We start from the raw sequence: 115343 nt of genomic DNA on the forward strand, positions 1-115343 counted from the left end.
TTATCGCGAATAGCCTCCGGCTGATTCGCTCCCACAATACGGATCGGGGATAAAATCCCCTCCTAAATTAGACTCTGAGTTATCGCTCATACCTGTGGGAGCTATTCAGCCAGCTTGCCTGGCTAATAGCGACAGTGATACATGCAGATAGATCATCGCGAATAGCCTCCGGCTGATTCGCTCCCACAATACGGATCGGGGATAAAATCCCCTCCTAAATTAGACTCTGAGTTATCGCTCATACCTGTGGGAGCTATTCAGCCAGCTTGCCTGGCTAATAGCGACAGTGATACATGCAGATGGATCATCGCGAATAGCCTCCGGCTGATTCGCTCCCACAATGTATGGTCGGGGATAAGATCCCCTTCTACATCGGCAATGCAATTCACCTCGTAGGAGCGCTTCAGCCAGCTTGCCTGGCTATGCGCGATTTCCCTCAGCTAGCCTCAGAGCGGCTTCATATGCGGGAAGAGAATAACATCCTTAATGGTGTGCGAATCGGTAAACAGCATCACCAGACGATCAATACCGATACCCTCACCTGCAGTCGGTGGCATACCGTACTCCAGCGCACGAACGTAATCTGCATCGTAGTGCATTGCTTCGTCGTCACCGGCGTCTTTTTCTTCAACCTGCTTACGGAAGCGAGCGGCCTGATCTTCGGCGTCGTTAAGCTCCGAGAAGCCGTTTGCCAGCTCACGTCCACCGACAAAGAATTCGAAGCGGTCAGTCACAAATGGATTGTCGTCGTTTCGGCGTGCTAGCGGCGACACTTCCCATGGATATTCGGTAATAAAGGTCGGCTGATCGAGTTTTTCTTCAGCGGTTTCTTCAAAGATTTCGCAGATGTACTTACCCGGGCCCCACGCAGATTGTTTTTCTGACTGAGGAATACCGACTTTTTTCGCGTACTCTTTCAGCGTGTCGATATTTTCTTCCGGATTATTCAGTACATTGGCATCCATATCCGGGTTGTACTTCAGGATTGCATCGACCATGGTCATGCGCTGGAATGGCTGTGCAAAATCGTATTCAGACTCACCGTATTTAATGGTGGTGCTACCAACGACGTTTTCAGCGACAAAGCGCAGCATGCCTTCGGTCAGGTCCATCATGTCACGGTAATCGGCGTACGCCTGATAGAATTCGATCATAGTGAATTCTGGGTTATGGCGAGTACTCAGACCTTCATTACGGAAGTTACGGTTAATTTCGAACACACGCTCAAAACCACCGACGACGAGGCGCTTAAGGTACAGCTCAGGCGCAATACGCAGGAACATGTCGATATCCAGCGCGTTATGGTGAGTTTCAAATGGCTTCGCCGTTGCACCGCCCGGAATGGTTTGCAGCATTGGCGTTTCGACTTCCATAAAGCCGCGCTGCGACAGATAAAAGCGAATACCTTCGATGATTTTTGAACGCATCAGGAAGTTGTTACGCGTTTCTTCGTTGATGATCAGATCAACATAACGCTGGCGATATTTCAGTTCCTGATCCGCAAGGCCGTGGAATTTATCCGGAAGTGGGCGCAGTGACTTAGTCAGAATCTGGAAGTTGCTCAGATCACCCACATCAACGTACAACTCGCCTTTACCAGACAGGCTCAGTGTGCCGGTTGCCGCCACGATGTCACCGATATCCAGTGACTGCCACGCGGTGCTTTCTTTCTGCAGCGGCTTAGCCATATATACCTGCAAAGAACCGGTGACATCCTGAATACCGATAAACGGACCGCCGCGGCGCATAACACGACCAGCTACCGCAACTCGGTGACCTTCTTCAGCCAGCTGCTCTTTGCTTTTTTCACCGTGTTCAGCTTTCAGATCAGCTGCCAGATGCTCCCGACGGAAGTCGTTCGGGTGGCCATTAGATTTGCTGTTTTCACGCAGCGTTTCGAGTTTGGCACGACGCTCGGCGATGAGCTTGTTTTCGTCCTGAGCGGTTTGGTTCTGATCTGTCATTTGGCACCCGGTATTCTAGGGATCAATGTTAAATTCTGTTTGGTCTGCAAATAAACATCGCGCAACCTTCGCGTTGCGCTCCTACAGGATTCTTTTATCGTAGGAGCGCTTCAGCCAGCTCGCCTGGCTATGCGCGAGAAAATCTTACTGAGGGCGAATTCTGCGAAGGCAGAGCTAGGCGGTGGTCGGCTGAGGGAGCGGAGTGTACTGAAGTACATGAGCATCCCGAAACCGGCCATCAACACAGCTATGTCGAGCAGAAACGGCCTCAAAGCCCGGATTTCAGGCTCGCTTCAATAAACTGGTCCAGATCGCCATCCAGAACAGCCTGCGTATTACGCGTTTCAACGCCGGTGCGCAGATCTTTAATACGCGCGTCATCCAGCACGTACGAACGGATCTGGCTGCCCCAGCCGATATCAGCTTTGCTGTCTTCCAAGGCCTGAGATTCAGCACTGCGCTTCTGCAGCTCCAGCTCATAGAGCTTGGCTTTCATCTGCTTCATCGCCTGATCTTTGTTCTTGTGCTGGGAGCGGTCATTCTGACACTGGGTCACGGTGTTGGTCGGCAAGTGCGTAATACGTACCGCGGATTCCGTCCGGTTAACGTGCTGACCACCCGCGCCGGAAGCACGGTATACGTCGATGCGGAGATCGGCCGGGTTAATATCGATTTCGATATTGTCGTCGACTTCCGGAGAAACGAATACCGATGAGAATGAGGTATGACGGCGGTTACCCGAATCAAACGGGCTCTTACGTACCAGGCGGTGTACACCGGTTTCTGTACGCAGCCAACCATAAGCGTATTCGCCCTGAACGTGAATCGTCGCGCCTTTGATACCTGCAACTTCACCTTCGGAGACTTCCATCAGCTCGCCTTTGAAGCCATGCGCTTCGATCCAACGCAGATACATACGCAACAGCATATTGGCCCAGTCCTGAGCTTCTGTACCACCTGAACCAGCCTGAATTTCGACGTAGCAGTTGTTCTCGTCCATCTCGCCCGAGAACATACGACGGAACTCGAGGACTTCCAACTCTGACTGAAGACCATCCAGTTCGCTTTTAACTTCGTCGACGGCATCTTCATCGTCTTCTTCGACCGCCATATCAAGCAGATCTTTGGCATCGCCGAGACCGCTATCCAGGGTATCAATGGTCTTAACAACGGCTTCCAGAGAAGACCGCTCGCGACCCAGCTCCTGTGCGCGGTCCGGGTCATCCCAGACATCGCCCTGAGCCAGTTCGTGTTCTACTTCTTCGAGACGCTCAACCTTGTTGGCGTAGTCAAAGATACCCCCTAAGCACGTCGGTGCGTGCCTGAAGGTCTTTAATCTGTTCGACGATTGGATTGATTTCCAAGGTGGGTACCCCTGTCGCTGTCTAACGTATGAAAATGACGCGGCATTTTACAGGAAAGACAGCGGGGTTTCATCCTGTGTGGCATAGAACCACACAGTGATTCCTTGTGGGAGTGAATCAGCCGGAGACTATATGCGATATTCCGCTTCGCTATTGGTCAGGCAAGCTGACTGAATAGCTCCCACAAACACTTTGACTCTGGGTGGGAGCGAATCAGCCGGAGACTATCTGCGATATTCCTCTTCGCTATTAGCCAGGCAAGCTGACTGAATAGCTCCCACAAACACTTTGACTCTGGGTGGGAGTGAATCAGCCGGAGGCTATTCGCGATAACCCTCTTCGCTATTAGTCAGGCAAGCTGACTGAATAGCTCCCACAAACACTTTGGCTCTGGGGGAAGTGACTCAGCCGGAGACTATCTGCGATATTCCGCTTCGCTATTAGTCAGGCAAGCTGACTGAATAGCTCCCACAAACACTTTGACTCTGGGTGAAGTGACTCAGCCGGGGACTATCTGCGATATTCCTCTTCGCTATTAGTCAGGCAAGCTGACTGAATAGCTCCCACAAGTGCTTTGGCTCTGGGTAAAGTGACTCAGCCGGAGACTATCTGCGATATTCCTCTTCACTATTAGTCAGGCAAGCTGCCTGAATAGCTCCCACAAACACTTTGACTCTGGGTGGGAGCGACTCAGCCGGAGACTATCTGCGATAACCCTCTTCGCTATTAGTCAGGCAAGCTGACTGAATAGCTCCCACAAACACTTTGACTCTGGGTGGGAGCGACTCAGCCGGAGACTACCTGCGATATTCCTCTTCGCTATTAGTCAGGCAAGCTGACTGAATACCTCCCACAAACACTTTGACTCTGGGTGGGAGCGACTCAGCCGGAGACTATCTGCGATATTCCTCTTCGCTATTAGTCAGGCAAGCTGACTGAATAGCTCCCACAAACACTTTGGCTCTGGGTGGGAGCGAATCAGCCGAAGGCTATTCGCGAAATATTAATCCTTGTTATTGCCATTGAGCGCATCAAACTGCTGCTTCACATAGTCCAGCGTTGTGTTCAGCGTCTGAATCAAAGAGTCGTTATACAGGAACTTAGCCTTCAGGCGCGCTTCCTGCGCATCCATGCGGGCCTCAAGATCCGCACGATCTTCTTCAACCGTGGTAATGTCCTGATCCAGTGCCGACAGCTTGTTAGTAATGGTACCGCTACTGTTATCGAGGAAGTTCAGAAGAATATCTTTCAACTGATCGCCGAAGCCGGTGATGTAGGTGATATCTCCGCGGTCACCGATATCCCCACCAGTGACTTTCAGGCGAATACCCGACGCATCATCGATTTCGCCATCGGCGTCTTTTCCGCGTTCACCATCACCAACACCCCTGACAAAACCAAATAAATCGGCTGCGTCGTTTGGCAGGTCTTTGATCTCGACCGACGAATCGGCACCAGTACGATTAGAAATAATACCGAACTTGTTAAAGGCGAACGACGAGGTGTCATCTGTGTATTCAACCTTCACAGAAACGCCCTCTGCTTTTAGCGTGGCGTTGTCATTGATCGCCGTTTGCATGGCCGATGCCAGTGCAGATCCGCTGATGTAGGTCGCCGGGAAGTTCAGTTGAATTTCGGCCTCTACTCCATCCACTTCGATGGTGAAACTACTGTTGTCAGCATCAAGCACAACCGGCGTATCAAAGCCTGCCGACTCGTTGCCAATGTAGAAACCAGGCGAAGCCTTAACGTTGCCATCAACGGCGCGCAGGAACTGTCCATTACCGGAGGCTTCGACGCCGTTAATCTTACCGGCGACATTCTGACCTTTCGCAATCTCCTGACTGTAAAGACTGACGTCCTGCAGGCCAAGGAAAGCGATAGCGTCCGCATCAAGCTCAGTGAACCCAACACGAGTACCTTCACCACCAATCTGAATATTGAATGAGCCAAGGTCGCTGTCAGGGTCGTAGTTGTAGCTGACAACCGGATCAAGGTCATAACCGAACTCACGACCGCTGCTCATACCGAAACCGTCGAAACCATTGGTGCTGGTCTCGGCAGATAATCCCAGTGACGTCGCTGCCGTACCGCCGAGGTTGCTCACCTCAATGCTGGCCGCAGAACCGAATGTAGCTGACGTTTTTACACCCTCTTTCGAGTTCGTCTCAAAGTACAACTGACCAGAACCATCCACCGCGGCCGTAACATCACCTGCCTGGTATTCACCTGTGGCGATCAAAGCTTCATCCAAGGCACTCTGGATCGCAACCAGATTCGACTGGCTATCGTTACTGCCGGATGTGCCATCACCTGTCACGTCCACATTGATAGCAGTTCCTCCGACGGTCAGTGTAAAACTGGCGTTCTGACCTGGCGCCGAGAAATCGAAGCCAGTAGAAATATCACCAAAAGCCGATGTCTGAGCACCACGGCCGTCACTGACGACTTCGATAAACTCCTCATGCCCGGTCGCTACTGTGCTGAGTTTCAGGCCCGTACCGTCCAGTGAGGCGGTCACTACGCCTGCACCATAAGCAGCATCAAGCGCTGCTTGCACGTCAGCAACATTGTCACCGGAATCGGTATTAACAAGAATGTCCTGCTCTACGCCCGACACATTCAGGCGGAACCCGGCATTTGTTGTGCTGAAGTCGATATTGGCACTGATGTCACGCGAACCGGTCGCTGTCTCGCCGCCGCGTACAACGCCAGCAAAGTTAGGATCTGTGCTTAAAGTGGCGCCCAGCTGGTTCTGTATTTCCGTCGCCAGGTCAGCACCGGTCAGATACGTCCCTGCGGGAATTGAAACAAAGCCATCAGAATCGATGCCATCCACCTGCACTTTAAAATTAACCGCAGCCGGGAAATCAAGGCCGGGATCTTTACCATTGGTCTGAGCGCCCTGCGTCGCATCAAGGCCGAGCTGAGTATCAGTAACCGATGCGCCAACAGACGCAATTTCAATTGAGCTTGCCGCACCAACCGATGTCGTTTCGAACTTCAGATAACCATTGTTATCGAACGTGGCCAGCACCTGACCATTGAGAGCAGTCGAATCAATCGCCGTCTGAATCGCCTGCAAGGTATCATTGCGATCGCCGAACACGCCATCGCCATTCAGGTCCTGTCCCTGAGCGTTCAGATCGACAGTGACTGCGATGGGTCCCGAGCCATCCACATCAAGGCTGAAAGTCGCATTATTTGCCTGAAAGTTAATCCCGGTTTCGGGATTGAGAAAGCGACTTCCCGCGTCGGTTGTAGCACCACGTCCAGCAAACGCCGCCGCATTTAAGGTCGTCAGTTCTCCACCTTCGTAAGTACCGCTACCCAGCGCACTGAAGCCAAGGGTGTTAGCAGTATTGCCACTCACCGACTTAATATAAACCTGAGAATCAGCCCCATACTTATTCGACGTGATAGAAAAGTTATTACTGCTGGTATTGAAATCCACCGATACCGAGTGACCAAACTGAACCAGGGTGTCGGTACTGTTGATCTGCAACGCCAGCTCTGCCGCCAGATCATCGCCCGAGGTGTAATCTCCATGCGTCAGATTTACGGTCGCATCTTTGCCATTCACATTAATCGTAAATGTATCGTTACTGCTGTCGACAGTGACAGGAGACGCAAAATCCAGCAGGCCAAGAGATGCCGATGTATATTTTGCCTGCGTCGCCAGTTGAGTAATTTCAACGCCGTAAGTACCTGACTTAGTATTAATTGAGTCGTTTACGTAGGTAATCTGGCTGTCGCTGGTTATACCGGACTTCGCCAGAATACCAACGATAGATGAACGCTCTTCATTGATGGCTTTACGGAATACCGATGGGTCGTACTCAAGCAGATAATCGTTATTGCGATTAGTATTTACACCCAGCTCTGTCAGCGAGCGATACTCACCATTGAGGCCTGCAATCGGCTGAGATATCAATGAGCGAATCTGGCTTTGCATAGTACGGATGGTTGAATCACCCAAAAGCAGACCCGCCTGCTGACTGTCCGTATCGTATGAGGAAAGATCGTCCACAAACTGCTTCAGATTGTTGTAGGCATCAACAAAGCCCTGAATGTTTTCGCTCAGCGTATCGGTATCTGGTGTCACACCAATGCTTACCTGAGTACCGACATCGGCACTTTTCAGGTTGATGGTCACGCCTTTAATCACCTCATCAACACTGTTGCTTTCTCGGGTGATCGTAAGGCCGTTCACTCTGAGCTGCGCATTTTCGCCGCGGCTTGTCTGTTCAAGATTATCAGGGCCAGCCTGAAGCTCATTAAACGCCATCGACGCCAGGCCATTGGTCAGTAGGTTACCGCCCTCGTCGCGCGCTTCAATGCGCATGGCGTTGCTGGAACCCGTATCGTCGCTCGTCATCAGCAGACGGTAACCACTGCCATCGTTAATGATTGAGGCTGAGACGCCCATATTAGCGTTATTGATCGCATCACGAATACCGCTCAGGGTGCGATTAGATTCGTCAATCGTGATGGTACGGGTCGGCCGATCGGTATTCACGTCCTGGCCAGTAATGTTGCCCGTGACGGCATCATAATTATTGGTACCAAAGCTGAACGTCAGCTCACCTGTGCCAACGATTTCGTCAAAACTGTTGAACGTACCCGTTGCCAACGAGTGAGACTTTGCCGTGTTAAGAACCTCAACACTGTAATTACCTGGATCGGCAGTCGTTGAGGTAGTAACGGTCAGAATATCTTCGTTGCTGGAAGTAGCGAGGGTCGCACCTGCCGCACTCGGTGATGCGAGGTTGTTAACAGACGACTGCATGGTCGACATCAAAGATTTGATTTCGCCATAGGCGGTGATTCTGGCCTCGATCAGTTCCTGACGACGATCTAGACGAAGTTCACTGACCTCTCTCTCAGCGCCAATGATCTTATCGACGAGGTCGGTAGTCAGTACACCTGAGCCCAGACCTAACGATTCTATCGATGCCATACAATCCTCTTGCCGCATATTGCGGCCATAAAAAAACCCACACTCACCTTATCGGCCAGTGCGGGTCTCTTTTTAGAGCGGTTTACTTAACCGTTACACTTGCGCACTGAACAATAAAGATGGCTCTTCATCATTCAATTTCTGCGCCAGCTCCAGGGCCAGCTCACTGGGGATCTGACGAATCAGTTCCGCAGAAGCTTTATCATAGACGCTGATAACCGTCTTACCGCTGTTTTCATCCAGTTTGAAGTCCAGAGTCCGCTCTGTCTGTTGCACGTATTCATTGATACGGGAAACAGCGTCACGCACTTTGTCTGAACTCACTTCTGCCCGGGCTTCGGCACCCTGCGGCAATTCCTTGCCGCTGGTAGCGCTGATATTAGCGCTGACGTTGACCTTAGCAGACTGACCCTGGGTGACGCTGACAGTGGACGCCGCAGCGGACTTATCCATCATGTTATTTCTCAGCTCGTTCATAATTCACCTCGTTGGTATCTGAGTCAGCAAAGATGGGCTGAAAAGCCAGCCCACCTTACCGGTTACCTTATCCCAGCAGAGACAGAACCTGCTGACCTGCGGCGTTGGCCTGAGCCAGTACCGAGATACCAGCCTGCTGCAGTACCTGAGTACGTGACAGCTCGGCGGTTTCGGCCGCAAAGTCCGCATCCTGAATCCGTGAGTTCGCAGCATTCAGGTTCTCAGAGGTCACCTGCAGGTTGCTCACTGTGGATTCGAGACGGTTCTGAATCGCACCAAGGTCGGCTCGCTGGCTCGCCACCTGACCGATCGCATTGTCGATCGCAGTGATGGCTTCCTGAGCGCCTTCGAAGGTAGAGATGTCGATATCAGCCAGGAACTGACCATCTTCACCGCCGCCGTAGGTACCTGTCGCCAGACCGATAGCCTCAAGTTCAGAGTTACCGTTCGCACCGCCTTCCAGAGTGAACTCTTTCGCAGAAGACAGTGAGATTGAACCGTAAGTGGTCTCGTAAGCCGCGGCTTCCGCAGAAGTACCACCGCCTGCTACAGAGCCCTCACCGAAGGTTGCTTCACCGATACCGTCGACTTCAGCATCCAGACCAAGGACAGCACCAATCGATGCGCTTGAGCCAGACTTATCGTCGATAGCGATAGAGACGTTACGACCATCTGCTGCAGTCAGCGTCAGAGACACACCGTTATCAACCGCTGTTACACCTGTTTTACCAGAGTTCTGGTTGATCAGGTTCAGTGCATCAGCACGTGCGCGGTCAGAGTCCAGGTTACCACCGCCGTCAGTCTGCAGAGTTACCGTACCAACTTCTACACCGTTGATGTAGATACCAGCCTGGTCACCCTCTTCGAACTGGGTCAGGTCAACGTTAGTGCCGTCGCCACCAACCACCTCGGTCGCATTAACTTCAGCAGATACGCCAGTCTCATCAGATACTTTGTTGATTGCTGCTGCAATCGCGATCGCCGACTGAGATTTCTCAGAAGACAGGATCTTAGAACCATCTGACGATACGGTTGCAGAAGCAGTATCCGCATTCACATCCGCACCACCGATGGTAACGCCGTTGATCAGCAGGTCACCGTCTTCCAGGCCGTTAACACCTGTGTAGTCTTCCGAAGCACTTGTACCACTGAACAGCTCGCCACCCGTAGTTGGATCAGACAGAGTGACATTCACATCCTGACCATCATCAGAGTAGAACTTCAGTTCGCCTGACAGGTTCAGAGCGTTTTCGCCGATCTCTGTAGTACCGCCCTCAGCGACTGTAATAGTCTGGCCACTGGCGTTCTCAGTTTCCAGGCTAACCGTGTCAGCGCTGTAGTTACGGATGGTCAGTGATACTTCGCCGCTGTCTGCGTCGTAAGTTGCTGATACATCCATATTGGCTGTAGAGAAGTCTGTACCGTTAATGTCATCAGCCAGACCTTGCAGCGTGAAGTTACCAGCGCTGTCTGGGGTAGCCGTCACATCGATATTGACACCGCCCGCCGAGAAACGCAGTTGCTCACCAGACTCAAGAGCCGAGTCTGTAATGGTCAGGTTGATTTCTTCGTAGGCGCTCACACCACTCACACCGTCGATGGCGCTTGCCAGCTCAGCAACCGTAGAACCTGCCTGCAGAGGTGCAGAAGGTGATACATCAACACCGCCAACACTCACTGAAAGGTTAGTTTCAGACGTCGTTGTCAGAACATCGCCCGCCGAAGAGCTGTCTGTCACTGTACCCGGAGCAGCCAGCAGTTCAGAACCTGCGTCAGTCAAAGTCACGTCAACCGCTTCACCGGTTGCAGACGTTGATGCAAAGGCCAGCTCACCATTCAGAACGGTTCCATTTGCCGTGGTAGAAATGGCAGTACCATTGATGCTGACTGAACCAGCAGTTGTTCTGTCAGCACTCAACTGAGTCGCTGTCTCATTACGGAAGGTGAAGGTCACGTCACCGCCAGTACCGTCCAGCTCAGCATTCAGGAAGCCTGAAGTACCCAGAGCAGCATTGAAGTTACCGGCATTCAGCTGATCTACCACGCTTTCAGCGCGAAGGATCGCAGACGTTCCAGAAACATTCACGGTCACGCCGCCAATGTCGAACGAGTCACCCGCATCCAGACCGGAAAGCGTCATGGTGCCCTGCTCGTAGAAGTTAACATCGATACCCGCGGTGGTTGCCACAGTTTCAGCAGCATCTGCGTATGCAGCGATGGCTTGGTCACCGGCATTCGAGTAGGTCACTGCGGTTGTTCCCTGAACGATGGTTACAGAGGCGCCGCTATCTGTGATCTGTCCGCTTGTACCACCCGTGGTAACAGACGTGGTAACACTACCACCAGCCTGAGAAATAAAGGTACCGCCCGAGTCAGCACGCTGCAGAGTGTTCGCCAGCGAACCCCCGCCAACGGTAGAAGCTTTAGTATCGTCAGCCACTTTAGAAGACACAGATACTGCTTCAGCGCGGTCGTAGGTACCCGCAGTCAGACCCGCATTTGAAAGGTCGCCACGACCAGTGCCGTTACCACCCGATACTTCAATGGTTTTCTGATCGCCGTCAGCAATCAGAGTGTAACCGCCTTCATAGGTGTTGCTGTACGTAGTACCAGACTGCACTGTCGCACCGCCAGCAAGACCGGTTGCCGCAGCAAAGGTATCCTGGTCGAGGCCATTCAGTTCAGTGGTATCGAAGGTCAGAGTGATGTTACGGCCGTCTTCAGCGACAAGGTTTACACCCGTCGAACCGTTCTCAGTGTCCACCGCACGTACACCAGTCTGTTCAGAAACTGCATTGATCGCCTGAGTGATCGCTGCACGGGACTGAGCCGTATCGGTCGTAGTAGAGAAAGAAATGTCTACACCGTTCAGAGTGAAAGTACCGGAACCCGCGGTGCCGCTCATCTCACTACCACCCGCCACGTTTTCATTTACCTGAGCGGTAACGCCAGTTTCGTCGCTGTAACGGTTAATCGCTGCTGCTTTAGAAATCGCAGAAGCGGCATTGTTAGAAACAGAAGAAGTATCGTCCTCTGCACGAGAAGCGGCGATTGCAACACCGTTGAGCACCAGGTCACCGTTTTCCAGAGCGAAGTCAGTACCACGCGCTGAAAGACCTGACTGAGAAGAAGAACCCAGTTTGTCAGCGGTCAGCTCACCGATAGAGATATCAACCGTCTGACCGGCATTCGCACCGACCTGGAAAGTTGCAGAGAAAGAACCATCAAGCAGCTTACGGCCGTTGAAGTCAGTTTCTTCTGCAGTACGTGAAATCTCAGAAACCAGCTGATCAACCTCAGCCTGAAGAGCTTCACGGTCAACGTCAGAGTTCGTGGCGTTAGCAGACTGAACCGCCAGCTCACGAATACGCTGCAGAGATTCATTAATAGAACCCAGTGCACCTTCAGCAGTCTGTGCCAGAGCAATACCGTCACCGGCGTTACGTACGGCTACATCCAGACCTTTGATCTGAGAGGTAAAACGGGTAGAAATCGCCAGACCAGCAGCGTCATCTTTAGCGCTGTTGATACGGAGACCAGAAGACAGGCGCTGCAAGGCCTGCTGGTTCGCCGACTGGGATTTGTCCAGGTTACGCTGAGCGTTCAGCGAGGCAATGTTGGTATTAATAATTTGAGGCATGGTGTTTCTCCTGTACCTACTTCTATTGGAACCGGCATCACCTTCGACGCTTTTCGGCTCCGCCTGACTTTGTCATAGGGTTTAACGGCGCCCCTGTAGAGTTCTTTAGAAGTTTTTTTCAACAAAGTGACTGGCATCTGCGACGCACTTTTGACACCCTCACAACAGCCTCAGTAACCCACTGATATACAAAGAAAATTATTTTTGACACTCACTAAACCTGGCATTAAAAAAGATTGTTACGAAATGTTTTCCAATGCTTTTCTTACATGCCTGCCCCCCCTTCAAGTGGCATGATCTCTGCTACTTTCTCTATTCAATAAGGAGAAATGGCATGACACATCCACGAGCCGCCGGTGCTATGGCGCTGAAAGACAAAAATCTGGCGTATTTTAAAAAGAAGCACCCTGCTCTATATCAGACTGCGTTGCAGGAAAGCTTCAGTCGACTGACGCTGAATATCGATGGCGATACAGGTAAGGTCGATCTTTGGCACAACAAGCAAAGTCTGTATCAAGGTGATGCACATGCGTTTGCCGATAACGAGGTGGCTGCGTACAAGGAAAACTTCGGACCAGGAAGCTCGATCGCCACCATATTGCCGCCAAGGCCCGGAGCAATAGGGTTCCACCGGTTTTTCTCCAAACGTATGCACGCCCTTACGGATCAGATTCCGGACGACGCAGACCTGACTCAGAACTATACCATTCCTGATTTCTACCCCATGATCGTATTCTTTGGCTGCGGGCTGGGAATTCATATCGAAAAGATGATCCGGGAGAACAGAATTCTCAACGTCGTCATTTTCGAGCCAGATCCTGAGTACTTCTTCGCCAGCCTCTATGTCACAGACTGGGAAAGCCTCTTCAGAGAGTTTGAAAGAAAAGGCAACAAAATCGATATACTTGTCTCTAGTGGCGGAGTTGCTCCACCAGAAGTGTCCTCCCCCGCCCTCTGGAACCTCCTGATTAACTACGGCCCGAGCTTCCCGCTGTGTGCTCTGTTTTATAATCACATCAGCAGTGAGCCCTATAATCCTATCGTCAAGCGTATACAGGGGGATATGCACTTCTTCCTGAATCAGTGGGGTTACTACGACGACGAAATAAATCAGTTTAATAATGCCCTGCATAATATCGGTGCAGGCGTACCACCCATGTCTTACGACCAGATCGATACCGACATGCCCGCGGTGATTGTCGGCGGCGGACCTTCGTTTGATATGCGGGTAGAAGAAATCAAACGCCATCGCGATAAAGTGTTACTGATCTCGTGCGGAACATCGGTGCACAGCATTATTGCTGCTGGACTCATGCCCGATATTCACGTCGAAATTGAGTCGCACATGCTAACGTACGATCATCTTTCGAAAATCGATCAGCCGGAGTTCTTTGAGAATACCTTGCTGGTCGGCGCCCTACAGCTGCCTCCTCAGGTGTTCAACCTGTTCAAACATGGTTACTACTTCCTTAAAGACTCAACGGCGCTAGCCAGTATGTTTGGAACCGAAGATGAAATCGTACACAGAGCGACACCGACCTGTACCAACACCGGTGTGGCCGTAGCAACCCACCTTAAACTTAAGAGCGTCTTCCTGTACGGCATGGACTTCGGCTTCCCGGAGAAGAATCAGCATCACTCGAAAAACAGCATCTACTTCAGCGATAAAATGAGTGACTCCATCAAAGAAGGGGTGAAGCGCAACCTGGAGAAGCTGGTCGAAACCGAATCCGTTCATGGCGATCCTATGTACACCTTTCCGATGTACAACACCTCGAGAATGAGTATTGAGCAGTTAACAAAACACCGTGCTATTTATCAGAAAACAGAAAGCTACGCATGCTCCGAAGGCGCCAGGATCGCCAACACAGAATACCTGACACCGGATGCTGTCGATGACTTCTTCACTACACGTAAAGACATCGCTTCAACGAAATTTCTGAAGGCACTCAAAGGTACGCCATTCACACAGAAACAAATGCGCGAAAAAATCAATAAACTGGGTGCTTTCCTGACAGAAATCAGCCGATCATTCAGTGTGTGTTTAAATTCTCTGAAATCGACCGAACCTGAAGACGTGTTCCGTGTATGCCACACAATCAATCTTAATCTACTGCAACAGGTCTTCCCTAAGTATGGCCTGACCGCATACTTCATACGCGGCTCAATCTGGCACTACCTGAACATCGGCTGTGCCCACTCACTTTCGATCGAAAATAAAGCCAGTCGCGACAAATTCATCACTGAATGGAAAAGTAACTTTGGGAAATTTCTCGAAGATCTACCAGCCCATTACGACAGTATTACGTCAAAGCAATACCCAGACTCTGAAGACCCTTGGGTTCGCAACGATATCGTTTCTAACGAGCATCTATACGCCGAATGATTCGTTTCGGAGATCAATAATACCTGCATGTGGTAACACACATGCAGGCGCATTCGGTGGCAAGGCACAGTAGACCTTGCGTCCTGCGGCTAACGCCACCACCATCGCGTAACTGTTTAATCCGACAACATACGTCGCCTCTGAGATCGCATGCGATAATGACTCTTCCATTTTTACAGAAACTCTGAAATCTACACACTCAGTAAGAGTGTCGTACTTACCGGGTGGGTCAGAAGGATGAGGGCGAATCACAATATCGCCGACGTTAGCATCGGTCTTTTTAAGAGCGGTAAGAAAAAACTCGAAGGCTGAAAATTCACCCGGCTTAAGAAAAGCAGACTGATCCGTATGTATATCGCCCCATTGCTCTCGCACGGGCTCCATCAAAAACAGAACCTGTTCTGGCGTTGAGGGCAAACCAATATCGGCGATCTGACACTCAAGATACCTTCCGGGCATAGCGCGTATACAGGTACCCGGAAACTCCACAGCCGCTAAGGAACGTGCTTCCTCATCTACAACCCATAGTTCATCAACATCAGCTGTATCGTCAGCCTGATAATTCAATCTCGGACGATAATTCACCCAGTGATCCAGCACTGCGAATACAGGAATTGCATATTGGCGGGCAAGGCACATCGCGCTCTTCTCAATCTGCGTTGCCCAGCCTGTGCCACAAATAACCCAATCCACTTTATGAATCAGGGTTTCGACATCATCGATACTATCGAAACGACTCAGTAGGCCAAGTCGTTCTGCAATAATTTGAGCAGGACCATGTAATGACAGCGTGATATCGATATCAGAAAATTCGCCTGCCGTAATCCAATGCAGGATCTGATTGGCCGCACCCGCATCGTGAGCGACAATGCCACAACGCCCCGCAGGAAAATCAGTCATAGGAGAATCTGGCGAAATGCAACATATCGAAAGCAACGCCTTCAACTAATTCATGCTGTACACGAATACCATCCGGGACCATATCACTCTTACGAATAACCCCCAGCATCGCCTTGTTACAGCCCAGAGTGCCTGCAGTCACCTTACGCAAACCAGGCAACGAGAGCACCTTATCCATCACCATTAACCAGGCTGTAGAACCAGCGCCGGGAGCCGAGGTTTCACCAATCAGGATTCCCATATCAGCCGTGCCATGGCGTTGATTGAAATGAACCGTCATCGTGCCGATATGGCCGTGAACATTATGCTTCACAGCAAGAAATACCGAGTTACTCCGGCTTACGGAATCAAAGAACTCACGACAACTGGCTTCGTCATGATTCATAAATCTCTGATTACTGAACCTGACCAGTTCCTTATTGTTCAACCAGCCAATATACCGCTCTGAAATATCATCCAGAGTAAAAAGACAGACTTTTAAGTCATCCTTTTCAATCGGCAGTATGGATTTGAAGTCATTACTGAACATCGTTACGCCTTACCGACTCATCTCGACCTTGTGTGCCCACACTTTATGGAAAGCACGGATAATCAGATCAACATCCGATTCGGTCAGATCATAAGTGCACATACCGAACCCCAGATACGTACGGTCATTCATATCCTCTGCGACCGGGCATATCCCCTTCTCGTAGGATATATCCTGCCGTGTGAAATCAGCACTCCATGGGAAGCCGCTGCTGCCGTAAGCAGTTTTTTGCTGATACATAGGCAAAAGATGCAGGTTCTGATACTGCGTCGCCAGAATCACCCCTTCTGCCTTCAATGCCTCAGCAATCTCAAATTTACTGACACCTGTGATATCCGGGTCGACCAGAAGTGGAAATACGTAGTACACGTGGGTATTCCCATCGGCAACATACGGCACTGACAGCCCCGGCAGCTCACAAATACCCGCCGCCAATCGTTCGGCCAGAGCGCGACGGGACTCGACCAGCCCATTTAGCTTCTTCAACTGCTCAATACCAATCGCGCACTCAATTTCTCCCAAGCGGAAGTTATAACCAAGCATGTTATTGATCGGCATAGCCTCCCGGTCGGGCAAGACAGCCTCAGCATGATTGCGTATCAAGCGGACACGTTCGGCAAGTGCATCATCGTTGGTAACAACGACACCACCCTCACCGGTATGAATATGCTTGTGGTAATTCAGGCTATAACCACCAATATCCCCCAGGGTGCCCGCCCATTTTCCTTTGTACTGCGCGGCGGGTGCCTGCGCGGTATCGGAGATAATTTTGAGATTAAACTCATCAGCAATGGCTCGAAGCGCATCCATATCGGCCGACTGGCCAAAAATATCGACTGCCATGATAGCCCGGGTTTTTTCCGAAATATTTCTCCGCACCGATTCTGGATCAAGATTAAATGTTTTCGGATCGATATCTGCAAACACCGGGATGGCATTCCAATGTAGGATGGCCGTCGCACTGGCACACATAGTCCATGGCGTTACGATAATTTCATCACCCGGTTCGATATCAAGAGCACCGACCGCAGCGATCAGACCTGAGGTCCAGGAGTTGACCGTAATAGCGTGCTTAACACCAAAGTACTCAGCGCACTGCGCCTCGAACGCCTGTACCTTGCTGCCGCCATAAAAATCGTCGTGCCAGCAACCCAGAAACTGAGACAGAACACCACTTTCCATAACTTTCTGCACAGCATCCTGCTCTTCTTTGCCAAGGCTGTTATAGCGCGGAAACTCGTGCGTAATAACAGGCGCTCCACCTTCAAGAGCGAGGGTTTCTGAACGCATGGCATCCAGTAATTCGTTTGTATTAGTCATGTACTCGTTCCAGAATCTGTTCTATCAAACGTTCCGTTTCTACCGCCTGCTCCGCAGCACGATAATCAAAAGGGCCAGACTGACTGAGCAGTGCGAGGTCTATCACTTCAGATATGGCTTTTTCCATCACTGGAAGATATCCACCGGAGCGTCCAATTTCGTTACCCAAACGCTTATAGCCGGAAAACTCCGGGCTTTCTTCAACCCTGCGTTCGCTCCAGCGAAGTCCCCCATCAAGCATACGGAATTCGCCTTTATCAGTCAGAAACGTCAGCTCAAACTGAGCGAAATCATCCGAGTCCGTACTATTCAGAGAACAGCGTATTCCACGATCAGACATCAGGACCATATCGATATCAGGATCATCCTTACGTACGTTGCCAGGGCGAACCGCAGCCCACTCTGGGCTCAGCACGCCGACCATACCCGCCAACAAGTCCAGAAGGTGAGAGCCGTTATTGCGTATGCCCTTGTTGTACACCGCGGTGACCGCTTTAAGCGAACCCGGCCATTCTGCACTCTTGGTTTTCAGACCATTTTTAAGCTCAGCCAGCACTGAATCCCAACGGCGGCTGTAATTAACAATCAAGGCGATATTCTGCTGCCTGCATTTATCCAGCAATCTCTGACTGGTTTCAGCAGAGGTCGACACAGGCTTTTCAAGGAATATGACTTTCGGTCTGAAGCGAAAAACATCCTCAATCGAGCTACTGTGCACGGCGGTTGGAGTACAGATACTGACAATGTCGAAGTCACATTCAGCAGGTATTTCTTCGCATTCCGAGTACGCTTCACTGACAGACCAACGTTCTGCAAACCTCTCAGCAATCTCAATATCAGGATCGACGCAAGCCGCGAGTACAACATCAGTTCGCTTACTGTAAGCACCGGCATGCGACAGTGCGAACTCTTCCGGCGCGCGCTTCTCATCGAACCCACCTGCGATTCGTCCACATCCAACAATAAGGACAGACAATGGCGTCGTCATACGGACTTCTCTACCGCCCGCAACAACACAAAGGCTTCCGCATACTCCACACCAACCGATGCTCCCCGAAGTCCAGCTAACTGACGCACATTCTGGTATGAACGGGTATGTGGGTACTCACGCATCTCTGAATCGTACGGTGCGAGTGCCAACATTTTTTTCTCAAGGGTGTCGCTTATATCTATCCAATAATTCGGTGCAAAGACTTCATTCATCGACCATTCGGTACTGGAAAGCACCTCGAAAGAAAGAATGCGTTTTAACGCAGGCAAAGAGCCCGGCTGGGGACGACATGCGGTCATGACCGCCTGAGCCGTCACTCGATGATCGATATTCAAATCGCCCGAAAAGTGGGTATAAATAATCGAAGGGTTTAAGCGACGGATATGTGGCTCAAGACTCTGCACAACATCCAGTAGTGGCACAGAATCCAATTTATTATCAGGCCAGTCTAAAAAAATTCGTTCTGAAATTCCCAGCGCATCGGCGCAATTGTTTGCGGCCAAACGGCGTTGCCTGATATCAGCCTCTTCACGCGAGGCTTCGCCATCCGCCATAAACAAAACATGAACCTGATCACCCGCAGCAACATGCCTCGCAATAGTGCCGCCACAACCAAGCACCTCATCATCCGGATGAGCAGCCACAACCAACACAATCTCACTCATCAAACGCCTCCCATTGCACGGGTGTACCCCGGCTCACTGAGTCACTGAGCGTACGGCCGATAACGTCATCATAATATTTAGGCGCCAGACCAAAGCCCGGACGAATACGACGGATATCATTCTCGCTGACAATATGGCCCGCGGGCAGGTCTTTCACAAAGTATAAAGATCGACGGAATCGGCGGTTCGGCTCTTCGGCTTTCTGTCGGGTAAAAGCGTCATTTCCGAGTGCTGCCCAGGCATTATTTGCGTCCTCGACCAACTGCTTAAGCTCATGTGGCTCAATAGAGAACTCACTGTCCGGCCCCTTGTCTTCCCGGCTTAGGGTAAAGTGTTTCTCGATAACGCACGCACCCAAGGAGACAGCAGCCACCGACGCGACGGTTCCTAACGTATGATCAGACAACCCAACAGTAACGCCAAACTCTTTCTCAAGGGTGGCCATCTGGCGGATATTCGCCTGCTCCATCGGCGCTGGATAGCTACTGATGCAGTGCAGCAACACCAGATCAGTACAACCAGAAGCGCGCGCAGCTTCAACGGCCTCCGTCACCTCTTCCAGACTCGCCATTCCCGTCGACATGATCATAGGTTTACCGGTGGCTGCAATACAGCGAATCAATGGGATATCAGTCAACTCAAACGACGCGACTTTGTACGCGGGGGCACCTAATGACTCCAGAAGCTCAACAGCCGACTCATCAAAAGGCGTAGAAAATAAAGTAATACCGCGCGCGTTTGCATGATCAAACATGGCCTTATGCCATTCATAAGGCGTTTCGGCCCACTTGTAGAGGTCGTAAAGCTTGTAGCCATCCCACAAACCACCATGAATCTGAAAGTCGGGTAAATCGCAGTCGATGGTCATGGTGTCTGCAGTGTAAGTCTGAATTTTGACTGCGCTGGCCCCTGCATCAGCGGCCGCATCAATGGTCTGCAACGCTTTTGCGAGATCGCCGTTATGATTAGCAGACACCTCAGCAATAATATACGGCTTGAAAGAGGCGCCTATCTTTCGGCCTGAAATAGAAAACGTCATGGCTTCTCTCTCTGTTTTACTTCGGATGTTGATCTTTCTGAACCTGTTAAAGAAATAACAACGCTCGCTTTCAGTTCACCCTCATGTAATTCGGCATCCGTATAGCGCAGAATGTACTGACCAGAACGGCTGAATGCATGAGGGTAACCATCGGCATCCAGCATCCGTATAAAATCATAAAGTATCTCAGGAGAAGCACCGTCCGGAATTTCACTCTCCTCCGCTGTGCGACGTTTAAACACAACAACTTCACCCGTCTGATCTACAGGTTCAGGTTGCTCAGCAATCATTGAGCGAATGATATCCGTCGATAACTCCCCGGCTCTTCGATAGATCTGTTCTGCCGTGCCACTTAGGGATAAGCCCCGTTTCGCATAAACAGGCCCGGCATCCATAGCCTCGACCATTCGGAACGCAGTCAGCACCGTTTCCTGATGACCGCGAAGAATCAAATTCTGTAGTGGGCTGCCACCTCGCCCGTAGGGCAGGTCCGTCATATGGAAGCACACGCACTCATGCTGCGCCCATACGCTTTCGGGCACATGATGGCTCCAGTGCAAGAAAAATATATAACGCGGAGACTCTATCTCCGTGACAGCTTCGAGCAATTCATCAGGCGTCGATACCCAGTACCAGTCGCCCTCGTACTCTTCCTTCAAAGCTTCAAACGAGGTTCGATGCCACTCTTTATTGCTCGCAATAATATATGCAGACGCAACATCAGTACTCATAGCGACGTCCTCCTGTTTTCTGAAAGCCCGCTCGCTTGAATACTTTCCGCGAGGCAAAATTACCGGGAGCAACATCGGCGCAAAAACGTGTTTCGGGATAACGACTTACAAGCGCTTTCAATGCGTTAACAGCAAGCTTCCGCCCGCGAAAGTTCCGGCTGATAAGGATAGATACTTCTGAGCTACCTAAAGAGCTACCTAAAGAGCTACCTACAGAACTACTTTTAGAACTAGTTACAGCGCCATCCACTCGCACGTAGCCCGCCTTCTCTCCTTTGAAAAGAACGATATACAGGCTAACCGAAGGGTCAGACATAACACCTTGATACCATCGCCTGTGTTGCGACCAGCGTGGAAGTTGTGGCGTACGGAAAAAACGACGGGCTCCGGGTTGCTTCTGCCAACGATAGAAATCCCGTATGTCACTCATTATCGCGGAACGCAGAGTCAGGCCTTCCGGCTTCGTGTTTTCCACGGCCTTGATAACATGCTTACTTCCATCGCTTCTCAGCAGATCAGACGAGTGATCCTGCATACTCTGACGCACCTCATCAGACTCAACAAGACTTCTGAACGCAGAGACATCAAAACTGCCAGCTGTGCCAGAGTAGTCTGCTACAACTTTTACTAAGCCATTATCTTCTGCATAACTGGCCTGGGGTTTCTGATTATCAGCAACAATCACCAGTGCCGTAGGCAATCTCATAGCGATACGTTCCCACAGCGAACCTCCTGAGGCGCCGATACAAACATGATGAGTGCGATACAGGCCTGCCATATCGTCGCAGTGTTCAATTAAGTTCACAGAAAATGGATATTGAGCGCTCTGCATATGAGACTGAATACGAGAAAATGCAGGAGATGACTGACTCAAAAGCACGGTAAAACTTAACTTACCAGCGAAGTCTTCGTTAGCCAATGCATCGAGAATATCAGCACTTAAACCACGATAGTCGTATCCACCCAGGTTAAGTAAAACACGCTGCACATTTCCAGCAGGCTGACAGGGCTCATGGAAAAACTCTTCACGAATCAGATTAAAATCAGAACCGGAGAGCACATTCTCTGGTTTGATATAGTCTCTATAATCCCCAGCAATCGATCCGGGGCGTGGGTCGAGAAGTAAGTCAGCACTGACTTTCCGGTGCGGCCAGTCTTCGATTAAAAGCAAACAATAGCCCGCGCGTTTAATTGCAGAGATCCATGGCTCACCGTAGCCGTAATGATCGACGACGATCCAGTCAAGCTGATAGCCCGCCACTGTACGTAAAAAGCACTGGGCCTCAGTCTCCTGCTGACTTGTTTCGTATTCAGCTTCGATTGCTACCGATGATTGCTGACAGCCATATTCCAGCGAAGGAAGCCTGATAATCCGGATACCAGTCGCATTGATTCGCTTCTCAAGAGCAGCATCGATATCAGAAACGAAAAAGCAAATCTCATGCCCCTGCGTCATGGCTGCACGCGCCAGAGTCAGGCAGCGCATTACATGCCCTGTACCTACTCTCTCTGATGCATCGCAACGAAACGCAATTTTCATGCATTACCCCAGAATTGCCGGAGCCATCAGTTCTGCTCTCGCCCAATCATCCGGAGTATCAATATCCTGAACCCGCCATCGAGGAATGACGAACGCCTGAGAATGCGGCGCAAAAATAAGATCGCCATCCATCCAGGCTTTGGCGTGGCCCCAGTAGAATTGTCCGGCATCGTGATACGCCACCGGTAAATCCTGGCTGCGCTTTTCAAAGTTTTCTGGCCAGAACATCTCGACAGAATGATCATCTTCTACCTGAAAGGAGCGGAAGATCGGCGCCGCAAACTCCGTTGCGGTAAAACAATACATGCTGTCTGTACGCTTAAACTGCTTGTAAGAAGCCTCTAAATCATCCGCTGAAATAAAGGGGGCAGTTGCGTAGATACAACAAACATCAACAGGGGCTTCGCCTTCATCGATCAAGGCATCAATCGCATGCGCAATGACCGGAATCGTAGCGGTATGATCATCCGACAGATACGCCGGGCGGATAAACGGCACTTCAGCTCCGAGTGTGCGCGCTATTTCGGCAATTTCATCGTCGTCGGTAGAAACAATAATACGGTCGAACAATCCACATTGAATCGCTGCATCAATCGACCAGGCGATCATCGGTTTACCCGCAAAATGTTTAATATTCTTTCGTGGAATCCGCTTACTGCCACCGCGAGCGGGTATCACAGCGATCCGACTCATATCAGAACGTCCTCCAAAACGTTAGCCACCGTGTTCTGCTGTTCTTCTGTCATTCCGTGAAATAACGGGATACTGATCGCTTCTGTGTAATATTTCTCTGCCACTGGGAAGTCCCCCATCGCGAATCCACGCGCCGCGTAATAGGGCTGTAAATGTACGGGAATATAATGCAGATTAACGCCAATGCCCGCCTCGCGGAGTTCCTTAAATACCTGCTTCTGCGATTTCTCAATCAGATCAGGTTTAATCCTCAGTATGTACAAATGCCAGGCCGATGCTGACCACTCGGCCTGGTACGGCAACGTCACCGGCAGGCTACTCAATAGCGAAAAATATCGTTCAGCCAGTGCGCGTCGTTGCTCAATAAACTGACTCAGGCGCTGCATCTGACTAACGCCCAAGGCCGCCTGAAGGTCCGTCATGCGATAGTTAAAACCAAGCTCCTGCTGCTGGTAATACCAATCACCATCGGGCTCGCGCGTCATCAAAGCTGGATCACGGGTAATGCCGTGCGAGCGCAACCGCGCCATAGTATTCGCCAGCTCCTCATCCTGAGTCACTGCCATACCGCCCTCACCCGTCGTAATAATCTTTACTGGATGAAAGCTGAAGACAGTAATATCAGAGTAACGGCAATTCCCTACCGGCAAACCGGCATAATCTGCCCCTATCGCATGAGAAGCGTCTTCTATGACTTTGAAATTAAAACGTTTCGCGAGATCAGCGATGGCCTTCATATCGCACGACTGGCCAGCTAAATGAACGGGGATAAGCACATCAGGTAAAGTACCCGCCTGCTCAGCCTCAACGAGCTTTTCGGTCAGAGCCTCGATACTGAGGTTGTAGGTCTGGCTATCGATGTCGACAAAATCAACATCAGCACCGCAATAGAGAGCACAATTAGCAGAAGCAACAAAGGTTACCGGGCTGGTCCACACTCGACTTCCCCTGCCGATTCCTAAGGCCAGACAAGCGATATGAAGTGCAGAGGTAGCACTGTTAACAGCTACACCAAACGCCGCACCAACGGCATCACAAACCGCGGATTCAAAGGCGGGTACGGCCGGGCCCTGAGTCAGGAAGTCAGACTGAAGTGCTTCAGTGACCGCTTTGATATCCTCACTCGTAATGTTCTGGCGCCCGTATGGGATCATAGTTAAATCTTCCCGATTCTATCCCGGTTATGCTCAATCCAATGCTGAAGCTCAGCATCGGTCATCCACTCTGAATTATTATCACTTGAATAGGTAAAGCCTTCGGGTACCAGCTTGCCGTCTTTTATACGCTCAGGGCAATGGTCCCAACCGTTAATACTCGGCAGAATTTTGAAATGTTCGTCATACTCATAAGTATGGAACGAATCCTCACTGCCAATCATCTGCTCATGCAGCTTTTCGCCCGGACGGATGCCTACGACCTTCTGTTCGGCCTCCGGGGCCACTACCCGGGCAAGATCCGTTACCTTCATCGACGGAATCTTCTTCACGTAGATTTCACCGCCAATCATGTCTTCGAAAGCATGCCAGACGAGCTTAACCGCATCCTCAAGAGAGATCATAAAGCGTGTCATTCGATCATCGGTAATCGGTAGCACACCCGACTCCTTGATCGACTGAAAGAAAGGAATCACAGACCCGCGCGAACCCATCACATTGCCGTAGCGCACGACCGAGAAGTTGGTGCCATGCTCGCCCGAATACGCATTACCCGACACAAACAACTTATCCGAGGCGAGCTTAGTCGCACCATAGAGATTGACCGGAGAACTGGCCTTATCCGTAGAGAGCGCCACACAGCTTTCGATACCGTGATCGATACAGGCATCAATCACATTCATCGCGCCGTTGATGTTGGTTTTTACACACTCAAATGGATTGTACTCAGCGATCGGAACAATCTTTGTCGCCGCCGCATGCACCACATAATCAACGCCATCTAAGGCTCGATACAAACGGTCTTTATCGCGCACATCGCCAATGAAGAAACGAACCCTGGGATCACCCTCGAAGAGCTTCGCCATCTCCCACTGTTTCATCTCATCACGAGAAAACACAATGATCCGGCGCGGGTTGTACTTCTCAAGCGTCATCGGAACAAAAGCATGGCCAAATGACCCAGTGCCACCCGTGACCAGAATGCTTTTCCCATCGAACATAGTCAAACTCCTGACGCTTTAACTCATATCCATGAGATTGAGCAATCAGTGTGCCATGTCAGAATTAATCGATAGAGACAGAGAGTAGAAAAGAGAAAACTATTCCTGGCAAGCGCGCCTTACGAGCTTCCAGGGCATCTCAGTACACAGGTTGAGGTTGTAGGCTTTAAGCTCTTTGATGATGTCCAGCATGTCCCGCCGGATCGTGCCCTGGGTCTTCTGGAGGCGTAGTACTACCCATTGTTTCTGGTCTGAACGTAACTTGTTCCAACTATAGAGAGACAACTCAAGTAGATTTCGGTCTAACCCTCGTTCGTTAGGCGCAAGCGACGTAACCCGATCGAAGCGAGCCTGAATCGATTCCGCTGAACGGTTAAGAAGGTACTCCGCATCAAACGCCCCCAGATGGTAATAAGGCCAAAGGGGCCTACCTTCCATCGCCCGCTCGTAAAGTGCGAGCACTCTTTCGAAAAGCGCCTCACGTTCAGCACCCAATGGAAGCGTCACAGCGTAAGCTCGCAAATAAGAAGCGTAAGAAGCAGCAGCATCCGAGTGCCAGGGGGCGAGTGTCAACGCAGATTCAAAATACGGACTGGTTCCGGAGTCCGTATCCGAGGCTTTACCTAACTCAGTCAGCAAAGAAACCAACGCTAAGTAGGCCGCGAATAAAGCGGGGAATAAAATAAGCCACCAATAGCGAGAAATAACACCCGCTACTCGTGACCCACCTATCAAGTTACGCCCCATTACCCCTGAACAGACTTCGATGAATATCCGTAAACATCGTAGTAGCCCGCATAGGAATCAGCGTATTTGGCTTCGCGATCAATATTCACCTGATTCAACACCACACCCAGCACGCGGGCATTATTGTTATCAAGCTTACTCAAGCCATCCTGTGCGAGTTTGTCTTTCGTCGCATCCGCCTTAACAACATAGACAACACCGTCTACCAGAGTCGACAAGTACAAGGCATCACTCACGGCCTGCATAGGTGCAGAGTCAATAATAATCCGCTGATAACGCCCACGGAGTGTATCGAGGATGTCACGGAAATTCTTCGAACCCAGCAACTCGAGTGGGTTAGGAGGAATCGGTCCGGCAGACACAACATCAATACCCAGTTCTGGGCGCGACTGAATACATTCATCCAACATATCCGGGTAAGCAACCGCGTTAGACAGACCCGGAACATTCGGAGCCAACCCTAACTTCTTCGCAACCGACGGACGACGCATGTCGCAGTCAATCAATAGAGTCTTTTCCATCTGCCCAAAAGCTTCAGCAACATTGGTTGATGTCGTCGTCTTACCTTCGCTCGGCACCGATGAGGTCACCAGAATAACCGACGCAGGCTGCTCCATGCTGGCAAGTGTCAGCCCAGTGCGCAAGGTACGAACAGATTCACGAAATCCATCCATCCCTTCACCAACAAAAGCGCGCACCATCTGCTCTGCATCGCCCGCATCATGCTTCTTACCTACCAGAGGCAACAGCCCAAGCATAGGCACGTCAAGCTTACGCTCAACATCGTCCAGATTCTTGATGGTTGAATCGAGAATATCCAACAGTAGCGCGAGAGCCACGCCAAACATTCCGCTCACGACTAATGCCAGCAACACTATCAACTTACGTTTAGGCTTTACAGGTGAAGCAGGTTCGACAGCAGGGTCAACCACGCGAGCATTAGCGGTTTGTAAATCGCCTGTTGCTGTGGTTTCACTGATACGGCTGAAAAAAGCATCATATAGTTGTTTGTTCGTGCGAACTTCACGCTGATACTCGTTAAGCATAAACTCCGTACGGTTAATATCCTTAACATCCGATTTGGCATGGGTGAATGCAATTTGCAGAGACGTTTCCTTTGCCTTTGCCACCAAATACTTACTTTCAATGGATGTAGCAATCCGCTTCATCTGCGTTAAAACAGACTCACGAACCGCCTCGAGATCAGATTCCGCAGCGATCATCTTAGGATGAAGCGGACCATAGCGCTTTTTCAGTTCAGAAACTTTCAGTTCGGCCTGAGTCTCTGCATCACGCAGATTAACGACAACGGGGTTACTGATGATACTTGGCAAACTCGAAAGGTTCTCGAAGGTCAATTCACCCAACGCCACCAGTTGTTGATACGTCCCTTCAAGCTCGAGCCGCTGGGAGCGCGCCTCGACTAGTTTCTCAGTAATCTGATCAATCTCTTTTGCAACCAGTGTACTTACGCCTTCAACATCTACGAGGTTATTCTCTTCCCGATACTCTTGAAGCCTGCGTTCTGATTCTTCAAGTTTAGCCTTGAGGCCTCCTAGCCTGTCAGTCAGCCAACCCGCAGCCTGCTGTGTTACTTTGACTTTTGCATCTAACTGGCTCTCAATGAACTGGTTTGCGATCTCATTGGCAATATTGGCGGCCAGTGCAGGAGATTTGCTTTCAACCGACACCTTAACCAATTGGGTTTTACGAATGGGTGAAACTTCAATTACCGACATCAAAGTGTCAATGGTATCGGAGATAATATCTTCTTCGGTTGCGGGTTCCCCCTCTCCCATCACCACTTCTCTCAGCGAGAAAGATTTTTTATTGCTCGGGTGGTGGCGATTAAACTCCGCTACATCGGTAAGCTTCATTTTTTTAACAACACGGCGAGCCAACTCTCGGGACTTAAGGATCTCAAATTGCGTTTTGAAGTACTCATCACTCTGGCTCGCGAGTCCATATACTTCTTCTATGGAAAGTACTTTAGCTTCCTCAGCTTCGATCATAATCGTTGCGGTTGCTTGATACAAAGGGGTCAAAACAAGAGCGACAAGGGCAGCGATCGCAGAAATTACAAGACTGAAGAGTACAATTTTCTTCAATTGCCGGCGCACGACCTGCCAATAGTGCGTGAGGTTAACAACCTCAACGCCAGACTGATTATTCATATAGTGTTTCCTGGTACATGATGCATTCTCTGATAATCAAAAGAAGCCTTGCTCAACCGTAATTACATCTCCAGGTCGTACAACGTCAGCTATGTTAGCCCGATTCTTCTTAATAGAAGGCCCACCATCTAACTCTACCTGCTTGACGCTCAAATCATGCACGACAAATATTTTGTTTTTAGAGGCACGCTCAGTTAAGCCGCCCGCAATGGAAATCGCTCTGTCTATTGTCAATCCTGGATGAAAGGAATAGCTGCCAGGTTTACGTACCTCGCCTGTAACGTAAAAAGGCCTGTATTCCATAATAGAGACCGTCACACTAGGATCGACAAGATAAGGGCCTCTAAGCCTCTCAACAAGCCTTATTTCAAGCTCTTTAGGACTCAGCCCCGTGACTTCTATATCCCCTAACAGTGGGTAAGATACTGTGCCAGACAGTCCAATTCTTAACTCAAGACTCAGATCGGGCTCATCGTAGACACTGATAGAAATCAGGTCACCAGCACCCAGGCGGTAGGCATTTTCGGTAGCAAGTACATTAAGCGAACAAGTGACTAAAAGCAGGCTCAGAAGGCGCAGCATGGTGGTTCTCTTTCTATAAAATCAAATCAGTATAGGAGCCTATATCGCGCCCCTACACTCGTGACATTCAGATAGCGAGCTTCAAGCCCAGAGTTACAACCTGCTGATCATAGTCCAGACCAGCTTCTGACGAATCACGCTCGGCCTGCCTAATACGGCCATAAACATCAAGGGTCTTAGCTGGGGAATAGGTACCGGTTATACTGTAGGACAGGGTATCGTCTTCTCGATTATTTACTTCGTTATAGTAGGTATCACTCGCAAGCGAGACATCCGTAGTTAGGGAAAAGAACTCGGAAAACTCATGTTTCCAACTAACCATCGAATATTTAGTATCAATGTAGTTACCTACACTACTCGCTTCGTTCGATGCCTGAGAAGTGAACACCGTAATCGCTGAGTAGGTGCGAGGCGTCCATACTCCCATAACTTCCCAACTTAACGTCTTATCAGAATCAACGTCGTCTGAATCGAAGTTACGTTGCGCAGCACCCACTTTGGCACTACCACTCAGCTTACCTGTAAGATCGTAAGACATACCCACCAGCGCTTTGGTCAGGCTACCTTCACGACCTTCGGTGATGATGTTGTCTTCGTTGTAGTCAATATTTGCTGTGCTCAAATCAATCAGGAAGTTGCTTCGATCACTCACGTAAATCGCGGTATCAACACTCAACGTTGTTTTAACATGGTCGCGGTTATCGGTCGCAGCAACGTTCAGGTTGTTCTGGTATTCTTTTTCATAACGGTTCAGACCAAAGGTCATGTTGAACAGCGCATTGGCGCTACCGTATGTGAAAGCAGCATCCCAGATGTCTTCGTCGTATTCATCAGGGTCTTTGATCTCAAGAGCTGCCGAACCCTCGGTAGTACCCGCACCACGAGCATCGTGCAGAGAGTTCACCTGTGCACTCAATGCCAGAGCATGACGGGAAGTCATTTCGAAATCAGCGCCGACATTGATCCGAGTATCCGTGTAGTTATCGTCTTCATCTGAAGAATAGGTACCTTTCTCGGCAGCAAAGCCTAACGCTAGTTGGGTCTGACCTAAATCGGCAGCAACGGCAACCGCTGGAGAAAGACGAGTTACAGTGGACGATTGCTGAGTTTCTTCAGGTTGCAGGTAAACGTTGTCGTTGTCTTGTACGGATATAGCAACGGAGGGCAGTAAAGTGATACCACTATCGAGTAGAATGCCCTGCGGCTCAACTGCCTGTGCGCCAAAGCTGGCGACCATTACAGCAACACTGAGCGGTATTTTTACAGACTTCATAGTATTCCCCTTAAAAATCAAGACTCTGCACAGGCAAAGCCTCAGTATCCATTTGCCATCCATTCGCCAGGTTGCGAGCAAGTCAGGCCGGTTTAGATCTCGACCAGACAAACCTTACTGACAAGTACCCCAATGCTCCTGTCAGTAGCCCCAATGATCCGAATGCAAGATCAAGCAATTCAAAACGCCGTGAGGCCAGAACGTACTGAAGGCCTTCATCCAGCGACAAGGCTGCTACCAGCACGCAACAAACGCCAATGGTACGCGTAATTGGCGCTAAATCTAACACCCGTTCCGATGCAAAACAAGCCAATACGGCCAAGATAGCCGACAATGTAAAATGCATGCTTTTGTCGCCACCGAGCCAGGCTTCCAGCCCGTGTATCTGCGTTAAGCCAATCTCAGCCGACTTGCACGCACTTAACACGATTAATCCGATGGCATAGACCAGAAACAACACGGCTGGCCACCGCTGTGCTTCTGCCTTCATTATCTAGTGAACGTGTTTCCCGACAAACCCTTTAAAGAAGGTCAGCACGACAATTTTCACATCCATCCACAACGACCAGTTACGGATATAATCCAGATCGTACTCAACACGCCCTTCCATCTTATCCAGCGTATCTGTTTCGCCGCGATAACCGTTGATTTGTGCCCAGCCGGTAATACCTGGTTTCACTTTGTGGCGCAGCATGTAGTACGGAATCAGTTTCCGATACTCTTCGTTGTGCGCAACCGCGTGAGGCCGAGGGCCAACCACCGACATACTACCCTGCAAAACATTAATAAATTGTGGCAACTCATCCAGCGACGTCTTGCGGATAAAGGCACCAACTGGGGTAATACGCGCATCGCCTTTGATCGCCTGCATCACCTTATCGCCGTTATCCATGGTCGTCATACTGCGGAATTTCCAGACCTCAATCCGACGACCATCCAGTCCATAACGAATCTGTTTAAAGACAACCGGCCCTTTAGAAGTGAACTTCACAGCCCCAGCAATAACCAGCATAGGAATAGCTATCACAGTAAGCACAGCCAACGAAAAGATAATATCGAACATCCGCTTAAGAACGTCATTGATGCCAAAGATAGGCGAGTCGTACACGCTCAGCGTCTGCATGTGGCCAACCTCGCTCAGGCGGGCATGCAGCAGATTGTACGTAAAGAAATCAGGGATAAGGTGAACAGATGCCGTTGTGTCACCGCATTTTTCCAGAATCTCAGCAATGCGTACCTGGGCTTTAAGCGGCAGAGCGATAAAGATCACTTCAAACTTACCCGACTGAGTGAGATGAATCAGTTCGTCGATGGTTCCCATCAGCTCGACATCATCGTATTCAGCCATGATCCGTTCATCACAACGATCATCAAAGAAGCCCCAGAACTGATAGCCAAGCTCTGGGCTCCGATCAATCTGCTTGCGCATTTCGATAGCGGCTTCATTCACACCGACAATGGCAACCCGGCGAGTGTTATAACCGCGCAACCGGATCTCTTTGAGAAAAAGCCTGAAAATCAGGCGCCAGGTACTCAGAAAAACTAAAGCACCTACCATCCAGGTCCCCATGACGAGGCGAGAAAAATCCTCCGAGACCTTGGCAAAGAATGCCAGGACAATAAGACCAGTGGCAACCAGCACCCAGGCAGACGAAGTCACTGTGATCATACGAAGCGCCGTCGCAGCGCGCCAGGAGCGGTAAACCTCCAGAGACTCAGCCACGAGAAGATAGCTCATTGAAGCAATAAGGCCCGCTGTCAGGTAGCCAATGTGCGGAGTAATCTCGTAGCCAATCACACAGACGAACAGGGTCATCAGAATGATGGAAAGGTCTATGACACGATAAAGAACTCCAAAAGAGTTCTCATTCGAGCGGATGAGTCCTTGTTTCGTCATAACTACCTCTGACTACGAATTCCTTTTTTTGCGCCACATAGTGATTCGTGACGTAACTTTATGTGAATTATGTGACGGGGGTCTGAAAGTGTCCATCCCCCGTATGGGTAAAGTTACCGTCAGGCGAGTGACAATCGTTCTATTCGTACGATTCGTGAACGACTTTGTCGCAATTGCACAATTTTCAGATGACGCAGATTAAAGGCATTCCATGACAAAGAAATGAATTGTCACGGAATAACTACTTGAGAATCAGTAAATTGGCGTTGAATCTTACTCCTCAGCGCGGCTTTCGCCTCATCATCACCATGAACAATGCGTACAGTTTTGGGGCGGTAGCGCATACGCTTAATAAAGTTCAGCAAATCCTTCTGATCCGCATGAGCACTGTACCCAGACAAGGTATACACACCCGCCCGAATGTCTGTTTTCTCGCCGTCCAGGTAGACATACCCACCTCGCGGGCCGTACTTCTGAATGTCCCTGCCCGGTGTCCCCTGAGCCTGATACCCCACAAACACAACATCAGTGCGTTTATCGGGTAACAAAGCCTTCAGGTAGTTCATCATCCGTCCACCTGCGCACATGCCACTTGCGGCAATCACGATGGCTGGCTTTCCCGTATTGGCCAGATATTCGACGGTCTGAACATGCTCCCGGTGAGATTCGATGGTAGTCAGCTGCTCAAACGACAAAGGATGCCGGCCAGATCGGAGGCGCTGCCTTGCCTCGGCATCCCAAAGCCTCTTTAAAGACCGATAGTGAGCTGTGAATTCAGCAGCTAATGGAGAATCGACAATGATATCAAGAGATTCCCACAGGGCTGCTTGCTCGTCATTTGTCGACTTGTGTGTTGCCCGGTGAATGATCTCCTCGATCTCATACAGCAGCTCCTGCGTGCGCCCAATCGAAAATGCCGGAATCAGAACCGTACCCCGATTCTTGAGGCAGCGCTCGATCGTCTTCTGCAAACGTTGTCGACGGGTTCTCCTGCCCTCGTGGCACTTATCACCGTAAGTACTCTCAATCACCAGATCATCGCAACGATACGGCGACTTAGGCGCGGGCAGTAGTGGCGAATACGGCGCCCCGAGATCCCCCGAAAACACGACACGTTTTGAGCCACGTAACTTCTCACCCACAGCGCATTCAACATACGCAGAACCAAGAATATGCCCTGCGCGCTGAAACTTGAGTTGCAGCGCAGGGATAGAAGCAGGAACGAACCACTCCTTAAAGGGCACAGCAATCAACTGCTTATCCAGCAAACGCAAGAAGTTATTAATCAGAGACTCGTCACGGGTAACACCGACCTTCAGAGCATCTTCCAACACCAGGGGCAACAATTGAGCTGTTGCTTCAGTGGCGTAGATAGGGCCAGAAAAACCCGCCGCCATCAGATAAGGAATACGCCCGACGTGATCAATGTGACAGTGAGTGACGACTAACGCCCTAACCCTCGATATATCGAAATCGATGGGCGACTCGCCCCTGGCCAGACCTTCAGAAATGGCCTCGCCCTCAGCGCCCTGAAACATACCGCAATCAATAAGAATGGCGTCGCCAGAATCCAGCGTCAGCCGGTGGCAAGAACCCGTGACGCCATCAACCGCGCCGTGGTGAGAGATTTTGTACATATATCTTCCTTGATATGTGTTTTGTTGAGGTCGCGTGACCTTTAAAAACCTGTAGGAGAAAATCAGCCAGCTTGCTCCATCCATGTGGGAGCGAATCAGCCGAAGGCTATTCGCGAAACCTATCGCTATTAGCCAGGCAAGCTGGCTGAATAGCTCCCACAAAGACTGTCTAATTCCCTGTGGGAGAAAATCAACCAGCCAGCTCCACCCCTGTGGGAGAAAATCAACCAGCCTGCTCCACCCATGTGGGAGCGAATCAGCGAGCCTACTCCATCCCTGTGGGAGCGAATCAGCCGAAGGCTATTCGCGAAACCTATCGCTATTAGCCAGGCAAGCTGGCTGAATAGCTCCCACAAAGACTGTCTAATTCCCTGTGTGAGAAAATCAACCAGCCTGCTCCACCCATGCGGGAGCGAATCAGCGGGCTTGCTCCATCCCTGTGGGAGCGAATCAGCCGAAGGCTATTCGCGAAACCTATCGCTATTAGCCAGGCAAGCTGGCTGAATAGCTCCCACAAAGACTGTCTAATTCCCTGTGGGAGAAAATCAGCCAGCCAGCTCCACCCCTGTGGGAGAATATCAACCAGCCTGCTCCACCCCTGTGGGAGAATATCAACCAGCCTGCTCCACCCATGTGGGAGCGAATCAGCCGAAGGCTATTCGCGAAGCCTATCGCTATTAGCCAGGCAAGCTGGCTGAATAGCTCCCACAAAGACTGTCTAATTCCCTGTAGGAGAAAATCAACCAGCCTGCTCCACCCATGTGGGAGGCAATCAGCGGGCCTGCTCCACCCATGTGAGAGCGAATCAGCGGGCTTGCTCCACCCATGTGGGAGCGAATCAGCCGAAGGCTATTCGCGAAGCCTATCGCTATTAGCCAGGCAAGCTGGCTGAATAGCTCCCACAAAGACTGTCTAATTCCCTGTGGGAGAATATCAACCAGCCTGCTCCACCCATGTGGGAGCGAATCAGCGGGCTTGCTCCATCCCTGTGGGAGCGAATCAGCCGAAGGCTATTCGCGAAATCTATCGCTCAAGCTTCGCGTTGAGCTCCTACAAGGGCTATGTAACCACTCCTGCAGGAGCTTATCAACCAGAGACTATTAGCAGTTACCTCTGCTCCTGGCAAACGTCGATGTTCACACCTCGATAATAGAGTTAAAGTTTCTGGGTACTTCTCAAAAAAAATTCTTCAGTCGATTTTTTATCGAAATATAAAGTGACTTTAGCGCCAACCGCCCATTGACAGTCATATTCTTCGGTCTCGCAACAATTTCAGCCAAGGCGTGTGGATTTTCTTTACTTAGCAAGATCGTCGCTTCTTGCAACTGCTCTTGATACCCCTCAAGCAGAGCAGCGCTTTCGACATGATAAGTACCCCAACTAATCTGTGTACGATACATATCAATAATATTTATAACTGCTTCCTTACCTAGACTTTTATAACATGTAACAGCCAATGCATAAGCTCTATATGTCTCTACATAAGCCCAACAGTTTTCCATTTGGGTTGTTACACTAGAATCGACAAGTACATATTCATGCAATTGTTCATTTAGCAAGTACACAGAATCTGCATTGTAAAAACATCCAAGATTTAACAGAAGATCTTCATTGATACTTTGACGCCAAGGAAAATGCAAATCAAACCAAGGCTCAATTACTGACCTTTTAAACAGCTTATTCCAAAGCATCCCAGTTCCAAAATCAAACGCACAAAAACGCTCAAAAACATCAGATGTTACCTTTGCTGAGCGTTGAAATCTTAATTTAGGGGCAATCACTTTACGCTCTGGTGTTACACGATCGGAACCGCATACAACAATATCAACATCATTGCTTTCAGCAGCGGATAGCATCCCATCAAACATCTTTGCGCGGGCAAAGTCATCCGCGTCCAAAAAACCGATCCAAGATGCCTTAGACACCTTCAAGCCCGCCAAACGTGCCTCATGAACACCTTTATTTTCTGGTAAGTGCACCGGAATGATTTTCGCGTTGTCATTCGCCAACCGGTCAATTACTACGCCGGAATCGTCAGTGGACGCATCGTTAACTATGATGATCTCAATATCTTTCAAGGTCTGGTTTAATAGTGACTCAATACTCCGAACCAGCTTTTCTCCTGCATTAAATACCGGAACAATGATAGAAACCTCAGGAGATACAGACATGCAATCAGCCACCTAAAATGTTAGTTTTCAGGAATTCACGCCCGACACCTGCTAGGGCCTCTCGCTTCTCGTTTACGGTATCCCATTGAATCTGACAATGAACCAACTCTGGCGTTACATTTCTCATGGATTCAACAAGCCTTTCAGATAACCCAAACTGCGATAGCAGTGATTCAAATCGCGCCATTCCCCTCGCAGAGTTACCAATGGCTATAAACGGTTTATTAAACAGAATCGAAAACACAGTACCGTGGAAAGAGTCAGTCACAACAAACCGTGCATTATGAAAGGCCTGCAACCAACTTTCTATACTGGGATACCGACATTTACTTGTGTCTTTTACACGCACTTGCGTAATGGAAAGTTCGGGCTTGATGGAGAACACGCCGGTTCCGACAGACTGTCCCACGCTATCCGCAATAATCCTCTTCTCAGGCGCGGGATCAAGTACATAAGAAAGTACATAATCTGTATCAAGACATTCTTCACCCTCAGCAATTAAAGGCTCATAATCCTCTGGTTCCAAAAGCAGTGTTGGATCAATCAGCCACTGTGCCGCCACACCTAGATTATCACGGCATAACTCGACAGCCGACCACTCCCTTACAGATACCGCATCAAACTTCTGAACCAATTTTTTGCATTCTTCAGTCAGTACACTAGAGTATTCCCAATCGTCTACACCAAACGAAGCGGCATACGCAATACGCTTTGCCGGACTTTTGATGTCATCAAGAAAGTCCAGATAAAAATTTAAAATACTTGGCGAATAGCGTGGCCGCCAGACCTGATCACTACCCACAATAAAAGCATCAAAATTCCGCTGTCGATAATAGCTGCGAACCTCCTGTTCACTTAGAATCCCAGGCGACATAGCTAACCTTTTTTCTCGAAAATCTGCTAGCGCACTCAAAACCCGAGCCTCACGCCCGGCCGTCGGTAAAGATTTAATTCTACCCAGTAACAACTTCGCAATATCTTTAAAGTAAAGCTTCGCTAAAACACGTACATCGATAACCTGACGTCGATCAAGAGTCTCAACTTCACACCCCAGCTTCTTAAGGTAAGTCTGCAGGGCATAGGCCTGAAGCAGACCACCGTAGTTATGGCCTAAGGGTTGGGTGAGTATGGCAATTCTAGAAGTATACATTCAGGCTAACCTAGTGAAAAATCTTGTAATAATTCGATAAGTAAGCCTGAGATCGCGAGGATCATCATCTTTAATCAACTGCTCGAGATCCTTACTATAAACGAAGAGCGGATCGCTTCCTTTAGCACCTGAATGGGGATAACTAATTCCATCCAAACTTTGGCTTAACGGCTTAAAATTTGGATTTTCATTTATGAACTGCCACCTTCTAGAGGAGAAATATATGGTATCTGGCTTATGAATCTTAATATCTGGCATCAAATGTTGAAATGGCGCGCCTTCATGCTCTTCTCGATACGGCCTCGCTTCCAAGCCATATTTGATTGACACAGGATCGACATTAAAGTCCTCACATATCCTATTAACCAAAGCTTTTACTTGCTCAGCTCCCTTGACTGGCCCACCGAAACGCTGATAATCGTTGATAAATATCCCCGCAAAATTACCCGTATCATAGAAAGTCCCAAAAGCCAAGCTATTCCTCTTGGAAAACTGGGTAATTGGGCGTCTAATTAAACTCGCCTTCGGCTTTTTATTCTTCCGTAACTTGGTTAATAGCTTACGTTCTAAAAAACGCTTACCCCGTCTTACGAAAACCTCAGCTGCCGAAAGCGTTCTCAGATAGCCCTTCTCACTGAGCCAAACATCAACATTACCCTCATACTTAAATAGTGCAGTGCTATGATCCCCAATAAACATGTAACTTTCAGGCTCTAACTTTTGAAAGATCGACTTTATGGATTCGTCCAACTCCCTGTAATGCTCAATCACAACCCGCTGAATTTCATTATCCACCTTAAATTCCCCACCTTTGCTTTTGCAATCATTCAGCTTTTTTATGCATCTTTCTATCTCATAGCGAGCAAGATACTGTACTTCTGTTGTAATTCTAAAACAGTGAAATCCAAAATCGGGTTTTTCCATCTGTGCAAGCTTAATAAATATATCTCTTTGTACACGTTCGGCTCTGCTAATCTTTTTCAAAAATTCCGAGACTGTTTTTTCTCCCCCTGGAAGACGAACATCGAAAACATAGCCGCCTTCCTCTAGCATTTTCTTGTATGCCGGAGGGTACACCATTCCGTCTGGTACCTCGCCCGTAGCTTTTATTCCTCCACCACCGCCAGCGACCATGAATCCTTTAACGTTATCTACAGGCCCTGTCGTTGGTACGTTAACAATACCGACTGAAACGTCATTTTTACTCAGATAATTCCATAAAGTTTCGCTTGAACTGGCTGATACCATGTCTGCTTTAGAGTATGATGCGGAAAAATCATAACTTCCGTCAGAACAGGGCATAAGGTAAAACCCCTTATTAGTTGACGCATGCTCACCTGTTAATGCCTCTGCCCAGCCTCTACTAATTAGATCTTCCTCTAATTTCTTTGAGGCTGCCCCCTTAAACAAAGACTGTGTAAATGGCATCGGCATACCGTCGATTATGCTTTTTGTACCGCCATCTATTCCAATTACAAGCAACTTCATAAAGCCTCCCCCATATTCCTAGAGTAATTTTTTCAATAGAATCCTTAATAAAACCACAACATTTATGATTTCAGAACGGGTTTTAGAAAATAGCGCCAAAACTGATACATATAGAATTAAACAAATCAAGGAGAAAAACAAGACTGATATAATTTCACTTTCAAATATAAAATAACTCCTGAAAAGCATAACAAATACCAAAGTAGCCATTGCGCTCAAAAATACAGGAAGCAATGATTGAATAAAGTCAATCACCCCTATCGGCTGATATCTGCTCGAATATATAAGGAAGCCAGGCATTCTTATAAAGACCCCAGAAAGGGTGTGCGCCAACACAATCCCGATGACTCCCCAGAATGATCCGATGGTTATAGCAATGACTAGGATAGCAAACGTAATAGCCTTCCAACGCAGTAACGCTCTTACCTCCCCTGCTGCTACCATTACTATCGCCGTAAAAGTTGTTATTGGAGTAACGATAGTAGAAAGCGCCAAAATTCGGAAAATCTCAACAGCCTCATACCAGCCGTCACCGAGAAATAGCTCGATAAGCCAATCCGCCGTTACAAACATAGTAATCGTAACCAGCATAGTAACCATTGCTATCTTGGTCATCAGCGATAGAGCTGCATTTCTTAAACGATCTGGCTCATCCTTGACCCTTGTTAGTGCTGATTGCATCACTGCCATAACTGGTGGAAGTAACTGCGACGACGGGATAGAAGTCAAAGTATTAGCCCGATTGAAAAACCCCAATATCTGGGCACCACCAATATAACCGACAGCAAATGGGGTAATGTTGTTAGCCAAGTAACCAATAAAGTTGGCCCCAGTCAGGTTCGCCCCAAACCCTAACAGTGGCCGTACACCGGAGCCTCGGCTCATCATCGATGGCACCCAGCGGGCGGTCAACCAACACATGATAGTTTTTGTTGCCATGGTACCAACAGGGATGATTACCAAGGCCCAGTACTCAAGGCCATTATAGGCCGCGGTTATACCCGCGATTATACCGGTCGCCATGGACACAACATCGATCAACGAGATTGCTTTAAATCGCATCTGCCGGCGTAACAGCGCATCGTGCTGTACCGATAGGCCGCCAATCAAAAAAGTCAGGCTCATAGCAGCCATCACCAAAGTCAGACGGGGTTCATCATATACGATGGCAACCAACGGCGAGATCAGAACTCCCAGCAAGCACAAGGCTAGACCCAGGGTCCCATTTACCCAAAACAGGTTGGACACTTGAGCGTGAGTAATCTGATCACGCTGGATAGTTGCCATGGAGAGCCCTCCTTCCATAAACTGCAGCGCCAGCCCGGTAAATACGGTAACCATCGCAACCAAACCGAAGTCTGACGGCTGCAACAAACGGGCGAGTATGGCTATTGAGCCCAACTGTAAGATCAGTTTGATAGCCTGAGCAGCCAAAGTAATCCCCGCGCTCTTCACGGCTCGTTCTCTTAGTCCGGTTTTCAAATGATCAGTGGCAAATAGCTGATTCTTGCTTTGCAATATAATGCCCCGCAAATGAATATGGTGCGGCATAAACCGCTTATAACGTACTTATCCGTTCATTCGGAACGCGAAGTCTCAGTCGTTACCAAACAGATCCCGCGTATACACTTTGTTTTCGACATCGCGAATATCATCCGACAAACGGTTGGCGATAATCACATCCGCCTCGGCCTTAAATGCCTCAAGGTCATTCACCACCCGCGAATTGAAGAAATCCTCTTCTTCCAGCACTGGCTCATACACAATAACCTCAATACCTTTCGCCTTGATGCGCTTCATCACGCCCTGAATCGCCGACGCACGGAAGTTATCCGACCCAGACTTCATCACCAGGCGATAGATACCCACGACCTTCGGGTTCTTACGAATCACAGAATCCGCAATAAAGTCTTTACGGGTACTGTTGGCATCCACAATTGCACGCACGATATTACTAGGTACGTCTTCAAAGTTAGCCAGTAGCTGCTTGGTATCTTTCGGCAAGCAGTAACCACCGTACCCAAACGACGGGTTGTTGTAGTGGTTGCCAATACGCGGATCGAGGCCAACACCCTCAATAATCTGGCGAGTATTCAAGCCATGAGTCTCTGCGTACGAGTCCAGCTCGTTAAAGTACGCCACACGCATCGCAAGATACGTATTTGAAAACAGCTTAACGGCTTCAGCTTCGGTCGCATCAGTAAACAGCACAGGGACATCCTGCTTAACCGCGCCTTGCAGCAATAAATCAGCAAACTCTTTAGCACGCTCAGACTGCTCACCGACGATAATACGGCTTGGGTACAGGTTATCGTACAGCGCCTTACCTTCACGCAGGAACTCAGGCGAGAAAATCAGATTCTCACAACCCGTCTCTTCTTTCAGCTTCTGTGTATAGCCCACCGGAATCGTCGACTTAATCACCATCACGGCATCCGGGTTCACTGCCGTCACATCGGCAATCACACTCTCGACCGAGCGGGTGTTGAAGTAATTCGTTACCGGGTCATAGTCGGTCGGTGTAGCGATAACGACAAATCGCGCACCAGAGTAGGCTTCACTCTTATCAAGCGTCGCCCGGAAGTTAATTTCGCGGTTAGCCAGAAAGTCCGAGATCTCAGCATCCACAATAGGTGATTGCTTGTTATTCAGCATCTCGACCTTCTCAGGCACGATATCCACAGCAACCACTTCATTGTGCTGCGCCAGCAGCATAGCGTTAGAAAGACCTACATAGCCGGTACCGGCAATAGCGATTTTCATATTTCAATAATCCCTGAACCAAAGCCTTCAGAAGCTCTGTGTAACGGTAAAAAGTAAACCTGCGAATGGTATCACGTTAATTATGACAGCCAGTCGCAAAAACCGGCAAATAGCTAAACCTGAACGCCTGGAACCCGCCCCAACACTTGCTCTACCAGAGCTTTTGCCCGCTCCGAAGAAGCGGCCTCGGCATAACAGCGCAATTCAGGAGCATTACCCGATGGGCGCAAGTGCACAACATCACCGCCCGTCAGGTTCATTCTTAAGCCATCGGTGGTATCCACACTCTCGACGGTAACGCCTTCGAGCCCTAACTGGGCTAACAGAGCAGCCTCATTGCCGGTATAAGAATGAATAATCTGCTTACTCTTCTCGGTCGCAAAGTTTTTAATCCGGTCACTCGCAGAGAAACGCACTGTGCACTCGTCTACAAGCTCTGAAACTGTCTTGCCGCCTGCGGTCGCAGAAAGCAACATAATGGCTGGAAGCACAGCGTCGCGGGTTGGTAAAGCCTTAAGAGCCTGACCGTTTATTTCAGTGTCTGACCCAAGTAAGAAGCCGCCATTGGCCTCAAAGCCCGCAACTGACGAAAACTTCTGGCTCAGCTTCTCAAATTCGGCAATCACATACGGCGAACCAATACGAGTGCGTTCAACATGCTTAAAAGCACCCGATGATTCAACCGACGAATTGCAACTCACCGGAATCGCCAGCGCCTCAGCACCCAGCTGTTTCGCACACAGCAATCCGAGAATATCACCCCGCAACCAATTGCCCTTTTCGTCACTGATCAACGGGCGATCGCCGTCACCATCAGTGGAGAAAATCGCATCGAAGCCATACTGAGCAGACCAGTCACGTGCTTTTTTCTGGTCTTCTTCCGACACAGCTTCGGTATCAATGGGCACAAACTCATCGCTGCGTTCTAACGGCGTCACTTGAGCGCCGAGCTTTTCAAACATCGGCTGATATAAATCACGGCCAGCACTGGAGTGCTCATAAATACCGATATGCTTACCTTCTAGAAACGGCGTATCGAACAACGATAAGTAACGATCTACATACTCCTGGGCGGCCTCACCATGGGTAGTCAGGTCACTTAGCTCACCGAGAGACTCAAACGACGCTGACAATCCCAGAATGGACTGCTCGTCTGCCTTAGTGATCTCGCCGTCAGGGCGATAGAACTTAAGGCCATTGCGATCGAACGGTATGTGACTTCCTGTCACCATAATGCTTGGGATATCGCGTTCCATCGCCGCGTAAGCCAGCGCAGGTGTAGGCACTACGCCAAAATAAATCGTATCAACACCCTTCTGTTTCAGGGCGGCGGCGCAGGCTTGAGCCATTGCATAACTGCTGGGACGGTTATCAATCGCTATCGCCATTGCCCCGAATTGAAACTCCGCTTTTACCGTTTCAAGAAAGGCAATAGCAAAGGCTGCACAGACGTCTGGAGTAAACTGCTCGACCAGGCCGCGTGCTCCGCTAGTACCGAAAGCAACGCCGCTTTCAGCGAGAATCGTATTTGTTTGAAGAGTAATCATTGAATCCAGCTTCAGATAAATAAATTTTGTAGGGGCAAATCAGCCTGTAAATTCCTGTGGGAGCAAACCAGCCTGTAACCCCTTGTGGGAGCGAATCAGCCGAAGGCTATTCGCGATACCTCTACCGGCAACACCCCAATCGCTATTAGCCAGACAAGCTGGCTGAATAGCTCCCACAAACTAGCTCACCTCTGCAGAAGCAAATCAGCCTGTAACCCCTTGTAGAAGCAAATCAGCCTGTAACCCCTTGTAGAAGCAAATCAGCCTGTACCCCCTTGTGGGAGCGAATCAGCCGAAGGCTATTCGCGATACCTCTACCGGCAACACCCCAATCGCTATTAGCCAGACAAGCTGGCTGAATAGCTCCCACAAACTAGCTCACCTCTGCAGAAGCAAATCAGCCTGTAACCCCTTGTAGAAGCAAATCAGCCTGTAACCCCTTGTGGGAGCAAACCAGCCTGTAACACCCTTGTGGGAGCGAATCAGCCGAAGGCTATTCGCGATAGCCATCCCAGACAAAGCATCAATCACGCCCGGCCGTACACATCCTTAAAGCGAACAATATCATCCTCACCCAGGTAAGACCCCGACTGAACTTCAATCATCTCAAGGTCAACCTTCCCCGGGTTCTCAAGGCAATGCACTTGCCCAATCGGAATATACGTCGACTCATTCTCAGTCACCAGGAAGGTCTTATCACCATTGGTCACGCTCGCCGTACCAGAGACAACAATCCAATGCTCCGCACGGTGGTGATGCATCTGAACCGACAACTTAGCCCCCGGTTTCACGGTAATACGCTTCACCTGATAGCGTTCGCCATTATCAATGCTGTCGTAACGACCCCACGGGCGATACACCTCACGGTGGAACTCATGCTGACCACCGCCCTGTTCTTTAATCTGAGCGACGATCTTCTTAACGTCCTGCACTTTATCGCGATGAGCAACCAGCAAGGCGTCTTTGGTATCAACAATGACGAGGTCATCGACACCCAGCGTGCTCACCAAACGATCTGACGTACTGATCAGCGAGTTGCGGGTATCTTTCAAAATCGTTTCACCTTCGCCCTTGCCTGCGTGCAGCACCGAGTTGCCGTCTTCACACTTATCGGCGATATCCCACAGTGCAGACCAGCTACCGACATCACTCCAACCCGCATCAAGCGGCGCAACAACCACTTGAGAGTTCGCTGGGTCGGCCGTTAATGGTTCCATCAGGGCGTAATCAATAGAGTCATCCGGGCAGGCAATAAAGGCCTCTTTATCAATACGAACAAAATCATAATCCTGCTCTGTACTCGCCATCGCCGCTTCACACGCAGCGTACATCGCTGGCTGATGACGCTTAAGCTCTTCAAGATAACGATCAGCCCGAATCATAAACATGCCACTGTTCCAGTAGTAGCACTGGGCATCCAGATAAGACTGAGCCGTTTCTGCGTCTGGCTTTTCAACAAACTGCTCTACAGTGAATAAGCCTGATGTTTCAGCACCCGCTTTGATGTAACCGTACCCGGTTGCAGGTTCAGTCGGCACAATCCCCAGCGTGCCAAACTTACCGTCGCGAACTGCAGGTTCCAGCTTATTAACAGCGGCCTGAAATGCAGCAGTGTCTTTAATCACATGGTCTGCAGCCAGAATCAGAAGAATCGGAGCTTCACCCTGGTTGGTCTTGCTATCACCTAACGCCTGAAACGCCGCCAGAGCAATCGCTGGCGCCGTATTACGACCGACCGGCTCAAGCAGAATCGAAGCGTTCTGCCCCATCTGGCGCAACTGTTCAGCCACCAAAAAGCGGTGGTTCTCATTCGTAATAATGATTGGGTCAGTGGTGTTTAAACCCTCAAGACGAGAGACCGTCTGCTGTAGCATGGTCTCGTCGTAACCCAACGACAAAAACTGCTTAGGAAACGCAGTACGGGACAGCGGCCAAAGACGAGTACCGGACCCACCGGCCATAATCACAGGAATCATAGAAAACCCTTTCCTTTATCCAGATACCAGCGGCTATGAATATGTACACGCTCGCTGGACTTAAATTCTTCTTCCGACAGCCACTGATACTCATTGTGCTGCTCATATGGGAGCGAACTATACCCTGCTGGCAACACGACCTCAAAGCCGCTCACCACGTAGTGGGTACTTATATTGTCACCACCGTCAGTAAAAATACTGTCGTCGTAAAAGTGCTCGTATAAGCCAAGGTAAGTCGCCGCTGTAATATCCAGGCGAATGCCAAGTTCTGCCTCGGTCAAGCGGGCAAAGGCGTCCGTGATACGTTCATTCTTAAGAATTCGACCACCGGGCACAAACCAATAGCCTTGTGCTGGTCTGTTAACGCGCTTGCCGACAAGAATTTGCCCATCCGCATTACGAACCAGCAAATCGATAGACACCAAAGGCGTGGTGTCTACGATGGTTTTAAATGTATCCGGGTCTAGCCACTGCTTTGCCATTCGATCCTCGTACTAAGAACTTCATATTATTTTCACATCAGTGACTTTCGCGCATGCCTAATTCTTCAGGATACGGATTTCCCAAATCCTCTGAGAAAGATAGGCCGGTCAGGTGGTTATCAAGCACGACCGCCCTGAACTCTTCACTACAGAATAACGCATCAAAATCGATCTCTGATTTAAAGATCACTTCAGATACAGAATCTTCATCGAAGACAATAGAAAAGTTACCCGTCAACGGGGAGTGAACTGACAACTCTCTCACGGGGCTTAAAACTTTCAGACAGTTAAAGAGGTACCCTTCACCTGCGTCATGTGTGACCGGCAACAACTCACCATGCAGAGAGACAATAGGTTCCAATACTTTACAGGCTTTAGGGCTCAAATAGAGTTTGCCTACATTCCACGACAAATCGGGAACTGGCTTAACTTTGCTGCCAAGTGCATCACCAAACCCCACTACCATCGTATTCCAACTATCCTCGTAAGCAATCGGACTCTCATCAATATGAAAATCGGTATCCTCGCCTAAGGCTTCTCTTGCCTGATCACCGTCAAGGCAAACCAGGCCGTAGTTGCCGATATCAGGATGAATACGATAAATCACGGACGCCTCTCTTTACTGGCGGGCTCCTGTAGGAGCGAATCAGCCGGAGGCTATTCGCGAACCCTACAGCATACCCTAACCACGAAAATCATCCTGATGCTCTAAGAACCACTCATACGTACTGGCTAGACCTTCTTTCAGCTCGATATTGTACGTCCAACCCAGTTTCCTAAGCGTATCCACATTCATCAGCTTACGCGGTGCACCGTCTGGCTTGGTCGTATCAAAGGTAATTTTGCCTTTATAGCCAACCACTTCCGCCATGGTGTGTGCCATCTCTGAGATAGTGCAGTCCACACCCGTACCCACGTTAATATGCGACAGCATAGGTTCAGTGCATGACTGATAGATTTCATCACTCACGTTCGCCACGAAGATACTGGCCGCAGCCATATCGTCCACGTGCAAAAACTCTCGCATTGGCTTGCCAGTGCCCCACACCACGACTTCGGGCACATCATTCAGCTTGGCTTCATGAAAGCGACGCATTAACGCAGGAATAACGTGGGAGTTATCCGGATGGAAGTTATCGTTTTCACCGTACAGGTTCGTTGGCATAACACTGCGATAGTTACGACCGTACTGACGGTTGTAGCTTTCGCAGAGTTTAATGCCAGCAATCTTGGCGATTGCGTACGGTTCGTTGGTCGGCTCCAGAGTGCCGGTAAGCAAAGCGCTCTCGGACATTGGCTGCTCGGCCAGCTTGGGATAAATACAGGATGAACCCAGGAATAACAGGTCATTCACTCCCGCCAGGTGTGCGGAGTGAATGATGTTGCATTCGATCATGAGGTTCTCGTAGATGAACTCCGCTGGATAGGTATTGTTGGCAATAATGCCCCCTACCTTAGCTGCAGCCAGGTACACCTGATCAATTTTTTCGTTCTCGAAGAACGCCTGAACTTCAGCCTGATTCAGAAGATTGAGCTGAGTGAGGTCACGCACAATCAGCTCAACGTCGTTTTGTTCTGACAGTTGACGAACGATGGCTGATCCTACCATTCCCTTATGGCCAGCAACGAATATGCGTTTCATAGCTCTACGTCTCTCCCTGCCTGAGGCTCAGCTTTCAATCGCAACAGCGACATCAAAGCCATGCTCTTTTAGCAGGGCATGCTGCTTCGCTTTCTGGAGGTCGTTCTGAACCATCTCAGCACACATTTCTTCAACGGTGATTTCTGGCGTCCACCCCAACTTGTTCTTAGCATTGGAAGGATCACCCAGCAGGGTTTCTACTTCTGCAGGGCGGAAGTATTTAGGATCAACGCGAACGATAGTGTCACCAACGTTAAGAGCTTTGGCATTGTCGCCTTCAATCGCTTCAACGATGGCAACTTCTTCAACACCTTCGCCTTCGAAGCGCAGTGTAATACCCAGCTCTTTAGCGGACAGGCGAACAAATTCACGAACAGAAATCTGCTTACCCGTAGCGATTACAAAATCTTCCGCGGTGTCCTGCTGCAGCATCATCCACTGCATACGTACGTAGTCTTTGGCGTGGCCCCAGTCACGGAGTGCATCCATGTTGCCAAGATACAGACACTTCTCGAGACCTTGAGAGATGTTAGCCAGAGCGCGGGTAATCTTACGGGTAACGAAGGTTTCGCCACGACGTGGAGACTCGTGGTTAAACAAAATGCCGTTACAGGCGTACATACCGTATGACTCACGGTAATTTACCGTAATCCAGTACGCGTACATTTTTGCGACGGCGTATGGAGAACGCGGGTAGAAAGGTGTGGTCTCTTTCTGCGGAATCTCCTGCACCAGACCATACAGCTCAGAAGTAGACGCCTGATAGAAGCGGGTTTTCTTCTCAAGGCCTAAAAAGCGAATCGCCTCAAGCAAACGAAGTGTACCCATCGCATCAACATCAGCGGTGTACTCTGGCGACTCAAAGGAAACAGCAACGTGAGACTGTGCACCCAGGTTGTATACTTCATCTGGCTGCACTTCACGAAGAATACGAGTTAAGTTAGACGTATCCGTCAAGTCACCATAGTGAAGGTGAAAGTTAACATTTTCTTCGTGCGGGTCCTGATAGATATGATCAACACGCTCTGTGTTAAACAATGAGGCACGACGTTTGATACCGTGTACTTCGTAGCCTTTCTCCAGCAGAAATTCTGCTAAGTAAGAGCCGTCTTGCCCGGTAACGCCGGTGATGAGTGCAACTTTTTTCGTGTTTGGAGTAGACATTGTATCGTCCCTAATTTTCAGTAATTTCTTTGCCCACCAGATTAAGAAGGTTCTCACGGAAACGACTTAATATGGCGTCTTTATTTAAATTCTCTTCTGCGTACTTACGCGCGACTGTATTGGTTCCAGTCTTGCCTAGCTCAACATCAAGCCCCTCACAAAAAGCATCGATGTCTTCGGGCTCAACGCAGGTGTATATACCGGGGTATTGCTCAGCTAATCGGCCCAACTCCGTATCGCTCTCCGCAGTAACAACTGCATTGCCTCCAGCGGAGAGGATATTCGTCAACTTAGATGGCAAAACCGCATCAGCTGCGCCCTTACGCTGAATAACCAGATGTACATCGGCCATCGACAGCATAGCCGGGACATCTTCCCAGGCTTGCAGTGGCTTAAATGTAATATTGGTCAAACCAGCGTCATACGACAGTGCCTGAAGCTGTTTTACATAAGCCCCAGCACCTACAACAAAAAACTTCACCTCAGTGCGTGAAATGTATCGCTTAGCAGCTTCTATAACCAGCTCAAGTCCCTGTTTGGCGCCAATGTTACCAGAATAAAGAACGACCTTTTCTGACTCTTTAACGCCCCAGCTATGACGAAGCGCTGAGCCATCAACGGCAGGACTAACAAAGTCTGTATCTGACCAATTAGGAAAGAAGATAAGCTGATCGTCAGAGACCCCCTTCTCCCTGGCTTTATCCATCATACTGAGTGAGATAGTAGAAACGGCATCGAACTTACTCATTAACCAGCATTCGACGCCAAACGCAAACCGGGATAACAAACCGCTTAGTTTACCCCCCATCCCTAGGCCGAACATGGCATCAACTTCGTAATCTTGTATGTGAAGAACAGACTTCGCACCGGTTACTTTGCAAAACAGAAGAACTGAAGGAACAACGAAGAGTGTGGGCTCAACCACGATGACGACTTCAGGCTTTTTGAATATACCTTTAAATAAAGCGAGAGATGAGCTAATGGAAAATGACGCGAGATGGAGCAGACGCTTTAAGGTAGTCGGTGTTTTGGGGACATATAGAGGGCAACGAGTTACCTGAACACCTTCTTGTTCGGAAACCGAATACCACCCTCCACTATAGCCCTTGTGAACTTGCCATTCTGGGTAATACGGCGGCGCACACAGCACCCGGACGTGATCTCCCCGCAGAGAAAGCCAAGGACACATTTCCCCGTTGTACTTGCCTATGCCCGTTAACTCTGGAGAATAATTAAGTGTACAAAGGCTAACTTTCATAAATCCTCCGGTATTCCGACTCAAACTTCATAGCCACGTCGTCCCAGAGTATACAATTATCTCTAATATAACCTTCGTAATCACCTATACGACTTCCCTCTCGATCTTGATTTATTGAACAATACTCCAACAAAGCATTGGCAACCTCCGAAGCGTCAATTTCGCATGAACACCCGACCCCATATTGCTCTAAATTTGACCATGGAGTATTTTTACTAATAATCACATAAGAATTGGATACAATCGCTTCAGCAATAGACATACCGAAATTCTCAAAACTACTAAGCAAAATAAAAACATCACAATATTCATAAAGTAATGATTTCTCAGGCTCGACCACCATACCCAGAAAAACAACATTATTGTGGAGTGAATTTTTATCTATATATTGGCTGATCGAGTTAAAATAAACTCTATCATCCACCGGACCAGCAACGAAAAACTTCCACCCCAATCTAGCCAATCCACTATTAGCAAAAGCTTCTATTGCAATATGTAAATTTTTACGGGGATGTATACGTGAACAATAGAGTATACTACGAAGACCAAAATCCATCTTGGTTAGTTCCTCACTGCTAGAACTCTGTCGATGAGACTCACCTGGAAGATCTACACCATGTGGTATCACGATCGTCCGACAATTACAAAACCTCAGAACATCCCGCTCTTCTTCATCATCTGTACAATGTACAAACTCACATTTACTAATTAAACTTCTTAAAAATAAAACTGACAACAAAGACTTGAGAGCACGTCTCTTTTGAAGCGATTTATCATAAAGACTGGAGCGCGGTGATAAAATATAAGGAACTTTAAAAATCCGACATAAAAGCATACCAAACCATGTTGGACTAGACCAGACTGAATGAAAGTGAAATATATCGACATCTCTCTTAACACAAGAGAGAAGTACCTTATACACCAACGCTAGAGATAAATATCTACCAAACGATCTACGAAATACAGAAAAATTCACTCCAAAATCATGTAGTAGTTTATTATCAACGTTGGAATCCATCGAGACGGACCAAACTTCAGAGTCAACATGCAACTTATCTAGTGACTTCAAAAACAATGGCAATGAAACAGCTGGACCACCATACGACGAGTCTATGCGCTCAATAATATGAACAACCCTCATACAAAAACTCTCCTCTCGTAATATACCATAGCTGCCAAGCCCATAATCCACAATGGGTTAGAGAAAATGAAAGATGAAGCAAATATCGAAAAACTAAACATCGCAATTACAATCGCCGAACCCCAAATCTGCAAGAAATTTATATTAGACCTCGAAAACTGACATGAGCAACGATACAAAAATCGAGTAGAAGCCAATATGATAAGAGCAATCAATATACACCCAACCACACCATGACGATATAGAATGGCATAATGAAGATAGTGTATATTGTGTGTATCCTCCGCACCGATAAACTGACTCCCAATTACCGAGTCATCCTCTGACGCACTCATATCGAGAGTTGCACCAAAACCTTTTCCAGCAATGATATACAAGGGATTTTCAACAAAGAAATTTCTAACCTGAGAAGCCTCATACTCTCGCTGCATGAGTGGAAGTGACACTTCTTCAATGCTTTTACCTTCCAAAATACTAAGCGTCTCTGAAACACGACGGTCCAATGGTGTACCTGAAAACATTTCTTTAATATCGTGTGAAAAAACATTGACGGACAACAAGACGAGAAACCACATAAGTGCTGTAACCAGAACTGTTCGAACAACGCCAAATCTTGCCAATATGAGAACATATGAAACAACTATAGCCTGTAGAAAAAAAGCACGATTTGATGTCATAGCTAGAAGAACAATCAAGAATAGAAAAATAAATCTCCAAAATTGACTTACACCATGAAAAATATAGATCACTATGTAAGTAGACAACGCAACAACGACCTCCATCGGAACAGAAAACGATAGATACCTGATCAAGACCAACAACAAACCAACAACAACAGTCCCCTTCAAGAATATAAGATTCTCAATAGAAAGATCATGCAAATAAAAAATGGAATTATAAAAAGCATAAAAAACAAGAATACCAAACAAGAAATAATAAGCATCAGTAATAACATAAAAACCAAAATCCAACACACCCATAAAGAGCCACAAAGGGAAACAATATATATATATTAGAAACACCTTACTAAAGAAACTAGTGTGATCAACATATACCTTATCACGGACCCTAAAGATAAAAACCAAGCATACTCCAGTATACAATAGAATATAAACAAGCCTGGTATATGGCAGCGCAGAAAAACCACTCACAAACAAAGAAACAATAACTGCCGATGCGACATGAATCAAAATATACAATTGCATCATTGACAACCAGGAGTATTTCAATTGCATCGAGAAAACACCTATCGCTTCGCCAATATCATTTCATAGAATAAATCCTGCTTCTTAAAATCATGTTTAAAAGCATGATTCAGCATATTCTCTTCCGAATACTCAGATTTTTCCACAGTTAAAATACTGTTAATAATACCTTCAACAGTCCCATCACAGACCTCTCCTGTGACTCCTTCAATTACCGCCTCAGGCATACCGCCACTATCACCACTTAAGGATGGGACCGCCATAGAAGAAGCCTCAATAAACACCATACCATAACCTTCAACTGTAGCATCGTCGGGATGATATAACGACGGCATAGCAAACAAATCTGCCCTATTCAATTCGATATTTTTTTCGTCATCCGAAAGATTTCCTAGCAAATGAACATATTTCCCGGCATCAATCTCGTTAATAAAGGTATTAATTTGATTCAACATAGGCCCAGAACCAACGATTCTATATTGATATTCGCCGTCCCCACGAGAATTCAACTCACTTACAGCTCGAATCACTCCGATATGATTCTTTCTTGATACAAGACGACCAACACTCACTATATTGAAGACGCCCCCTTGTTTCCTCTTGAGTTCAGGAACACTCACCACTTCAACAAACGGATGTACAACCTTAGACGTCCTACCCCATTTCTCCTCCAACAGTTTCTGAGTATAAATGCTATTCGATATATATCTAGCTCTAACAAAATGAAAGAGAATATTAAGAAACACTTCCTCCTTTTTGGATTTAGCCAGAATATCATCACCATGAACAACCAAAACCACCTTTCGAAAATAAGACAAAAGAACTATTATCGGCAGCATGAATTTCATACAACGCACGTTCATAACCAGCAATACATTAGAAGTAATTATTTCCCTTAAATATAACTTCGAAACATCAGTTTCTACCACTCTGACTTTCGTAGATGGAGAGAATAACTCCAAACCTCTCTTGATCAAATTCGACCAAGCCTGAACCCCTCCTTTTCGTTTATCGATTGATTCTGTAACCATACAAATACGTGCCATACACCCTCCGCCTAAATCAACACCTAAAAATTACTTAAATCGCCACCCGTATTTGACCCACCATATGCTATTGGCAATGGCATCACTGCCATAACCAGAGCTAATATATGGAATCGAATCAATTAGAAAGCATAACGCTCTATTGTCAAAATGGACGACAGAAGATACCGCGGGTGTGGTAACCCCTGATACACGAAAACCATCTTCGTAAATCGACACATTGCGCGCCCCCCCCCTGAAAACACCGAACTTAGCCAAGAGATAAGACTGTGTTGCGTACGCGGTAAGCACAAGTTTTGTCAACGCAGTTGTTCGGTCTGTTACCAGCTGGTACTTCACTATAAAGCCTTCATATTTTTGAACTCCTGCTTTCGCAAGAATTACAATCAACCTTTCCCCACGCATAGCCAACAAGATGGCAGAAGCGCTCTTACTTTATATTCATTGGGGATAAGATCCCCTTCTACAAGATCGCGCTAATTACTCGATCAACGGTTTCTTTGGTCTCAGCCGTTGAACTATTAATTACAACATCCGGGTTTTCAGGTTCCTCATACTTTGAATCAACCCCTGTGAAGTTCCTGATCTCTCCGTTACGCGCCTTTTTGTATAAACCTTTAACATCGCGCTGCTCGCAGACCTCTATAGGCGTATTCATATACACTTCGATGAATTCGTCTTTTTTTACAAGATTTCGTACAGCGAGCCTGTCGGCTTTGAACGGGGATATAAGAGCAACTATTACGATCAGGCCAGCATCAACAAATAGCTTGGCGACTTCGCCGACTCGTCGAATATTTTCTGTTCGGTCTTCATCTGTAAAAGAAAGGTCGCTGTTCAGCCCCTGGCGCAGGTGGTCGCCGTCAATCAGGTAGGTGTGCTTGCCCATGGCGTTAAGACGTTTCTCCAGGGCGATCGCTGTTGTGGTTTTGCCCGAGCCGCTGAGGCCGGTAAACCAGATGATGCAGGGTTTCTGGTGCTTTTGTTGCGCCCTGTCGTCTTTGCTGACGGGTGAATCTATGGCGTCTGTTGTTACTGCCGCATTCATGTGAGTCCCTGCAACTTCCTTGACCTCGCAACGACTGCTAGCAGAAGTGCGCTCTGTAATGGTGCGAAAGGTACTGGATTTTTTGTCGTTTTGGAACATGCCAATGCGAGACAATTGGCGGTCGTTGACGAATGTCAGGCTTGTTTTGTCGAATTGTTATGTCGACTTGTAAGCCGAATAAGTATCCAGCACTTGCCGCCACAAAGCGTCCACATCGCTGATGGCCAGGCCAGAGATACCTGCCGCCCCGGAGCGCCCTCCCCCGCCGTAACTGGTAGCCACTTTGTCTGCACTGTGTGGGGAAGTTTTAGGGGCGCGAATGCTCACTTGATAGGTCACTGGAGCGTTCAGTTCGCCTGTATGTTCAGGGGTAAGAATGACATGAGCACGACTAGGGCGCTGGTTAGTCAGCTCGTTACCTAAAACACCACTCACTCGCCGCGACCAGCGCTCATCGGGCAGGATAATCAGGGCTGCGGTGTCTGTTTCTCGTGTTGCTTCCGTACTCAGGCCTTTGGCTATATCTTCGTTGTATCCGGTGATTAAGCTGGTTATCGCGGTACTCTCTGCCGCCATAAATTCAAAGGGGCTGCTGTACTTAACGGCCATGCTGTAGAGCTCTTCTGGGTGGAAGAAGAGATCACCAACTGAACTGCCATATCCGTTGTAGTTCATTGCAATGCCTAGCTGGCGCAGCTGCGATTGTTGATCGCTCGAGAGTTTAAGCTGCGCACAGTACTCATCAGCGACCTGAGTTATGTTGTCGCCATAGGCCGCGACGATTGCCCATTCGCGGTATTGGCCACGCAAGTAGTAATCAACGATGAGGCCTGTGCAGGTGTTTGGCTGAGTATTGATGTGTGCATTGAAGTTAGTGTGGTCAGGGATGTCACCGGAGCGGTGATGGTCTGCGTAGAATACGTTTGCACCTGCTTCTAAGGCCATTCTTACGGCTTCTGCATTCTTCTCCAGAGAGAGGTCGAGCACTGTCAGGTAATCACCCGGTTGCGGCTTTACCTTTACTACCAGCTCGATATCACGTTTCACGCCGGTAACGAGGGTACTGTGCTGAGGGTTATCCAACCTAAGCTGAACGAGGGAGCAGATCCCGTCAGCATCACCGTTAAATATGTCGTAATTTGCCACTGATCGGCCTAACTCTTAAGTATTAGATGTCAGCGATATGGTGGGGCTAGTGTAAATAACATGTCAAACCCGTCGAAATGGCAGGTTCGGAGCCTTTTATCACTTCAGGACGCTTGGCATCCTTCTGATCAAAACGTACACTACGAACGATTTCTAATTTTACGCTTCGCGGAGGAACCACCATGCGTAAGCTCATCACTACTTTTGCACTTGCTGCTGTACTGCCAATGATGGCGTCGACTGCACAAGCTGAATCTGCTCTGACACCGTTCCTGACGGAAGGTGTTACCATTGAGGCTGCCGTGAATGCTGCCATGACTGCAAACCCAGATTTATCTCTTGAAGACGCTCTGGGTGCTGCATTAGACGAGGGCGCGTCTCTCGATGCTGTGATGAATATTGCTCTGGCCTCTGGAATTTCTCAAATGGATGCTGTGGCTGCTGTAACTAGGGCTGCCTCACTACGAGGTATAACACAAAGCCAGGTACTGGCGGCAGCACAGAAAGCTGGTGTGCCGGGTGATATTGCCGCGGCAGGTATTGGTCAGGGTGCTGGTACTGGCGCAGGTAACCAGGGCGGTGCCGGTGGTAATCAGGGCGCTGGTAGCAACAACGGCAACGGCACCGGCGGTGCTCCAGGCCTGAACGGTCAGGCTCCAGGCCAGACTGGTCAGACGCCAGCGAACGGCTTTACACCTCCGGTGGTACCGACACCACCAGCTAATGCAGGTCAGCCTGTCAGCCCAGTCTGATTCAGTGTTGATTTGAGTATTATCGAAGACCCGGCGTATGCCGGGTTTTTTATTGGCCTTGTTTGAACCCGAGCCCGCTTTGTATGAATCGCTGGAATGCCTTTCTTTGCCTTATTTTCTTTTTGCCTTTGCCCGAAGCGTCTGTACACCCTTTAGCCTGGAACCTGGCCTCGGCTCTGGCTTTTGTGCTGCTCGGTCTTGAGTTTCGTGGTCGGCTTGTCGAGCAGAGTCTTCGCTCTTTACCCGCGTTACCGGTGACACCGGCGTTTTCTCACAGTGCGTTGCCACTTGTGTTGATTTGGTGCGTTCAGTTGTGGGTCGTTGTGCAGTGGGCGATCACGTCATTGAGCCCTTATGACTCTCTTATGTCGCTGTCACAAGGGCTGCTCTATGCGGCTGTGTTTACTTTGGCCTTGTTGCTTGTCGATTCCCGCCAACGTGTTCGCCAGTTAGTGTGGGTGGTGGTTGCCGCTGCGGCGTTTCAGGCTTTGTATGGTGCCTTTATGGTACTTACCGGTCTGGAGTATGGTTTCTTTGCCGAAAAGGAACACTATCGAGGTGTTGCGACTGGCACTTACGTGAATCGGAACAGCCTGGCTGGGCTGATGGAATTATCTTTGGCGTTAGGTATAGGCCTGCTGCTGGCTGAACCTACACGCTACTTTGGCTCTGCGCGTCAGCGTTTACGCCAGTTGGTTGAAGTGCTGCTCAGTAAGAAGCTCATTCTGCGGTTACTGCTCGCGATCATGGTGATCGCTCTGGTATTAACACGCTCTCGTATGGGGAATACGGCGTTTTTTGCCAGCCTGATGGTGGCTGGGGCGCTGGCTCTGGTCTTAATGCGCAACAAAACCACCGCAACAACCGTGTTGTTAGGAAGCCTGCTGGTTATTGATATCGCGATCGTAGGAACCTTCTTCGGGGTTGAGAAGGTCGCTGAGCGCTTGCAGCAGACCAGCTCTCAAACGGAAAGCCGGGATGAAGTGACTCGCGATACGTTTAATATTTTTCTGGATAATCCGATCACAGGTACGGGGGCGGGTACCTTTACTCATACGTTTCCGGCGTTGAAGAGTCCGGAGGTTACAAGCTTTGGTTTGTACAACAATGCTCATAACGATTACGCCCAGTTTGCTTCGGAGTTTGGAGCGCCAGCCACGATTGCTTTAGCCATAGTTGTGTTTTGGGCCTTCTGGAATGGCATTATGGCGATGCGCCAGCGCAACAGTCGTTTTTATCAGGGCGTTGGGTTTTCGGTCACTATGGCCATAGTGGCGATCGGGATTCATTCAACCGTGGACTTTAATCTGCAAATTCCTGCGAACGCGTCGTTGTTTGTCGTTATACTCGCGCTGTCGGCCGTTGCCCGTTGGGCACCTCATAATTCAACTTCTGGCCGCATGAGACGACGCACCGGACGCAAGGCTTCTGCATGATTCTTAAGGCACACCGTTTAACCCTACCCGTTAACAACGAAGGCAGTGACTATGTTGTTGGTGATATTCACGGACATGTCACTCAACTGAAAAGCCAATTGGCTGATATTGGCTTTAATGCCGACACCGATCGCGTCATCTGTGTTGGTGATTTGATCGACCGTGGCCCTGAGTCTATTGAGGCGCTGGAACTCTTGGATGAGCCTTGGTTTTTTGCCGTATTGGGTAACCATGAGTACCTGATGATCAGCGGCATGAAGTACAAAAACAGTCGCGAACGTATGACCTGGCTGAACCATGGTGGTGACTGGGTAATGCATACGTCACCCGATCAGTGGCCCGCATGGTTTGATCGGATTGAGCGCTTGCCCGTGGCGATTGAGGTCGAAAACAGAGAGGGCGTGCGCTACGGCATCGTGCATGCTGACTTCCCTTCGGATCATTGGGATAACTTCGAGCAGTTTGATCAGGATCAGCTGTACCGGTGTATCTGGTCGCGAAGTAATTTTAATAGTCGATCAGAGCATAGTGTGCGAGGGATCGATTATCTGTTTCATGGGCATTGCATCAGTGACTTTGAGCTGAAGCTGGGCAATCGCTACTACATTGAGCCTGGGGTTTTTCTGGGCAATGACTTTATCATCAAGAAGCTTTGAGGCTGTCAGTCTGGTCTTTTATTGACAATATGACAATTTGAGCCATAATCCAGAGTATTCAATCTGATGCCTAAGTATTGGTTATGTCGGATTATGGATTTGGCTGCTTCTTGAGGAGTGGTTCCTGCGGCTCCTTCGGGGGCCTTTTTTGTGGGTGATGATTGGGGTATCGCGAATAGCCTCCGGCTGATTCGCTCCCACAGGGTAAAACTTCTGATTCACTCCCACAGGGTAAAACCCTGATTCGTTCCTCATACCGCTACACCATATAAGCACTTCAGGAGCTTTACTTGAACTTTGTGGGAGCTATTCAGCCAGCTTGCCTGGCTAATAGCGATTGGATTATCGCGAATAGCCTCCGGCTGATTCGCTCCCACAGGGTAAAACTTCTGATTCGCTCCCACAGGGGAAAACCCTGATTCGTTCCTCATACCGCTACACCATATAAGCACTTCAGGAGCTTTACTTGAACTTTGTGGGAGCTATTCAGCCAGCTTGCCTGGCTAATAGTGATTGGATTATCGCGAATAGCCTCCGGCTGATTCGCTCCTACAGGGTAAAACTTCTGATTCACTCCCACAGGGGAAAATCCTGATTCGTTCCTCATACCGCTACACCTTAGGAGCACTTCAAACGGTTTACTTGAACTTTGTGGGAGCTATTCAGCCAGCTTGCCTGGCTAATAGCGATTGGATTATCGCGAATAGCCTCCGGCTGATTCGCTCCCACAGGGGAAAACTTCTGATTCACTCCCACAGGGGAAAACCCTGATTCACTCCCACAGGGTAAAATCCTGATCCCTCCCGCATCTTCCACTTACAACTGGTTGAACAACGACAATCGGCTGATGGTGGTGTAACTCTGTTGCGCGGCTTCCAGCAGGAATGTCTGCAAGCTCAACCGGCTAACGGCTTCGGCAAAATCGACATCCGACAATTCTGACAGCACTTCCTGGCTAACAAGCCGCACGTCGTCACTCAGGTTCCGTGCATTTTCGACTACGTTTAAGCGCGCACCCAGCTGGCTACGCACTTCAGATACGGACGTCTGGGCGTTGGCGAGGTTGGTCAGGGTATCTTCGATCAGGATGTCGAGGGTCGCTGAGTCGGTCGGGTTGTCTTGCAGGGTATCGAGGCCCTGTCGTAAGCGAAAGACGGTATCTGTGATGCTTTGTTTCGGGCTGGATTTTGCCAGCACTTCATCGCCTGGCTTCGGGTCACCGGAGATCTTTATGCTGATGCCTGCGGCAACGATTTCTGCGCCTTTTGAGTAGGCGCGATCAGCAATGCCATCAACAACACGACCATCCGATACGCGGCGTATGGTGTAGTTCGGCCCCGGCGGATCAATAGCAGCCTCTGGATTAAAGGTGACGATCAGGTCATCGGGGTAGAATTCACCGTAGGCTTCTTCATCAACGACAAACCCGGCGTTTACCTGAGTCGTGCCTGTGTTCAGCGGGTTGACCGAGGATGTGAAGGTGTTTTTGGCGGCGCGGACATCAACGAACAGTTTTTTGCCGTTGTCGCCTGTCGCAACGCGCGTTGTGTCACCAATCGCCAGATAGCGCTGTCCTTCATCCCCCTGGTATTCGTAGCGACCATTGTCTTTCTGTTGAAACGGTTGCGTCGCGCCTTTAAAGCCACCAAAAATAAATTCACCGTTTGGATCTTTGGTATTAAAGAGCGCAGCGAGCTGGTCTTCGAGCTGGCCGATTTCTGCAGAAATCGCCTGTCGGTCAGTAATGGTGAGCGTACCCGAACCGGCATTGACGGTGAGTTCCTGCAAACGCGTTAACGCTTCGGTAATGGATTCAAGCGAGGATTCTTCGAGTTTCAGGCGGTTATCTGCGGCCGTCATGTTGCGGTCGTATTGGTCGCGCTGTGCGAGATCCTGCTGCAATTGCAGGATTTTTGTCGATGCAATCGGGTCATCGGCGGGGGTTAATACCCGGCGGCCACTGGAGACCTGTTGCTGTGTTTTATTCACAGACGCCTGCGCATCGAGGATGGCATTGAGGCCGAGGTTAAATGACTGGAGCGTTGCAATTCTCATAATTTACTCCTCACCCTATCGGAAGGTGCTGATCAGGGTGTCGAAAATATCCCGGGCCACCTGAATGACCTGGGCACTGGCGTTATAGGCCAGTTCGTATTTAATCAGTGCGGCGGCTTCTTCATCGAGGTTGACGCCGGACGTTGCATCTACAGCGGTCTGCGAGTTACGCAGCAGCACTTCAGATGAGTCACGATTGATCTGCGCTCTGCTCGTGACTGAGCCAACAACCTCGACCAGACGCGCATAAGAATCTGTATAGCTACTCTGACCTTTTACTGTTTTGGTGCTTTGCAATGCAGCCATTTCTACGCCGTTACGGCTGTCAGAAGTGCCATCGCTGTTAAAATCGACGGTGAATTCGTCGCCGACTTCAGCAATGCCGTCGATATTTACATGGAAACCGAAGGCAACAGGCTCACCGACTGGGTCTGTCGGGAAGAGGTTATTGCCTGGCGGTTCGATATTCAGGTCGTAGTGTTCATCGACGATGACTTTGACCTGACCACCAATCGATACTTTATTACTGCCGACCGTGCCTGCACCGCTGACTTCGAGGCGAGGCTGAAAAGTAACCTGCCCTTTTTCGCTGATATCAACGTCGACGTTACCTGAGAACACGTAGCCTGAGTTTTCAATCGCCTGGCGGAATCCATCGAGAAGGTCGTCACCGGTTGCAAACGTGCCGGTCATTTCGAATGAAATTGTGCCCTGAGAAGGATCACTGAATTCGTAAATGTAGGGGCCACCTTCTGAGAAGTCGTAACCTTCGTATTTACTCAGCGGGTCTTCGGTTTCCATGGCAGTAGCTGTTAACGGGATATCAATGCCGTTGCCTATGCGGAAGCTGTCGCCGGCGTCCCCGCGCAGTTCGAAGTCGAGATCATCGCCATTTAAATCAATGATGGTCAGTTTGCCGCCGTCACTTCGGGCGACGATGCCTGCATCCTGCAGTTCGTAGTTGGCATTAATACGATCGGCCAGAAAGTTCAGTGTGATCGGATCGGGGACTTCGGCCGGGTAATTCGCATCGTATTGATTCTGGTTTGGCCCCAGGGTTTGCGTCAGTACGACACCATTTAAAGTAAATTCGGTATCGAGAAAATCAACGCTATCGGTTTCAAGGTCGGTAATCTCAACCGTGGTACGAGCAGATGCCTCTACACCGTCGCGCTTGCTGAGTGATTCTGCAATTTCACGGGCAGTGGCATTCAGCGGCGTAATCAGTGTGCGCTGGTTAGCAGTTAAACCGTTGTTCGGGTTAGTAAAACCGATATCAATACGCTCAGGGAAGAAGCCATTCACTGAGTCTACGCTGGTGCCGTTCTGTTGGTAGGTCGGTGAAACAGGCAACACGCCGCCGAAGCTTGTGAACGCGGTTTTGCCTTCGTCTTCTGGCAATATGCTGTTACTGATACCCGGCGTGAAGGTCTGATTCATCAATGGCGGAAACAACGGAATCGGGTTTCCTGGGTCGGTATTATCCAGCACGTCGTAAGTGGTCGGCGATGTGAAACGAATCAGAAGCGGTGGCGTCATTTCGCCTTCTTCTGAAAAATACGACGTACCAAGATCGTATACTGTGCCTTGGTCGATGGTTGCATTACCTCGGTTACCAATCGCGGTATCTGTGCTGATCGCAGACGCCAGTGCGACCTGCTCAGCACGGGTAATGTTCATATCCAGATTCTGAGATTCACGACGCGTCGGTGAAATAAGGAAGCGATCATTCTGCTGAAACGTGCCTGCTTCAAAACGAATTTCCATTCCGTCAATTTCAATGGAGTCAGGAAATGCGCCGCTCAGGGCGTTAGTCTGTAATAACTCACCGGTATCGTTACGGAAAACACGATAGGTATAATCGTCCGGGCCGACGAAACGAATTTCATAGTCACTCGTGGTTAACTGGGTAGCGTCTTTGATTTCGACGGCAATCACCCGATCATCCGGATCTGCATTATTACGGTCGCCCAGCACACGCTGGTAGGTTTTCGCTGGCTCATTAATGTCGGTGAAGAAGTTTTCACCTTTTATTCCATCGTAATCGACGCCTAGTTTGTGTTGATCGTTCATGGTTTGAGCGATAACCAACCCTAAACGGCCGAGCTGATTGAGGCTTGGATCAAGTACCTGATCACGGAAGTCGAGGATGCCGCCGAGTTGTCCGCCAGTAATTTCGCGCGTGACGTTCTGGACCGCATTACCTTTGCGGAAGTAGATGTCCACGCGTGAAGGATCTTTCGCGCCTACGTCGGTAAATACTTCGTTAAATTCGTTACCCACCACCAACGCCTGACCGTTGCCGATAAAAACGTTGAAGACACTGTCGTCCTGCTCAACGATATTTACTTCTACATATTCAGACAGCTCTTTTAACAGGCGGTCGCGCTGGTCGAGAAGCTCGCTTGGCTCGCGCCCCTGGGCTGAGGCCGAGGCAAACTGAATCTGCTCATTCAGTTCGGCAATGGATTCTGCGATGGTGGTAATCTCGCCAGCAATCACTTCCATCTGGCCGTTGATAATATCGTTCTGCTCGAACAGGCGATCACTGATGGCACTGAAGCGATCAACAAGGCCATTGGCTTCGCTGATCAATACTTCACGAGCAGGCAGAGATGACGGGTCATCGACGGTGGCCTGCAAAGCAGCGAACATATTCTCAAGACCCGGCTGCACACCGGTGCCGCTGTCCGCCAGCAGGCTATTAATTTGCCCTGCATTGACTGCAAGCGCATTAAATTCATTAAATGTCGATGTATCGCGGCGCAGCTGTTCCGTTAAAAACTGGTCGTAAACACGTCGTACTGAGTCAACGTTCACGCCCGAACCCACCCAGATACCGTTTCTGAACTGTGGGTTGTTTTCGCTAAAACTGACCTCCTGCCGCGAGTAGCCTTCAGTGCCCGCGTTGGTGATGTTGTTACCCGTAATCGTCAGCGCAGTTTGCTGGGCGCGAAGACCGGAAATACCAATATCAAGAATATTACCCATCCTGGTTCTCCAGCGTAGTGGCGTTCAGCATTCTATTCAGCGTATTGTTGAGAAGATCGCCGTTGTAAATGCGCTCTACTTTATTGCCGTAGTTGGGGTCAGTAGCATAGCCACCCTGCTGCAACGCATGGCCGTATGTCTCGCCACTGGATTGCTCGTTAATGGCACTCTGGTAGCGTGTTGAGTCACGCAGGAAGTTCGCGTAATCCTGAAGGCCGTCTTCAAGTGATGCGTACGAGCGGAAGTCTGCCTGCTCGTTAACTTTTACGCCCTGGCGGTATTCGTGCGTTTGAATACTGACGACGTCACCGCTCCAACGACTGTCGGCTTTAATACCAAACAGATTGTTTGATGGGCGACCATCTTCACCTTTGATGGTGTATTTACCCCACCCTGTTTCAAGCGCCGCCTGAGCAACAATTGCTTTTGGATCAACACCCAGATCAGCACCGACGCGTTCAGCGTAAGGATAAACAGCGGCAACGAACTCTGCCGGAGAGGCAAAGCTTTGCCCCTTGGTACCGGAGCCAGTGGTGGCTGATTGTTCGTCTTCAGAAGTGGATTCATCGACAGGTACTGGACGCTCAGGAAGCTTATCAAGCTCTTCTTCAACGCGCTTGATGGTTTGCGAAATACCGGTAAAACGACGGTCGAAAATCTGACTCTGATCGACCTTACCCGTGGCATCTAGGTTCATGCCGTATTGCGACATCAACTGACGGTGAATAACCTCGGCAAGGCCCGTGCCCTCGCCTTCCGTGAGGGATACAGCCATCTGATCGTCGTACATATTCTGGTAAAAATCAGCTTCCGGAGAGCTGAAAAGAGAGTCTTCAGAAAAGACATCTGAGGCGTCACGCATGGACTTCAGCATCATACTGACGAACATAGATTCGAACTGTTTTGCGACCTCTTTCAACGCGGCATCCTGGTCGGATTTACCCAGCGCACGGATGCCCTGAAGCCCGTTAATATCAGTAAATACGTTTGCCGCGTTGTGTGAATTCTGAATCATGCAATGCACCTCTACAGAGGAAATTGCAAAAGGTGGGCCAAGGTTGGGGGAGTCGCTTCATCTAACCCTATGGGAGCGAATCATCTTACCTGGCCCTGTGAGAAGTTCTCCTAACCCCGTGGGAGCGAACCAACTTACCTTACCCTGTGGGAAGCTCCCTTAACCCTGTGGGAGCGAACCAACTTATCTTGCCCTGTGAGAAGTTCTCCTAACCCTGTGGGAGCGAATCAGCCGGAGGCTATTCGCGATAAACCCCATCGCTATTAGCCAGGCAAGCTGGCTGAATAGCTCCCACAAAGAGAAAATCATCAAACAACGAAAGTGATAGCGAACCAACTTACCTTGCCCTGTGAGAAGTTCTCCTTGCCCTGTGAGAAGTTCTCCTAACCCTGTGGGAGCGAATCAGCCGGAGGCTATTCGCGATACCCCCATCGCTATTAGCCAGGCAAGCTGGCTGAATAGCTCCCACAAAGAGAAAATCATCAAACAACGAAAGTGATAGCGAACCAATTTACCCTGTGGGAAGCTCCCCTAACCCTGTGGGAGCGAACCAACTTACCTTGCCCTGTGAGAAGTTCTCCTAACCCTGTGGGAGCGAATCAGCCGGAGGCTATTCGCGATTAGGAGTTTGCTTGAGCACCACCAGTCAGTTAACCTCAAATATCGCTAATCAAGGATGATTACGTCATGCATGGATACAGCCAGTTAAGGCTTGGCAGGCAATCTATAGATAACCAGGTATATCTTCTTACCTTCACTACCCACATGCGCGTAAAGCACTTCCAGAAATGGGAGAATGCCAAGTGCCTGAGCCAATGTATAGAGTCCGAAACGATACTCAAGCAAAGCAAGGCTCTATGCTGGGTAGTCATGCCTGACCATGTTCATATTCTGATGCAACTTGGCAATTCAGACACTATCTCTAACTATATTCGAAGGCTAAAAGCAGGGGCAAAAAGGCAGCTGCTAATCAATGATAAGCTTTGGGCAAAAGGGTTTCATGACAGAGCGATAAGGAAAGAATCAGAATTACTTCCTGCTGCGAGATATATTGTTGCCAATCCTCTTAGAGCTGGGTTAGTCAAAAGTGTAAAAGATTATCCATTCTGGAATAGTGTCTGGGTTTGAGCAGTATCGCGAATAGCCTTCGGCTGATTCGCTCCCACAGGGGGTAAAAAAGCTGATTCGCTCCCACAAGGTTAGATGAAGCGACTCACTTTCACGACACGGTGGTCATTTTCCATGTAGGAGCTATTCAACCAGCTTGCCTGACTAATAGCGATGGGGTTTATCGCGAATAGCCTTCGGCTGATTCGCTCCCACAGGGGATAAAAAAGCTGATTCGCTCCCACAGGGGGTAAAAAATCTGATTTGCTCCCACATGATAAAAAGCTGATTCTCTCCCACAGGGGGTAAAAAAGCTGATTCGCTCCCACGGGTAAGAAGAGTTGGTTTGCTCCGGCAAGATTAGATGAAGCGCCTCCTCCTACAAAACCCAGCAACTTCACATCAAATACTTTTTGACGTTCTTCTGGCCTTGCTGTTGTGTGCCCACTTGCTTCTGCTCAGCTTTTAATTGCTCAAGCAATTCCTGCTCTTCTTTCAACAGATCTTCAAGAAACACTTGCTGTTCGTTGGTCAGGTCGATAAGGTCACTGACTTGAGAAAACCACTCACGCATCAGTTCGTTTCGTTTCTGGATGCGTTCTTCGACGCCTTCTTTTACCCCCTGACGTATCAGTGAGCGAAGTTCGAGCGAGAGGTTTTTTACCTGGCTAAATAGGTCGTTATTCATATGACGATTAATTCTGCTTTGAGGGCACCGGCTTGTTTCATGGCTTCGAGTATTGCCATGAGGTCTCCGGGGGCGGCGCCAATTTCATTTACGGCTTTGACGATGTCGTCGAGCGTGACGCCAGGGCCGAACTTAAACATGCGGCTATCGCCGCCATCATCGATGTTGATGTTAGTTTGCGGAACCACGACGGTCTCACCTTCGGCCAGCGCGTTGGGTTGTGCCACTTCGAAGTCTTCGGTGATGGTAACGGTTAGACTACCGTGCGTCACGGCCACCGGTTCTATCTGTACTTTTTGCCCCATCACTATGGTGCCGGTACGGGAATTAATAATAATTTTCGCGCGCTCGGTGCCGGTTTCTATTTCAAGATTTTCGATCACCGACAGGTATGCAACGCGCTGACTTGTGTCTCGCGGAGCACTGACCCGGATACTGGTAGCGTCGAGTGCTTCGGCGGTGCCGGGCCCCAGTAGTTCGTTGATTTTCTCGGTCATTGAGCGTGCTGTAGTGAAGTCAGGCTGATCGAGGTTGAAGATCAGGCTGTCGCCACGACCGAAGCTGCTCGGTACGGCTTGTTCTACCGTTGCGCCGTTGGGGATACGGCCAACACTGGGGACGTTGACGGTAATACTTGAGCCGTCGTTGCCTTCGGCACCAAAGCCACCGACGACGAGGTTACCCTGAGCAACCGCGTAGATGCCGCCATCAGCGCCTTTTAATGGGGTAAATAACAGTGAGCCGCCGCGCAGGCTTTTGGCATTGCCCAGTGACGATACGGTAACGTCGACCCGCTGGCCGGGTTTGGAGAACGGCGGCAGTTCAGCGGTAACGGATACCGCGGCGACGTTTTTCAGTTTCGGGTCGGTGCCTTGCGGTAAGGTGATCCCGAATTCGTTCATCATGTTGCGGAAGGTCTGTGTAGTAAACGGGGCTTTATCGCCCGTCCCGTCGAGACCAACCACCAGCCCGTAACCGATCAGTTGGTTTGAACGCACGCCTGATATGCTGGTGATGTCTTTGATTCGCTCCGCGTGGGCCAGAGCTGGAATCGTGCTGACCAGCATTATGACGAGTAATTGACGCCAGTTTTTCATCGTTTCATCCGCATTACGTGTCTGATTGCAGGGTTTGGGTCGTATTTGAGGAATAATGCGAAGGGTGTGCCAATTGGTGATCGCGCATAGCCAGACTAGCTGGCTGAAGCGCTCCTACAAAATATTGAATCAAAACGGCCAGAGCGGTGACATAAAGATGCGGTCAGCCCAACCTTGCTTGGTGCTGTTGTTGAGGTTGCCTCGGCCACCGAATGAGATGCGTGCATCTGCGACTTTGCTTGAGGCTATGGTGTTTTCTGGTGTGATGTCTTGTGGACGCACCAGCCCCATAATGCGGATATATTCGTCGCCTTCGCTCAGGGTCAGCCATTTCTCACCGCGTATCTGTAGCACGCCATTGGGCAGTATATCTGAGACCGTCACACTGATCTGACCTGTCAGGCTGTTTGAGCGGTCAGCCTCACCTTTGCCCGAGAACTGGCGGTCGTTGGTGGTTTCTGAATCCATGGTCAGGTTTTTCCAGCCTGGTACTGTTCCCATTAATGATGGTACTGCCATGTTGTTGTTCGATGATTTATCAGCCACGGTTTCTGCGGATTTCGACGATTGGTATTCTTCGTCGAATATCACGGTAATGATGTCGCCGATCCGGTTAGCTTGCTGGTCGGTGTATAGCCCTACACTGTATCTGGGTTGAAACAGTGAACCGTCATTGGTCGGCGGTGCTTCAAGGCTTTGTGCCGATACCGGCGCGTAGGCCGGATCATCCGGGAACACGTCGCGCTCTTGTTGAATGCTGCTGCATGCGCTCAGCAAAGCGGTGCTTGTAAGTGCGATTAATGCGTTAACTAACAGGCGTTTCATATCACACCTCCATCAGGTGTTCTGTGTCAGGAACTGCAGCATCTGATCGGCTGCTGACACGACTTTTGAGTTCATTTCGTAGGCGCGCTGAACGGTGATCATTTTCACCAGCTCTTCAACCACTTCGACGTTGGAGTTTTCGAGTGCGCCCTGCACTACCCGACCAAAACCATCTTCACCCGGAACTCCACCTTGAGGAGCACCACTGGCTGCGGTTTCCAGAAAGAGGTTTCCACCGGCTGCCTGAAGGCCTGCTGGGTTAATAAAGTCGACCGTCTCAATCTGGCCTAGCTGCTGCGGATTCGGGTCACCGAACATGGTCGCCTGGACAATACCGTCTTCACTGATGGTGAGGTTGTTGGTCTGCTCAGGGATAACAATCTGTGGCTCTAACGGGTAGCCGTTGACGTTCACTACGGTGCCTTCGTTATTGATGTGGAAGGTACCGTCACGCGTATAGCCGATGTTGCCGTCAGGCATCTGAATCTGGAAAAAACCGCGACCATTAACCGCGATATCCAGCGGCTGATCCGTGATTTCGAGCGAGCCTGTTGTGAATACTTTCTGTGTACCTGCGGTACGTACACCGGTACCGAGTTGCAGGCCGGATGGCAGGCGACTGTCGGCTGAGCTGTTGGCACCCGGCTGACGCTGAATCTGGTAGATCAGGTCTTCGAATACCGGACGGTCTTTTTTGAAGCCGGTGGTCGCTACGTTAGCGAGGTTGTTTGATACGGTGGTCAGCGCGAGGTCTTGTGCTTCGAGCCCGGTCTTACTGACCCAGAGTGCGTTCATCATAGTGCTGACTCCTTATTGATTCGACATGATCTGTGTCGTGGCGGCTGCCAGCTCGTCGACACGTTTCATCATTTTCACCTGCATTTCATACTGACGGTTCAGCTGAATCAGGCTGGTAAGTTCGGTGACGGCATTGACGTTACTGCTTTCAGTAAAGCCACCAACAACGCTGACATTAAGGTCTGGCTGAGCCGGTGGGGTGCCCTCTTCACGAAAGCGGAATAAACCGTCTTCGCCTTTTTCTAATGTTTCAGGGTCTGGATTAACGAGCTTGAGCTGCACCGGTTCGGCAACGCCCGCTGGTACTTCACCGAAAGGCTGGATGGTGATAATGCCGGCTTTTGAGATATCGATTTTTTCAAATTCGGGTAATACCACAGGGCCGCCGTCACCAATGAGCTGACGACCACTGCCATTCACCAGTCGGCCCAGAGGATCAACACTGAGGTCTCCGGCGCGGGTATAGGCTTCCTGGCCATCAGGGCCAACGACCGCAAACCAGCCTTTCCCTTCAATCGCGAGGTCCATGTTGCGACCTGTCTCGACCAGTGAGCCCATGCTCATATCGCTGGCGGGACGTTCGGTCATGGCGTAAGCACGCGATGGGAAGTGTTCGCCGAACACGCCTTGCGCCCGGCTTTGGGTGTAATCAGAGCGGAAACCTGTGGTCGCAACATTGGCCAGGTTGTTGGCGTGTGCGGTTTGCCCGTAGGTGTTCTGTTTGGCCCCGGACATGGCGATGTAGAGTGCGCGGTCCATAGTGGTTGCCTTTCAATAGTTCAGTTGTGAGAAGTATTGCGAAGGCTGTGCCAACTCTGATTTATTATTTAAAATCAACTAGTTAGATAAAACCCGGGCGGATTTTGAGTGTCGATATGCCGGTGGTTGGGTGTGGAAACGGCAAGCGGTTGCCAGGGTGGCAAAACCGTGGGAGCTATTCAGCCAGCTTGCCTGGCTAATAGCGATTGGGTTTATCGCGAATAGCCTCCGGCTGATTCGCTCCCACAGTGTTACTGCTGATCTGCTTCCACAGTGTTATGGCTGATCTGCTTCCACAGTGTTACTGCTGATCTGATCCCACAGTATTACTGCTGATCTGATCCCACAGTATTACTGCTGATCTGATCCCGCAGTATTACTGCTGACCTGATCCCACAGTGTTACTGCTAATCTGCTTCCACAGTGTTATGGCTGATTTGATCCCACAGTGTTATGGCTGATCTGATCCCACAGTGTTACTGCTAATCTGCTTCCACAGTGTTATGGCTGATTCGCTCCCACAGAGTAAAAAGCTGATTCGCTCTTTGTGGGAGCTATTCAGCCAGCTTGCCTGGCTAATAGCGATTGGGTTTATCGCGAATAGCCTCCGGCTGATTCGCTCCCACATGACTAACCCTCATTAGATATTCAGAATCGTCTGCGTTATCTGGTCGGTGGTTTCAATGGTCTTCGCGCTCGCCTGGAAGTTACGCTGGGCGATGATCAGGCCCACCAGCTCTTCTGACAGATCGACGTTTGAGTCTTCTAATGCAGATGACCGTATCTGGCCAAACGAAGCCGTTCGCGGTGAGCCAATGGTCGGAATACCTGATTCAAAAGACTCAGCCCAGCCCGTGTCGCCGACTGGTGTCAGGCCTTCCGGGTTACGGAAGTTGGCCATGGCCACCTGCCCCAGTGTCTGTGCCTGACCGTTGGTGAATCGGGCGAAGATGATACCTTCTTCATCCACTTCGAGACCGGTCAGTCGACCTGTTGCATAGCCGTTCTGGTTTACTTCGTTCACCGAGAACTCGCTACCAAACTGGGTCGAACCATTAAGACTGATCTGGAAGTTTGAGTTGGTTGGTGGATCGCTCAGGGGCAAGCCACCTTCCAGTACGTTTGTTGATGTCAGTGCACCTGTTGCGTCGCCATTCTCATCGACTGGGTCCCAGTTGGTGATGTAGATATCGCCGGTCGCGACTTCGTCCAGTGTTCCGTCCTGGTTGAAGAAGAGTTCAAAACGTGAACGTGTCGGATCGAGGTTTTCCGGGAATGGCAGTGACGGGTCAGGGTCGCCCACATCGTTACCATCCACCAGTACGTACATAGCCCAGACGTTTTGCTCGTTCGGACGTGTTGGGTCCAGTGGCTCTTTGACGAAGTATTGGGTCATTACGTGGGAGTTACCCAAGCTGTCGTATATCGTGGTTGAGGTCGCGTGGTTGTACGTTTCCTGGTTATCCGGATCAAATGAGTTCAGGGTGAAGTCCGAGTATTCGTCGTCGGTCAACGCACCGAAGATCCCTGATACGACGGGCTGCGGATCACGCATCACGTAGTTTTCATTAAGGATGAAGCTAACGGTACCACCTACGGCGGCCGCGACATCAGCGGCAGAGGTACCGCCAAGTACAACCGGCCCCGTGCCTTCTGCGCCCTGCACGACGAGAGAGTCAGTCACGACTGGGCTATCAATCGAGACTTTAATATCCCGACCGATTTCGTTGGTGATAACGAGGTCACCGGTATCGTTTAACTGAGCGCGGAAACCCGGCAATGTCGTTGCACGATAGGCGTTTATTTCGTCGGCCAGCTCTTCGAGACTGGTCGATTCAAGCACCTGACCGTTCAGGGTCAGTGACATGTCATTCCCCGGGGTGTTGTAGCCCGATAATGGGATCGTCATTACTGTTTCTGCAGAGGCGGTGACACCCGGCTGTTGGTTAAACAGGGAGACGATTTCGTTGGCTTCCGCGTGCTCAGGAATCACGATTTCGGTCTCTTCACCATCAGGATCAATCAGAGTGACACGTTGCTCTGGGTACTCGTTAGTGACACCTTCGATGCCTGTGGTCAGTAGAGTGCCGTCGTCTGGGTTAACCTGAAGAATACCGTAGAGATCAGACTCAGAGACATCCTGGCCACCTGCGGTAATGTTGGTGATTGAGATGATCGAAGCTTCACCGGCTTCTACGGCGGCCAGCTGCAGTTTGTACTGGGGTGGCACTGTTTTCGGTTCTACCTCGATAGCGGATGCCTGCACGCCAATATAGTTGTCTGCATCCTGACTGTTCAGCTGGCGGTTAATGCTTGCCGCCAGCTGTTGTACTGAGCGGTATTCTTCATCCAGTGACACTACAATGGAGCCACTGCGGTTTTCACTGTCTGGTGCTGGCACGGTAAGGTTAATACGGAAGCTGTTGGTGCGATCCACTTCATCCTGGCCGGTAACAATGAACATGCTGTCAAAGCCCAGCTCACCCAGAGCCTGGGGCTCTGCAACGGTTGGAGTTAAGGACACGCCTTCACCCGCACCCACCTGTGTATTGGTAAATACCAGTTGGCCACCAACGGCATCGACGTTCACTTTACCAGCAAGGCCGCCTGCACCGATGTAAATATCGATTTGCTGCTGAATCGCTACGGCCAGTGCTTCGAGGTTGGCGTAGTTAGCAGGCGGTATCGTAATGGTGAACGGGCCACCTGCGTTGCCGCTGGTACTGGTGACTTCGAGATTGAATTCATTGTTTGCCAATACAGGCTCAACACCCGAATCAAGGCGGTTATTGCTGAGGAAGCCGAGGTTAATCAGATCGTAGTTCACAGAGCTGACTGAGTTATCGGCGATCTGAACAAAGTCACCACGCGCGCCTGGTGCCTGCACCTGAAATTCAATGCGGCCACCGTTATTCACTGCCAGTACTTCTTCGTTACCGGCACCCGCGGTGGCGGTAATCTGAGCGTTAATTTCAGCAACAATTTCAGTGGTGGTGACGTTGGCGTAGCTGACCGGTGCTGCACCGACCCAGGCCGCTTCACTCAGGTTGATCGGATAGAGAGCGCCGGATTCAGTAGCAATCCGGAACGCCAGTACGTTATCAACGGCTGGCGCGACTTTGTCTTCGAGATCCAATGCGCTGTAGGTGTTGTTGGCGGTCAGTACGGCGAACTGGCCCGGGTCACTGGAGACGATATTAAGAGGCGGTGTTGCTGTTGTCCGTGTGGTGGTTTGTGTGCCAGGAATAGACCGGAAATCAGCGGTCACTGGGCTGGCGCCCACAAACAATTGCTGCCCAGCGACCCCAGCAGATACCGCACCGGCGACACCAAAGACACCATCCCAACCCGGAGTTGTTGTGATTGAGAATGACGTACCATTCGTCGCGTTAAAACCTGCACGCTCGATGATTAAGTTCCCTGTAGATGGGTCCTCTACCGCGCGCAGTTGCTGTGAGCCAAAGGTTGCATCCAATGCGGATTGTATGTCGTTAAGCACTTCCTGAACGGTGGCACCTGCGGCAACACCGGCCAAGGTAATGGTCTGACTGCCATTACCGTCACCGATATCAAAGTCCATCGACTCAGTACCGTAGCCCGCCGCCGCGACTGCCGCGACTGTATTCGGGAACAATACCTGTGCAGGAATGCCTGCATCCGTTGGCTGACCCGCTGAGTCCAGTACGGTTTTGGTGGATTCAAGAATGCCCGCGTCTGCCGCACCAACAGACAAACCGTTGGTGGTGATCTGCAGACCCTGCTCCTGCAGAACCTGCTCACCGGCGTCCAGGTTTACGATGGCGGTGGCGAGAGTCGTCAAGCGTGGCGGCTGGTTAGCAATCTGAATATTGATGTCGCCCAGCACACCGCTGACCACGCCGTTTTCGTTGGCTTCATAACCCTGCAGGCGTGAGCCGTTGTTCGCCACGACAAATCCGTTTTTGTCGAGCGAGAATATCCCTGATCGGGTGTAAGACACACTGCCACGGTCATCCAGTACGAAGAAACCGTTTCCGTCGATAGCAAGGTCGAGGGCATTTTCAGTTCCACTGATGTTACCCTGCGAAAATTCCTGACGGACGTTATCAACCAGTACACCACTACCGACCGGCTTCAGACCGGTACCAAGCAAGGTACTGGTGTAGACATCGGCAAATTCTGCACGGGATTCTTTAAAGCCAACGGTACTGGCGTTCGCCACATTGTTACCTGTGACTTCCAGATCCGTAGAGGCTGCACGGATACCACTTAAACCAATATTAAAAGCCATATTTGTACTCCTCTCGCCGGATCAGGCGTCAAGAATCTGTTTAATCTGATCAAGGTTGGCGCGTTCGCCACCGGTTAAGTTCAGGGTCACTTCGCCACCCGCACTCATGGTGACGCTGTCGACACGTGAACTCATCTGCATATCCAGTTGTTCACTCTCACCGGCAATCGTGCCGCTGAGTTTGAAAACGTACTGACCCGGTGGGTAGACGTTTTCAATCGGATCTCCGTTATCGTCCAGTACGATTTCGCCATTTTCATCGCGGAAGTACTGGTCAAGATTCATCTTGCTGCGGTCGAGGTTGACGATGTCACCATCGACCATCAGGTTATAGCCATCCCAGCGCACAGACATGGCACCGGCGTCATGAGAACCGAGTGATATCTGCTCCAGAGTCTGGCCATTTTTGTTTTCGATGGTCAGCATCATGTCGCCTGTCGCCGCAGGTACCTCAGTGAAGCCGCTGACCACACCGCCGTTCGTGAGCAGGCCTGTGGTATTACCATCAACAATCACACTCTGACCGACGAGACTTGACGCCTGTAAAGCGGCATTGGAGGTAAACTGTGCCGCCATGCTTTCTGCGGTTTCGTTCAGGTTGTCGATCCCTTCAACCGATGAGAACTGAGCCAGCTGAGCAACGAACGCCTGGTTATCTGTCGGCTCCAGTGGGTTCTGGTTATTCAGCTGCGCGACCATGAGCTCGAGGAAGGCATTGCGGCCCAACTCATTGTCTTTGGCTTCGGTCTGCGTCGGCGTACGGTACTGATCCAGTACGGCGGCGTTGTTATTTACTTCGTTAATCGCCATTTATCGCCCCCTTACTGGCCAAGTGTGAGTGTGCGTTGCAGCATCTGCTTCGCGGTTTTAAGAACTTCAACGTTCATTTGATAGCTGCGCGATGAAGACATCATGTCGGTCATTTCTTCAACGATGTTCACGTTCGGGTAGTACACGTAGCCGTCGTCATTCGCCATTGGATGATCCGGCTGGAAACGTGCCTGCAGCGGTGAATCTTTTTCGACGATGCCGTCGATTTTCACGCCAGCACCCATCGCCGCATCGGTATCCATAAAACCGTTCACATCCCGGCTTTTTGAATTCACTTCGCTTTCGAGCACGGAGAACCAGGGCTTGCGTGCACGGTAGGTTTCATCCACGGAGCTTGAAGCGCTGTCGGCGTTGGCAATGTTACTGGCGGTGGTATTCAGTCGGACTGACTGGGCAGTCATACCGCTTCCGGCAATGTTAAGTACGCTGGTCAGTGACATAATTATTCTCCCCGGATCGCGTTACGCATGCCTTTGAACTTACCGCTCAGAAATTCGAAGCTGGCGTTGTAGTCCATGCTGTTACGGGCAAACAAAGCTTGTTCGGTCTGGGCGTCGACCGTGTTGCCGTCGATGGATGGCTGCAGAGGATTGCGATACTTCAGTTCGTCGTCGGCAAAGCCGCTGGTGCCGCTCAGGTGAGCAGAATGCGTCGCTGCCATACCGAATGAGGTATTGCTGTGAGTTTCTGCTTCGAGAATGGCTTTAAAATCAAAATCACGCGCTTTGAATCCTGGGGTGTCTGCATTGGCAAGGTTGTTTGCCAGTACTTCAGCGCGTTGCGCACGAAGCTGCATTGCGTTGTCGTGGATTCCGAGTGCGTTGGTAAAGTTGATTGCGCCCATTCTGTACCTGCCTGTTTGCCATATGTGTTCGTCTGCAGAGATACAGCAAGAGCTGGGCCAATTTATTTTTTACTTATTTTTCAATGAGTTATAAAAATATCGGGCATTTAAAGGAGAGTTTCGAAGAGGGGAACGGCAAGCCCTTACCTACCAGCGGCAAAGGCTAAAACGATTACTTTTTCCGGTAGAGGATACCGGGGTTACAACTGACCATTTCATAGTGATCCGGCATCCCACTCAAGGCTTCTGAAGCACCGAGGATCAGGTAGCCACCCGGCTTCAGAGCACCGTGCATTTTCAATAGGATGTCGCGCTTGCGTTCGGCGCTGAAATAAATCAGTACGTTGCGGCAGAAGATAATATCGAAGGTGCCGAGACGCGAGTAGCTGTCGTTCAGGTTAAAGTTTCTGAACTCCACGCCCTGACGCAGTTCTTTGCCGACGTGCCAGGCATCGTCTCCGGTTTTTTCAAAGTACTTCGCCAGCTGGTCTTCTGGCATACCACGCCGTATCGCCATCCATGGGTACGTCCCTTCTTTGGCGGCGCTCAAAGCACTTTCTGATAAATCGGTAGCCAACACTGACACAGCAGGCAGGCGTTTCGAACTCGTTCGCCGGAATTCCAGTTCAGTCAGTTTAATGGAGTAAGGTTCCTGCCCTGTTGAACAGGCCGAAGACCAGATACGTATGGGCGATGATTGTTCAGCGAGCGCAGGGAACACGCGGTTGCGGAGAATTTCAAACGGGTGGCTGTCACGCAGCCAGAGTGTTTCGTTGGTCGTCATGGCATCAATGACGTTATTTTTGAACTGACGGTCACGCTCCATGCAGTACATCAGTTCTGTCAGGTTAGGTAATTCCCGGTCGGCCATGAGCTTTCGCAAACGGCTTGCGACCAGGTATTCTTTTCCATCCCCCAGCAGTATGCCGGAAAGCCCTTCAAGGTAATCGCGAAACTGGTTGTACTCCGAACCAGTCAACACGACTTCCTTCTTGTTATGCGTCATCACTTTCAACCGTGGTTAATTCGGCTCACAATATTGTCGGCCAGTACGTCGGGGTCAAACTTTGCAATAAAGTCATTAGCACCCACTTTTTCAACCATTGCCTGGTTAAATACACCACTCAGTGATGAGTGCAGTACTACATAAAATCCCTGCATCGCATCGTTACTTCGAATGTGAGTGGTCAGCGTGTAGCCATCCATCTCTGGCATCTCAATATCGGATACCAACATCATGTAACGGTCCTGCGGTCGATCACCCTCTTCCACGATTCCTTTCAGGTGCTCCCAGGCTTGTTTGCCGTCTTCGAGTGCCACCACCTCAACGCCAATGTTCTCCAGACAACGGGTAATCTGCTTACGCGCAATCTTGGAATCATCCACGATCAGAACTTTCTTTTTACCGGCCTCAGTACGGACGTCGTCACTGACGATGCCTTCACTGATGTCCTCTTTCACCGGCGATACTTCAGCAAGAATCTTCTCTACGTCGATGATCTCGACGATATGATTCTCAACTTCGGTGACAGCAGTGAGGTAGTGTTCACGGCCTGTGCCCTTGGGTGGTGGGTGAATATGTTCCCAGTTCATGTTGATGATTTTATCGACCGAAGCCACCAGGAAGCCCTGAGTCGCGCCGTTGTACTCAGTAATAATCACGAACGCACCATTCACTTCCTCCAGCGGAGGACCACCCGTTGCCAGGCTCATATCGAGAATCGGTGTGGTTCCTGAGCGGATGTGAACAACCCCACGGACAACACGATTGCTGCCAGGCAGGGACGTCAGTCGCGGACACTGTATGATCTCTTTTACTTTGAATACGTTAATGCCGTACAACTGTTTACCGCGGACGCGGAAAAGCAGCAGCTCAAGACGGTTTTCGCCGACCAGCTTGGTACGTTGGTTTACGGACTCAAGAACACCAGCCATGTGTGCCTCTCTTTCAGATCAATTCCGGCACGACCTTTGCTCAACCTGAGGTATGAGTAATAAAAGTGCCGGAATCATGACATCATTTTCGTTAGCTTCATTGAGCATAGTAGAGAACCGGAGAAGCGCAGGCGTTTTATTTGGTTTTTTCATCTGGTCTTTGTCGACCGCTGCTCAGGCCGGAAGCTCTCTGGATGATGTCACCGCTGAACTGAAGAATCGCTGGATTGCGCTGGGGGGAGACGCCAGTGTATCTGAGTTTGAGTATCCCTCTATAACACCGGGATATGAGTTGCCTGACTGCAACGCGTCGCTGGAGGTGAATGTTGTCCGTCACCTGCAACCGGGGCGCAACGGTGTTGAGGTCAGCTGTGCAGCGCCCTTCTGGCGCCAGTCGTTCGCGGTTGAACTTAAGGTTTTTGCAGATGTCGTCACAGCTGATGCCGACATACGCCGGGATACTGTTATCAATGCAGGTCAACTCAGAATCAGTCGCCTTGACACCTCTGATCTGCACAAAGGGTATTTCAGTAATATAGACGCCGTCAGCGGAATGCTGAGCAAACGAACTCTGCGACAAGGAACACCTGTCACACCTGACATGGTCGACTTACCCGACCTTGTTCAACGCGGGCAACTGCTCAAAATCAGGCTGGTCAGGCCGGGAATTCAGGTCGAGATTAAGGGGGAAGCCCTGGCCCGTGGTCACCTGGGTGAACAGATACGGGTCAGGAATACGCAGTCAGGAACCACCCTGTTTGCGGAAGTCATCGGCGATGGCTTAGTACAGGTCCAGTAAGTTTTCAAAAAAACTGACACTTTTTCCTAAAGTAATGAAATCTGCTGCCGTTAACTACAATGAAGAGGTACATCTGAATGAAGCTCGGAGAAATGATGATGAACATCAGTAAATTCACTAACGGCAACAGTGTCGACACGAATCGTAGTCGTACTGAACCCGTTAAGGCCCCAGAAACGAATGCTGAAGGCAAAGCCAGGGAATCCGCGCCGCTGACCGATCAGGTCAAGCTTAGCGCGAGCAGTAAAAGCATTCAGCAGATAGAAGCTGAGATTAAAGAGATGAAGGACGTCGACGACGCTACCGTTGAGCGCATCCGTAGCGCCATTGATAACGGTGAATACAAAATCGATTACGACAGACTGGCAGGGAAAATGCTTGATTTTGAGGACCGATTCAACTTCTGAGGTCCTCAGGTATGCTTTTAGATACCTCTCCCCTTGCCCGGCTGATGTCATCCGAGCTCGACGCCAGCCGGCAGCTCTTCACCCTGCTGGAGCAGGAACTGGAGGCCGTGAGCCACCACCGTACGTCTGAACTGGACACTCTGAACCCTGCCAAAGAGAAACAGGTAGCTCTCCTGAAACAGCAGGCGGGTACCCGCTTACAGTGGATGAAAGACCACCAGCTACCTCTGAGTGCAGAGTGCCTGCAACACGAGGCTGTCCAGAATAACTCCGAAATTCACCCATTGTGGCAGCAGCTTGCCGCTCAGTATGAAGCCAACCGGCAAATCTCTGAGCGCCTGAGCGAAATGGTTCTGGCGTTGCGATTCCGCGCCGAACAGAAGCTTCGTATCTTGCATGCCCGACAGAATGATCCACACTTATATAATGAATATGGAAAAACTGCCGGAGCGAATCCGGGACTTAATAGTATCGAAGCGTAGTGGATCGTCAGACATGCCAGAGGCAAGTATCAATCAGGAATTTCTGCTGAACACCCCAGAAGACGTATACGGCGCTCTGCGCAAGGTTGTGCTTCTGGAAACCCCTGTGACCCTACGTATAGATGGCGACGACACCGAATACAAATCGGCAATTACCGAAACCAGCTTCAAGTCCCGCAGCTTCTTTATGGACCGGGTTATCCCGATGCAAGGCAACGACCTGATCAGGAGCGGTAAGCGATTTTCAGTGGAGTGCGACACCCAGGGGGTGCGCATTGAATTCCGAATGACGGGTCGCCTGCGCTATCAGCCGGATCAGGAGCAGTATCGCGCCGAATTTCCCGAAGAAGTTCTCTACCTGCAGCGTCGCACCGCCTACCGTGTCATGGTGCCACCTGCACACCAGATCTTAGTAACACTGCGCTTCGAAGACGATGATGAAGACAGCGATGGACTCACAGGGCGCCTGGTAGATCTGTCTTCGAGTGGTTTTAAGGCCAAATTCAAGGGCGACATCACTGAAACACTGCACAACCACAAGGACATCCCTATGGCTCGGGTTCGCTTTAACCGCGACAACTCGATGGATTGCAGCCTGGAAGCCCGCCATATTCAGCTGAGTGACAACGGCAATACACAATGTGGCTTCTCCTTTACCACGATCTCACCTCAAGGCCAGCGCTTCATTGACCGACTGATCACGGAGTTTCAGTGGGAAGAACGTCGCCTGAAAGAACAACAGAAAAACGAATTAGATAACATCTGAATGCTCAGCCCCAACCGGGGCTGACAATCACGACACCAACCGTTAGAATCCCCAACCTTCCTCCCTATAGCTCAACAGGATAGAGCTTCCGCCTCCTAAGCGGACGATTGGGGTTCGAGTCCCTATGGGGAGGCCATCTTTTGCCCCGATTGCTATTAAGAATGGAATCACAAAATGGCAAACTTATCTTTAAACGCCCCGTAGTGATACAGAACATCGCCGTCTGGCTCAGCGCCGTTGCGACGAGTATCGAACGATACCTCTAAGCCAGAAGTTCTCTGCACATTGCAGGTGTCGCCTGAGTGCATTCTCTCAGCAATATGCGGAGCAAACATGCCGGAAGAGCAGAAACAGGAAGTTCGGGAGTATACGCAACGTCTGGAGATTAGTTATCTTGAGGCCGTACCAGATGCGGACGAGTACAAGCTGAACTTTCGTCAGGCTCAGTGAGCTTCGGCTGAAAAAGCTGTTCGCTGTTGTACCATAGCACGACAACTGGTTAGATTGACGGATAAACGATGACCTATACCCGCCCATGGCTTAGCTTCAAAGATCAACTAGAGCACCTCAAATCGAGAGGGCTAGTAGTCACGGACGACTCCGCTGCTCTCAAGGCACTAGAGCAGTTTGGTTATTACCGGCTGAGTGCATACTGGTATCCATTCAGACAAAAGAAGTTTGATGCCGAGGGGCGTGTCTCAGGTGTCACAGATGATTTCATTCCCAATACTGAGCTGAAAGATTCGGTACAACTTTATCTCTTTGATAAGAAGCTCAGGCTGCTCCTACTGGATGCTCTGGAGCGCATTGAAATTGCATTAAGGGTAGATATTGCCCACCTATTAGGCAGACTAGATACCTTTGCACACACCAAACAAGACAAATTGCACAAATCATTCGCCAATAAGACCAAGGGTAGTGGCAAGCCAACAGCATTCAACGCCTGGAATCAGAAACGTACTTACGTTGAAGCACGCTCCAAAGAAGACTTTGTCGAACATTACAAAACGAACCATGGTCCAGACTTACCTATCTGGGTTGCCGTAGAGACTTGGGACTTTGGTGCCTTATCGCAGCTATTTGCCATGATGAAAGTAAAACATCAGACTCAGATTGCTCGAAAATACGGAGTACCTGATTGGGAAGCCTTCCAAAGCTGGATGCGCTCTCTAAACTATTTACGAAATATCTGTGCCCATCACAGCCGCCTTTGGAATCGCAATATCATCGACCAGCCTTCCCTACCTGCCCCAGGAGCACTACCCTGGCTGGACCAATTGAGATCAAGCGGACTCACTGACGCTGAACTTAAGTCACGGCCGTTTCTGTTAGTCGCTATATGCCGTCATATGGTCCTGCAACTGAATCCGTCAAGCGAATGGCACAATCGCATGAGAGAACACCTGAACGAGTTCCCTACCGTTGCTTCCGATTACAGTATTAGTATCGAAGCTATGGGGGCTCCGAACTGCTGGCATACATGGTAGTAGGTTTTCTTCAGGCAATAAAAAACCCCCGCGTATGACATCCTACCGAAGTAAGAGCAAAGAGGCGGGGGCCGTGTTACAGAGAACTCTAAGTCGATGAGCCGGTCACGTCAAGATAGAATTACTAGTTCTTACTACTTTTTAGTAACTTCTACATGACCGGTAGTGTCATATCGACCTCCTATCAACGGATAGGCCGGGGTAACTACCGGGGTAACTGATTATATAAGTTACTTAAATATCGTTACTTTTCAATAGGTTGAAGATTTAAATCGGCCTCCTATGGGGAGGTCATTTCTGAATATCACTGTTTCACCTCTCACACCTCGCCGATGACGCTAAATATACGATAAGCTCCGTGTTCAGGAACGTCAGGTTCAGGGACTTTAAGGCACTCATCCATGCAACTCAGTGAAGCTCAACAAACCAATAATATCTGGCGTCTGGCCATTGCTCAGGCACTGGCGGGTGCAAACTCGGTCGTGATTTTTGCCACCAGCGCGGTCATAGGTCATCAGCTGGCTCCTGATCCGGCACTGGCGACACTCCCGATTTCTCTGTTTGTTGTAGGCATGGCACTTTGTATTCTGCCATCGGGGCTCATAGCACAGCGCTATGGGCGCCTGATTGCATTTCAGGCCGGTACTGCTCTGGGGGTACTTTCGGGGGTATCGGCGATGGCTGCAATGATCTACAGTTCATTCACTCTTCTGTGCCTGTCGACAATATTCGGCGGTGCGTATGCTGCGGTGGTTCTGTCCTTTCGTTTTGCGGCGACCGATGGCGTAGCGCCTGACAGGCAGCCACGAGCATTGTCTATGGTGATGGCTGGTGGTATCGCTGCAGGTGTCGTTGGGCCCCAGCTGATTACGCACACGATGAATCTTTCTCTGCCCGGGTTAGATACTCCCCCCTTTGCGGCGTCTTTCCTGATTCAGGCGCTTACTGCAGCCCTTGCCGGCGCCGTTCTGTCGGGTGTTAAGTTGCCACGCCCTAGCGTTGAAGAACTTGCTGGAGGTCGCGCGCTGGGTGACATTATTCGCCAGCCCCTCTTTCTGCCTGCCGTTGTTTGTGGTGCCGTCTCTTACCTGGTGATGAACTTCCTGATGACGGCCGCTCCGCTGGCGATGCATTTCCATGGACACTCGCAGGCCGATGCAAACCTGGGAATTCAATGGCATGTGATTGCCATGTATGGGCCCAGCTTTTTTACCGGGCACCTGATTGCGCGTTTCGGAGCCATCCGTATTTCAGCTTTAGGATTGATACTCACTGCCATTGCAGCCGGAATTTCTCTCCATGGTGTGGATGTACTCCACTTCTGGTCCATGCTGATCGTACTGGGCATAGGCTGGAACTTTGGCTTTCTCGGAGCGTCAGCGCTGATCCTACAGTGCCACCGATCAGAAGAGAAAAACCGTGTGCAATCACTGAATGATTTCATCGTATTCTCGCTGATGGCAATCGGCTCTTTTGCCTCGGGGGGCATACTCAGCTACTGGGGGTGGGATATCGTGCTCTGGGTATCATTTGTTCCTGTCATTGTTGCCTCGGTCATTATGCTGTTAGTTCAATTCAACCGGTCAGCCGTAGCAGCCAACAGCTGACTTTGTGCGGGTGCGGCCCTGAAGCTTGCGCCCTCATACCGTCTAACCCGACATAATCAATTATAACTATCAGATCAATATATTTAATATAATTTTAATATCAACGTATCGCGCTACTCTGTATCTTAGTAATCACAAGCAACGCTAACAACGATAGCAATTGATGAGGTGCGACGATGGACAACAACTCTGCGGGCAAATGCCCGGTTATGCACGGCAGTGTCACGCAACACGGAAATTCGAACACCGACTGGTGGCCGAACAACCTGAACCTCGACATTCTCCACCAACACGACACCAAAACGAATCCGCTTGGCGAAGATTTCAATTACGCCGAAGAATTCAAAAAGCTTGATCTCGATGCTGTGAAGAATGATGTGAAAGCACTGCTCACTGACAGCCAGGACTGGTGGCCCGCCGACTGGGGGCATTACGGCGGCCTGATGATTCGTATGGCGTGGCACGCTGCGGGTTCATACCGTCTTGCCGATGGTCGTGGTGGTGCGAACACCGGCAACCAGCGCTTCGCGCCGCTGAATAGCTGGCCGGATAACGCGAACCTTGATAAGGCGCGTCGACTGCTTTGGCCAATCAAAAAGAAATACGGTAACAAGCTCTCGTGGGCAGATCTGATGATTCTGGCCGGTAACCTGTCGTACGAGTCGTTCGGCCTGAAAACCTTTGGTTTCGCCGGTGGTCGTGAAGATATCTGGCACCCGGAAAAAGACACCTACTGGGGCTCTGAGAAGGAATGGCTGGCACCTAGTGACAACGATAACAGCCGTTATTCAGATGATCACGAGATGGAAAACCCGCTGGCTGCTGTGATGATGGGCTTGATCTATGTGAACCCGGAAGGCCGCGATGGCAAGCCTGATCCACTCAAATCAGCAGCCGACGTACGAGACACCTTTAAGCGGATGGCAATGAATGACGAAGAGACCGTCGCCCTGACCGCCGGTGGCCATACCGTAGGTAAATGTCACGGTAATGCTAACCCGGACGATCTTGGCCCTGAACCTGAAGCCGCGGACGTGAATGAACAGGGTCTTGGTTGGAACAACCATAAGGGTCGTGGCATTGGTCGCGACACACTGACCGGCGGCCCTGAAGGTGCCTGGACAACCAATCCGACCAAGTGGGATATGGGCTATTTCGATATGCTGCTGAACCACGAGTGGGAGCTGACCAAGAGCCCTGCGGGTGCGTGGCAGTGGAAGCCAGTGGATATCAAAGAAGAAGATATGCCGGTGGACGTTGAAGATTCGAGCATCCGCACCATGCCGATGATGACGGACGCTGATATGGCGATGAAAATGGACCCGGAATACCGCAAAATCTGCGAACGTTTCCATAAAGACCCTGAGTACTTCTCAGATGTGTTCGCCCGCGCCTGGTTTAAGCTGACCCACCGCGATATGGGGCCGAAGAGCCGTTACCTGGGTGCAGATATACCAGCAGAAGATCTGATCTGGCAGGACCCGATTCCTGCAGTGGATTATGAGCTGAGCGATGCAGAGGTTGCTGACCTGAAAGCGCAGATTCTGGCAACTGACCTGACTGTCGCTGAACTGGTCGCGACTGCCTGGGACAGCGCTCGTACTTTCCGTGGTTCGGATTTCCGTGGTGGTGCGAACGGTGCACGCATCCGCTTAGCGCCTCAGAAAAACTGGGAAGGTAACGAGCCTGAGCGCCTGCAAAAAGTTCTGGCTGTTCTTGACGGCATTCGTGCTGGTTTCAGTAAGCCTGTCAGTATTGCCGATATGATCGTACTCGGCGGCACGGCTGCGGTAGAGAAAGCAGCAAAAGATGCGGGCGTGGACCTTACTGTCCCATTTGCGCCGGGTCGTGGAGACGCCACTGACGATCAAACCGATGCTGAGTCGTTTGATGTGCTTGAGCCACTCGCTGACGGCTTCCGCAACTATGCCAAGAAAGAGTACGTCGTTGCGCCAGAGGAAATGCTGCTCGACCGCGCTCAATTGATGGGTCTGACAGCCCCAGAAATGACGGTTCTGATCGGTGGTATGCGTGTGCTGGGTACCAACTTTGGCGACAGCGAGCACGGCGTATTCACCAATAATGTCGGCGTGTTGAGTAACGACTTCTTCGTTAACCTGACCGACATGGCGTACAAATGGGAACCCGCGAGCAAGAGCCACTACAACATTGTTGATCGTAAGAGCGGCGAAACCAAATGGACTGCTACGCGTGTAGACCTGGTCTTTGGTTCTAACTCAATCCTGCGCTCGTACGCTGAGGTGTATGCTCAGGACGACAACAAAGAGAAGTTCGTTAACGACTTCGTGAAGGCCTTTGTGAAGGTGATGAATGCGGATCGTTTTGATCTGAGCTAATTACTTCGCTGGGTTTCAGGCCCGCATCCGCGCCGGTCACAGCGACGCGTCGTGCGGGCCTCTTTCGTTCTGCTGCCTCAGAACTCTGTTGATAATCCGGGCAGTTTCTGTACTATCGGGCATAATAATAATTATCAGAAACGGGCGCTGATGCGCTGCGATTACGGAAAACACTATGCCCTCGTTCAAGTCTGCTGTCCTGGCTGCGGCCGTTGCCCTTCCTACTCTGTCATTTGCCGACTCGGCGATAAACTATGATTACGTTCAGGCTAGCTTCGCAAAGAGCAAGCTGGATTCTCCATCTTCGGGAGAGCCTGAAAAAACAACTGCAACGGTCCTTGAGCTCCAGAAAGATCTTGGATATCAGGTAGTCGCCAGTGTTTCCGCGGGATTTGTTGAGCTGAAAGACCGCTATGAGACAGATGAAGCCAGATATGGTGCCGATGTTGATCAGCGGACATTACGGATTGCTATCGATCGCTACTTCCAGATCACCCCTACCCTACACTTCATCCCAGGACTGTCGTACAGCGAAATTAAGTCTGATGTAGAAACTAAGTTTCAACGCACTGATGTGAATTTCTTTTTCAGCGAATCCACGGTGACCTATACCGACAGCTCGGCGCTTAATCTTGAAACCCGTTATCGTCTATCTGAATACTCACCTCTGGAATTATCAGGCACGGTGTCTTATGCGACCGGTGAAGAGGAAGATTCGATTATCGTCGACCTGTCTGCGGAGCTGAATATTTCAGACATTCTGTCTGGTCGTTTTTCTTACCAGAAAGATATTGAGCACTCTGCCCCAACCTACGTTTACGGTATCCGTGTTTACTTCTGATTCATGATCAACGCGTTTATTTCAGACACTCAGCGATATGTGGAACAATCCTGAGTGTCGTCACAAATCGAAAGCCGATTATTGTCCCGCTCGTACGTCCCAGTGTGATCAGAAGAATTACAGCCAGGGTCTCCGCCTGAACTTCCTACCCGATACGTGCACTGCTTAAGTACATAGGAGCCTGATGTTTCGTCACCCAGAAACGTCAGACTGCAATCACAACGTGATCCGTCTTCTTCGACAAAGTAATAGGCGAGGTTGCTGTTTAGTGCGCCGCCGGTGAGATCAAGAAGGAAACCGCTATCGGTATCTGTCCACTCACGGAACAGCCCTTCGTCAGTTTCTTCATCTGTACCGCTGCTTAACGTAGTGGCGGGAGAGCCTCCTCCACAGGCGAGGAGAGCGATAGTTAGTAGCAGAATCAGGAAAGGTTTCATTCAACGTCCTTGTTGGTTTGCAGGAGCACAAATCCACTTGCACTCCATGGTTATTATTTATTTCAGTAGTAGAGGAATATGCCTGTTCCAAAGGCACGATAATCTGAATCCAGATAGGTCGTCATATCGAGATACGCCTCCATCGTACCGACTAAGCGCGTACTGACCCGGCCACGGAAGTAAGCGTCATTGGTATCCTCTGTCACTATGACACCGAGCAACGGCTGAATATCGATACTGTTGTAGTCATCCAGGAACCAGCGAATACCCGCAGATATATCCGCAAAAGGCTCGGAGCCTGACTCATCGACCACGGTCGTGGTGGCATCACCATCCACTTTCAGGCGCGAGTATACATCATAAAACGCATATCCAAGCTTGACTGTACCCACTGCATCCGCTTTTGCCGTGAACGGGATATGAGTTCCTAAGCTGACACCCAGATCGATTGAATCCCGCTCGTAGAAGTAGGAATCTCCAGAACTCATCAACTCGTCATCGGTAAATTCGGTGGTACCGAACGCCTGATAGATGAGCCCTTGCTTCAGCTCTTCGGAGTAAATTGCCGTAACACGATGCCCTTCCAGTTCTTCACTGAAGCCATCTACGCCGATACGCTGGTAATCGTAAGTGATACCCAGATAGTCGTAATTAAAGGGTTCGGCGGCAATTGCAGACAAAGCGCACGTCATTCCTAACAGCGCACTGACTGAAGCGTATATTGGTCTCATTCTTGAGCCTCTCACAGGTTGTTAACTACCCAGGAGTTGTGGTGAATGCCACCTCTGCGGGCAGCTTCGGCAAGATTACCACCGGGTGCTTTTGGCCTGCAAATCCAAGTCACATTATCTTGATCTGACGCCATAATTCGATTATCAAGGCTTAGTCCCGAGACTGCGCCAGAAAAGCGCGAAGCCCCCCAAGCACGAACACTCTTGCAGCATTATAGGTTTCAGAAAAGGCCGAGCTCTGAACTTCGCCCCGCGTCATGCTGTTGACCCTGAAGTTGTCCGCAAAGACGCTGAAGTAGGTCGCCAGAATAAACTGCCAATGCCGCAGAAATTCTGGAAACGGAATTTCAGGATAGAGACCATGCAAGGCCAACAGGAATTTCTGGGTGATAGGGTTGTAAAACTCAATCACATTTATTAGTACTGGCGAACGCGAACCGACCATCTGATTAACCAGCCGCAGGTAATTGCGCCAACCGTCACCACGCTCACTGACTTCCAGCAGAGGATCAAAGAATGCAGCGATGATCGCTTCCGCCTGTTTTCCACGAGATTCATTGTGATCAATCATAGCGAGACGCTCCTCTCGGAGAGCGTTAACGACTTCTGCACGGCGCTTAATGACTTCGTAAAAGAGCTTTTCTTTGCCACCAAAAAGATCATTCACCGTTGCCAGGCGCACCTTCGCCAGCCCCGTTATGTCCCTCACACTCACCGCGTGGTACCCATAGGACGCAAATAACGCCTCAGCAGCATCAAGCACGGCACTCGCCTTCTGCTGTTGCTTAAGAGTCAGTTCTGTCATTCTTTCTCCAGCCACTTGGAACAAGCGTTCCAACAGTGATAGTATGAACTGGAACAGTTGTTCCAACCACCCTGAAAATAACGAACAACAGATTACTGATCACCCACGTTACCGCTACCGACAGGAGTGTCTGTATGAACCGCCTTGATGTTTCTTTCCAGTCTGATGATGATCACTGCGCTGCATGGTTATATCTCCCGGACTCAGCTCACCCAGCTCCCGTTGTTGTTATGGCGCATGGCCTGGGCGGGGTTCGTTCAATGCGTCTTGATGCCTTCGCTGAGCGCTACTGCGAAGCGGGTTATGCGTGTCTTGTTTTTGATTATCGTCACTTCGGTGATAGCAGTGGTGAACCTCGTCAGCTGTTGAGCGTCAAGCGCCAGTTAGAAGACTGGGCCGCTGCTGTGCAGTTCGCCATCAATGATCAACGAGTAGATGCGAGCAAGGTAATCATCTGGGGAAGCTCGTTCAGCGGCGGTCATGTACTGAAAACAGCGGCTAATGTCCCTGGCGTGGCTGGTGTAATGTCTCAGTGCCCATTTACCAATGGGATTGCCTCGTCAATGGCGTTACACCCGGTAAGCCTGATGAAAGTGTCAATGGCTGCTATCGCTGACCTTCTGACCATGCCATTCAGAAAAACGCCCGTCATGGTGGATCTGGCTGGTCATCCTGGCGATGGCGCTCTGATGACTGCGCATGATGTCATGGAGGGCTACAATGGGCTCAAGCCTGCAGGGTCGGATATTCCAGGCTACGTAGCTGCACGCTTTGGCTTTGAAATTACCCGTTATTTTCCCGGTCGTTCGGCCGCTCGGGTGACAGCCCCTACTCTTCTCATTGCCTGCCTGAAGGATACTGTAGCGCCAGTAAAGCCCACACTGAAATACGCAAAGGCGTTGCCAAATGGCTCCCTTATTGAGCTTGATGCCGGCCACTTTGATATTTATCGCGGTGAGTGGTTTGAAAAAGTTGTATCCATTCAGATCGGCTGGCTAAAAGAGCACTTCCCGGTATAAGCGCGACGGAGGCAAGGATGAAATACGAAGAATTAATTCCAGACGAAGGCTGGCAGCTGCCTGCTCAGCGTCGTATCCCTTCTATTGCGGACGGTCAGATGAGTATTCCCAAACGAGTACTTCTCTGGGGAATAGAGCGCTTTGGAAAACTGAATGCGGCCAACCTTTGGCTATTAATGATGCACAACATGAGGCTGTTACGCGGCATGCTGTTTTTCGCATCAAAGCTGATGCCCTTTGGCAGGTTAGATCGTCGGGATACTGAGCTCGCTATTTTGCGCGTGGCCTGGTTATGCCGGTCCCGGTATGAATGGGGCCAGCATGTTGATATCGGCCTGCGTGCAGGGCTCGCTCCCGAAGAAATTCGCCGCATCCCTGATGGAGCAGAGGCAAGCGGCTGGACTGAACGCCAATCTCTGATTCTGCGAGCCTGCGACGGTATGGTTCATGACCATCTGGTCGATGAAGCAACGATTGAAGGCCTGAAAACGCATTATAGCCATGGCCTGATGGTGGAGCTTCTTATGTTGATCGGCTGGTACCAGGGGCTCGCTGGTGTTCTGAACAGCAGCGGCATACCCCTGGATTCTTCCCTGGAAAATGTTCTTACCAGATTACGTAGTTAATCAATGTCTTTCAGACCGGCCGGTTCATAATGCTCGGTGACACCCGCGGCCGTTGATCGCTCCCAGGTCTGCAGATACGCCTCTGCAGACGTCATAACGGCCTCATAGGTACGCGCCGGCGCCTGTTGACGCAGGTCTTCTATAAAGTCGGCCAGCATGCCGTAATGCGCCATTCCATCCTGATTAAAATCAAAGGTCCGGTTACCTGATACCTGGCGGTTAAACTCGATACCGAACTCCGATATAAATGGATAAAGTAATGGGTTCGTTGCCACATCCGATCTCGGACCCGGCTGTCCACCCAGGCCACTCATGTCGGTACCAATACCGACACCGTTGAGATATTCGGTATCTGCCAGGATATCCAGATAACGATCAACACGACGAACCATGTCCGTCGCGTCGCTATTATAAGGGGCTACGAATCCGCCCGCTTCAATCAGACGCTCAGTATTACGATGCACGGCTCCACCTGGCGCATTAAGCATCCAGCTGTGCGTCGAGAGAACACCGCTGTAACCTCTGGCTTCGGCAATATCCATGACCGCTGTCGCGGTTGCGTCACTCATATGGTCCAGTTCAACCATCATTTTCAGGTCAATCATGCGGTTCACGAGGTAGCTTCCCAGAGGACTCAGGCCGTGTTGATTGCAGTGCGGACGAGATTCGTCGTATTCCGGATTAAGGTGCACGGCATCAAGAATTTCCCGAATAACAGGGATATCTCCGATAAGAGGAAAGCCGGACGTCATTGGCTTACCGTGGGTATGTGCTGCACATTCTTCTGTTTCAAAAAAGCGCCCCGTAGACAGCAGCTGCCCGATATTAATAAAACCACTTTCAACAACAGATCCGGCCAGTTGATTATCGAATTTATGAGTCGGGTACAAAGAGCGAACCCCAAGGTCGTATACTTCCTGAAGCTGAGCTTCTATGGTTTCACGAGTGCAGTAGTCATTCAGTCCGCAGTTAAAGGTTTCCGAGGCTTCAATACCCAGCACCACGGCCATCCGCCCTTCGGCGATTGTTTCACGGGCTTCCTGAGGTGTGGTGACAATATGGAAAAAGCCTTTACCCGGCCCTCCCGCCTGCGCATCGACATACTCTTCGAGTTCACGAAGCCGCTGTGCCTGCAAGCGGATTGAGTCCATAACATTGCAGCTGTTCGGGTTTATCCATGATGCAGGATTGATCCGGCTCTGAGCCCAGCAGAGCACTTCATTTTCAACCAGGTTGGTAACCATAATGCGTAGCCCCGACAGGTAAGCACGCTCCATCCATTTATAGTAGTAGCCCGAGTGACTCATCTGCTGATGATTTGGCCACCAGGGAAAATCTGGCCAGCCACGGGTGTCGTAGCGGTTGTTAATATCGTTAAAGGTGTAGAGATTACCAATCAGATCGAGCGATCCGTTTTTACCGTGAAGATGGGCAGAATCTTTCAGTGCCTCTTCAACGCCGAAGCGGTGGAAAGGCTCTCCCGCCATGAATTTTCCGCCCATAAATTCGTAGGACGAAATATGAGTATGAGCATCAATGTAGCCACGCACGGGCAATCCTGGATCGCCTTTTAAAGCATCGCGGTTCCCCTGCGCATTGACAGCGACCTCAGGGAATTCTCGACAGCCTTCCAGCTCGACGAAATTCAGAGCGGTTTCTTTATTCAGAGATAACAAGTCGAGGGCGCTGGTAAAATAGAGTTCACCATTACGTTTTCTATGCGCTAACTGTAACCCGGTTTGCGCATTGTAGAGTGCATATCCCTCACCCGTGGATTCCAACTTCCATTCGGTACGATCATTGGCTGACTCTGCTGCTCTGACTATCGTGGTTAAACTTGCGCCCAGGTAGCGGCTGGAGGCATCACGCAGCAAAAAGTGCTGATATCGACTGGGTTTCATATAGAAAAGACTGGCACTGGTGACTGATTCGCCAGAGAACGAATAAGACGGCAAGCCATCTGCCCAGCCCGGGTTCTCCTCGTAACGCAGCCACAGGCCTGTCCCGGGGGACTGTATACCGACGCATCTCTGGGCCAGGCTCGCCACACTGCCTTGATAGGGCTCAGCGAGTTCAGGAGCAGGAGGAGAAGACATCGCAAATGTATTGGTCGAGGACAGCAGAAAACCCGCTGCAATCCATGAGCGTAACCGAGACATAACATCACCTTTATTATTTTTATTTTTGTTTCGTATTTTCGTTTTGCAGGTTCAAACTACGTGTATTAAAGGCCATGGCCAAGGAGTAAATCCGGTTCGGCCCAAAAAGAACCAGATCAGGCCCACTGGAACCATCCTTTATCAGGCGGTACAGTAGCGCCTGACTTTTTTACTCTGACATCCAGGCCACACTGATGACTTCACGATCACTTATACGACTGACGAGCACCACTCTGTTTGTTACTTTCCTTGCATCCTGTGCAGCCTTAAAAGGTATCGTGGATGTCAAAAAGCCTACCGCAGAGGTTGCGGGCGTTTCTCTGGGTAGCCTGTCCCTGGAACAAGCAACCCTGCTGGTCGATGTTGCCGTCAGTAACCCGAATGGGTTTGCACTGGATGCTGCTGGCTTTGATCTTGATCTGGGCGTCGGCGGATCACCTCTGGCCTCGGTAAATCAACCAGACGCAACCGTGACTGTACCCGCCAATGGTACTGAATCTGTGCAGCTGCCAGTGACTCTGAAATTCACCGACCTGGCCAACGCGATTGGCGGCCTGAGCGGTAAAAATTCTGTTGATTACACGCTCGACGGCAATGTGCTCATGGATGTTCCAGTCATGGGCAATATCAGTATTCCCGTTAATTTCGCAGGCAACCTGCCGATACCGCAGCTGCCGGAGATTACATTCAGTGATATCAGTCTGTCGGATGTCAGCTGGAGCGGAGCCAAACTGATGCTCAGCCTGGACGTAGAAAACCCAAATGCTTTCGGACTGGATCTCAATTCTTTGGCCTATAACCTTCAGGCTGAAGGAAAGTCACTGGGTAAAGGCGCACTCAGCAGCGTTAAACTCGAGGAAGGCCAATCGCAGAAAATTGACATTCCTCTGGAGGTCAGTCTGACTAACCTGGGAATCAGCCTTTTCCGCATGCTGTCTGGTGGAGAAGCGGTCAAAGTGGGTATCGACGGCAGTGCAGACGTCACGCCTGACATTGGTCTCTGGAAACCAGAGCCTCTTAAATTCAAGGCGGAGCGTACGCTGAATCCTTAACCGGGCGATTTATACCGGGTAGAAGGGATAATCCTGTCGGAAACGCGCCATAGAGAAGAGTTCGTCCAATTGCTCAGACAAACGACGACTCTTGCGGCCGTCCAGGCCCAGATATTTGAGTTCGGCCAAACAGTCCGGGCAGATGCTGAATGTTTTTTCAGGATCACGTGTGCTGGCCTTGATGCTGTCAGCGTCCCGAAGCCGGTGGAGTTCGTGACAAGCAGCGAGGTGAATCTGCCCCTCCCCTTCAATCCATACCCGGGAATTCTTTAGTGCGAGTGTACGGTCAGGGAGAATGCGTAATTGCCCGGGGAGCGCCATCAGTACCCCTCTGGCCAATTGGTCACGTTCACCGAATGTCAGCTGATGTTCAGGGTCGAATTCGACAAAATGTCCGTAGCCGTCCGCTCCCATACGATGCTTGAGCGCGTTAAATTCCGACGCCTCAAGAAAGTTGTAGAGCTTCATGGCTGAACCCGGTCGAGTATCGTAGCAATGCGCCCTTCAGCATCGGTACGCACCCGGAACTCAACCCGCCGGGAAGCAGAGCCAAGCTCACTCCCCTCATCATCCCGTACGACCTTGGCAGAAGATAGGCCATTGGCCGTGAGATGCGCCTTCAACCAGTTTTTATCGTCGGCAACGGGTTTCAGTCCGAGCACATAGGCAAGAGTTGAGCGCGTGCGCTCCTGCGACAGATTCATATTAAGAATATAAGCTTCGTCCTCCGAACGTGCACCAAACCAACCACTGGAGGTATGCCCTTCAATGCGCACTTCGAGAATATCGTCGCGGTACTGCTCCTGAGTGATAATTCGCACATAGCGAGGGAAGAAATCATCAAGGATGGCCTGAAACTCTGGTTTGAGTTCTGCCTCCCCCTTATCGAACAGAACATCGGTGTTATTAAAACGGAAAGCCAGATCTTCATCGAGCTCAGCCCCCCATCGTGGCATGTCGTCAGCGAATTCGGTCTCAAGATCCTTGTACAACTGGGTGCGGAGCTGATCGTACAGGATCGCCACATCACGAATTTTATCGCGCTCAGTTTCGACGTTAATCATAAAGACCACGGAGACCAGCATGAACACCATCATCAAGCCCGCCATTAAGTCAGAAACAGCCACCCAATGACCTTCGTGATCCTGCGAGTCATCCAGCTTCTGAGAGTCATCCAGCATGGTCAGTCCTCAACCTGTCTGGCCATATTCACCAACTCTGTGAGCTTGTCAGTGAGCGGGCTGTAATCAGAGACAAATTTTTCAGACAGTGCCGTTAACTGAAGACCGAATGCACGAAGCGCTTTATTCAGTTCTTCCTCCATGCCCGTATCCAGTTGAGCTACCTGACGCTCCAGGCGCTCGCCCAGTTTCTGCATATGCTGCTGACTCTGCTGCTGTTGAGCCAATAGCTGCTCCTGGCTTTCCAGCATCATGCTGTGCAACTGGGATGTGAGTTCTTTTTGTGTCTGGCTCAATTCTTCTGTCGCCCATCTCTGCTGAGACTGGACGGCATCGGACATACCCTGGGTGAGAACAGACAACCGCTCTTCAAGCTTCGGCAACCCTTCAGCCGCGTTATTTACCATATCCGCGAGGCTACCGAGCTGGGAGTGAATGTTCATACGCTGAGTTTCGAGGCCTGTCAGGAGCTCCTGCAGAGACTCCGAAATACCGTTGAACGCATTGGCGTTACGAACCATGTATTCAAACGAATTGCTCGCTTCTTTCATCAGGTTGGATGACCGTTCCTGCTCTGAAATCAGGTCGTCGAGCTGTGTCCGGTAAGTTTGCTGCCACTCCAGCATGGCAACAACGGATTCATTCAACTGACGGAAGTTTTCGCCATACTGCTCATTGATCTTGGTATTGAATTCATTCATGACGGCGCGAATGGCTTCAACCAGTGCTTTGGCGTTCGCATCAGCCATCTTCTGCTGATAATTCGTCAATACATCAACAAGCTGGTCAAAGCGTCGCTGGGAAGATTGGTGTTGTTTCGCCAGTTCAGTGCGAAGGCTCTGTTCAGAGCCATCGTGTAATTGCTTCACCAGCGCCTGGAGAGAAAGGTCAAGATCATCAATAGTAGCGGCCCGATGCTGACTGGCCGCACGCCGGCCCGCCTGCTCGACCGCTGCTCGGATCTTAAGGGTCAGGGCAGCGAACAGACCCGCGATCGAAGTCCAGAAGGCCGTTTTCAGACCATCCATCAATCGTGGAACGCTGCCCTGGATATCTGCGGTATCGAAATGCCAGAGGCCAAGTGCAACGCCGAGAAACGTACCGAAAATACCAATACTGGTCAGAATCGCGGGCGCGACTTCCGCTGTCTTCGAAGAGTACCGGAACAAATGAAAGAAAATGCCAAGAGCAAGGACACCACCAATAAGTACGAGCGTCCATACCGAAAATTGTTCCAACACCATAATACGCAGCCTGACAGGTTATTTATTGCATCACACAGAGTCAGTTTAGTCGTTATTTACGCTTTCGCCGGGAAGCTCTTTTCTGACACTAAAGCCGCCAGTGCAAGGTGTTTGTGCCAGACCACACATAAAACAGCACAGGCTAGCGTGCGAATCAGCGAAATTATTGAAATCAAAGAAAAAATCGCACCCCGCCACACCCTAAGAAATTTACATTTGGGGTTTGCGAAGCAGTGATTTTACTGGTTAGAATGCCAGCCTCACGCGCGAGTGAGTAACCGCCTCGTGCGCTGGAAGTATGAAAAAACAGAAATAATAACGGCCCTATGGCCACCTTATTGAGGTACTGATATGACTACGACAATCTGGAGCCTGCTCCTTGTTGGCGCACTGGTCGCTCTGACTTACAAGCGTAGCTCGCTGAAAGTTGCAGCCGGTGTTATGGCTGCTTTTACAGTAGCTGCTTTCGTTTTCGGCGCAGCAACTGCTGTTACCGTAATCTCTTTGATCGTTGCTGGCGCACTGGGTGTACTGAGCCTTGATGGTTTCCGTACCAACACCGTGACTAAGCCGATCTTCAACTTCTACAAGAAGATTCTGCCACAGATGTCCGACACCGAGCGTGAAGCTCTGGAAGCCGGTACTGTATGGTGGGATGGTGAACTGTTCTCTGGTAAGCCAAACTGGCAGATGCTGCTGAACCACCCTAACCCGACTATCCCACAAGAAGAACAGGACTTCCTGGACAACCAGGTTAAGACTCTGTGCTCAATGGTAGACGAGTGGGAAATCAGCCAGAACGGTGACCTCTCTAAGGAAATCTGGGAATACATCAAGAAAGAACGTTTCTTCTCTATGATTATCCCTAAAGAGTACGGTGGCCTTGGCTTCTCTGCTCAGACTCAGTCTGCAGTTCTTCAGGCTCTGACTGTATCAGGTGCGACCTTCTCTACCGTAGGTGTTCCTAACTCTCTCGGCCCAGGTGAGCTGCTACTGAAGTACGGTACTCAAGAGCAGAAAGATCACTACCTGCCGCGCCTGGCTGACGGTCGTGAAATCCCATGTTTCGGTCTGACTGGTCCACGTGCCGGTTCTGATGCGACCTCTCTGCCTGACGTTGGTGTTGTATGTAAGGGCACCTGGGAAGGTAAAGAAGTTCTGGGTCTGAAACTGAACTTTGAAAAGCGTTACATCACTCTGGCTCCAGTAGCGACTGTTGTTGGTCTGGCGTTCCGTATGTTTGACCCAGAAGGTCTTCTGGGCGACAAGAAAGACGTTGGTATTACCGTAGCTCTGCTGCCACGCCACCTCGAAGGCATGGACATCGGTAACCGTCACAAGCCAATCGGTTCTCCGTTCATGAACGGCCCGATTTTCGGTAAAGACGTATTTATCCCACTGGACTTCATCATCGGTGGTGCTGACATGGCTGGTCAGGGCTGGCGTATGCTGGTTGAGTGTCTGTCTGTTGGTCGTTGTATTACTCTGCCAAGCTCTGGTGCTGGCGGTGGTAAGTACTCTATCGCGGCTACTGGCGCTTACTCACGTATCCGTCGTCAGTTCAATGTACCGATTGCTAAGCTGGAAGGTGTTCAGGAGCGCGTTGCGCGTATCGCTGGTAACACGTACACCGCTGGCGCTGCTGCACGCGTAACTGCGATCGCTATTGACGAAGGTCACAAGCCATCTGTTCCTTCAGCGATCCTGAAGTACAACCTGACTGAGATCGCTCGTGCCGTTGCTAACGACACGATGGACGTTCACGGTGGTAAAGCCATTATCCGTGGTCCTAAGAACTATGTTGAGTCTGGTTACTCTTCTGTTCCTGTTGCGATCACTGTTGAAGGTGCAAACATCCTGACCCGCTCTATGATCACCTTTGGTCAGGGCGCGATCCGCTGCCATCCTTTCGTACTGCCAGAAATGGAAACTGCGAAAGCGAACGATCTGAAAGGCTTCGATAAGGCGCTGTTTGGTCACTTCGGATTCATCTTCTCTAACATGAGCCGTGCTCTGGTTCTGAACCTGACTAACGCAGCCTTCACTGGTGTGCCTGTGTCTGGTCCTACCAAGCAGTACTACAAGCAGCTGAACAAGTACGCCGCTTCTTTCGCAATCTGTGTCGACATCGCTATGTCTACTCTGGGTGGCGAGCTGAAGTTCCGCGAGCTGATCTCTGCACGTCTGGCGGACATGGTTTCTAAGATGTACCTGGCTTCTATGGTACTGAAGCACTGGGCTGACCAGGGTTCAAACAAAGAAGACCTGCCACTGGTTCAGTACTCTATCGAGAAGCTGTTCTTCGAATTCGAAGAAGCACATGAAGCCTTCCTGCAGAACCTGCCAGCACGTCCTGCTGCATGGCTGCTGAAAGTTCTGACTATGCCACTGGGCCGTCGTGCTAAGGCACCTAACGATAAGCTGGTCGCTAAAGTTGTAGATCTGGTTTCTTACCACACTGACACCCGTGAGCGTCTGATTCAGGGTGCCTACCGTGGCGAGAAATACGGTGCTGCATACGATAACGGTCTGCGTAACCCGCTGGCTGTCTACGACAGCCTGCTGGATCGTGTTGAGAAAGCTGAGGGCATCTACAAGAAAATTGGCGATGCTATCAAAGCTGGTAAGTACGACGAAGCAACTCTGTCAATCGAAGGCCGCATCAACGAAGGTGTTGAGATGGGCATTCTGACAGCCGACGAAGGCGAGTTCATGATCGCATTCGAGAAAGATGTTCTGGAAATGGTACACGTTGACCACTTCCCACTGGAACACTTCGGTACTGTTGCTGAAAACCACGACAAAGCAAAAAAGACCTCTAAAAAGAAGTCTGACGAAGCTACTGCTTAATTGCTGACGTCGTAAGAAGAAGCCCCGCCCTGCGGGGCTTTTTTGTGCCCGCTTTTCGGGTATTATCAAAACTCCAGCCAAGGGAGAGTTCGATGCTTATCAGCAATATGGAAGTCGTACCGGGTAAGCGCATTACCCAGCATCTGGGAATGGTACAGGGCAGCACTGTGCGTGCTAAGCATGCCGGTCGTGACATCATGGCGGGCTTTAAAAATATTTTTGGCGGCGAGTTAAAAGGCTATACCGAGCTCCTGAGCGAGTCCCGGGAAGAAGCCATCGACCGTCTTAAACAGCAAGCCGCTGCGCTCGGAGCGAATGCTGTCATCAACGTTCGTTTCTCCACCTCCTCCATTGCTGCCGGTGCTTCCGAAATTTTCGTATATGGTACTGCAGTGCTCGTGGAAGATCGCTGATGGAACTGATCGTATTCCTTGTTCTCCTTGGGCTGGGTTACGTTTTCGGGCGGCTTTCCGAGAGTCGCCATTACCGCTCCATCATCCAACGGGAGCAGGTACTCAGAGGGGTCTCTGTTGTACCTGTCAAAATTCCTCCCCCAGAGTATCTCAGGCACGAGTCCACTCTGGTATGTGGTAGCGTCGTAATCTCTGTCGATTACTTCAAAACCGTCGCTGCCTCTTTGCGGAATATTTTTGGCGGCCGGGTCGGCGCCTACGAAAGTCTTCTCGACCGCGCCCGGCGGGAAGCTGTTTTGCGTATGCAGGACGAAGCACGTCAACTCGGTGCAGAGACCATCTATAACGTGAAATATGAAACCTCCCGCATAGGTGAAAATGCGGCCAAAGGTCTTGGCTCAGTAGAGGTGCTTGCCTACGGAACCGCACTGATAGCCAGCACGGCCTCTAAGTAGCTGTGAGCCTTAAGGATGAGTTTCCCAAAAGAGAACCCGCAGCTACCCGAGGGGATTAATAATCAGCACGAAAGTCCCTTCGTCGACTTCGTCATCATGGCGGGCGCTCTGCTGCTGGCAGTGGTCAGTCTTTCCTTCCTGATCGGCTGGGGAGCCGTGCGCATAGCCCCGACGGTGCCCTTTGAGTGGGAGCCAGATATTTCTCTGGCTCCATCCGGATATAGTTCAGAAGAGGATCAGAGAATTGCTGACTACCTGCAGAGTCTGACCCAGCAGTTGATCCCGCAAGAAGCTGAAATTCCCTCAGTTAAGGTGCACTGGCTACCCAATGTTGATGCCGCAAATGCCTTTGCGACTTCAGGCGGCAATATTCACGTTACCCGGGGTCTGCTTGATGCCGTCAACAGTGAGAATGGCCTGGCGATGGTGCTGGCGCACGAGTACGCCCACATTGAATTACGACACCCCGTCGTCCTTATGCTGGAGCAGATTGGCCACACATTAATCGCACTGCTCACAGGGTTTGATAACTCCTCTGCGGGAACTATTGCTCAACAGAGTGGGTTGATCAGCCTGATGGCCTTCAGTCGCGACATGGAGCGTGCGGCGGACGCAAGGGCCGTTACCCTCATCAACAACTATTACGGACACTCCAGAGGGGCTGAGGAACTGTTTAAGCATATTCTTGAGACTGATGAGAGGGCTGACCACCAATGGGGTCTCTGGCAGTCTCATCCGGCGACCGTGGAGCGGATTGAGTTTCTGAATTCACACAAAAAAGGCGGAGATACTCATGCATCGCTCCGCCCTCTTCCTTCCTGGCTCTCAGAGTCACTGAATAGCAACTCTGAAGCCCAATAGCGCCCAGATTTTACTGGTTATCCAGGAAACGCTCTGCATCCAATGCCGCCATACAGCCTGTGCCGGCTGACGTGATGGCCTGACGGTAGATGTGATCAGACACATCACCTGCTGCAAAAACACCTTCTACGCTGGTTTGTGTGGCGTTCCCGTGCAGACCGCTCTGAACGACGATATAACCATCCTTCATCTCGAGCTGTCCCTCGAAGATGCCGGTATTCGGTGAGTGACCGATGGCTACGAAGATGCCCTCAAGGTCCAACTCCTCCGTCTCTCCTGTCTCACGGTTCTTGATGCGCATACCGGTAACGCCCATGTCATCACCCAGTACTTCATCAAGCTCGCAGTTCCAGCGAATGGTAACGTTGCCGTTTTCCGCCTTATCAAGCAGCTTGTCTGCCAGGATTTTCTCACTACGGAAGCTATCACGACGGTGAACAACAACTACCTCGGAGGCGATGTTTGATAGATAAAGCGCTTCTTCAACCGCGGTATTACCACCACCGATGACAGCAACACGCTTCTTGCGGTAGAAGAAACCGTCACAGGTCGCACATGCCGAAACGCCCTTACCCTTGAATGCTTCTTCACTCTCAAGGCCAAGGTATTTAGCGCTGGCGCCGGTCGCGATGACCAGTGAATCACAGGTGTACTCACCTGAATCCCCTTTCAGCCAGAAAGGACGCTGATCGAGTTTAACTTCGCTGATCTGATCAAACACGACTTCTGTATCGAAACGCTCAGCGTGTGCCTTCATGCGTTCCATCAGCTCCGGCCCCTGTACACCCTGAGCATCACCCGGCCAGTTATCCACCTCTGTCGTCGTTGTGAGCTGTCCGCCCATCTGCATGCCAGTGATGATCACAGGATCGAGATTAGCGCGAGCCCCATACACTGCTGCTGTGTAGCCAGCAGGGCCAGAACCGAGGATTAACATCTTGATATGGCGGGGGTTACTCATCCGCTGTCTCCGTGAAAAGTAAAAAGGTAGAAATCTAAACTGGGGCCGAAGTATAAAGAATCAAGGGGGGTGGCGTAACCCCACACAATTCCCTCCATCAAGCTGTCTAACATGGCATTACAACAAATAACAATGCTGGCTTACATTGCCTTTCTCCTTTGAAATCAATGAGATGCCGCACCTTAAATTGAACAATGGTTCATCTGTCAAATTCTGTTCGTTGTCGAAAATTTAGCCATGGGTCAGGATTACTCCACAAAGCAATAACCCGAAGGCCATGAAAATGAGTAAACAACAAGAAATTAAGCAGAAGTCGCGCCTTGGCACGCTACTTATGCACAAAGGACTCATCACCCGTCGCCAGTTAGATGAAGCACTGGATCTTCAGAGCACAAGTAAGTTGATGCTTGGTGAGATCATGGTCGAAAAAGGCTGGATCACAGAGAAACAGCTCGATAAAGCACTGAAAGGACAATCACGCTACCGTATGGTCGCTGCTGTAGGGGCCGTCCTCCTCGGTCCTGTACAGCCATTTGTCGCCAGCGCCAATGCCTCCATAGACACGTCTATCGACGCTGAACAGTACGAAGCAAAACGTATTGCTGGCTTCGGTAATATGAAACCCATGTCCGAAGGGGATATGGCAGAAATCACGGGGCAGGGTATCAACGAAAATGTTGCCTACCTTCAGGACGTTCTCAGTGGCGACTCCGATGGTGCTGATGCGCCGGAAACTGCCACCATGACTGCTCTGCAAAGCATCTTCCCGGGCCTGAATGTGCTCACAGATTATGAGATCACCGACGTAGAGTACTATGGTGACGGCCCTTCAGTAACGCTCCACGAAGATGGCTCCATCGAAATGCAGGGACCCAAACGTATCGGCGAGATTGCATTCAAAGATGTAAACTTCCGCGGTGCTACCGGACCCGCCATGGGAGACCTTTCTATCAAAAATCTGAGTATGTCAGAGGGTTCGACCATCACACTTCGCACCCGAAACTAAGCCTCCATTCATCAGGGCGTAGAAAGACCTATAGTAATTAGACTTTTTGCGCCTTCGATTTCAACCAACCCATTAAAGTCCGGACAATTGAAGCCGCCATCCCCCCGTAATGTGAATTGAGTCACAATGACTGGGCATCCTCAGCCTCTTTGATGTTTGATAGCCAAACAGCTTCTCAGACACTAATAAAAATATCCGAGGAACCTATGGACGCTCTGTTGAATGGACTGAAAACGCTTCGAATCCCGCTAACGGCCACAGCGATTGGCCTTAGTTTAATTTCTATATCAGCTTTCGCAGAGTCCAAAAGACCCACAGACCCAGAGTCCCTGGCTAAACGCGTAGGCATGACCGCCATATACGATGAAGGGATGTCAGAGGTTGTAGCACAAGGCTTCCAGGATGATGTCGACTACCTGATGGAAGTCGTTGAGCAAACCGGTCCGAACGACCAGGCGCCTGAAATCGCCTTAATGACCGTTCTCCAAACCGCCATCCCATTCCTTCCTGCGTTCAGTGGATATACCATTTCAGGCGTCGAATATGACGACCCGGAAGCCGAGCGGGTTATCTTCAATGCAGATGCCACGGTAACCCTTATACTGCCAGACCGTATCGGCGAGATCGCCTACAGAGACTTCAAAGCGAGAGACAGCTCCGGTGCAGCCATGGGGGACATCGTCTTTGACGAGATACGCTTGCTCGAGAACTCCACACTCAAACTGATCGGTACCGACTAAAAGACTGCCTACTGAGCCATAACTCTATAAAAGCGCAGTCTGACGGAGCGACTGCGCCACTATTCCCCTCCTCTTTTTTACTGTCCAGACAGATAGCGCCCTTCCCCTTAATCACCACGAATTACTCTGAACAAGGCAATACCTGACGTGGTCTGATAACTCCCCCAAAACCAATAAGAAGGGAGTCACCGCGTGAATACTTGTGGAAGAACATCAGGGCTATCAAAACTAATTCAGCTCAGTGTAATGACGGTAAGCGCCTGTGCCGCTAATGCTGGTCCTAGCATGCAGGAACTGGAGCAGCGAATCGGTCTCGCAAGCATTGGCGATGACAATATGCAGAACATCTCCGCACAGGGTATCAATGAAGACAGTCAGTACCTGATAGACCTTGGCAATAATACCGGTCCTGACGACGAGGGCGGCCTGAAGACCTTGATGGTGCTCTTTCAGACGGGCCTTCCACTACTTAACTTTGTTGGCGACTATGAAATCAATGGTGTCAGTTACGACGACCCTGATGGGCCCAGGAGCATCGTCAATGAAGATGGGTCGATCAGCCTGGTACTGCCTTCCAATATTGATGAAATTGCCTACCGCAACATGACGATTGGCGAAACAAACACAGATATTCTTGGCGACCTGTACTTCAGAAATATATCGACAGTACCAGACTCCACCGTGACACTGATTCCGCGCACGCCGGAGCCGTAAATCAATGGACGCTTATGCCCGCCCCAAAAAAAACGGGAGCCTGAGCTCCCGTTTTTCTTTGCCTGAGTGTTACGTCAGTAAGCAATCGCAAGTGGTACGAAGGCAACGATAAGAAGCGCTGTGGCCATAGTCGCCAGTGGCAACAATATCTTTTCGTTTCTGTACCAGAAGTTCTCGCCAACCACTTCTTCCTTGGATAAGCGTACCTCTTCTTCGCCGACCACCTGCCTCGTCAACAAGTGGTTCAATGCAACCGGCGGGCTGAGATAACCCAATTCGAAAGCCACCAGTGTGACCATCCAGAAGTGAACCGGATCAATACCACTTTCATAGGCAATACTCGCGATCGTGGCACTCACCAGAATCACAGCACCGTACGGGTCCATAACCATGCCGATAACAACCAGAATACCAACCAACAGAGCCATTGCCAGCCAGATAGAGCTGAACTCAGTCGGTACCATCGCCATGACCTCGGCGCGCTCGATAACGCCACCGATACTGACCGACATCCCCATCAGCATCAGCAGGGCACCGATGTGACCTGTGGTTTCTGTGGTCGCTTCACGAATCGTTTTCTCGATGGAGTCACGACCTTGCTTAAGATCATCGTAGCTCTCTTCGAGACGGTGCCCGACGTAATCAATATTCATGTTCTCACGCTTCAGGACGTCTTTTTCCTGGTTAAGGCGCTCGTAGATCAGAATAACCAGCAGCAGTACTGGCAGAATAATTGGTGCGGAGAACTCATCCAGGTACGCGTTAAGCAGTAGCGCGTACACAACAAGCGTAACCGCAATCAGAATTACGTATGGAATCAGTGGCTTGAGTGCTTCTTTGAACTCTGGCCATACATTGCTATCCGGACGCTGAATCGCTACAGGCTCCTTACGTGTAAGAAGCGCATAGAAAGCGAACAGGACGGTAGTAAGGAAGAATACCTTCACCCCCCATCCGAACAACTGGTCTGTGGTCACTTCGTTGTTCAGCGCCGCAACAATAACAACCAGGAGGCATGGACGCAGTACAACACCCAAAGAGCCTGACATTGCGGTAGCCGCCAGTGCCAGCTGACGTCGCGCTCCCGCACGACGGAGCTCCATGTAGATCAGGCCGCCGACTGCAATGACGAAAATACCTGAACCACCGGTGTAAGCGGTCGGAACCGCAGCCAGAGCAACCACGGCAACCGCCAGCATCTCAGGTGGTAGCTTGAGCGGGCGGAAGATATTGAATACCTTCTGCGCCATCTCAGTACGCTTAAGAAGCATACCGATCCACACGTACAATCCCACGTTCAGGAATAGCTGAGACAGCTCCATCATCTGGTTAAGGTAAATACCAATACCCGCCGGGTGACCCGCAAGGATAAAGTAAGTACCAGAGATCAGACACATAGTGGCATACAGAGGTATCGCTAGTTGAGCCTTGAGGAAGTTGCCCCCAGGCTCGGCATCTTTCGGAATAACGACCATCTGATACAAGGTTAATGCGAGTGGCGCTCCAAACCCAAAGATCCACAGCCAGTGGAGCACGGCATGCTCGGTACTGACCTCAATTCCTGCCGAGAAAGCAACTTCTTTAAAGCTGTATACAGAGTAAAACAGAATGGCAAAAGCAACGAATTGAGCACCCGCTGCAACGCGATAATCCATCGCAGTTACCATAGGTCTCAGAGCGATATGGTGACGACGGAACAGAGCTGTACCACCACAGATCAGGACGAGAATTGCCAGCATAATTCGCTGGGTCGCCATACCGAGTTCACCAAAGTTGGCAACACCCAACTCAACTGAACGGAAGATTTCTACAGCCGGAGTAATCCGGTCTTTAGTCGCATTGTACTGATCGTACTTGATCTCACACTGGGTCTGAGCGGCTTCAAGTGACTTCCGCATTACTGCGGGATCTACCGGCTCTGGCGCGAACAGGTCAAACTCATCCATTGGCTGGTTATTTCGTTCTTCGACGATTCTTGCCAGCTCGGTATCAATATCCATATTGAGGTTACAGGACGGCTCAACTGGATCATGCCGAAGCATAAAGTATCCTTCCCAGACACTTTCACCCAATTGCAGTAATTGCGCATGCATCGTATGACTGGTATTCAGAATAATGACGAATACCAATACCAGGAATGCAGGAAGCGCAGCGAGCCATTCGTAAATCGTACGGTTGCCCGCACGTACGTGCTGCTCCATGAAAAACACCTCTTATATTATAAAAGAACCGAAGCCGGACGGCTTCGGTTCATCCCCCAATGTCCGCTTCCCGGAGGCAAGTGCCTGGGAAGACAAGACGTGTTACTTGGTCTTACTCAAGATTTTCTACACACTCCGCTGCAGAGCCATCCGCCTTACAACGCAGGTTTTTAAGAAGGCGCAACATTTTGCCATCGTAGACGCCTTCATCACGCAGTGTGATACGCACCTGACGCAGCATTTCGTTATATTCTTTTTGCTGCGCTTCAGGCAGGTCTAACCAATAATGGTCTTCAATTTCGTCTGTGTGTTGTTTGATACTCTTGATCGCGCGATCGAAGAGACTGGCAACGAACTCACGGGACTTCTGCGTATATTCATCGCTGAACTGCTCACGGTGGAAAACCAGCTGGAAGTCCAGATAAGCGAGGTTATATCGCAGAATCGCGCCGTTTTCGCCGAGGCCTTTGTACATTTCCAAAGGCTTGTAAGCGATTGCTGGGGCGTAGGCGATATCTACACTGCCGTTGTTGAACTTACCAGAGAAGTTCGCTGAGTTTGACGGAACAACCGCAGCACCCACGTGATTTACCATTTTGATTGATGGTGCATCATAGTCGAGGGTCGCAATTTTCTTGCCCGACATCTCTTCTACGGTATCAATGCTTCTGTCATTAACGAACAAGTACACTGCACCTGCAGGAATAACACCGCCTACCGCGTAGCGTTCCGTCTGCATGAACTTAGCCGCATTCGGAGCTGCTGTCGTCATGACGACCTGGCGCATGATTTCATCAGTTGGTACCGCACCAATCGCCTCAATGGTAGACGCGAACTTACTGAAAGGGCGCGCACGAGCCCCCGTCATTACAACACCGTCGCACTGCTCTGCTTTAAAATCATCAGAGGCAATTTTCTCATCGGTGTAAGCGTGAAGCTTGATTTCAAAGCCTTCCGCGAGTGCAAACTCACGGTAGTCTTTCATCAGACCAAACATCGGGCCACTGTTACCCAGTGGGTCATAGATGCACAGGTCACGTTGTTCTACAGCGCTCGCAAAAGGCGCCAGGGTCATCGCAGCGATGGCCAATAATTTACGCATATCCAGTCCTTAATCTAACAGGTCGTCAATATCCATCACGGGAGCAGCACTTTCGTCCACATCATCCCAGAAAGTACCGAATTCACCGACCGGCGTACGCGAGCCAGTAGCATCAGTCCACATACGGTCAGAGACCGCACGGATCTGACGACTTGCTACAACATCAAGCAGTCGGTAATCGCGATGGCTAGGGTTAGTTTTAAGTGAGGCTGCGTGACGACGGATAGCTTCCTTCACACGATCCGTGTGACCACCACCATCAGCAACAAGAATTTCTACGGCATGGGCCAGACGAACACCATTTTCGGTAGCTGTACGAGACGCAGTCTCCAGCTCGACCCAAGGATCAGATGCACTTTCATCAGAGCTGTCTGGCATCAGGATTTTAAGGCCTGCTGATGCTGCAGCAGGGACGCCCCAGTATTCTTCATTATCCAGACACTGGAGGCCACGAACGGCTTTCATCGCAATGTCTTTAGGCACATTAACAACACTCTGTGCTTTCAGGTCGTTCAGTACAGACTGAAGGCCCGCGAGGTTGCCAAGTGTCCAGTAAACTCCCTCGTCATGGTTCAGACGTGGGCACTTCTCACCTGGCTCACCAAACTCATCAACCATATGTTGATAGGCGCGATACTGGCGGGTCGCTGCGATAGCGTACTGACGTTTTTCACGTACGCGCGCATCTTTTGCTTCATTAATGTTCTGGTTTTTAAACGCACGAATGTAAGCAAGGCTTTCTTCGACCGCGGCTTCTTCCGCACATGCGCCCGCCATCATGTTCATCATGAGATTGGCCAGGTCATCGGTCGAAGTAACACGGGTGAATGCGTTAATGAGAGGCTGAAGGCCCTGAGTAGTGGAACAGGCAACACCTACGTCATCGATAGTCATTGTGTATGGCGTTACATGACGATCGGTAAGGTCATAAACAACCCACCCCATTTGCATGTAAATAATGCTACAGCCAGACAGCGTGAACAGGGTCATTGCTGTAATTAGAACGCGAGAGAGAAACGACATGACGCCCCCATCAGAATCAATGTTGTTGTTATTATTCTCCGGGTATTAAGAACCCGGAAGGTTCGTAGCCCAGAGAATATCTGGTTTACGCTACGAATACCAATGTAAACCAACCAAATTGCCTTCCCGACGTAAGCTATTGGAAAAGTTGCGCCTCAGAAAGGTTAATTGGTGCCAAGCGGCTTTCGGGCCCCTACCCACTTCTGTGACATTTTTTTACAGAAAATCGCCATGAAAAAACTTGCCCGAACCAGTCCGGCGATAAAAACCGGTCAAAATTAGTCATTTATCGCCACCCCATAAGGTTGTAAAGTGCCATTTACATGGATTAACAACCCCACTAAATGGCATAGTTGCACTTTACCGGAGACATGATTACATACAAAGATAAACAAGTGTCTATAATTGATCACCCACTGCAAGCAATGCGGACAAAGTCACACCCTTACACTCGGTAGTTGCAAATCCTGATCAGGTCGTCATATTGATAAGACAGACGACAGGATTGGAGGGAGTCTCTCTGAACGATCTCCTGATGCGGCTGACCAGTTCAGCCGCAGTACACAGTAAGATCACTGACTGCATACCGCAGACGCTGGGTTCAGGCCGCATCGTCACTCCCTCTACCGCTCTTCAAATACCCCCCTCGGAAGACATACGTACCACCCCTGAAATGGTTGAGCACTTACGCTTTGCCTGCGGGTTTCTGTACCTCTGTGCTCCGCTCTATGACGCAATCAGGAGACTGACTCTATGGCCGCGCGTAAATCCGATACCAAACTGTACGTTATCGACACCAATGTTCTGATTCATGATCCAGCAGCGATTCTGAACTTCGAAGAACATCAGGTCGTTATCCCTATGACAGTTCTGGAGGAGCTGGATAAACTCAAGATGGGCAAGGCATCCATCGCGACCGACTGCCGGGAGGCGATAAGGCAGATAGACCGCATCATCGGAGACGCTTCTCCGACAGAGATTGCCAAGGGCATACCAATTGAGCGTCCCGATGGTGATTACCAGGGCCACTTCTCAATACTGCTAGACACCTTCCAGACTCCCAGCCGCGCACTTCCTGACGACCTCAACGACAACAAGATCATCAACAGCCTGGTGACACTTCAGGAGAAATATCCAAACCGTGAGACCATCCTGATTACTAAAGACATTAATATGCGCCTGAAAGCGCGAGGCTGTGGTGTAGGCGCTCAGGACTACCAGAATGACCAACTCCTTTCTGATGTCTCTCTTCTTGAAACCGGTTATCACCACGTCGACGGCTCGTTCTGGGAAACACAGGAGCGGGTCGAAACTTTCCACGATGAGACAGGTACCTACCACCGGATTCCATTGAACCAGCTTCCGGATGATATGGTGATCAACCGCTTCATCTCGGACGACAAAGGCTTTATTGGTAAGGTCCACCAGATCGGAGAAGAGGCAGCACTCATCAAAGACTTCCCCAAAGAACAATTGATGCAGACAAGTGCCTGGGGGCTCAAGCCAAGAGATACCGCCCAGGCAATGGCGCTTAACCTGCTCCTCGACCCAGACATTCACCTTGTTACATTATCGGGGCAGGCCGGCTCAGGTAAAACGATTCTGGCGTTGGCAGCAGCGATTGAGATGACCGTCGCAACCGGGCAATTCCGTCGTATTATCGCCACCCGGAGTACTCGCGGCCTCGATGAGGATATTGGCTTCCTGCCAGGTACCGAAGCAGAAAAGATGGAGCCGTGGCTGGGCGCAATCACCGACAACCTCGAAGCACTCCATTGTGATGATGAAAACGCGACCAGCAGCGTCGACTACATTCTGCAGAAGGTACCGCTGCAGTTTAAATCACTGAATTACATCCGTGGTCGAAGCTTCCAGCACAGTCTGATTCTGATTGACGAGTGTCAGAACCTGACCCCGCATCAAATGAAAACCATCATTACCCGCGCAGGCGCTGGAAGTAAGGTAATCTGCCTCGGTAACCTGGCACAGATCGATACCCCCTACCTGAACCCAATCAGTTCAGGCCTGACGTATCTGATAGAACGCTTCAAGCATTTTCCGCACGGAGGCACCATCCACTTGCAGGGGTCGCCACGCTCAGAACTTGCAGAGTATGCCGAAGCACATCTTTGACGCGTCCCTTACCCTGAACTATAAACAGTAGAGGGCCTTTGGCCCTCTTACTTTTTATACACAATCAGGTCATGGATAAGGATTATGAGATATCTGCTCGCATGTATGTTACTGAGCGTTTTTATGCCCGCAATCGCAGCGGATGAAGAACCAGTAGAGAAAATCTACGAACTTGAGTTTGAAACCGACTCCAGCTGGGCAAGTATCGAAATTCGTGACGACGCTGTGTTCGTAAATGCTCCCGCCGACAGCGCTATGAGCATTACAGCCAAAGATGGGCTGCGTGCGTACAACATATCCCCAAAGAAGATATATCTCAGAGCGAAGTCGCGTGGCGTAGTGAATATGAACCTGTTCGTACGTTCAAAGAATAACGTACTTGGTCTGACGCTATGCAAAGGGTCACGTAACAGCTACAGCTGGATTAAGTCAGATGAATCTCGCCAGAAAAATGACCTGAAAGAACCTGACCACTGCGAACAGCACGCACTGGTACTCAATCTGTTCTGATTACAACTCATTTTCCGGACGGTCAGCGCGAATACGAATCAACTGGCCGCCCGGGAGAGTATCTCAGTGACGAAGAATGTCTTCCGTGAAGTCACCTTTAAACATTGGAATTTCGTGAAGCTCCTTCTCTCCCTCCATACCGAAGTACATCCGGCTGTCTTCCGGCGGAAAGACCTTAAGGTTTGATTGCTTACTGATCAAACGCTCTCCATGCATCATGTCTTTCAATTTCAGGTAGATTTCTTCGTAGCTATCACCTTTAAGCTCGATTTCAACCTCAGTAGTAAAACGGAACGACATTTTAGCCATGGCGATTCTCCTGAATACATCTTCTTGGATACTGCCTCAGGCTAGTCGGTTTTCGATCATCCAAAAGTAAAATTTGTCTCAGTATGCCGAATTAAACTGAACGACCCTACTGCCAAAACCCTCTGGAATAAAGGATACATAAACGGCCACTACAGCGTTTTCAATCGGTCACAGACAGAAGGTGTCGTGATTCTTCAGCAAACCCGGTGCCGACTTCCGCGTAGTAGTTGAAAACAACATCTACTCCGAGGTCGAGGAGTTGATTTCTTTCGTCTTCGTAGCGGGCGACGGCCGCTGTTTTTCCCTGATAACCAGCGATCTTCATCATCTGCAATGTCGCCAACATTTCCTGTTGAGAGGGCAGTGCCAGCATGACCAGACGGATATCGCAGTGGGATGCCTGCTGCCAGAACTCAAGGTCGTCCGCATCGCCAGAAATGACATTAAATGACTCACTACGCAGTTTTTCCGCCCGGTCTGTATCAGATTCGAGCCCCCACGCGCTTGAGGTATCACTACCATGGAGTGCCTGATAGGCTCCCTTACCTACCCGCCCCATACCGACAATGAGCACATCAAATGATGCTGGCAACTTCAGCGACTGGTGCGCCCCTTCACGCTCAAATCGATTTATCGTTTTATACATGCGGGCGTAAATAGAGTGCGCCCGACGGAAAAGCACAGTGCTGATAAGGAATGAAACCGACATAGCCAGGGCGATCATCACCAGCCATTCCTCACCTAACCAGGACTGTTTAACGCCCATATCAGCGACAATAAGACCAAACTCACTGTAGTTACTGAGAGCCAGCGCAGTCAGGTACGCTGTCCGGCCCGACAATCCAAAAATAATAAACGTGAAATAGAAGAGTACGAATTTAATCACGAGCAAGAGCGTCAGCCCTGCCGTTACATACAGCATCTCAAGTGTGGGCAACGCAGCGAAACCGATGGATAAGAAAAACCCAATAAGGAACAGATCCTTAAAGCTCATCAGTGTTTTATAGAGTTCCGAAGACTTATTGTGCCCAGCGACGAGTACACCTAGGATCAGAGCGCCAAGGTCTCCTTTTACACCCAGGGCATCAAACAGCTCGTAGCCTCCTAGCGCAAGAAACAGCCCCGTCAGCGGCAGCAATTCACCATGACCTGAACGCTCCATGACCCAGTAAAGCGCCGGCCGAAGCAAAGGTAACAGGAACAGCGCCAGTGCCCATTCATCCGGTACTTTGCCGGTGGCTGCAACCAGAAAAACTACCGCAACAATATCCTGAACAATAAGGATGCCCAGTGCCAGGCGCCCATGGCGGACTTTCAGTTCAGAAGCCTCTTCGAGCATTTTGACGACGGCCACTGTCGATGAAAAACTCAGAGCAAATGCGACCAGCGCCGCCGTTACCAGATCCACTTCAAACGCCTGGCTTAACCCCAGCCAGGTCGGCACAGGCAAGGCCGCTATACCGAGGAGGATCCAAGTGCCGCTCTGCACAAGCGTGCCACCCCATACTTCTTTGCGGATGAGAGTACGAATGTCCAGTTTCAGGCCAATAGTAAACAGCATCAAGGTGATACCCAGAGACGCCAACTCATCGAGCAGAGGCGTAGCCTCTCGCCCCAGTGCGTTAAGAACGAAACCGGCAATCAGAAATCCGATTAACGGTGGCAAGCTGAACTGTCGCGCCACCAGACCAAACACAAATGCAATCAGAATCCAGAGGAAATCCATAAGTTGTCTCTACATTTCACCGGAGAATATGGCGGTGACTAAAAAGCCGCCTGTATACCGAAATATCCCTGGGTCTCAGATCCGATGCCCTGAATCCCCTGAGCAACACCAATCACTACTGGCACCAGCGCCCTATACCCAATAATACTGTTCAAACGCAACTCTGCCCCGGTGCCCACCATAGGATCAGGATCATCCGATTCCGTCCAGGCTCGCCCACGCTCGAGAAATACGCGTAGCTCCACATCATCCAAGCCTAACGGCCAGATGCTCCAGTTGTCATTGATAGAACTCAACTGGGCCGCATAGACCAGTCGCTCGCGGTCGTAGTAGCGCCCAAGCTGATTGCCTGCATCGAATCCGCGAAGGCTGAGTTGCTCCCGCCCAAAGAGAGAATAGTCTTCCTGTGGCGGCAGACCACCGAGCTGCCATCCAGGTGCATCGTCAGATGCAAACCCTGCATTCAGCGAGAACGTCAGAGACTGACGCCCCGGCAGATCGAACATATAGCTAAACCCGGGCTGAACGTGAACACCTGAAAAGTCGTCGTTAAGCAGAGAAAAATCTTCGGCTATCAACTCGGCCCCACCACCGAAACCTCCGGGAGAATGAAGTAGTCCGCGCTGATCGTTGAACGTCAGTGCGAGGCCAACACTGTGTCTCTCAGCTGCTCGATCTCCTGAAATCACGACACCAGGTTCCACACTATCGATCGAAATTCGGCGACTGACTAACCCGGAGTGAAGCCCCAGGCGATCACGCATTGCCTGTATCAACCAGTTTCTCTGAATACGCCACTGCTGATCTTTGAGCACGGTAAATCCGGGCACCGTTTCATTGATATCAAATAATTCATTCTCGACATCGTAGCCAAAAAGCCAGCGTTGATACTGATAAATCAGAGTCATATCGAAGGCTTTCTGTTCAGTTCCATAGGCGAGATCGACCTGGTAGTTATGGCGCCCCAGTGCATCGGTACCGCCGGTACTGAACCCAACGTAGTTTGTATCTTCGGTGCCGTAAAATACAGGTAACCAGTAATGCGGGCGAAGCGTCGACCATGGTTCATAAGCAGTGGGTTCAGATGCTTCCACCTGATTCAAGCTTATTGCCTGGGTTGTTGCCGCTTCATAAGCTACACCTGCGCGCGCCAGCGGCAACTCAGTATTTCTCAACAGGAAGCCACCCGCCGTGTATTCCTGTGACCACAGCCGGTCGCCAGTTATCCAGGGGTCAAACGACCTCGCTACATCGATATCATCAGAAGCCAACGACAACGCACTACCGTTCTGCCACTCATAAATTCCGAATTCCCCTGAGTAATCCGCGATAAACAGAAGCCGATCGTCGGCTGTGAATCTCGGTTTCGCCTCGTTTGCCGCCGAATCTGTCAGCAAGGTCCAGTCGCTGTCAGCGACATCCTTACTGGCTAACTCCCAGGATCGTCCCGGAGTTTTAAAAGCTGCAATAATTTCAGTGCCGTCACTCTTTATATCAAACGCACCGACGTACTCACCGTACTCGCCACGCCAGAGCAAGGTCTCAGTGCCATCTTCCGACAGCAACAAGAGATGACTGAAGCCGGCTCTGAAACTCGTGAAAACAAAACCAGAGCCATCCGGCAGCCAGCGCGCATCCGAAACACGGGCTCCCTGAGTCAAGGGCACCCAGTCCCCCTCATCCAGCAACCAGAGGTCAGCAGAGTAGCGACCGCTTGCATACGTAAGAGCACGCACTGCGATCACACGCCCGTCGGGCAGAACATCAATCGAGGTAATGTCTCTGCCGTCGGCTATGTCAGTGCAGTCTGCATCAACGCCAGTGCATCGCTGGAGCACCGGGCGGTCTTCGTCATCGCTGGCTACGTAATAAACCGCCTGACCATCTGATCCACTTACCTGCTGACGCAAGGTTGTCGCAGGCAGAGTTTCCTCTGAAGAAGCAAGCGGCGCATTTTCGTCGCCAAACCTCTGCTCCATAGCGAGACGAAATTCAGTCCACAGCATGTCGAAGTCACGACCATAGATACGCCGCGCGGTGCTGTTAAGCATCAGGTATGGAAATATTTCGCCGCTGTACAGGCTTAGCCACATCTGCAGCTTTTCCTCACCATAGGTCTGGACCAGATACTCAATAAAGAAGGCGCCATACAAGTAGTACTGACCGTAGGGCCATTCACGGCTGCTGATCGCCGCTTCACCAAGCGTCGCGAATTCACCACTGCGCACTTCTTCACGCATCTGCATTTGATACCAGCTTGATGCCAGGCGACCCGTGCCGGCCTCGTAGTCTGTCTCGAGGTAAACCGCGAGCCCCTCAATCAGCATGGGAGAGATCAGAGAATGTGGAAAAAAGAACAACACCCGCCCGAATACTGAACGCAGTTTCTCTGGTGCCCCACGGCCCATCTCCATGTGCAGGATATGCACGTACTCATGGCGGATAAGCAACGCCAGCCAATCGTCGTAGTTCTCAAGACCATTGAGATCATGGGGTGGTGTCAGATAGAGCCTGATTTGCGAAAAAGGAAAGAAGGTCGCCCACCCGTTTGCGATGTCCTGATCATCAGAGAGCACCAGCTGGGTTCTGGCCGCCGGCGCAGTAGAGAAAAATGGCATCAACTCACGATGCACCTGCTCTGCAATGTTCAACGAGTGAAGTGCCAGTGCCTCATAGGCGGGATCTGACGCAGGGTAATGAGCATCAAAATGCTCCGAACTGCGTGTCAGCCAACCTTCGGCTCCGGGGCCATCCCAGGCAACGGGTTCTGCGGTGGCAGTCAAAGGTAATAAAAGAATTAGCAGGAACAAACGACAAAACATAATCAGCCTTCCATGAAGAGTCACGTCATCATATCCGAGTCTTATGACTCCGCAAGGTGTATTGGCTGGTCGTCTGCCGTAAACTGCGCGCTTTGACTTCTCTGCCGGAATCACGCGATGGAACTTGATTTTATTTACGAAGATGAGCATCTGGTTGCCATCAATAAACCCAGCGGCCTGCTGGTTCACCGCAGCGAAATCGATCGTCATGAAACTGCGTTCGCACTGCAATTGGTGCGCAATCAACTAGGCCAACGAGTTTATCCTGTACACAGACTCGATAAACCGACGTCTGGTGTTCTGGTCTTCGCACGTCAACCTGAAACCGCCAGCCTGGTCGTGGAACAATGGCGCCAGCGCGATGTAGAAAAGCACTACCTGGCTATTGTCCGTGGTTATATGCCTGAATTCACCCATCTCGACTACGCCATGTCCCCACCTGTCGACAAGTATGCGAAGCATGAGCGTATCAAGCCGCCACAGGAAGCCATTACAGATTTCACCTCACTCGCTCAGGTCGAGATACCCGTCGCCATTGATAAGTACCCGCAATCGCGATATTCGTTA

General features: G+C 50.3%; 94 protein-coding genes and 1 tRNA gene (1 of these 95 cut by a window edge). 27 read left to right on the forward strand and 68 right to left on the reverse strand.

Annotated features, from left to right (window positions below; translation table 11 throughout):
* Positions 1–446: 446 nt before the first annotated feature.
* From lysS to BW941_RS18035, 5 genes are all read right to left on the reverse strand, one after another.
* Positions 447–1964, reverse strand: a complete 1518-nt coding sequence (gene lysS / locus BW941_RS07260) for a lysine--tRNA ligase (protein ID WP_068436284.1) — start codon at positions 1962–1964, stop codon at positions 447–449.
* A 268-nt stretch (positions 1965–2232) separates the two neighbouring features.
* A protein-coding gene (gene prfB / locus BW941_RS07265) for a peptide chain release factor 2 (RefSeq protein WP_139325782.1) occupies positions 2233–3328 on the reverse strand; the annotation gives its coding sequence in 2 pieces (ribosomal slippage) (positions 2233–3255 and positions 3257–3328; 1095 coding nt in all).
* A gap of 1003 nt (positions 3329–4331) precedes the next feature.
* Positions 4332–8288 (reverse strand): flagellar filament capping protein FliD, encoded by a 3957-nt coding sequence (gene fliD, locus BW941_RS07270; RefSeq protein WP_076514944.1) that lies wholly within the window; start codon positions 8286–8288, stop codon positions 4332–4334.
* A 93-nt stretch (positions 8289–8381) separates the two neighbouring features.
* A complete protein-coding gene (locus BW941_RS07275; protein WP_245820068.1) occupies positions 8382–8765 on the reverse strand; it encodes a flagellar protein FlaG in 384 nt (127 codons plus the stop codon).
* Between the two features lie 67 nt (positions 8766–8832).
* A complete protein-coding gene (locus BW941_RS18035; RefSeq protein WP_076514945.1) occupies positions 8833–12405 on the reverse strand; it encodes a flagellin N-terminal helical domain-containing protein in 3573 nt (1190 codons plus the stop codon).
* Between the two features lie 334 nt (positions 12406–12739).
* Between BW941_RS18035 and BW941_RS07285 the strand changes: the two genes are divergently transcribed.
* Positions 12740–14791, forward strand: coding sequence for a motility associated factor glycosyltransferase family protein (locus BW941_RS07285; protein ID WP_076514946.1), 2052 nt, complete (start codon positions 12740–12742; stop codon positions 14789–14791).
* Here BW941_RS07285 and BW941_RS07290 read toward each other — a convergent pair.
* The 35 genes from BW941_RS07290 to BW941_RS07465 form a co-directional block, all read right to left on the reverse strand.
* Positions 14777–15691 (reverse strand): hypothetical protein, encoded by a 915-nt coding sequence (locus BW941_RS07290; protein ID WP_076514947.1) that lies wholly within the window; start codon positions 15689–15691, stop codon positions 14777–14779. The two genes, BW941_RS07285 and BW941_RS07290, sit on opposite strands and share 15 nt — an antisense overlap.
* Positions 15684–16220 carry a GNAT family N-acetyltransferase gene (locus BW941_RS07295; RefSeq protein WP_076514948.1) on the reverse strand — a complete coding sequence of 179 codons (537 nt, stop codon included), beginning with the start codon at positions 16218–16220 and terminating at the stop codon, positions 15684–15686. Before BW941_RS07295 ends, BW941_RS07290 begins: the two co-directional genes overlap by 8 nt.
* A gap of 9 nt (positions 16221–16229) precedes the next feature.
* Complete coding sequence (locus tag BW941_RS07300) at positions 16230–17540, reverse strand: DegT/DnrJ/EryC1/StrS family aminotransferase (protein WP_217693578.1); 1311 nt, start codon at positions 17538–17540, stop codon at positions 16230–16232.
* Positions 17533–18528, reverse strand: a complete 996-nt coding sequence (locus BW941_RS07305) for a Gfo/Idh/MocA family protein (RefSeq protein ID WP_076514949.1) — start codon at positions 18526–18528, stop codon at positions 17533–17535. The genes BW941_RS07300 and BW941_RS07305 overlap by 8 nt, the downstream gene beginning before the upstream one ends.
* Positions 18525–19196 (reverse strand): PIG-L deacetylase family protein, encoded by a 672-nt coding sequence (locus BW941_RS07310; RefSeq protein WP_076514950.1) that lies wholly within the window; start codon positions 19194–19196, stop codon positions 18525–18527. Before BW941_RS07310 ends, BW941_RS07305 begins: the two co-directional genes overlap by 4 nt.
* Positions 19189–20235, reverse strand: coding sequence for a pseudaminic acid synthase (gene pseI, locus BW941_RS07315; protein ID WP_076514951.1), 1047 nt, complete (start codon positions 20233–20235; stop codon positions 19189–19191). Before pseI ends, BW941_RS07310 begins: the two co-directional genes overlap by 8 nt.
* Positions 20232–20966, reverse strand: coding sequence for a formyl transferase (locus BW941_RS07320; RefSeq protein WP_076514952.1), 735 nt, complete (start codon positions 20964–20966; stop codon positions 20232–20234). The genes pseI and BW941_RS07320 overlap by 4 nt, the downstream gene beginning before the upstream one ends.
* Positions 20956–22506: a UDP-2,4-diacetamido-2,4,6-trideoxy-beta-L-altropyranose hydrolase gene (gene pseG, locus BW941_RS07325; protein ID WP_076514953.1), complete on the reverse strand. Its 1551-nt coding sequence runs from the start codon at positions 22504–22506 to the stop codon at positions 20956–20958. The genes BW941_RS07320 and pseG overlap by 11 nt, the downstream gene beginning before the upstream one ends.
* 3 nt (positions 22507–22509) lie before the next feature.
* Positions 22510–23199 (reverse strand): pseudaminic acid cytidylyltransferase, encoded by a 690-nt coding sequence (gene pseF, locus BW941_RS07330; protein WP_076514954.1) that lies wholly within the window; start codon positions 23197–23199, stop codon positions 22510–22512.
* Entirely contained in the window at positions 23196–24353 is a 1158-nt protein-coding gene (gene pseC / locus BW941_RS07335; protein WP_076514955.1) for a UDP-4-amino-4,6-dideoxy-N-acetyl-beta-L-altrosamine transaminase, read from the reverse strand. Before pseC ends, pseF begins: the two co-directional genes overlap by 4 nt.
* Before the next feature lie 2 nt (positions 24354–24355).
* On the reverse strand, positions 24356–25354 hold the full coding sequence (gene pseB, locus BW941_RS07340) for a UDP-N-acetylglucosamine 4,6-dehydratase (inverting) (RefSeq protein ID WP_076514956.1): 999 nt from the start codon (positions 25352–25354) through the stop codon (positions 24356–24358).
* Between the two features lie 99 nt (positions 25355–25453).
* Entirely contained in the window at positions 25454–25993 is a 540-nt protein-coding gene (locus BW941_RS07345) for a hypothetical protein (RefSeq protein WP_139325783.1), read from the reverse strand.
* A 107-nt stretch (positions 25994–26100) separates the two neighbouring features.
* Complete coding sequence (locus BW941_RS07350; protein ID WP_076514958.1) at positions 26101–28275, reverse strand: GumC family protein; 2175 nt, start codon at positions 28273–28275, stop codon at positions 26101–26103.
* A gap of 36 nt (positions 28276–28311) precedes the next feature.
* Positions 28312–28857, reverse strand: a complete 546-nt coding sequence (locus BW941_RS07355; RefSeq protein WP_076514959.1) for a polysaccharide biosynthesis/export family protein — start codon at positions 28855–28857, stop codon at positions 28312–28314.
* A gap of 67 nt (positions 28858–28924) precedes the next feature.
* On the reverse strand, positions 28925–30130 hold the full coding sequence (locus BW941_RS07360) for an outer membrane beta-barrel protein (RefSeq protein WP_076514960.1): 1206 nt from the start codon (positions 30128–30130) through the stop codon (positions 28925–28927).
* A gap of 82 nt (positions 30131–30212) precedes the next feature.
* The gene (locus tag BW941_RS07365) at positions 30213–30590 is read right to left on the reverse strand and encodes a VanZ family protein (RefSeq protein ID WP_139325784.1); all 378 of its coding nucleotides are present in this window, start codon (positions 30588–30590) and stop codon (positions 30213–30215) included.
* Between the two features lie 33 nt (positions 30591–30623).
* On the reverse strand, positions 30624–32027 hold the full coding sequence (locus BW941_RS07370; RefSeq protein WP_076514962.1) for an undecaprenyl-phosphate glucose phosphotransferase: 1404 nt from the start codon (positions 32025–32027) through the stop codon (positions 30624–30626).
* 230 nt (positions 32028–32257) lie between these two features.
* Entirely contained in the window at positions 32258–33664 is a 1407-nt protein-coding gene (locus BW941_RS07375) for an MBL fold metallo-hydrolase RNA specificity domain-containing protein (RefSeq protein WP_076514963.1), read from the reverse strand.
* Between the two features lie 1175 nt (positions 33665–34839).
* Positions 34840–35835 (reverse strand): glycosyltransferase family 2 protein, encoded by a 996-nt coding sequence (locus tag BW941_RS07380; RefSeq protein WP_139325785.1) that lies wholly within the window; start codon positions 35833–35835, stop codon positions 34840–34842.
* A 4-nt stretch (positions 35836–35839) separates the two neighbouring features.
* On the reverse strand, positions 35840–36985 hold the full coding sequence (locus tag BW941_RS07385) for a polysaccharide pyruvyl transferase family protein (protein ID WP_076514965.1): 1146 nt from the start codon (positions 36983–36985) through the stop codon (positions 35840–35842).
* Positions 36986–38473 (reverse strand): alkaline phosphatase family protein, encoded by a 1488-nt coding sequence (locus BW941_RS07390; RefSeq protein ID WP_076514966.1) that lies wholly within the window; start codon positions 38471–38473, stop codon positions 36986–36988.
* Positions 38474–38491: 18 nt separating this feature from the next.
* Positions 38492–40024, reverse strand: a complete 1533-nt coding sequence (locus BW941_RS07395) for a lipopolysaccharide biosynthesis protein (RefSeq protein ID WP_076514967.1) — start codon at positions 40022–40024, stop codon at positions 38492–38494.
* A gap of 45 nt (positions 40025–40069) precedes the next feature.
* Positions 40070–41236, reverse strand: coding sequence for a nucleotide sugar dehydrogenase (locus BW941_RS07400; protein ID WP_076514968.1), 1167 nt, complete (start codon positions 41234–41236; stop codon positions 40070–40072).
* 113 nt (positions 41237–41349) lie between these two features.
* Positions 41350–42783 (reverse strand): phosphomannomutase, encoded by a 1434-nt coding sequence (locus BW941_RS07405; protein WP_076514969.1) that lies wholly within the window; start codon positions 42781–42783, stop codon positions 41350–41352.
* A 527-nt stretch (positions 42784–43310) separates the two neighbouring features.
* A complete protein-coding gene (locus tag BW941_RS07410) occupies positions 43311–44759 on the reverse strand; it encodes a mannose-1-phosphate guanylyltransferase/mannose-6-phosphate isomerase (protein ID WP_076514970.1) in 1449 nt (482 codons plus the stop codon).
* Entirely contained in the window at positions 44756–45241 is a 486-nt protein-coding gene (locus BW941_RS07415) for a GDP-mannose mannosyl hydrolase (RefSeq protein ID WP_076514971.1), read from the reverse strand. The genes BW941_RS07410 and BW941_RS07415 overlap by 4 nt, the downstream gene beginning before the upstream one ends.
* 37 nt (positions 45242–45278) lie before the next feature.
* Positions 45279–45848: a hypothetical protein gene (locus BW941_RS07420; RefSeq protein ID WP_076514972.1), complete on the reverse strand. Its 570-nt coding sequence runs from the start codon at positions 45846–45848 to the stop codon at positions 45279–45281.
* A gap of 75 nt (positions 45849–45923) precedes the next feature.
* Complete coding sequence (gene fcl, locus BW941_RS07425) at positions 45924–46883, reverse strand: GDP-L-fucose synthase (protein ID WP_076514973.1); 960 nt, start codon at positions 46881–46883, stop codon at positions 45924–45926.
* Positions 46884–46910: 27 nt separating this feature from the next.
* Positions 46911–48047: a GDP-mannose 4,6-dehydratase gene (gmd, locus tag BW941_RS07430; protein ID WP_076514974.1), complete on the reverse strand. Its 1137-nt coding sequence runs from the start codon at positions 48045–48047 to the stop codon at positions 46911–46913.
* A gap of 10 nt (positions 48048–48057) precedes the next feature.
* Positions 48058–49305: a glycosyltransferase WbuB gene (locus tag BW941_RS07435; protein WP_076514975.1), complete on the reverse strand. Its 1248-nt coding sequence runs from the start codon at positions 49303–49305 to the stop codon at positions 48058–48060.
* Positions 49295–50446, reverse strand: a complete 1152-nt coding sequence (locus tag BW941_RS07440) for a glycosyltransferase (protein ID WP_076514976.1) — start codon at positions 50444–50446, stop codon at positions 49295–49297. The genes BW941_RS07435 and BW941_RS07440 overlap by 11 nt, the downstream gene beginning before the upstream one ends.
* A complete protein-coding gene (locus BW941_RS07445) occupies positions 50443–51681 on the reverse strand; it encodes a hypothetical protein (RefSeq protein WP_076514977.1) in 1239 nt (412 codons plus the stop codon). Before BW941_RS07445 ends, BW941_RS07440 begins: the two co-directional genes overlap by 4 nt.
* A gap of 11 nt (positions 51682–51692) precedes the next feature.
* Complete coding sequence (locus BW941_RS07450) at positions 51693–52697, reverse strand: glycosyltransferase (RefSeq protein ID WP_076514978.1); 1005 nt, start codon at positions 52695–52697, stop codon at positions 51693–51695.
* A gap of 463 nt (positions 52698–53160) precedes the next feature.
* Positions 53161–53859, reverse strand: coding sequence for an adenylyl-sulfate kinase (gene cysC, locus BW941_RS07460; RefSeq protein ID WP_366370580.1), 699 nt, complete (start codon positions 53857–53859; stop codon positions 53161–53163).
* Positions 53860–53901: 42 nt separating this feature from the next.
* Positions 53902–54891, reverse strand: a complete 990-nt coding sequence (locus BW941_RS07465) for a DHH family phosphoesterase (protein ID WP_076514981.1) — start codon at positions 54889–54891, stop codon at positions 53902–53904.
* Positions 54892–55073: 182 nt separating this feature from the next.
* Here BW941_RS07465 and BW941_RS07470 point away from each other — a divergent pair, with 182 nt between their 5' ends.
* The 3 genes from BW941_RS07470 (at position 55074) to BW941_RS07480 (ending at position 57735) form a co-directional block, all read left to right on the forward strand.
* The gene (locus BW941_RS07470; protein WP_076514982.1) at positions 55074–55643 is read left to right on the forward strand and encodes a hypothetical protein; all 570 of its coding nucleotides are present in this window, start codon (positions 55074–55076) and stop codon (positions 55641–55643) included.
* An 83-nt stretch (positions 55644–55726) separates the two neighbouring features.
* Positions 55727–57079 carry an O-antigen ligase family protein gene (locus BW941_RS07475; protein WP_076514983.1) on the forward strand — a complete coding sequence of 451 codons (1353 nt, stop codon included), beginning with the start codon at positions 55727–55729 and terminating at the stop codon, positions 57077–57079.
* Complete coding sequence (locus BW941_RS07480) at positions 57076–57735, forward strand: metallophosphoesterase (RefSeq protein WP_068437132.1); 660 nt, start codon at positions 57076–57078, stop codon at positions 57733–57735. Before BW941_RS07475 ends, BW941_RS07480 begins: the two co-directional genes overlap by 4 nt.
* Before the next feature lie 816 nt (positions 57736–58551).
* On the opposite strand, the gene flgL is transcribed toward BW941_RS07480, so the two are convergent.
* The 3 genes from flgL to flgJ are packed head-to-tail and all read right to left on the reverse strand — an operon-like array spanning position 58552 to position 63796.
* Positions 58552–59790 carry a flagellar hook-associated protein FlgL gene (gene flgL / locus BW941_RS07495; protein ID WP_076514986.1) on the reverse strand — a complete coding sequence of 413 codons (1239 nt, stop codon included), beginning with the start codon at positions 59788–59790 and terminating at the stop codon, positions 58552–58554.
* 15 nt (positions 59791–59805) lie between these two features.
* The gene (flgK, locus tag BW941_RS07500) at positions 59806–62781 is read right to left on the reverse strand and encodes a flagellar hook-associated protein FlgK (RefSeq protein WP_076514987.1); all 2976 of its coding nucleotides are present in this window, start codon (positions 62779–62781) and stop codon (positions 59806–59808) included.
* Entirely contained in the window at positions 62774–63796 is a 1023-nt protein-coding gene (gene flgJ / locus BW941_RS07505; protein WP_076514988.1) for a flagellar assembly peptidoglycan hydrolase FlgJ, read from the reverse strand. Before flgJ ends, flgK begins: the two co-directional genes overlap by 8 nt.
* A 687-nt stretch (positions 63797–64483) precedes the next feature.
* On the opposite strand from flgJ, the gene BW941_RS07510 reads away from it, so the two are divergent.
* Positions 64484–64924, forward strand: coding sequence for an REP-associated tyrosine transposase (locus BW941_RS07510; protein WP_076514989.1), 441 nt, complete (start codon positions 64484–64486; stop codon positions 64922–64924).
* A gap of 376 nt (positions 64925–65300) precedes the next feature.
* Here the strand turns inward: BW941_RS07510 and BW941_RS07520 are convergent, their stop codons facing one another.
* From BW941_RS07520 to BW941_RS07570, 11 genes are all read right to left on the reverse strand, one after another.
* Entirely contained in the window at positions 65301–65591 is a 291-nt protein-coding gene (locus BW941_RS07520) for a hypothetical protein (RefSeq protein WP_076514991.1), read from the reverse strand.
* The gene (locus BW941_RS07525) at positions 65588–66688 is read right to left on the reverse strand and encodes a flagellar basal body P-ring protein FlgI (RefSeq protein WP_076514992.1); all 1101 of its coding nucleotides are present in this window, start codon (positions 66686–66688) and stop codon (positions 65588–65590) included. The genes BW941_RS07520 and BW941_RS07525 overlap by 4 nt, the downstream gene beginning before the upstream one ends.
* A 129-nt stretch (positions 66689–66817) precedes the next feature.
* A complete protein-coding gene (flgH, locus tag BW941_RS07530; protein WP_076514993.1) occupies positions 66818–67513 on the reverse strand; it encodes a flagellar basal body L-ring protein FlgH in 696 nt (231 codons plus the stop codon).
* 12 nt (positions 67514–67525) lie between these two features.
* Positions 67526–68311 carry a flagellar basal-body rod protein FlgG gene (flgG, locus tag BW941_RS07535; protein WP_068438825.1) on the reverse strand — a complete coding sequence of 262 codons (786 nt, stop codon included), beginning with the start codon at positions 68309–68311 and terminating at the stop codon, positions 67526–67528.
* A gap of 12 nt (positions 68312–68323) precedes the next feature.
* Entirely contained in the window at positions 68324–69070 is a 747-nt protein-coding gene (locus tag BW941_RS07540; protein WP_076514994.1) for a flagellar basal body rod protein FlgF, read from the reverse strand.
* A 640-nt stretch (positions 69071–69710) separates the two neighbouring features.
* Positions 69711–73340 carry a flagellar hook-basal body complex protein gene (locus BW941_RS07545; RefSeq protein WP_076514995.1) on the reverse strand — a complete coding sequence of 1210 codons (3630 nt, stop codon included), beginning with the start codon at positions 73338–73340 and terminating at the stop codon, positions 69711–69713.
* Between the two features lie 21 nt (positions 73341–73361).
* Positions 73362–74150: a flagellar hook assembly protein FlgD gene (locus tag BW941_RS07550; RefSeq protein ID WP_084188750.1), complete on the reverse strand. Its 789-nt coding sequence runs from the start codon at positions 74148–74150 to the stop codon at positions 73362–73364.
* 11 nt (positions 74151–74161) lie between these two features.
* A complete protein-coding gene (gene flgC / locus BW941_RS07555) occupies positions 74162–74611 on the reverse strand; it encodes a flagellar basal body rod protein FlgC (protein ID WP_068441483.1) in 450 nt (149 codons plus the stop codon).
* Between the two features lie 2 nt (positions 74612–74613).
* A complete protein-coding gene (gene flgB / locus BW941_RS07560; protein WP_076514996.1) occupies positions 74614–75015 on the reverse strand; it encodes a flagellar basal body rod protein FlgB in 402 nt (133 codons plus the stop codon).
* Between the two features lie 172 nt (positions 75016–75187).
* Positions 75188–76021, reverse strand: coding sequence for a CheR family methyltransferase (locus BW941_RS07565; protein WP_139325786.1), 834 nt, complete (start codon positions 76019–76021; stop codon positions 75188–75190).
* Between the two features lie 5 nt (positions 76022–76026).
* The gene (locus BW941_RS07570; RefSeq protein WP_076514997.1) at positions 76027–76950 is read right to left on the reverse strand and encodes a chemotaxis protein CheV; all 924 of its coding nucleotides are present in this window, start codon (positions 76948–76950) and stop codon (positions 76027–76029) included.
* Positions 76951–77026: 76 nt separating this feature from the next.
* Here BW941_RS07570 and flgA point away from each other — a divergent pair, with 76 nt between their 5' ends.
* The 9 genes from flgA (at position 77027) to BW941_RS07615 (ending at position 85696) form a co-directional block, all read left to right on the forward strand.
* Positions 77027–77749, forward strand: a complete 723-nt coding sequence (gene flgA, locus BW941_RS07575; protein WP_175607878.1) for a flagellar basal body P-ring formation chaperone FlgA — start codon at positions 77027–77029, stop codon at positions 77747–77749.
* A 77-nt stretch (positions 77750–77826) separates the two neighbouring features.
* Entirely contained in the window at positions 77827–78156 is a 330-nt protein-coding gene (flgM, locus tag BW941_RS07580) for a flagellar biosynthesis anti-sigma factor FlgM (RefSeq protein ID WP_245820069.1), read from the forward strand.
* Positions 78157–78167: 11 nt separating this feature from the next.
* The gene (gene flgN / locus BW941_RS07585; protein ID WP_084188754.1) at positions 78168–78638 is read left to right on the forward strand and encodes a flagellar export chaperone FlgN; all 471 of its coding nucleotides are present in this window, start codon (positions 78168–78170) and stop codon (positions 78636–78638) included.
* Positions 78639–78651: 13 nt separating this feature from the next.
* Positions 78652–79404, forward strand: coding sequence for a flagellar brake protein (locus tag BW941_RS07590; protein ID WP_076515000.1), 753 nt, complete (start codon positions 78652–78654; stop codon positions 79402–79404).
* 60 nt (positions 79405–79464) lie between these two features.
* Positions 79465–79540, forward strand: a tRNA-Arg gene (locus tag BW941_RS07595).
* A 382-nt stretch (positions 79541–79922) separates the two neighbouring features.
* Entirely contained in the window at positions 79923–80891 is a 969-nt protein-coding gene (locus BW941_RS07600; protein ID WP_076515001.1) for an Abi family protein, read from the forward strand.
* Positions 80892–81292: 401 nt separating this feature from the next.
* The gene (locus tag BW941_RS07605; protein WP_076515002.1) at positions 81293–82498 is read left to right on the forward strand and encodes an MFS transporter; all 1206 of its coding nucleotides are present in this window, start codon (positions 81293–81295) and stop codon (positions 82496–82498) included.
* Positions 82499–82674: 176 nt separating this feature from the next.
* Positions 82675–84855 (forward strand): catalase/peroxidase HPI, encoded by a 2181-nt coding sequence (gene katG, locus BW941_RS07610; RefSeq protein WP_076515003.1) that lies wholly within the window; start codon positions 82675–82677, stop codon positions 84853–84855.
* A 175-nt stretch (positions 84856–85030) separates the two neighbouring features.
* Positions 85031–85696, forward strand: coding sequence for a hypothetical protein (locus BW941_RS07615; protein ID WP_076515004.1), 666 nt, complete (start codon positions 85031–85033; stop codon positions 85694–85696).
* Between the two features lie 29 nt (positions 85697–85725).
* Here BW941_RS07615 and BW941_RS07620 read toward each other — a convergent pair whose 3' ends face one another.
* The 3 genes from BW941_RS07620 to BW941_RS07630 all read right to left on the reverse strand — a co-directional run bounded on the left by BW941_RS07620 (position 85726) and on the right by BW941_RS07630 (position 87669).
* The gene (locus BW941_RS07620; protein WP_076515005.1) at positions 85726–86133 is read right to left on the reverse strand and encodes a hypothetical protein; all 408 of its coding nucleotides are present in this window, start codon (positions 86131–86133) and stop codon (positions 85726–85728) included.
* Positions 86134–86195: 62 nt separating this feature from the next.
* Positions 86196–86864, reverse strand: a complete 669-nt coding sequence (locus BW941_RS07625) for a hypothetical protein (protein ID WP_139325787.1) — start codon at positions 86862–86864, stop codon at positions 86196–86198.
* 151 nt (positions 86865–87015) lie between these two features.
* Positions 87016–87669: a TetR/AcrR family transcriptional regulator gene (locus tag BW941_RS07630; protein ID WP_076515007.1), complete on the reverse strand. Its 654-nt coding sequence runs from the start codon at positions 87667–87669 to the stop codon at positions 87016–87018.
* 134 nt (positions 87670–87803) lie between these two features.
* Between BW941_RS07630 and BW941_RS07635 the strand changes: the two genes are divergently transcribed.
* Both BW941_RS07635 and BW941_RS07640 read left to right on the forward strand, forming a co-directional pair.
* Positions 87804–88688, forward strand: coding sequence for an alpha/beta hydrolase (locus BW941_RS07635; RefSeq protein ID WP_076515008.1), 885 nt, complete (start codon positions 87804–87806; stop codon positions 88686–88688).
* A 17-nt stretch (positions 88689–88705) separates the two neighbouring features.
* Positions 88706–89314: a carboxymuconolactone decarboxylase family protein gene (locus BW941_RS07640; protein WP_076515009.1), complete on the forward strand. Its 609-nt coding sequence runs from the start codon at positions 88706–88708 to the stop codon at positions 89312–89314.
* On the opposite strand, the gene BW941_RS07645 is transcribed toward BW941_RS07640, so the two are convergent.
* Positions 89311–91473, reverse strand: coding sequence for a membrane dipeptidase (locus BW941_RS07645; protein WP_076515010.1), 2163 nt, complete (start codon positions 91471–91473; stop codon positions 89311–89313). The genes BW941_RS07640 and BW941_RS07645 overlap by 4 nt on opposite strands.
* A 194-nt stretch (positions 91474–91667) precedes the next feature.
* Between BW941_RS07645 and BW941_RS07650 the strand changes: the two genes are divergently transcribed.
* Positions 91668–92525, forward strand: coding sequence for an LEA/WHy family protein (locus tag BW941_RS07650; protein ID WP_076515011.1), 858 nt, complete (start codon positions 91668–91670; stop codon positions 92523–92525).
* Positions 92526–92534: 9 nt separating this feature from the next.
* On the opposite strand, the gene BW941_RS07655 is transcribed toward BW941_RS07650, so the two are convergent.
* Genes BW941_RS07655 through BW941_RS07665 form a run of 3 tightly spaced genes read right to left on the reverse strand, consistent with a single transcriptional unit; the run spans position 92535 to position 94950 of the window.
* Positions 92535–92993, reverse strand: a complete 459-nt coding sequence (locus BW941_RS07655) for a hypothetical protein (protein ID WP_076515012.1) — start codon at positions 92991–92993, stop codon at positions 92535–92537.
* Entirely contained in the window at positions 92990–93706 is a 717-nt protein-coding gene (locus tag BW941_RS07660) for an OmpA family protein (RefSeq protein ID WP_068441440.1), read from the reverse strand. The genes BW941_RS07655 and BW941_RS07660 overlap by 4 nt, the downstream gene beginning before the upstream one ends.
* Before the next feature lie 2 nt (positions 93707–93708).
* Complete coding sequence (locus BW941_RS07665) at positions 93709–94950, reverse strand: hypothetical protein (RefSeq protein WP_076515013.1); 1242 nt, start codon at positions 94948–94950, stop codon at positions 93709–93711.
* A gap of 351 nt (positions 94951–95301) precedes the next feature.
* On the opposite strand from BW941_RS07665, the gene BW941_RS07670 reads away from it, so the two are divergent.
* From BW941_RS07670 to BW941_RS07685, 4 genes are all read left to right on the forward strand, one after another.
* Positions 95302–97800: an acyl-CoA dehydrogenase gene (locus tag BW941_RS07670; RefSeq protein WP_076515014.1), complete on the forward strand. Its 2499-nt coding sequence runs from the start codon at positions 95302–95304 to the stop codon at positions 97798–97800.
* 92 nt (positions 97801–97892) lie between these two features.
* On the forward strand, positions 97893–98213 hold the full coding sequence (locus tag BW941_RS07675; RefSeq protein WP_068434926.1) for a YbjQ family protein: 321 nt from the start codon (positions 97893–97895) through the stop codon (positions 98211–98213).
* Positions 98213–98668: a YbjQ family protein gene (locus BW941_RS07680; protein ID WP_076515015.1), complete on the forward strand. Its 456-nt coding sequence runs from the start codon at positions 98213–98215 to the stop codon at positions 98666–98668. The genes BW941_RS07675 and BW941_RS07680 overlap by 1 nt, the downstream gene beginning before the upstream one ends.
* Before the next feature lie 15 nt (positions 98669–98683).
* Complete coding sequence (locus BW941_RS07685) at positions 98684–99529, forward strand: M48 family metallopeptidase (RefSeq protein WP_076515016.1); 846 nt, start codon at positions 98684–98686, stop codon at positions 99527–99529.
* A gap of 10 nt (positions 99530–99539) precedes the next feature.
* Here the strand turns inward: BW941_RS07685 and trxB are convergent, their stop codons facing one another.
* The gene (trxB, locus tag BW941_RS07690) at positions 99540–100490 is read right to left on the reverse strand and encodes a thioredoxin-disulfide reductase (RefSeq protein WP_068434919.1); all 951 of its coding nucleotides are present in this window, start codon (positions 100488–100490) and stop codon (positions 99540–99542) included.
* A gap of 283 nt (positions 100491–100773) precedes the next feature.
* Between trxB and BW941_RS07695 the strand changes: the two genes are divergently transcribed.
* The 3 genes from BW941_RS07695 to BW941_RS07705 all read left to right on the forward strand — a co-directional run bounded on the left by BW941_RS07695 (position 100774) and on the right by BW941_RS07705 (position 102950).
* Entirely contained in the window at positions 100774–101496 is a 723-nt protein-coding gene (locus BW941_RS07695) for a cyclic di-GMP-binding domain-containing protein, MshE-related (RefSeq protein WP_139325788.1), read from the forward strand.
* Positions 101497–101843: 347 nt separating this feature from the next.
* The gene (locus BW941_RS07700; protein WP_139325789.1) at positions 101844–102236 is read left to right on the forward strand and encodes a hypothetical protein; all 393 of its coding nucleotides are present in this window, start codon (positions 101844–101846) and stop codon (positions 102234–102236) included.
* Between the two features lie 246 nt (positions 102237–102482).
* Entirely contained in the window at positions 102483–102950 is a 468-nt protein-coding gene (locus tag BW941_RS07705; protein ID WP_139325790.1) for a hypothetical protein, read from the forward strand.
* Between the two features lie 74 nt (positions 102951–103024).
* Here the strand turns inward: BW941_RS07705 and BW941_RS07710 are convergent, their stop codons facing one another.
* From BW941_RS07710 to BW941_RS07720, 3 genes are all read right to left on the reverse strand, one after another.
* On the reverse strand, positions 103025–105151 hold the full coding sequence (locus BW941_RS07710; protein ID WP_076515020.1) for a TRAP transporter large permease subunit: 2127 nt from the start codon (positions 105149–105151) through the stop codon (positions 103025–103027).
* Positions 105152–105263: 112 nt separating this feature from the next.
* Positions 105264–106253 carry a putative solute-binding protein gene (locus BW941_RS07715; protein ID WP_076515021.1) on the reverse strand — a complete coding sequence of 330 codons (990 nt, stop codon included), beginning with the start codon at positions 106251–106253 and terminating at the stop codon, positions 105264–105266.
* 9 nt (positions 106254–106262) lie between these two features.
* Positions 106263–107276 carry a hypothetical protein gene (locus BW941_RS07720; RefSeq protein ID WP_084188758.1) on the reverse strand — a complete coding sequence of 338 codons (1014 nt, stop codon included), beginning with the start codon at positions 107274–107276 and terminating at the stop codon, positions 106263–106265.
* A gap of 753 nt (positions 107277–108029) precedes the next feature.
* On the opposite strand from BW941_RS07720, the gene BW941_RS07725 reads away from it, so the two are divergent.
* Positions 108030–109409, forward strand: a complete 1380-nt coding sequence (locus BW941_RS07725) for a PhoH family protein (RefSeq protein WP_076515022.1) — start codon at positions 108030–108032, stop codon at positions 109407–109409.
* A gap of 123 nt (positions 109410–109532) precedes the next feature.
* Positions 109533–109919 (forward strand): hypothetical protein, encoded by a 387-nt coding sequence (locus BW941_RS07730; protein ID WP_175607879.1) that lies wholly within the window; start codon positions 109533–109535, stop codon positions 109917–109919.
* 63 nt (positions 109920–109982) lie between these two features.
* On the opposite strand, the gene BW941_RS07735 is transcribed toward BW941_RS07730, so the two are convergent.
* From BW941_RS07735 to BW941_RS07745, 3 genes are all read right to left on the reverse strand, one after another.
* A complete protein-coding gene (locus BW941_RS07735) occupies positions 109983–110228 on the reverse strand; it encodes a hypothetical protein (RefSeq protein ID WP_076515023.1) in 246 nt (81 codons plus the stop codon).
* A 160-nt stretch (positions 110229–110388) separates the two neighbouring features.
* On the reverse strand, positions 110389–111954 hold the full coding sequence (locus BW941_RS07740) for a cation:proton antiporter family protein (protein ID WP_076515024.1): 1566 nt from the start codon (positions 111952–111954) through the stop codon (positions 110389–110391).
* A 38-nt stretch (positions 111955–111992) separates the two neighbouring features.
* On the reverse strand, positions 111993–114776 hold the full coding sequence (locus BW941_RS07745; RefSeq protein WP_076515025.1) for a hypothetical protein: 2784 nt from the start codon (positions 114774–114776) through the stop codon (positions 111993–111995).
* A gap of 117 nt (positions 114777–114893) precedes the next feature.
* On the opposite strand from BW941_RS07745, the gene BW941_RS07750 reads away from it, so the two are divergent.
* Positions 114894–115343, forward strand: partial view of a pseudouridine synthase gene (locus tag BW941_RS07750; RefSeq protein ID WP_076515026.1) — the 5' portion only. The gene runs 363 nt beyond the window's last position; only the first 450 of its 813 coding nucleotides appear in the window; the start codon lies at positions 114894–114896; its stop codon lies beyond the right edge, outside the window.

The organism is Thalassolituus maritimus (assembly GCF_900156675.1).
Lineage (GTDB): Bacteria > Pseudomonadota > Gammaproteobacteria > Pseudomonadales > Oceanobacteraceae > Thalassolituus > Thalassolituus maritimus.

Bases quoted from the DNA above. Each gene is read 5' to 3' on its own strand.
- pseB (WP_076514956.1), bottom strand. From the start codon at position 25,354: ATGTTCGATGGGAAAAGCATTCTGGTCACGGGTGGCACTGGGTCATTT.
- flgM (WP_245820069.1), top strand. From the start codon at position 77,827: ATGAAGCTCGGAGAAATGATGATGAACATCAGTAAATTCACTAACGGC.
- BW941_RS07695 (WP_139325788.1), top strand. From the start codon at position 100,774: ATGAGTAAACAACAAGAAATTAAGCAGAAGTCGCGCCTTGGCACGCTA.
- BW941_RS07570 (WP_076514997.1), bottom strand. From the start codon at position 76,950: ATGGCTGGTGTTCTTGAGTCCGTAAACCAACGTACCAAGCTGGTCGGC.
- BW941_RS07300 (WP_217693578.1), bottom strand. From the start codon at position 17,540: ATGACTAATACAAACGAATTACTGGATGCCATGCGTTCAGAAACCCTC.
- flgK (WP_076514987.1), bottom strand. From the start codon at position 62,781: ATGGGTAATATTCTTGATATTGGTATTTCCGGTCTTCGCGCCCAGCAA.
- flgJ (WP_076514988.1), bottom strand. From the start codon at position 63,796: ATGATTCAGAATTCACACAACGCGGCAAACGTATTTACTGATATTAAC.
- BW941_RS07275 (WP_245820068.1), bottom strand. From the start codon at position 8,765: ATGAACGAGCTGAGAAATAACATGATGGATAAGTCCGCTGCGGCGTCC.
- flgC (WP_068441483.1), bottom strand. From the start codon at position 74,611: ATGTCACTGACCAGCGTACTTAACATTGCCGGAAGCGGTATGACTGCC.
- pseC (WP_076514955.1), bottom strand. From the start codon at position 24,353: ATGATCCCATACGGGCGCCAGAACATTACGAGTGAGGATATCAAAGCG.
- BW941_RS07480 (WP_068437132.1), top strand. From the start codon at position 57,076: ATGATTCTTAAGGCACACCGTTTAACCCTACCCGTTAACAACGAAGGC.
- BW941_RS07645 (WP_076515010.1), bottom strand. From the start codon at position 91,473: ATGTCTCGGTTACGCTCATGGATTGCAGCGGGTTTTCTGCTGTCCTCG.
- BW941_RS07390 (WP_076514966.1), bottom strand. From the start codon at position 38,473: ATGAAGTTGCTTGTAATTGGAATAGATGGCGGTACAAAAAGCATAATC.
- BW941_RS07685 (WP_076515016.1), top strand. From the start codon at position 98,684: ATGAGTTTCCCAAAAGAGAACCCGCAGCTACCCGAGGGGATTAATAAT.
- BW941_RS07650 (WP_076515011.1), top strand. From the start codon at position 91,668: ATGACTTCACGATCACTTATACGACTGACGAGCACCACTCTGTTTGTT.
- BW941_RS07550 (WP_084188750.1), bottom strand. From the start codon at position 74,150: ATGGCGATTAACGAAGTAAATAACAACGCCGCCGTACTGGATCAGTAC.
- BW941_RS07730 (WP_175607879.1), top strand. From the start codon at position 109,533: ATGCCCGCAATCGCAGCGGATGAAGAACCAGTAGAGAAAATCTACGAA.
- BW941_RS07620 (WP_076515005.1), bottom strand. From the start codon at position 86,133: ATGAAACCTTTCCTGATTCTGCTACTAACTATCGCTCTCCTCGCCTGT.
- BW941_RS07385 (WP_076514965.1), bottom strand. From the start codon at position 36,985: ATGTATACTTCTAGAATTGCCATACTCACCCAACCCTTAGGCCATAAC.
- flgL (WP_076514986.1), bottom strand. From the start codon at position 59,790: ATGAGAATTGCAACGCTCCAGTCATTTAACCTCGGCCTCAATGCCATC.
- BW941_RS07510 (WP_076514989.1), top strand. From the start codon at position 64,484: ATGCATGGATACAGCCAGTTAAGGCTTGGCAGGCAATCTATAGATAAC.
- BW941_RS07680 (WP_076515015.1), top strand. From the start codon at position 98,213: ATGGAACTGATCGTATTCCTTGTTCTCCTTGGGCTGGGTTACGTTTTC.
- BW941_RS07665 (WP_076515013.1), bottom strand. From the start codon at position 94,950: ATGGTGTTGGAACAATTTTCGGTATGGACGCTCGTACTTATTGGTGGT.
- BW941_RS07410 (WP_076514970.1), bottom strand. From the start codon at position 44,759: ATGATTCCTGTGATTATGGCCGGTGGGTCCGGTACTCGTCTTTGGCCG.
- BW941_RS07545 (WP_076514995.1), bottom strand. From the start codon at position 73,340: ATGGCTTTTAATATTGGTTTAAGTGGTATCCGTGCAGCCTCTACGGAT.
- BW941_RS07705 (WP_139325790.1), top strand. From the start codon at position 102,483: ATGACGGTAAGCGCCTGTGCCGCTAATGCTGGTCCTAGCATGCAGGAA.
- fcl (WP_076514973.1), bottom strand. From the start codon at position 46,883: ATGAAACGCATATTCGTTGCTGGCCATAAGGGAATGGTAGGATCAGCC.
- BW941_RS07450 (WP_076514978.1), bottom strand. From the start codon at position 52,697: ATGGCACGTATTTGTATGGTTACAGAATCAATCGATAAACGAAAAGGA.
- BW941_RS07565 (WP_139325786.1), bottom strand. From the start codon at position 76,021: ATGACGCATAACAAGAAGGAAGTCGTGTTGACTGGTTCGGAGTACAAC.
- BW941_RS07615 (WP_076515004.1), top strand. From the start codon at position 85,031: ATGCCCTCGTTCAAGTCTGCTGTCCTGGCTGCGGCCGTTGCCCTTCCT.
- BW941_RS07635 (WP_076515008.1), top strand. From the start codon at position 87,804: ATGAACCGCCTTGATGTTTCTTTCCAGTCTGATGATGATCACTGCGCT.
- BW941_RS07590 (WP_076515000.1), top strand. From the start codon at position 78,652: ATGCCAGAGGCAAGTATCAATCAGGAATTTCTGCTGAACACCCCAGAA.
- BW941_RS07395 (WP_076514967.1), bottom strand. From the start codon at position 40,024: ATGCCGCACCATATTCATTTGCGGGGCATTATATTGCAAAGCAAGAAT.
- BW941_RS07360 (WP_076514960.1), bottom strand. From the start codon at position 30,130: ATGAAGTCTGTAAAAATACCGCTCAGTGTTGCTGTAATGGTCGCCAGC.
- BW941_RS07470 (WP_076514982.1), top strand. From the start codon at position 55,074: ATGCGTAAGCTCATCACTACTTTTGCACTTGCTGCTGTACTGCCAATG.
- flgH (WP_076514993.1), bottom strand. From the start codon at position 67,513: ATGAAACGCCTGTTAGTTAACGCATTAATCGCACTTACAAGCACCGCT.
- BW941_RS07445 (WP_076514977.1), bottom strand. From the start codon at position 51,681: ATGCAATTGAAATACTCCTGGTTGTCAATGATGCAATTGTATATTTTG.
- pseI (WP_076514951.1), bottom strand. From the start codon at position 20,235: ATGACGTTTTCTATTTCAGGCCGAAAGATAGGCGCCTCTTTCAAGCCG.
- BW941_RS07655 (WP_076515012.1), bottom strand. From the start codon at position 92,993: ATGAAGCTCTACAACTTTCTTGAGGCGTCGGAATTTAACGCGCTCAAG.
- BW941_RS07440 (WP_076514976.1), bottom strand. From the start codon at position 50,446: ATGAGGGTTGTTCATATTATTGAGCGCATAGACTCGTCGTATGGTGGT.
- BW941_RS07605 (WP_076515002.1), top strand. From the start codon at position 81,293: ATGCAACTCAGTGAAGCTCAACAAACCAATAATATCTGGCGTCTGGCC.
- BW941_RS07540 (WP_076514994.1), bottom strand. From the start codon at position 69,070: ATGGACCGCGCACTCTACATCGCCATGTCCGGGGCCAAACAGAACACC.
- BW941_RS18035 (WP_076514945.1), bottom strand. From the start codon at position 12,405: ATGCCTCAAATTATTAATACCAACATTGCCTCGCTGAACGCTCAGCGT.
- BW941_RS07625 (WP_139325787.1), bottom strand. From the start codon at position 86,864: ATGAGACCAATATACGCTTCAGTCAGTGCGCTGTTAGGAATGACGTGC.
- BW941_RS07295 (WP_076514948.1), bottom strand. From the start codon at position 16,220: ATGTTCAGTAATGACTTCAAATCCATACTGCCGATTGAAAAGGATGAC.
- BW941_RS07745 (WP_076515025.1), bottom strand. From the start codon at position 114,776: ATGTTTTGTCGTTTGTTCCTGCTAATTCTTTTATTACCTTTGACTGCC.
- BW941_RS07435 (WP_076514975.1), bottom strand. From the start codon at position 49,305: ATGAAAGTTAGCCTTTGTACACTTAATTATTCTCCAGAGTTAACGGGC.
- BW941_RS07350 (WP_076514958.1), bottom strand. From the start codon at position 28,275: ATGAATAATCAGTCTGGCGTTGAGGTTGTTAACCTCACGCACTATTGG.
- BW941_RS07525 (WP_076514992.1), bottom strand. From the start codon at position 66,688: ATGAAAAACTGGCGTCAATTACTCGTCATAATGCTGGTCAGCACGATT.
- BW941_RS07320 (WP_076514952.1), bottom strand. From the start codon at position 20,966: ATGAGTACTGATGTTGCGTCTGCATATATTATTGCGAGCAATAAAGAG.
- lysS (WP_068436284.1), bottom strand. From the start codon at position 1,964: ATGACAGATCAGAACCAAACCGCTCAGGACGAAAACAAGCTCATCGCC.
- BW941_RS07290 (WP_076514947.1), bottom strand. From the start codon at position 15,691: ATGACTGATTTTCCTGCGGGGCGTTGTGGCATTGTCGCTCACGATGCG.
- trxB (WP_068434919.1), bottom strand. From the start codon at position 100,490: ATGAGTAACCCCCGCCATATCAAGATGTTAATCCTCGGTTCTGGCCCT.
- BW941_RS07720 (WP_084188758.1), bottom strand. From the start codon at position 107,276: ATGTCGTTTCTCTCTCGCGTTCTAATTACAGCAATGACCCTGTTCACG.
- flgA (WP_175607878.1), top strand. From the start codon at position 77,027: ATGACATCATTTTCGTTAGCTTCATTGAGCATAGTAGAGAACCGGAGA.
- BW941_RS07740 (WP_076515024.1), bottom strand. From the start codon at position 111,954: ATGGATTTCCTCTGGATTCTGATTGCATTTGTGTTTGGTCTGGTGGCG.
- BW941_RS07310 (WP_076514950.1), bottom strand. From the start codon at position 19,196: ATGAGTGAGATTGTGTTGGTTGTGGCTGCTCATCCGGATGATGAGGTG.
- BW941_RS07415 (WP_076514971.1), bottom strand. From the start codon at position 45,241: ATGGCAAAGCAGTGGCTAGACCCGGATACATTTAAAACCATCGTAGAC.
- flgB (WP_076514996.1), bottom strand. From the start codon at position 75,015: ATGGGCGCAATCAACTTTACCAACGCACTCGGAATCCACGACAACGCA.
- BW941_RS07370 (WP_076514962.1), bottom strand. From the start codon at position 32,027: ATGACGAAACAAGGACTCATCCGCTCGAATGAGAACTCTTTTGGAGTT.
- pseF (WP_076514954.1), bottom strand. From the start codon at position 23,199: ATGAGTCGGATCGCTGTGATACCCGCTCGCGGTGGCAGTAAGCGGATT.
- BW941_RS07660 (WP_068441440.1), bottom strand. From the start codon at position 93,706: ATGCTGGATGACTCTCAGAAGCTGGATGACTCGCAGGATCACGAAGGT.
- BW941_RS07355 (WP_076514959.1), bottom strand. From the start codon at position 28,857: ATGCTGCGCCTTCTGAGCCTGCTTTTAGTCACTTGTTCGCTTAATGTA.
- BW941_RS07285 (WP_076514946.1), top strand. From the start codon at position 12,740: ATGACACATCCACGAGCCGCCGGTGCTATGGCGCTGAAAGACAAAAAT.
- BW941_RS07735 (WP_076515023.1), bottom strand. From the start codon at position 110,228: ATGGCTAAAATGTCGTTCCGTTTTACTACTGAGGTTGAAATCGAGCTT.
- BW941_RS07715 (WP_076515021.1), bottom strand. From the start codon at position 106,253: ATGCGTAAATTATTGGCCATCGCTGCGATGACCCTGGCGCCTTTTGCG.
- BW941_RS07725 (WP_076515022.1), top strand. From the start codon at position 108,030: ATGGCCGCGCGTAAATCCGATACCAAACTGTACGTTATCGACACCAAT.
- gmd (WP_076514974.1), bottom strand. From the start codon at position 48,047: ATGTCTACTCCAAACACGAAAAAAGTTGCACTCATCACCGGCGTTACC.
- BW941_RS07305 (WP_076514949.1), bottom strand. From the start codon at position 18,528: ATGACGACGCCATTGTCTGTCCTTATTGTTGGATGTGGACGAATCGCA.
- pseG (WP_076514953.1), bottom strand. From the start codon at position 22,506: ATGAAAATTGCGTTTCGTTGCGATGCATCAGAGAGAGTAGGTACAGGG.
- flgN (WP_084188754.1), top strand. From the start codon at position 78,168: ATGCTTTTAGATACCTCTCCCCTTGCCCGGCTGATGTCATCCGAGCTC.
- BW941_RS07670 (WP_076515014.1), top strand. From the start codon at position 95,302: ATGACTACGACAATCTGGAGCCTGCTCCTTGTTGGCGCACTGGTCGCT.
- BW941_RS07405 (WP_076514969.1), bottom strand. From the start codon at position 42,783: ATGATTACTCTTCAAACAAATACGATTCTCGCTGAAAGCGGCGTTGCT.
- flgG (WP_068438825.1), bottom strand. From the start codon at position 68,311: ATGATGAACGCACTCTGGGTCAGTAAGACCGGGCTCGAAGCACAAGAC.
- BW941_RS07475 (WP_076514983.1), top strand. From the start codon at position 55,727: ATGAATCGCTGGAATGCCTTTCTTTGCCTTATTTTCTTTTTGCCTTTG.
- BW941_RS07700 (WP_139325789.1), top strand. From the start codon at position 101,844: ATGACCGCCATATACGATGAAGGGATGTCAGAGGTTGTAGCACAAGGC.
- BW941_RS07710 (WP_076515020.1), bottom strand. From the start codon at position 105,151: ATGGAGCAGCACGTACGTGCGGGCAACCGTACGATTTACGAATGGCTC.
- BW941_RS07640 (WP_076515009.1), top strand. From the start codon at position 88,706: ATGAAATACGAAGAATTAATTCCAGACGAAGGCTGGCAGCTGCCTGCT.
- BW941_RS07600 (WP_076515001.1), top strand. From the start codon at position 79,923: ATGACCTATACCCGCCCATGGCTTAGCTTCAAAGATCAACTAGAGCAC.
- BW941_RS07675 (WP_068434926.1), top strand. From the start codon at position 97,893: ATGCTTATCAGCAATATGGAAGTCGTACCGGGTAAGCGCATTACCCAG.
- BW941_RS07375 (WP_076514963.1), bottom strand. From the start codon at position 33,664: ATGTACAAAATCTCTCACCACGGCGCGGTTGATGGCGTCACGGGTTCT.
- BW941_RS07630 (WP_076515007.1), bottom strand. From the start codon at position 87,669: ATGACAGAACTGACTCTTAAGCAACAGCAGAAGGCGAGTGCCGTGCTT.
- BW941_RS07520 (WP_076514991.1), bottom strand. From the start codon at position 65,591: ATGAATAACGACCTATTTAGCCAGGTAAAAAACCTCTCGCTCGAACTT.
- BW941_RS07380 (WP_139325785.1), bottom strand. From the start codon at position 35,835: ATGTCTGTATCTCCTGAGGTTTCTATCATTGTTCCGGTATTTAATGCA.
- katG (WP_076515003.1), top strand. From the start codon at position 82,675: ATGGACAACAACTCTGCGGGCAAATGCCCGGTTATGCACGGCAGTGTC.
- BW941_RS07400 (WP_076514968.1), bottom strand. From the start codon at position 41,236: ATGAAAATCGCTATTGCCGGTACCGGCTATGTAGGTCTTTCTAACGCT.
- fliD (WP_076514944.1), bottom strand. From the start codon at position 8,288: ATGGCATCGATAGAATCGTTAGGTCTGGGCTCAGGTGTACTGACTACC.